The sequence below is a fragment of the Sphingobacterium ginsenosidimutans genome (genome assembly GCF_039536865.1).
In the GTDB taxonomy this organism is placed as follows: Bacteria; Bacteroidota; Bacteroidia; order Sphingobacteriales; family Sphingobacteriaceae; genus Sphingobacterium; species Sphingobacterium detergens.
On record NZ_BAAAZK010000007.1, the window covers coordinates 115,344 to 230,686 of the forward strand.

At 40.4% G+C, this 115,343-nt stretch carries 99 protein-coding genes and 4 tRNA genes (1 of these 103 only partly in view); 45 read left to right on the forward strand and 58 right to left on the reverse strand.

Going from position 1 to position 115,343, the window contains the following annotated elements:
- Nucleotides 1-91 carry the end of a DUF3592 domain-containing protein gene (locus ABFX33_RS12790; RefSeq protein ID WP_346086341.1) on the forward strand. The gene continues 314 nt to the left of window position 1, outside the view, so 91 of the gene's 405 nt are visible here — the last part of the coding sequence; its start codon lies off the left edge, out of view; its stop codon occupies nucleotides 89-91.
- Between the two features lie 29 nt (nucleotides 92-120).
- Here ABFX33_RS12790 and ABFX33_RS12795 read toward each other — a convergent pair whose 3' ends face one another.
- From ABFX33_RS12795 to ABFX33_RS12820, 6 genes are all read right to left on the reverse strand, one after another.
- Nucleotides 121-834 carry a hypothetical protein gene (locus ABFX33_RS12795; protein ID WP_257089970.1) on the reverse strand — a complete coding sequence of 238 codons (714 nt, stop codon included), beginning with the start codon at nucleotides 832-834 and terminating at the stop codon, nucleotides 121-123.
- 124 nt (nucleotides 835-958) lie between these two features.
- Nucleotides 959-1,897 (reverse strand): 1-phosphofructokinase family hexose kinase, encoded by a 939-nt coding sequence (locus ABFX33_RS12800; RefSeq protein ID WP_346086342.1) that lies wholly within the window; start codon nucleotides 1,895-1,897, stop codon nucleotides 959-961.
- Between the two features lie 427 nt (nucleotides 1,898-2,324).
- The gene (locus tag ABFX33_RS12805) at nucleotides 2,325-2,957 is read right to left on the reverse strand and encodes a response regulator (protein ID WP_257089972.1); all 633 of its coding nucleotides are present in this window, start codon (nucleotides 2,955-2,957) and stop codon (nucleotides 2,325-2,327) included.
- Entirely contained in the window at nucleotides 2,950-4,902 is a 1,953-nt protein-coding gene (locus ABFX33_RS12810) for a sensor histidine kinase (protein WP_346086343.1), read from the reverse strand. The genes ABFX33_RS12805 and ABFX33_RS12810 overlap by 8 nt, the downstream gene beginning before the upstream one ends.
- A gap of 268 nt (nucleotides 4,903-5,170) precedes the next feature.
- Nucleotides 5,171-6,295 carry an acyltransferase family protein gene (locus ABFX33_RS12815; RefSeq protein WP_346086344.1) on the reverse strand — a complete coding sequence of 375 codons (1,125 nt, stop codon included), beginning with the start codon at nucleotides 6,293-6,295 and terminating at the stop codon, nucleotides 5,171-5,173.
- 204 nt (nucleotides 6,296-6,499) lie between these two features.
- Nucleotides 6,500-7,483 carry a DUF6624 domain-containing protein gene (locus ABFX33_RS12820; protein ID WP_346086345.1) on the reverse strand — a complete coding sequence of 328 codons (984 nt, stop codon included), beginning with the start codon at nucleotides 7,481-7,483 and terminating at the stop codon, nucleotides 6,500-6,502.
- Between the two features lie 297 nt (nucleotides 7,484-7,780).
- Between ABFX33_RS12820 and ABFX33_RS12825 the strand changes: the two genes are divergently transcribed.
- Complete coding sequence (locus ABFX33_RS12825; RefSeq protein ID WP_257089978.1) at nucleotides 7,781-8,182, forward strand: hypothetical protein; 402 nt, start codon at nucleotides 7,781-7,783, stop codon at nucleotides 8,180-8,182.
- A 101-nt stretch (nucleotides 8,183-8,283) separates the two neighbouring features.
- Nucleotides 8,284-8,724 (forward strand): hypothetical protein, encoded by a 441-nt coding sequence (locus ABFX33_RS12830; protein WP_346086346.1) that lies wholly within the window; start codon nucleotides 8,284-8,286, stop codon nucleotides 8,722-8,724.
- A gap of 71 nt (nucleotides 8,725-8,795) precedes the next feature.
- Here ABFX33_RS12830 and ABFX33_RS12835 read toward each other — a convergent pair whose 3' ends face one another.
- The 6 genes from ABFX33_RS12835 to ABFX33_RS12860 form a co-directional block, all read right to left on the reverse strand.
- Complete coding sequence (locus ABFX33_RS12835) at nucleotides 8,796-9,320, reverse strand: hypothetical protein (protein ID WP_346086347.1); 525 nt, start codon at nucleotides 9,318-9,320, stop codon at nucleotides 8,796-8,798.
- 176 nt (nucleotides 9,321-9,496) lie between these two features.
- Nucleotides 9,497-10,897 carry a TolC family protein gene (locus ABFX33_RS12840; protein WP_346086348.1) on the reverse strand — a complete coding sequence of 467 codons (1,401 nt, stop codon included), beginning with the start codon at nucleotides 10,895-10,897 and terminating at the stop codon, nucleotides 9,497-9,499.
- A gap of 1 nt (nucleotide 10,898) precedes the next feature.
- On the reverse strand, nucleotides 10,899-12,056 hold the full coding sequence (locus ABFX33_RS12845) for an HlyD family secretion protein (RefSeq protein WP_346086349.1): 1,158 nt from the start codon (nucleotides 12,054-12,056) through the stop codon (nucleotides 10,899-10,901).
- A gap of 39 nt (nucleotides 12,057-12,095) precedes the next feature.
- The gene (locus ABFX33_RS12850) at nucleotides 12,096-12,470 is read right to left on the reverse strand and encodes a DUF3302 domain-containing protein (RefSeq protein ID WP_346086350.1); all 375 of its coding nucleotides are present in this window, start codon (nucleotides 12,468-12,470) and stop codon (nucleotides 12,096-12,098) included.
- Between the two features lie 73 nt (nucleotides 12,471-12,543).
- Nucleotides 12,544-13,194 (reverse strand): hypothetical protein, encoded by a 651-nt coding sequence (locus ABFX33_RS12855; RefSeq protein WP_257089986.1) that lies wholly within the window; start codon nucleotides 13,192-13,194, stop codon nucleotides 12,544-12,546.
- Nucleotides 13,195-13,297: 103 nt separating this feature from the next.
- Nucleotides 13,298-13,906 carry a Crp/Fnr family transcriptional regulator gene (locus ABFX33_RS12860; RefSeq protein WP_346086351.1) on the reverse strand — a complete coding sequence of 203 codons (609 nt, stop codon included), beginning with the start codon at nucleotides 13,904-13,906 and terminating at the stop codon, nucleotides 13,298-13,300.
- A 450-nt stretch (nucleotides 13,907-14,356) separates the two neighbouring features.
- Here ABFX33_RS12860 and ABFX33_RS12865 point away from each other — a divergent pair, with 450 nt between their 5' ends.
- The 4 genes from ABFX33_RS12865 to ABFX33_RS12880 all read left to right on the forward strand — a co-directional run bounded on the left by ABFX33_RS12865 (nucleotide 14,357) and on the right by ABFX33_RS12880 (nucleotide 18,454).
- The gene (locus tag ABFX33_RS12865; protein WP_346086352.1) at nucleotides 14,357-14,968 is read left to right on the forward strand and encodes a hypothetical protein; all 612 of its coding nucleotides are present in this window, start codon (nucleotides 14,357-14,359) and stop codon (nucleotides 14,966-14,968) included.
- A 1,000-nt stretch (nucleotides 14,969-15,968) separates the two neighbouring features.
- The gene (locus ABFX33_RS12870; protein WP_346086353.1) at nucleotides 15,969-16,595 is read left to right on the forward strand and encodes a class I SAM-dependent methyltransferase; all 627 of its coding nucleotides are present in this window, start codon (nucleotides 15,969-15,971) and stop codon (nucleotides 16,593-16,595) included.
- Nucleotides 16,596-16,795: 200 nt separating this feature from the next.
- Nucleotides 16,796-17,206, forward strand: a complete 411-nt coding sequence (locus tag ABFX33_RS12875) for a S41 family peptidase (protein WP_257089991.1) — start codon at nucleotides 16,796-16,798, stop codon at nucleotides 17,204-17,206.
- Nucleotides 17,207-17,425: 219 nt separating this feature from the next.
- A complete protein-coding gene (locus ABFX33_RS12880) occupies nucleotides 17,426-18,454 on the forward strand; it encodes an LLM class flavin-dependent oxidoreductase (protein WP_346086354.1) in 1,029 nt (342 codons plus the stop codon).
- Here the strand turns inward: ABFX33_RS12880 and ABFX33_RS12885 are convergent, their stop codons facing one another.
- Nucleotides 18,455-19,036, reverse strand: coding sequence for a Crp/Fnr family transcriptional regulator (locus ABFX33_RS12885; RefSeq protein ID WP_346086355.1), 582 nt, complete (start codon nucleotides 19,034-19,036; stop codon nucleotides 18,455-18,457). It abuts the gene before it with no gap.
- Between the two features lie 222 nt (nucleotides 19,037-19,258).
- On the opposite strand from ABFX33_RS12885, the gene ABFX33_RS12890 reads away from it, so the two are divergent.
- Nucleotides 19,259-20,542, forward strand: coding sequence for a serine hydrolase domain-containing protein (locus ABFX33_RS12890; RefSeq protein WP_346086356.1), 1,284 nt, complete (start codon nucleotides 19,259-19,261; stop codon nucleotides 20,540-20,542).
- Nucleotides 20,543-20,728: 186 nt separating this feature from the next.
- Here the strand turns inward: ABFX33_RS12890 and ABFX33_RS12895 are convergent.
- Nucleotides 20,729-20,801: transfer RNA gene (locus ABFX33_RS12895), tRNA-Lys, on the reverse strand.
- Between the two features lie 131 nt (nucleotides 20,802-20,932).
- Nucleotides 20,933-22,852 carry an ABC-F family ATP-binding cassette domain-containing protein gene (locus ABFX33_RS12900; protein WP_346086357.1) on the reverse strand — a complete coding sequence of 640 codons (1,920 nt, stop codon included), beginning with the start codon at nucleotides 22,850-22,852 and terminating at the stop codon, nucleotides 20,933-20,935.
- Between the two features lie 60 nt (nucleotides 22,853-22,912).
- Between ABFX33_RS12900 and ABFX33_RS12905 the strand changes: the two genes are divergently transcribed.
- Both ABFX33_RS12905 and ABFX33_RS12910 read left to right on the forward strand, forming a co-directional pair.
- Nucleotides 22,913-23,947 carry a quinone-dependent dihydroorotate dehydrogenase gene (locus ABFX33_RS12905; protein WP_346086358.1) on the forward strand — a complete coding sequence of 345 codons (1,035 nt, stop codon included), beginning with the start codon at nucleotides 22,913-22,915 and terminating at the stop codon, nucleotides 23,945-23,947.
- A gap of 9 nt (nucleotides 23,948-23,956) precedes the next feature.
- On the forward strand, nucleotides 23,957-24,736 hold the full coding sequence (locus ABFX33_RS12910; RefSeq protein ID WP_346086359.1) for a TIGR02757 family protein: 780 nt from the start codon (nucleotides 23,957-23,959) through the stop codon (nucleotides 24,734-24,736).
- Nucleotides 24,737-25,086: 350 nt separating this feature from the next.
- Here the strand turns inward: ABFX33_RS12910 and gap are convergent, their stop codons facing one another.
- From gap to ABFX33_RS12940, 6 genes are all read right to left on the reverse strand, one after another.
- The gene (gap, locus tag ABFX33_RS12915) at nucleotides 25,087-26,094 is read right to left on the reverse strand and encodes a type I glyceraldehyde-3-phosphate dehydrogenase (protein ID WP_346086360.1); all 1,008 of its coding nucleotides are present in this window, start codon (nucleotides 26,092-26,094) and stop codon (nucleotides 25,087-25,089) included.
- Between the two features lie 6 nt (nucleotides 26,095-26,100).
- On the reverse strand, nucleotides 26,101-26,721 hold the full coding sequence (locus ABFX33_RS12920) for a TlpA family protein disulfide reductase (protein ID WP_346086361.1): 621 nt from the start codon (nucleotides 26,719-26,721) through the stop codon (nucleotides 26,101-26,103).
- Between the two features lie 236 nt (nucleotides 26,722-26,957).
- A complete protein-coding gene (locus ABFX33_RS12925) occupies nucleotides 26,958-28,052 on the reverse strand; it encodes an AI-2E family transporter (protein WP_346086362.1) in 1,095 nt (364 codons plus the stop codon).
- Between the two features lie 320 nt (nucleotides 28,053-28,372).
- Complete coding sequence (locus ABFX33_RS12930) at nucleotides 28,373-28,573, reverse strand: hypothetical protein (protein WP_346086363.1); 201 nt, start codon at nucleotides 28,571-28,573, stop codon at nucleotides 28,373-28,375.
- A gap of 82 nt (nucleotides 28,574-28,655) precedes the next feature.
- Entirely contained in the window at nucleotides 28,656-31,694 is a 3,039-nt protein-coding gene (locus ABFX33_RS12935; RefSeq protein ID WP_346086364.1) for an AAA family ATPase, read from the reverse strand.
- A 4-nt stretch (nucleotides 31,695-31,698) separates the two neighbouring features.
- On the reverse strand, nucleotides 31,699-32,904 hold the full coding sequence (locus tag ABFX33_RS12940) for a metallophosphoesterase family protein (protein ID WP_346086365.1): 1,206 nt from the start codon (nucleotides 32,902-32,904) through the stop codon (nucleotides 31,699-31,701).
- 224 nt (nucleotides 32,905-33,128) lie between these two features.
- Here ABFX33_RS12940 and ABFX33_RS12945 point away from each other — a divergent pair, with 224 nt between their 5' ends.
- Nucleotides 33,129-33,827, forward strand: coding sequence for a carboxylesterase family protein (locus tag ABFX33_RS12945; protein ID WP_346086366.1), 699 nt, complete (start codon nucleotides 33,129-33,131; stop codon nucleotides 33,825-33,827).
- 186 nt (nucleotides 33,828-34,013) lie between these two features.
- On the opposite strand, the gene ABFX33_RS12950 is transcribed toward ABFX33_RS12945, so the two are convergent.
- Both ABFX33_RS12950 and ABFX33_RS12955 read right to left on the reverse strand, forming a co-directional pair.
- Nucleotides 34,014-34,775, reverse strand: coding sequence for a murein L,D-transpeptidase catalytic domain family protein (locus ABFX33_RS12950; RefSeq protein WP_346086367.1), 762 nt, complete (start codon nucleotides 34,773-34,775; stop codon nucleotides 34,014-34,016).
- An 82-nt stretch (nucleotides 34,776-34,857) separates the two neighbouring features.
- A complete protein-coding gene (locus ABFX33_RS12955; RefSeq protein WP_346086368.1) occupies nucleotides 34,858-35,877 on the reverse strand; it encodes a L,D-transpeptidase in 1,020 nt (339 codons plus the stop codon).
- Between the two features lie 103 nt (nucleotides 35,878-35,980).
- Between ABFX33_RS12955 and ABFX33_RS12960 the strand changes: the two genes are divergently transcribed.
- Both ABFX33_RS12960 and ABFX33_RS12965 read left to right on the forward strand, forming a co-directional pair.
- Nucleotides 35,981-36,388 carry an NUDIX hydrolase gene (locus ABFX33_RS12960; RefSeq protein WP_257090011.1) on the forward strand — a complete coding sequence of 136 codons (408 nt, stop codon included), beginning with the start codon at nucleotides 35,981-35,983 and terminating at the stop codon, nucleotides 36,386-36,388.
- 78 nt (nucleotides 36,389-36,466) lie between these two features.
- Nucleotides 36,467-37,858 (forward strand): OmpA family protein, encoded by a 1,392-nt coding sequence (locus ABFX33_RS12965; RefSeq protein WP_346086369.1) that lies wholly within the window; start codon nucleotides 36,467-36,469, stop codon nucleotides 37,856-37,858.
- Nucleotides 37,859-38,056: 198 nt separating this feature from the next.
- Here the strand turns inward: ABFX33_RS12965 and ABFX33_RS12970 are convergent, their stop codons facing one another.
- Nucleotides 38,057-39,109: an outer membrane beta-barrel protein gene (locus ABFX33_RS12970; RefSeq protein WP_120257970.1), complete on the reverse strand. Its 1,053-nt coding sequence runs from the start codon at nucleotides 39,107-39,109 to the stop codon at nucleotides 38,057-38,059.
- 260 nt (nucleotides 39,110-39,369) lie between these two features.
- On the opposite strand from ABFX33_RS12970, the gene ABFX33_RS12975 reads away from it, so the two are divergent.
- Both ABFX33_RS12975 and ABFX33_RS12980 read left to right on the forward strand, forming a co-directional pair.
- A complete protein-coding gene (locus ABFX33_RS12975; RefSeq protein ID WP_346086370.1) occupies nucleotides 39,370-40,674 on the forward strand; it encodes an ammonium transporter in 1,305 nt (434 codons plus the stop codon).
- Nucleotides 40,675-40,790: 116 nt separating this feature from the next.
- Complete coding sequence (locus ABFX33_RS12980; RefSeq protein WP_257090014.1) at nucleotides 40,791-41,096, forward strand: hypothetical protein; 306 nt, start codon at nucleotides 40,791-40,793, stop codon at nucleotides 41,094-41,096.
- Here the strand turns inward: ABFX33_RS12980 and ABFX33_RS12985 are convergent.
- A complete protein-coding gene (locus ABFX33_RS12985) occupies nucleotides 41,093-41,629 on the reverse strand; it encodes a lipocalin family protein (protein WP_244211682.1) in 537 nt (178 codons plus the stop codon). The two genes, ABFX33_RS12980 and ABFX33_RS12985, sit on opposite strands and share 4 nt — an antisense overlap.
- A 100-nt stretch (nucleotides 41,630-41,729) precedes the next feature.
- Here ABFX33_RS12985 and ABFX33_RS12990 point away from each other — a divergent pair, with 100 nt between their 5' ends.
- The 3 genes from ABFX33_RS12990 to ABFX33_RS13000 all read left to right on the forward strand — a co-directional run bounded on the left by ABFX33_RS12990 (nucleotide 41,730) and on the right by ABFX33_RS13000 (nucleotide 44,962).
- Nucleotides 41,730-42,191, forward strand: coding sequence for a DUF4268 domain-containing protein (locus tag ABFX33_RS12990; protein ID WP_346086371.1), 462 nt, complete (start codon nucleotides 41,730-41,732; stop codon nucleotides 42,189-42,191).
- 22 nt (nucleotides 42,192-42,213) lie between these two features.
- Nucleotides 42,214-43,008 carry a S1/P1 nuclease gene (locus ABFX33_RS12995; protein ID WP_346086372.1) on the forward strand — a complete coding sequence of 265 codons (795 nt, stop codon included), beginning with the start codon at nucleotides 42,214-42,216 and terminating at the stop codon, nucleotides 43,006-43,008.
- A gap of 163 nt (nucleotides 43,009-43,171) precedes the next feature.
- A complete protein-coding gene (locus tag ABFX33_RS13000) occupies nucleotides 43,172-44,962 on the forward strand; it encodes an ABC transporter ATP-binding protein (RefSeq protein WP_346086373.1) in 1,791 nt (596 codons plus the stop codon).
- A 19-nt stretch (nucleotides 44,963-44,981) separates the two neighbouring features.
- Here ABFX33_RS13000 and ABFX33_RS13005 read toward each other — a convergent pair whose 3' ends face one another.
- The gene (locus tag ABFX33_RS13005) at nucleotides 44,982-45,920 is read right to left on the reverse strand and encodes a DMT family transporter (RefSeq protein ID WP_346086374.1); all 939 of its coding nucleotides are present in this window, start codon (nucleotides 45,918-45,920) and stop codon (nucleotides 44,982-44,984) included.
- Between the two features lie 161 nt (nucleotides 45,921-46,081).
- Here ABFX33_RS13005 and fabV point away from each other — a divergent pair, with 161 nt between their 5' ends.
- Nucleotides 46,082-47,284, forward strand: a complete 1,203-nt coding sequence (gene fabV / locus ABFX33_RS13010; RefSeq protein ID WP_223580007.1) for an enoyl-ACP reductase FabV — start codon at nucleotides 46,082-46,084, stop codon at nucleotides 47,282-47,284.
- Between the two features lie 101 nt (nucleotides 47,285-47,385).
- Here the strand turns inward: fabV and ABFX33_RS13015 are convergent, their stop codons facing one another.
- The gene (locus ABFX33_RS13015; RefSeq protein WP_346086375.1) at nucleotides 47,386-48,570 is read right to left on the reverse strand and encodes an MFS transporter; all 1,185 of its coding nucleotides are present in this window, start codon (nucleotides 48,568-48,570) and stop codon (nucleotides 47,386-47,388) included.
- 53 nt (nucleotides 48,571-48,623) lie between these two features.
- A complete protein-coding gene (locus ABFX33_RS13020; protein ID WP_077434252.1) occupies nucleotides 48,624-48,872 on the reverse strand; it encodes a hypothetical protein in 249 nt (82 codons plus the stop codon).
- 203 nt (nucleotides 48,873-49,075) lie between these two features.
- Between ABFX33_RS13020 and ABFX33_RS13025 the strand changes: the two genes are divergently transcribed.
- Nucleotides 49,076-49,486: an OsmC family protein gene (locus ABFX33_RS13025; protein ID WP_120257961.1), complete on the forward strand. Its 411-nt coding sequence runs from the start codon at nucleotides 49,076-49,078 to the stop codon at nucleotides 49,484-49,486.
- Nucleotides 49,487-49,710: 224 nt separating this feature from the next.
- Nucleotides 49,711-50,145 (forward strand): FKBP-type peptidyl-prolyl cis-trans isomerase, encoded by a 435-nt coding sequence (locus ABFX33_RS13030; RefSeq protein WP_257090026.1) that lies wholly within the window; start codon nucleotides 49,711-49,713, stop codon nucleotides 50,143-50,145.
- A 135-nt stretch (nucleotides 50,146-50,280) separates the two neighbouring features.
- Here the strand turns inward: ABFX33_RS13030 and ABFX33_RS13035 are convergent, their stop codons facing one another.
- From ABFX33_RS13035 to ABFX33_RS13050, 4 genes are all read right to left on the reverse strand, one after another.
- Nucleotides 50,281-51,453, reverse strand: coding sequence for a tetratricopeptide repeat protein (locus tag ABFX33_RS13035; RefSeq protein ID WP_120257959.1), 1,173 nt, complete (start codon nucleotides 51,451-51,453; stop codon nucleotides 50,281-50,283).
- Between the two features lie 2 nt (nucleotides 51,454-51,455).
- A complete protein-coding gene (locus ABFX33_RS13040; RefSeq protein WP_346086376.1) occupies nucleotides 51,456-52,556 on the reverse strand; it encodes a tetratricopeptide repeat protein in 1,101 nt (366 codons plus the stop codon).
- Between the two features lie 5 nt (nucleotides 52,557-52,561).
- A complete protein-coding gene (gene gyrA, locus ABFX33_RS13045) occupies nucleotides 52,562-55,132 on the reverse strand; it encodes a DNA gyrase subunit A (protein WP_346086377.1) in 2,571 nt (856 codons plus the stop codon).
- Between the two features lie 163 nt (nucleotides 55,133-55,295).
- The gene (locus ABFX33_RS13050; RefSeq protein ID WP_346086378.1) at nucleotides 55,296-57,395 is read right to left on the reverse strand and encodes a heavy metal translocating P-type ATPase; all 2,100 of its coding nucleotides are present in this window, start codon (nucleotides 57,393-57,395) and stop codon (nucleotides 55,296-55,298) included.
- Nucleotides 57,396-57,572: 177 nt separating this feature from the next.
- On the opposite strand from ABFX33_RS13050, the gene ABFX33_RS13055 reads away from it, so the two are divergent.
- Nucleotides 57,573-58,421 (forward strand): mechanosensitive ion channel family protein, encoded by an 849-nt coding sequence (locus ABFX33_RS13055; RefSeq protein ID WP_346086379.1) that lies wholly within the window; start codon nucleotides 57,573-57,575, stop codon nucleotides 58,419-58,421.
- On the opposite strand, the gene coaA is transcribed toward ABFX33_RS13055, so the two are convergent.
- The 6 genes from coaA to lysS all read right to left on the reverse strand — a co-directional run bounded on the left by coaA (nucleotide 58,418) and on the right by lysS (nucleotide 64,801).
- On the reverse strand, nucleotides 58,418-59,377 hold the full coding sequence (gene coaA / locus ABFX33_RS13060; RefSeq protein ID WP_120259234.1) for a type I pantothenate kinase: 960 nt from the start codon (nucleotides 59,375-59,377) through the stop codon (nucleotides 58,418-58,420). The genes ABFX33_RS13055 and coaA overlap by 4 nt on opposite strands.
- Nucleotides 59,378-59,570: 193 nt before the next feature.
- On the reverse strand, nucleotides 59,571-59,975 hold the full coding sequence (locus ABFX33_RS13065) for an OsmC family protein (RefSeq protein ID WP_244211680.1): 405 nt from the start codon (nucleotides 59,973-59,975) through the stop codon (nucleotides 59,571-59,573).
- Nucleotides 59,976-59,996: 21 nt separating this feature from the next.
- The gene (locus ABFX33_RS13070; protein ID WP_120257954.1) at nucleotides 59,997-60,377 is read right to left on the reverse strand and encodes a methylglyoxal synthase; all 381 of its coding nucleotides are present in this window, start codon (nucleotides 60,375-60,377) and stop codon (nucleotides 59,997-59,999) included.
- Nucleotides 60,378-60,560: 183 nt separating this feature from the next.
- Nucleotides 60,561-61,793: a nucleoside recognition domain-containing protein gene (locus ABFX33_RS13075; protein ID WP_346086380.1), complete on the reverse strand. Its 1,233-nt coding sequence runs from the start codon at nucleotides 61,791-61,793 to the stop codon at nucleotides 60,561-60,563.
- A 31-nt stretch (nucleotides 61,794-61,824) separates the two neighbouring features.
- On the reverse strand, nucleotides 61,825-62,880 hold the full coding sequence (locus tag ABFX33_RS13080) for a patatin-like phospholipase family protein (protein WP_346086381.1): 1,056 nt from the start codon (nucleotides 62,878-62,880) through the stop codon (nucleotides 61,825-61,827).
- A 202-nt stretch (nucleotides 62,881-63,082) separates the two neighbouring features.
- A complete protein-coding gene (lysS, locus tag ABFX33_RS13085) occupies nucleotides 63,083-64,801 on the reverse strand; it encodes a lysine--tRNA ligase (protein WP_346086382.1) in 1,719 nt (572 codons plus the stop codon).
- A 225-nt stretch (nucleotides 64,802-65,026) separates the two neighbouring features.
- On the opposite strand from lysS, the gene ABFX33_RS13090 reads away from it, so the two are divergent.
- Together ABFX33_RS13090 and ABFX33_RS13095 are read left to right on the forward strand one after the other, a co-directional pair.
- Nucleotides 65,027-65,632 (forward strand): RNA polymerase sigma factor, encoded by a 606-nt coding sequence (locus ABFX33_RS13090; RefSeq protein WP_120257950.1) that lies wholly within the window; start codon nucleotides 65,027-65,029, stop codon nucleotides 65,630-65,632.
- Nucleotides 65,633-65,646: 14 nt separating this feature from the next.
- Nucleotides 65,647-67,029: a hypothetical protein gene (locus tag ABFX33_RS13095; protein WP_346086383.1), complete on the forward strand. Its 1,383-nt coding sequence runs from the start codon at nucleotides 65,647-65,649 to the stop codon at nucleotides 67,027-67,029.
- Between the two features lie 137 nt (nucleotides 67,030-67,166).
- On the opposite strand, the gene ABFX33_RS13100 is transcribed toward ABFX33_RS13095, so the two are convergent.
- The 9 genes from ABFX33_RS13100 to ABFX33_RS13140 form a co-directional block, all read right to left on the reverse strand.
- The gene (locus tag ABFX33_RS13100; protein WP_257090049.1) at nucleotides 67,167-67,778 is read right to left on the reverse strand and encodes an HAD family hydrolase; all 612 of its coding nucleotides are present in this window, start codon (nucleotides 67,776-67,778) and stop codon (nucleotides 67,167-67,169) included.
- Between the two features lie 136 nt (nucleotides 67,779-67,914).
- Complete coding sequence (locus ABFX33_RS13105; protein ID WP_346086384.1) at nucleotides 67,915-71,085, reverse strand: efflux RND transporter permease subunit; 3,171 nt, start codon at nucleotides 71,083-71,085, stop codon at nucleotides 67,915-67,917.
- A 37-nt stretch (nucleotides 71,086-71,122) separates the two neighbouring features.
- Entirely contained in the window at nucleotides 71,123-72,280 is a 1,158-nt protein-coding gene (locus ABFX33_RS13110) for an efflux RND transporter periplasmic adaptor subunit (RefSeq protein WP_346086385.1), read from the reverse strand.
- Between the two features lie 28 nt (nucleotides 72,281-72,308).
- Nucleotides 72,309-73,634: a TolC family protein gene (locus ABFX33_RS13115; RefSeq protein WP_346086386.1), complete on the reverse strand. Its 1,326-nt coding sequence runs from the start codon at nucleotides 73,632-73,634 to the stop codon at nucleotides 72,309-72,311.
- Between the two features lie 8 nt (nucleotides 73,635-73,642).
- Complete coding sequence (locus tag ABFX33_RS13120) at nucleotides 73,643-74,230, reverse strand: TetR/AcrR family transcriptional regulator (RefSeq protein ID WP_346086387.1); 588 nt, start codon at nucleotides 74,228-74,230, stop codon at nucleotides 73,643-73,645.
- Nucleotides 74,231-74,459: 229 nt separating this feature from the next.
- A complete protein-coding gene (locus tag ABFX33_RS13125) occupies nucleotides 74,460-74,879 on the reverse strand; it encodes a c-type cytochrome (protein ID WP_346086388.1) in 420 nt (139 codons plus the stop codon).
- 1 nt (nucleotide 74,880) lies between these two features.
- Nucleotides 74,881-75,528: an SCO family protein gene (locus ABFX33_RS13130; protein WP_346086389.1), complete on the reverse strand. Its 648-nt coding sequence runs from the start codon at nucleotides 75,526-75,528 to the stop codon at nucleotides 74,881-74,883.
- Between the two features lie 82 nt (nucleotides 75,529-75,610).
- Nucleotides 75,611-76,027, reverse strand: coding sequence for a transposase (locus tag ABFX33_RS13135; protein WP_346086390.1), 417 nt, complete (start codon nucleotides 76,025-76,027; stop codon nucleotides 75,611-75,613).
- 40 nt (nucleotides 76,028-76,067) lie between these two features.
- Nucleotides 76,068-76,565, reverse strand: coding sequence for a DUF4442 domain-containing protein (locus tag ABFX33_RS13140; protein ID WP_346086391.1), 498 nt, complete (start codon nucleotides 76,563-76,565; stop codon nucleotides 76,068-76,070).
- A gap of 92 nt (nucleotides 76,566-76,657) precedes the next feature.
- Here ABFX33_RS13140 and ABFX33_RS13145 point away from each other — a divergent pair, with 92 nt between their 5' ends.
- Entirely contained in the window at nucleotides 76,658-77,893 is a 1,236-nt protein-coding gene (locus ABFX33_RS13145; RefSeq protein ID WP_346086392.1) for an MFS transporter, read from the forward strand.
- Nucleotides 77,894-78,164: 271 nt separating this feature from the next.
- On the opposite strand, the gene purN is transcribed toward ABFX33_RS13145, so the two are convergent.
- On the reverse strand, nucleotides 78,165-78,737 hold the full coding sequence (gene purN, locus ABFX33_RS13150) for a phosphoribosylglycinamide formyltransferase (protein WP_120257940.1): 573 nt from the start codon (nucleotides 78,735-78,737) through the stop codon (nucleotides 78,165-78,167).
- Between the two features lie 157 nt (nucleotides 78,738-78,894).
- On the opposite strand from purN, the gene ABFX33_RS13155 reads away from it, so the two are divergent.
- A complete protein-coding gene (locus ABFX33_RS13155; RefSeq protein ID WP_346086393.1) occupies nucleotides 78,895-79,389 on the forward strand; it encodes a TlpA family protein disulfide reductase in 495 nt (164 codons plus the stop codon).
- Between the two features lie 83 nt (nucleotides 79,390-79,472).
- Here the strand turns inward: ABFX33_RS13155 and clpB are convergent, their stop codons facing one another.
- Nucleotides 79,473-82,073: an ATP-dependent chaperone ClpB gene (clpB, locus tag ABFX33_RS13160; protein ID WP_346086394.1), complete on the reverse strand. Its 2,601-nt coding sequence runs from the start codon at nucleotides 82,071-82,073 to the stop codon at nucleotides 79,473-79,475.
- Between the two features lie 272 nt (nucleotides 82,074-82,345).
- On the opposite strand from clpB, the gene ABFX33_RS13165 reads away from it, so the two are divergent.
- The 3 genes from ABFX33_RS13165 (at nucleotide 82,346) to ABFX33_RS13175 (ending at nucleotide 82,631) form a co-directional block, all read left to right on the forward strand.
- Nucleotides 82,346-82,418 (forward strand) — tRNA-Thr (locus ABFX33_RS13165).
- Between the two features lie 33 nt (nucleotides 82,419-82,451).
- Nucleotides 82,452-82,524, forward strand: a tRNA-Thr gene (locus ABFX33_RS13170).
- Between the two features lie 34 nt (nucleotides 82,525-82,558).
- Nucleotides 82,559-82,631, forward strand: a tRNA-Thr gene (locus tag ABFX33_RS13175).
- A 41-nt stretch (nucleotides 82,632-82,672) separates the two neighbouring features.
- Here ABFX33_RS13175 and ABFX33_RS13180 read toward each other — a convergent pair.
- From ABFX33_RS13180 to ABFX33_RS13190, 3 genes are all read right to left on the reverse strand, one after another.
- Complete coding sequence (locus tag ABFX33_RS13180) at nucleotides 82,673-84,085, reverse strand: alkaline phosphatase (protein WP_346086395.1); 1,413 nt, start codon at nucleotides 84,083-84,085, stop codon at nucleotides 82,673-82,675.
- A gap of 85 nt (nucleotides 84,086-84,170) precedes the next feature.
- On the reverse strand, nucleotides 84,171-84,830 hold the full coding sequence (locus ABFX33_RS13185; protein WP_346086396.1) for an NAD(P)H-binding protein: 660 nt from the start codon (nucleotides 84,828-84,830) through the stop codon (nucleotides 84,171-84,173).
- A 102-nt stretch (nucleotides 84,831-84,932) separates the two neighbouring features.
- A complete protein-coding gene (locus ABFX33_RS13190; RefSeq protein ID WP_120257935.1) occupies nucleotides 84,933-85,175 on the reverse strand; it encodes a hypothetical protein in 243 nt (80 codons plus the stop codon).
- A gap of 205 nt (nucleotides 85,176-85,380) precedes the next feature.
- On the opposite strand from ABFX33_RS13190, the gene ABFX33_RS13195 reads away from it, so the two are divergent.
- The gene (locus ABFX33_RS13195; RefSeq protein ID WP_120257934.1) at nucleotides 85,381-85,569 is read left to right on the forward strand and encodes a hypothetical protein; all 189 of its coding nucleotides are present in this window, start codon (nucleotides 85,381-85,383) and stop codon (nucleotides 85,567-85,569) included.
- A gap of 61 nt (nucleotides 85,570-85,630) precedes the next feature.
- Here the strand turns inward: ABFX33_RS13195 and ABFX33_RS13200 are convergent, their stop codons facing one another.
- The gene (locus tag ABFX33_RS13200; protein WP_346086397.1) at nucleotides 85,631-86,083 is read right to left on the reverse strand and encodes an Lrp/AsnC family transcriptional regulator; all 453 of its coding nucleotides are present in this window, start codon (nucleotides 86,081-86,083) and stop codon (nucleotides 85,631-85,633) included.
- 123 nt (nucleotides 86,084-86,206) lie between these two features.
- Between ABFX33_RS13200 and rocD the strand changes: the two genes are divergently transcribed.
- The 6 genes from rocD (at nucleotide 86,207) to ABFX33_RS13230 (ending at nucleotide 96,167) form a co-directional block, all read left to right on the forward strand.
- Nucleotides 86,207-87,472: an ornithine--oxo-acid transaminase gene (gene rocD / locus ABFX33_RS13205; RefSeq protein WP_257090075.1), complete on the forward strand. Its 1,266-nt coding sequence runs from the start codon at nucleotides 86,207-86,209 to the stop codon at nucleotides 87,470-87,472.
- Entirely contained in the window at nucleotides 87,469-88,434 is a 966-nt protein-coding gene (gene rocF / locus ABFX33_RS13210) for an arginase (protein ID WP_257090076.1), read from the forward strand. The genes rocD and rocF overlap by 4 nt, the downstream gene beginning before the upstream one ends.
- A 659-nt stretch (nucleotides 88,435-89,093) precedes the next feature.
- On the forward strand, nucleotides 89,094-90,758 hold the full coding sequence (locus ABFX33_RS13215; protein ID WP_346086398.1) for a tetratricopeptide repeat protein: 1,665 nt from the start codon (nucleotides 89,094-89,096) through the stop codon (nucleotides 90,756-90,758).
- 206 nt (nucleotides 90,759-90,964) lie between these two features.
- The gene (locus tag ABFX33_RS13220) at nucleotides 90,965-93,748 is read left to right on the forward strand and encodes a TonB-dependent receptor (RefSeq protein ID WP_346086399.1); all 2,784 of its coding nucleotides are present in this window, start codon (nucleotides 90,965-90,967) and stop codon (nucleotides 93,746-93,748) included.
- 66 nt (nucleotides 93,749-93,814) lie between these two features.
- Entirely contained in the window at nucleotides 93,815-95,077 is a 1,263-nt protein-coding gene (locus tag ABFX33_RS13225) for a right-handed parallel beta-helix repeat-containing protein (RefSeq protein WP_346086400.1), read from the forward strand.
- Nucleotides 95,078-95,087: 10 nt separating this feature from the next.
- On the forward strand, nucleotides 95,088-96,167 hold the full coding sequence (locus tag ABFX33_RS13230; RefSeq protein ID WP_346086401.1) for a phytase: 1,080 nt from the start codon (nucleotides 95,088-95,090) through the stop codon (nucleotides 96,165-96,167).
- 251 nt (nucleotides 96,168-96,418) lie between these two features.
- Here ABFX33_RS13230 and ABFX33_RS13235 read toward each other — a convergent pair whose 3' ends face one another.
- A complete protein-coding gene (locus ABFX33_RS13235) occupies nucleotides 96,419-98,491 on the reverse strand; it encodes an ATP-binding protein (RefSeq protein ID WP_346086402.1) in 2,073 nt (690 codons plus the stop codon).
- Between the two features lie 324 nt (nucleotides 98,492-98,815).
- Between ABFX33_RS13235 and ABFX33_RS13240 the strand changes: the two genes are divergently transcribed.
- A complete protein-coding gene (locus ABFX33_RS13240; RefSeq protein ID WP_257090097.1) occupies nucleotides 98,816-99,478 on the forward strand; it encodes a response regulator transcription factor in 663 nt (220 codons plus the stop codon).
- 33 nt (nucleotides 99,479-99,511) lie between these two features.
- On the opposite strand, the gene lgt is transcribed toward ABFX33_RS13240, so the two are convergent.
- Entirely contained in the window at nucleotides 99,512-100,339 is an 828-nt protein-coding gene (gene lgt, locus ABFX33_RS13245) for a prolipoprotein diacylglyceryl transferase (RefSeq protein ID WP_346086403.1), read from the reverse strand.
- 538 nt (nucleotides 100,340-100,877) lie between these two features.
- Here lgt and ABFX33_RS13250 point away from each other — a divergent pair.
- From ABFX33_RS13250 to ABFX33_RS13275, 6 genes are all read left to right on the forward strand, one after another.
- The gene (locus ABFX33_RS13250) at nucleotides 100,878-102,806 is read left to right on the forward strand and encodes a sensor histidine kinase (protein ID WP_346086404.1); all 1,929 of its coding nucleotides are present in this window, start codon (nucleotides 100,878-100,880) and stop codon (nucleotides 102,804-102,806) included.
- A 12-nt stretch (nucleotides 102,807-102,818) separates the two neighbouring features.
- The gene (locus tag ABFX33_RS13255; protein ID WP_223580074.1) at nucleotides 102,819-103,553 is read left to right on the forward strand and encodes a LytR/AlgR family response regulator transcription factor; all 735 of its coding nucleotides are present in this window, start codon (nucleotides 102,819-102,821) and stop codon (nucleotides 103,551-103,553) included.
- A gap of 140 nt (nucleotides 103,554-103,693) precedes the next feature.
- Nucleotides 103,694-104,440 carry an ImuA family protein gene (locus tag ABFX33_RS13260; RefSeq protein WP_346086405.1) on the forward strand — a complete coding sequence of 249 codons (747 nt, stop codon included), beginning with the start codon at nucleotides 103,694-103,696 and terminating at the stop codon, nucleotides 104,438-104,440.
- Nucleotides 104,437-105,939: a Y-family DNA polymerase gene (locus tag ABFX33_RS13265; RefSeq protein ID WP_346086406.1), complete on the forward strand. Its 1,503-nt coding sequence runs from the start codon at nucleotides 104,437-104,439 to the stop codon at nucleotides 105,937-105,939. Before ABFX33_RS13260 ends, ABFX33_RS13265 begins: the two co-directional genes overlap by 4 nt.
- Entirely contained in the window at nucleotides 105,939-109,082 is a 3,144-nt protein-coding gene (locus ABFX33_RS13270; RefSeq protein WP_346086407.1) for an error-prone DNA polymerase, read from the forward strand. Before ABFX33_RS13265 ends, ABFX33_RS13270 begins: the two co-directional genes overlap by 1 nt.
- Nucleotides 109,083-109,162: 80 nt before the next feature.
- On the forward strand, nucleotides 109,163-110,113 hold the full coding sequence (locus ABFX33_RS13275; RefSeq protein ID WP_346086408.1) for a hypothetical protein: 951 nt from the start codon (nucleotides 109,163-109,165) through the stop codon (nucleotides 110,111-110,113).
- Here ABFX33_RS13275 and ABFX33_RS13280 read toward each other — a convergent pair.
- Nucleotides 110,110-111,564 carry an MFS transporter gene (locus ABFX33_RS13280; protein WP_346086409.1) on the reverse strand — a complete coding sequence of 485 codons (1,455 nt, stop codon included), beginning with the start codon at nucleotides 111,562-111,564 and terminating at the stop codon, nucleotides 110,110-110,112. The genes ABFX33_RS13275 and ABFX33_RS13280 overlap by 4 nt on opposite strands.
- Before the next feature lie 118 nt (nucleotides 111,565-111,682).
- On the opposite strand from ABFX33_RS13280, the gene ABFX33_RS13285 reads away from it, so the two are divergent.
- Nucleotides 111,683-112,021 (forward strand): winged helix-turn-helix transcriptional regulator, encoded by a 339-nt coding sequence (locus ABFX33_RS13285; RefSeq protein WP_120257919.1) that lies wholly within the window; start codon nucleotides 111,683-111,685, stop codon nucleotides 112,019-112,021.
- 31 nt (nucleotides 112,022-112,052) lie between these two features.
- Here ABFX33_RS13285 and ABFX33_RS13290 read toward each other — a convergent pair whose 3' ends face one another.
- Together ABFX33_RS13290 and ABFX33_RS13295 are read right to left on the reverse strand one after the other, a co-directional pair.
- The gene (locus ABFX33_RS13290) at nucleotides 112,053-112,973 is read right to left on the reverse strand and encodes a DMT family transporter (RefSeq protein WP_120257918.1); all 921 of its coding nucleotides are present in this window, start codon (nucleotides 112,971-112,973) and stop codon (nucleotides 112,053-112,055) included.
- A 30-nt stretch (nucleotides 112,974-113,003) separates the two neighbouring features.
- Complete coding sequence (locus ABFX33_RS13295; RefSeq protein WP_346086410.1) at nucleotides 113,004-113,996, reverse strand: 2-hydroxyacid dehydrogenase; 993 nt, start codon at nucleotides 113,994-113,996, stop codon at nucleotides 113,004-113,006.
- 168 nt (nucleotides 113,997-114,164) lie between these two features.
- Here ABFX33_RS13295 and ABFX33_RS13300 point away from each other — a divergent pair, with 168 nt between their 5' ends.
- Nucleotides 114,165-115,232, forward strand: coding sequence for an NAD(P)H-dependent flavin oxidoreductase (locus ABFX33_RS13300; RefSeq protein WP_346086411.1), 1,068 nt, complete (start codon nucleotides 114,165-114,167; stop codon nucleotides 115,230-115,232).
- Nucleotides 115,233-115,343: the final 111 nt, after the last annotated feature.

Here is a 115,343-nt window from a genome sequence, read left to right on the forward strand (position 1 = left end):
TTTCGCCTGGCCACTTATCTTGTTATCTATCGCTTTACCTTTATTGGTTGTCGGCCTTGGATTTTTTATTGCCGAATTGTATTTGAAATAACAATTATTTTAAAATAAATAGACTGCTTCCTATCCAGCCCCTATATCTTCTGTTTCTGTGGTATTATGTTCACGGTATAATTTTTCGCCGATTACACCTTTATCACCCAAAGCTCGTCCCTTAATAAGCCATGAACTGCCAAATAAAAAAAGTGCAATGGCCTCAAAGACAAGTGTTGCATGTCCAAAGAGTTTAAAGGGAATCAAAGCGATACAAAGGATTATACCATAGCCACAAAAACGGTAGATATTATTTTCATTCATGATACTAACCGGAATCTCTTTGTTGGGTTCCTGACCAATAGTAAATACATTGATGGAAAGGAATGCAAACGTTAGAAAAAGTACGGCTGCAAAACCGTAATGCAGTTCCTTTAAACCAATTGCAACCAGCGTGCATTGCATGCAGCTGCTACCGATTGGATCGGTGGGTATAAATGCAACTCCAATCGCCATAAATCCGGCAAGATTTGTGAGGGCGTTATCATTTTTCCAAATGACTTTATTCCCATTGCCTTTATAGCAGATTAGAAATAATCCAACTGCACATAAAGTGCCCGTAAAAATTTCTCTCAGATTTGAAAAATAGTAATGACTGATGGATGGTTGAATGTTGGTGCCAAAAAACTTAAATAGGGACAGCAAAACCAAAACAATGGGTAGAAAGATGCCCAAATAACCGATCGCCCGCCGTAATCTCCTATAAGCAAAAAGATTGTGGTTCTGAATGTTTTTGATATGCATAATTACAATAAAGATTAGGTTAAAAAGTTTCGTATAGCGTGACTCTTCCCGAATTGCTGAAGACAGGCTTATTACAACTGAACAGGTATTCAAAAAATTAAATCGTGCCTATTTTATCTACGGGCTATAGCTTTCTGACTTCGTCATACAGTCTATCCACATCTTTCTTTTGAAAGAGGGCGGTTCCCTCGGCCATGGTGGTTGCCGATCCGCAAGCTATTCCCATGCGAAGTAGTTCTTCGACTGTACCCTCCCTGGCCAGAATCGATACCATGCCTGCAACCATACTGTCTCCAGCACCAACCGTACTACGTATTTTTACAAGTGGTGGAACCATCTGGATTTTTTCTGCTGCGGAATATAATACTGCTCCCTGAGCGCCCAGAGATACCACAACGAGGACAGCTTGGCCCTGCGCAATGATTTGCTGGGCAGCATGATCCAGATCTGTGCTTGCCAGTTCCTCTTTTCCGACAAGAGCAGCTAATTCACCCGCATTTGGTTTCAGCAAATATACCCCTTCTTCCAGTGCAACTTTAAGCGCATCTCCGGAAGTATCGACGATTACTTTGCTTCCTTTAGCTTTATATTTATTGACAAGTAATCCGATAAAGTCTGCGGGAACATCTTTTGGGAGACTGCCGCTGATGACAACAAAATCAGGGATTGGATTTAATTGGTCAACAGTCCCCAAAATGTTTTCCTTCTCTTCCGCTGTAAAGGCTTCTCCTGGAAATCCAAATCGGTATTGTTGATTGCTGGTCGTATCTACCACAATAAAGTTTTCCCTTGTTTCACTACTGATAGGGATTGCTGTAATATCGAGCTCTTCCTGTTTTAATAATACCTCCAACATATTGCCTGTTTTTCCTCCAGCAGTAAAAAGTGAGTTTGAAGATATACCAAGTCGTTTGAGTGCGCGGCTTACATTAATACCACCACCGCCGGCTTCATACTTTGGGGTATCACAGCGCAGCTTCTTTTCGGGAACAATGTTTTGAACACTTGTACTTTTGTCTACCGAAGGGTTTAATGTAATGGTTAATACAGATTTTTTCATCATATTGCTTTCATTAAACGTAGGATTTTCCCTATGCCGAATATATGTTAACATCTAAAAGATAGCTCCCAGTAATGTAGTGGAATGTCTTTCAAACAAATACAGTCCAATTCCTTTCGTTAATGCCATGACTTCCGAAATGGATTAAGGAAAGCAAGGTATGCACTATGAAGATAACCGTTATTTGTTAATTTACATTCAATTTTTTATAAAATTATTAGGTTGCTTGTAAGAAGTTTTTTGTTTACCTTTTGGTATTTTATGATTGATAGATTCAACTTCTATCAAGTGGACAATAGTTAGGCTGGATTGATTCCCCAATAAGCTTCGTCAATCTAGATTGAATTAAAAAGATGACTATAATTTTGGATTTAAATTATACAACAACGAATAGATAGGAAAGTATAGTAATAATAATGAGTAAGACTTTTTACAATATACTTTCTCTGGAAACGAGTGTTAACAACTCAGGCGTATTGCATACCTTAAATTTCTGTAGCAGGTACTTACAATAGGTATCTATCGTTGAGTTGCTTAAAAGCAAGATGTCAGCAATTTCTGCTATTGTTTTCCCTTGAACCAGGTAGCGCAATAGCTCTCGTTCGCGCCTAGTTAGTGTAGGCAGCGGACTTTGATTGTCTACAGATCTATTTAACAAGCTTTCTGCTTCAGGACTCAAGACAATCTCTCCGCGCAACACTTTTTCAATAGCTTCCAAGATCTCGGTAGCTTCGGTGTTTTTGAGAATAAAACCCGATCCTCCTTGTTGCAAAAGTTCAATGATCATACTTCGCTCAAGTGCGCTGCTCATGCCCAATACACGAACCGAAGGGAACTTTTCTTTAACCTCCTTACAGACATCAATTCCACGTCCATCACTGAGAAACATGTCCACCAAAAGCAGATCCACTGGCTTGAGCCTGATGAAGTCGTTAAATAGGATAATACTCTGAAAACCGATGACTGTTGCATTGGCGATATTCCTCCTGATAATTTCTTGAATGCCATCCAATACCATTGGATGATCATCTAGTATAACTATAACCAATTCTCTATCATACATAAATCTCGATATTTACGGAGGTGCCATTTCCTGGCTCACTACCAATTGACAATTTTCCTTTGAGAAAATCAACGCGATTCTGGATATTTTTAAGACCTATACCAGTTGCGTTTGACATTGTTGCTAGGTCAAATCCCTTACCATTGTCATCTACGGTGATCAAGATAGTATCTTGTTCATGGATAAGTTGTACCAGAATATTTTCTGCCTTACCGTGCTTGATGGCATTGGTCAATAATTCCTGTACAATACGGTAGATATGAACAGTGTTATTCATGGAAAGATCAGCTGGCAAACCACTGTATTGAAATTCAATCTGTACCTCGGAGCTTATCAGATCTGTACATAGGTCATGTAGTACTGTTTCTAGCCCATTTTTCAGTAAACTTTCGGGCATCATTCCCCGTGCGGTTCTTCTGAGCTCCCCAATGGCGGTGCTAAGTTGCTCATTTGCCCTTTGGACCATTAATTCTCTATCTGCAGTTGGATCTGAAAGTTTTAGTTTTATTCCACTCAATGTCCCACCGATACCATCGTGTAAATCACGCGCTATCCGCATACGTTCACGATCTTCGCCCTCCAGTAACGCCTGGGATATCTTAAGTTCTTGATCCCGATCAATTTCCTCCAAGCGTTTTTTATTATTCTTTTTATTTGTCCTCAATACATAGAAAAGAAACAACATGACCAATAGGAAAGTAAGGGCACCAATACCCAAAACCAAATTCAGTAAAACTTGATTTTTACTTTTTAATACCGCTTCCCGTTGCTCATTTTCCAATAGTGCAATACGTTTCTCTTTTTCGGCAGTTTGATAATTGATTTCCAGATCATGGATTTCAACCTCCATATTTTCAAATTTCGTGCTATCCGAAATAGCGGAGTATCGTTGCTGAAAGGCATAGGCCGTCTTATAATCACCGAGTTTGCTGGCCAGAAGGGCAATGTCCTTTGCGTGTCTTGCAGCAATCGAAGCTCGGTTATCTTCCTTTGCCATGTCAAATAATATATGCGAAGCTTTCAATGCCCCCTGATGGTCCCCGGCCAATTTGGCAACCTCATATTGTGAATTGTAAAAATCGTAATAATTGGTGCGGCTCTCCAGATGCTGGAGTGACTTTTCTGCTTGTGCGAGTGCTTCTCTTGATTTTTTTAAATCCTTTTTTTTGACGTAATACCAGGTCAAATAAGCATAATATCGACCTGAATATAATGAGGTAACGCCCAGCTCATCGAGGTAAGACTTTACTTGATCGAGGTAGGTTTTCATCCGCACAAGATCATTCTGTCCGTAGGTAATCAAAGCGCCTGTAAGGTAATTGCCAATTTTATGCTCGGCATCAAAATTATTTTTATTTAGAAACTCAATTCCTTTTTTAAGATAAAAGGTCGCTTTTTCAAAATCCTCCAATTCGTTAAATGTGACAGCGATATTTTCTAAAGTGACTTGGTAGAGTTTATTGTCTTTGATCTTTTCGAATCTTGGCAAATTTTCGATGAGAAGTTCGGCCGTCTTTTTGAGCTGTCCAGTGACTTGGTAGTTAGCAGCCAGGTTATTTTTGGCATAAGCAACAACCCGTATTTCTTCCGTTGATTTTGCATCTTTTAGGATTTGGATAACCTGATTATTGTAATATTTTGCGCTATCCATATGAATCAATATGGTATGCAGATAACCCATGATCTGGTTACCCTTTGCTTGATACAGTCGAACCTTAGTTTTTTGCGCAAGAGCGAGCGATGTGTATCCATATTTGAATGCTGTAATGCTGTCCCCCCGGATAAAATATTCCCGAGCAAGCTTATTGGAGAGCGATAGCTTGGCAGTATCTGATTTTGCTGCCGTAAATTCATTTCTTAAACTATCTATCGCATTGGTATCTTGGCCATATACCGGGGATAGCAGTAGTATTGTTAAGGTAAATTGGAAAAGCAGTTTCTTCATCTGAGGTATTTTAATTGTATGCTTTTCAATGATTTAAAAAGACTGATTTTAACACGTTAACAAACGTATTAAGTATTTTCAATTATTACAATACAGATAAATCGTGAAATTTATCCTCCTATTTATAGGAGGGTAAAGTAAACACAGCATAAAGGTATTGCCAGTTTTGATATTGTATTGTTTATAAAATTTAATATTAAAATTTCAACTAAAATCTTTCTAAAAAATATCTACCTTTTTATGCCAGAAGTTATGCTTGGAATCTTCATTACTGTGTCTTGGAAGATCTACGATTTTTTAACCATCTGCGAAGGGGTTCATCATACCATTTCAGACTTATATAGGCTAATAATATACTGACAATTAAGATGAGCAGCGCATAGGGCCAGGCCTGCGCGAGGGTCATCCCTTGATGATTACTGATCCAGGCGACGTAAAAATAAACAATTGGGTAGTGGACGAGATAGAGTGGATAGGAGATATCGCCAAGAAATTTGCAAATCCTGTACTCTCTTTGTGTCTGTGTTGTTCCGCTGGTTTCCAAGTAAACAATAAGGGGGAAAATAATGATTATACAGATTGATTCGTAGACTCCATTCATCCAAAGATTTTCTGCACCACCAATGCGAGGCATATACAATACAATAGCGAGCAAGAGGCTACAGTACAAAAAGGAATACTTTATTCGAGTGGCTTTGGTTACCCTTGAAAGTAATAAACCGGCAAAGAATGGATACATGGTCCGGGTAAAGCCGATGCGTAGTTGTTCCATATTGAGTGTCCAACCACCACTGACATCCCCATTGGGGCTTGTAATGGCAAGATGGGCGAGGGCGACGGCCGAGATCAGCACCAAAATAGCGAGGGCGGTTTTTGACAGCTTTCGAATGCCGATCGCATAGAGGATATTGGCAATATATTCAAAGAATAGCGACCAACCCACACTATTAAGAGGGTGCATTTCTTGCCAACCGCGAATATCCAAAGAGAGGGGGATGGGTAATATGGTATAACCAATAACCATCACCAGCAACATTTTCCAAAGAGGAACTGTATGAATAAGTGGCCAGATAGTTGAATCTGTAAAATAGAATCCAACAGCACCAAGGGTCATCCCTAATATAACCATGGGCTGAAGTCGCTCGATTCGGCGTTTTAAAAAGGTACCGACACTCATCTTCTGCCAACGGTCATCATAGGCATAGCCAATGACAAAACCTGACAAGAGAAAGAAAAAGTCAACAGCGAGATAACCATGGTTGACTAGGATATCCAGGTGTCCGGTGCCTAAAGGTTCAGTGAGGTGGAAAGTGACAACGATGATGGCCGCGACACCACGCAATCCATCCAGGATAGGGTAATGGGATTTTGTAGAAAGACTACTTTGGTTCATTGCTTGTTGGATATGGAATTTAAGTTCGATTATCGTTGATAATTTGCTATTTCATCAAGTTGATGAAATTAAAAAAATAACGTACCAGAACTCCTCCAAATCATATCAAATTCCCGCTGATTAGTCTCATTTTCTGGTTTGATCATGCCCCTTGTTTCATAAAGAGTTATTTTAAATCAGAAATGCCAAATAGATAATAACCTACTATTTATTTTTTCTGAGACTTTCAAACCGATCTTTAAAACGTTTCTCTATAATCACCGCATCTCTTTTATATTTTTCAAGATCCCATTCAATGTCGAATTCATTCAAGTATTCTTTTAACGATTCTAATCCCATTTCTTGTCTTAATTTATCGACCTGATCCGGATTTTCCAGAGGAACAACATAACCACCATACTCCTTATCAGAAATAATTGTTTGAGTTCCGTAACGCTGCTTTTTTCCCTGATTCATTAAAATTCTATCAGTTAAAAAAGCATATTGCCAAGGTTCTGCGGCTTTATTTTTTACAGCTTCAGACAGAATTGGTAGGTATTTCGTCTGAACAACAGAGTCATCAATATGCTGAATAGCTAAAAAGAGCGTTTCGTTAGCCTCTTTTCCAATTTGATGCTTACCTAACCAACCATGATCATCAATGATCTTTTTTACAGACTCGGCGCTTTCAAGGTCAATTTTTTTCATTTGTCTATTTAGCAAAACAGTCAAAGCAGTATCTTGAGGTTGATTTTTTTGATGATACAAAAGGATTAATCGGATACCCTGATCGCTGTACTGTATTTTTTTCAATAGCATACGGATTGTATTATCATATTGATTAAGCCTGTTTTCTAAACCTGTTTTGAAGGTCTTCCAGTCATTGCGGTTGTGCAATGTTTTAAAATTCTCATCGGTTAATATCTCCTCCAAAAAATAATCGTCATGCATCAGACTATCTAGGTTTTGATAAACTTCATTATATTTTTTTTCTCCCAATAGCTTAATGGAATTTTGATAGTTGGCTAAATTTTCCTTTAAGTAGGTTGGAAAAATGTTCATGAGAACATTCTCAAATTTGTCCCTCTCTTGTTGTTTCAAATGAGATAATGTTTCCGTAATAAGCTCATTACTATTTTGGGCACAAACAGTACCACAGCAGATAACGAGGAAAAAGTATGTAAAGACAGCACAAATAAGCTTAGTCATTAATTTTGGCTTTAAAATGTTTAATAAGTTTGGAATAATCTTTAATAATAGCCCAAAAATATCATAAATAACAGAATAAGTATTTAAATAGTGAGATAAAATATCAAAGTTTGATCTTATAATTTAGTTTGTATGGTTAATCAAATGGGAAAGAGCATAAGAAAGGCACGCCTTCTGCTGGTATGATTTATAGCAGGTTGGCATATTTTTTGGCTAAACTTAGTTGGAGTTATAAACTTGAAATAGATAGTAGCTGAGTATTGTTTATTTAGTAACAAAATTTAAAATAATCTGATTATGAAACCTGTCGTTTTTATCGTAATCATCATACAGCTCATTTTTATTGCGCGTAGCCTGGCGCAGACAAAAACATATAGGACATATTATGAACATGGAAACATTCAATCGATTACACATCAGGGCATATTTATGGGCTGTGGTGTTCCGGTTGGGACAGATAGTTTATTCAATAGGAAAGGCAAGCTCATCGAAACCTCAACATATGTCCATATCAAAGACGAAAAAGAGACAGGCTGTCATGCGATAACAAGTTATATCGAAAAGACCTTTTATAAGTCAGGAAATATTAAACCTGTGTCTCAATACTATAAAGTTGGCTATGAATCTGAACCTGTAATTTGCGATGCAAAAGCCTACCACGCTGTAAGAGAAAAAACAGCGCCTGATAACACCGAGTGACCTTAATGTACAGCTATAGAGAGTCTCCGGAGAAAGTTGGTTGGCGACTTGACAAATCTAATTATGTGCATGTACTGTAATAAAAGTTTAAATTTTGAAAAATGTATAAATTAGTTATTTTATCCTTGTTTTTGATCGGCTGTACCGAAACAAAGAACAAGACTACAAATTCGCCTGGAGTTATGAAAGATGTGGTAATAAAATCTATTGAAGTCATCAATACAGGGGGGCAACTGGGCTCTCACTCGCGTATGTTAATAGATAAGGACTCCACACATTATAGGCTAACTGTTGCGGCTAATCCAGCAGATAATTCAGAATATCATAAGAAAACAGTGCCCAAAGATTGGAAAGACCTGACAGCTCAAATCAATTTAGCAGAATTTCGGTCTTCAGAGGAAGGTAAAAGTGTTCAGCCCGTGGATGGCGTTGATACCCAGATTATTATTATAAGTGATGTCGATACCATCTCAAAAATGAATGCTTATAATAATAAGATATGGAAGAGCATTGTTGAACATGTATATGATGACCGGAAATAAGGTTAATGTACTAAAACAGTATTCGTATCTATTTTTAACCTGGATAGCGAGATTACGCTAACGATCAATCATTAAATAAACAATACGAGCACAATACTTACTATAACATAGGCGCAACAAATCAGGTATGGATAAGCCTTAATATAAAAGTCCTTTCTGTTCGGTTTTTTCGAGAACTTGGCAAAAAAATCTTCAATATCAGATTTTATGTTCATATCAGGAGACAAAAAATATTTTGTGCCAGCTTGTGTTGTAATTCTTAACATAAACGCTTTTCTCGAATTATAGTTGTAAATATTATAGGTTGTGCTATTAGGCAGGGGAACTTCATTTTCCTTTTCATCTTTCAAATAAAATTGATCTTCAGATTTTATGAATGAAATTTTTTGCATGGTACTTTTCATTACAACGATTAAAAAACCAAAAACTAAACTCAGGAATGCGATAATTAATTGGGTTTGATTTACTGTATATTTAACATCCATAGCTTTAATGAATACGATTGAAATCGGGAATAAAATGAACATGGTAATTAGCGATGCCCCAAAAGTATATTTACTATGGAAGGCAGATAAGGTTATTTCACTTTTCTTCATGTGCGAAATGGTTTAAGCCCCTAAATTATAGAAAAAATATATGCTTAGGTATAAAATAATCGGTTTTTATGACATCTACAATTATTGTGGTATTGCCCTGATAAAATTGCTGTAATGGAGGGAAGCAGTAAAAGCTGATCAAAAGATTAGCTTTTACTGTTTAGAATTTGAGTTATTTAAAAATTAGCAAGCCCATTTGCTCCCAATGCCATGTAAAGGTTGATCCTTTCAATGCGCTGTTGGAGGTGGAGATCGATAGTGTTCATTTCTCTTTTTACCAGGTCTCTTTGTTTTTGGAGTAGCGTGAAACTATTGCTGCTGCCGACATTGATCTGTTTTTTTGTTAAATCTATATTTTTCTCCAACGAAGAAATTGCCCGTTGCTGGAAAACCTCTTGCTTGTCGATTGAACCTAAATTTGCTAAGGCAGATTCCACCTCGTTTAAAGCTAATAGCACTGATTTTGCATACTGCTCAACAGCTTGTTTTTGTTGTGAGGTTTTTACTTCTACATTCTTTTTTAGTTTCCCACCGTTAAAAATAGGGGTTGTTAGACCACCACCAACTTTTATCAATGGATTGGAAAACAGATTGCTGATCCCTTCAACATTTGTTTCCGCAGCTCCAAAAGCAGCACTGATATTAATAGCAGGTAGTCGTGCGGCTTTTGCTTCCTGAATTTCATAGAAACTGGATTCTATTTGAAATTGTTGTGCCATAATATCGGCTCTCTTTTCCAAAACATTAAGCGGAAAATTTGTCGGGATATCCTGTTGTAAGGCCGAAAATTTCGCACTTACTTTTATCAAACCTTCCGGGTATTTTCCACAGAGCATTTCTAAACTTCTTCTTGATTGCGAATTCGCATTTTTGATTTTCTCAAGGTAAGAGCTCAGGAGAATAGACTCGCTCTCTATATTGGACAAATCGAGTGCGTTTGCCGTTCCAACTTTATTCTGAACAGTTAAAATCCTTTTTAAGTCTTCGGTTTTCCTAATATACTCGCTGATTTTTTGCTCTTGGTACTGGCCCGCAATATTCAGGTAATATGCCTTAGCAATCATCCCAGCAACGGACTGCTCCAGCATTTTTTGCTGGAACGTTGCCGAAAAGTATTGGCTAACACTCGCCATTTCCGCAGATTTATTTTTTCCCCAGAGATCAAGTTCCCAGTTGGCTTTTAATTGCAACTTTCCGATGTGGCTTCCACTGACAAGATTGTTCCCTGTATTTGCTAATGCATTAACACTTGGATAAAGGCTACTTCCGGCGATATCCATTGCTAATTCAACTTGATTCAGTTTTTCTTTGGAGATGATGATATCCGCATTGTGGGCAAGCCCTTCTTTGATTAATGCTTCCAGTTCCGGCGTGAGTAGCTCGTTCATCCAAGCATAGGAAAAAGCCGGTTGGTTCTGTCCTTGTTCCTGAATCCATTTATCAGATATTTCAACATTGGCCTTTATCGCGCTTGTGTTTTTTAATTCTTCAATCTTCTCAGGCGTTGCATTTTTGTAACCGATACAAGAAGTCAAGTTGAATAGGAGGAGAGCCCCCATACTTATTTTCTTTATCATGTTAATGCAGTTTTGGAATTAAGTAATTGATTTTGCTGCTCACACGCACCATTACTTTACGGATAAGATGCAATGGTTTGATATGGTCGGAATAAATGACAGCCGTTCCTCTAGCACCAACAGTTAGCGGTTGCTCGTTTTCATCCAATACAAATTTTGCGATGAGCTTTCCATCCGTTTCAGGCACTTGTCGCGCTGTTTCAGGAATTCCTGAAGTTGTGGCATTACCACCAAGCATCCCACCGGCATTGTTCATAATGCCCTGACTGGTTGCATCAACTACATATTCCAATTTGGCTTTGACCACTTTCCCTGGAGCTGTTTTTAAAGCAAGCTCTACTTCATTACCATTTTTTACCGTTTCCAACTCATTTTGGGAGAAGAAGGCGATAATAGATTGTTGTTTTTGAATCAGCACGAAAGCAGATTTAAAAGGTGCCATCATAGCCCCTTCATTCAGCTGTACATTCGGAATCAGACCATCGGTAGGTGCTAAAACTACTGTTTGGGAAAGATTCCATTTTGCCTGATCCAATTTAGCCCTTAGTTCTGCAATAGACGCATTTTCACCGTTATGAGTCGAATGATATTTGGCTTCCAACGACGCTTTTTGTGCCTGAGCAGCACTAATTCGCGATTGCAGATCCTGCGATGTTGCGATAGCTTGTTCCAGGTCAAATCTGTTGGCAGCACCAGCAGCTACAAGTTCCTGATATTGCTTTATTCTTTTATTGCTCAAATCAAGCTGAGATTGTAAACTCAGTATATTTTTGCGGGAAGCATCGATATCCGAAGTGTAGGAGGAAACGGTAGATTTCATATTGCTAAGCTGAGCCTCCAACGATTTTATCTCTTGTTCGTAGGGTACCGGATCTATCGTAAATAGTGTATCTCCTTTTTTTACCTCCTGATTTGTTTTTACATATACTTTTTTGACCTTCCCTAGGGTTTGAGTTGTAATATCCACACTGCGGTTACCCACTTTTACGTCCGATGTAATGGGGCAAAAATAGTTGAGACTCAATATCAGTGCAATAGACCCAAAAATAGGTAACGAGTATACAACAACTTGCGTATTGAAATTCCAAGGGATTAGTTTTAATTTTTTGATGAGAAGCCAGCAAATACCAGCATATATTCCTATTAGTAATTCTAACATAATTTTTTGTTCTAGATGATTCTGTATTTCTTATAGAATTTATTTCTTTTCTTCAAAAGGTAAGCTTTCTTCACCTGAAGAAGAGTCCGATTCGCCTAAATTTGGAGCAGGCACTTTATCTTGTTTGTAATCGTAATTTGCCCATATCAAAGCAACTGGCCAGAGAAGACCACCGAATATCAATGAAAGTAAACACATACTTTTTATGGCACTTAGCTGTGGATGATTTTTCTTCTCCGCTATTTTTTCAGGATAAATATGTACTTTCCAAAACAGAAAAATTCCGGCAATAGGTAAGATAAATATGATAAGCCATGATGCTACATCTGCGATCGTGTCTTCGGCACCGCTAGTAGCGGCATGCGAAACGCGGCACAACAGCAATAAGCAAATTGTTGCGAATAATTTTTGCATGATAAAATAAATTTGGTGATAAAAATCTCGGCAATATCAATTAAGATAAAGCCGAGCATCATGAAAACATGATTTAAAACGAGTCTTGAGTTCCATATTCTTCGCGAAGTACATTTCGCAAAAGATCAACATTTTCATGGTAAATCGTAGTTTGCTGCGGGCTTAAGACTTTGTCAAATGCTTTGTCCGTTTTCTTTAGTGCTTTATGCAGTCTACGTTGTGCATTTCTTTTACCCCGATTATTATCTGCAGAAAAGTATATGTCTAGGTCTTCTCTTACATTTTTTACGACTGTTTGATTGATCTCAAAAACTGGATCGAGCTGATCTTGGGTTAAATCCAACATTTTAGCCATGACAATAGTTCTAAAAGTAGCTGCTCTTATTATTTTGTTTTCCTTAAAGAGTTGAAATTGTACCGGTGATAGAATTTCCTGTACAGCTAGGTTTCTTTGTTTTAGGATATCTGTAAAACCTTCGATGTTCTCCGAAGTGCCTATTTGTTGAACATTGCTATTTTGGCGTAAGTTTTCTACAGCATTGGCTGCCTGAAGGTTTATTTGATAAACCTGTTCGGCTTGCGTTGTTGTCATATTTAAAAATGACATTTCTTGGGTGATGTACAGGCCAACCTTTTCTGCTTCCTGAGATTGGGCATGTACTGCATTCGTTTCTAAAAGTGCGAATAAGCTTAAGACACCTATTCTTACAATAAATTTGTTCATTTTGTTTTCGTTTTAAATCATACTATCTGTACAAATGGCTGTTTTACAGCTTTTTTGACGAAGCAAAATTAGAACGAATACAGGCTAAAAAAGTATTCTTAAGTTAGTTTTTTGGTGGCCGTTTTTTTTGTATACGGGCTGTTAATCTGGACAAAGAATTAGGTGTAATACCCAAGAAATTAGCGATATGCTTACGATTTGTGTTTCTGGTGATGTACGAACGGTTTTCTAGGAAAACCTCATAGCGGGCGCTTGGAGAATCGCTACACAGTTGCTCTGTACGGATACGTAAGGTATCAATAATAATTTTTAAGGATTTGACATAGAACTGGAAAATCCCTCTATGTCGAAAAGCCAAATCTTCAAATAACTCTTTCGGAAATAGCAGTAACTGTGTATCTACAACAGCTTCGATGGTGTATTTTGTTTCCCGTTGGTCAGCATAATACTCAGGGATACTGGCAATAAAGGCATGATCTGCTTCCGAGGAGAAGAAAACATTATTTTCGGTACCATCATCCGAATAGAAATACCAACGTAATAGACCCGCCGTGAGCACAAAGACGGAATCAAATCGGTCATCCGTTTCCACAAGTTTAGTCTTTTTGGCCAAAAATAGCGGTTTGCATATTTTGGACAATTCGAGGCGTTCTTCATCATTCAGCTGCTGAAGGGATTCCAAATGTTTTAATATTTCCGACTGGCTCAACATTATCTTAACGTATAAGTTCAAATTTAATAAAAATCACTTTTATTTTAGTGAAAAATGGCTTATGCACTGCAATTGTAACAGCTCTCTGTCTTATGTCCGATCTTTTTTACTTTTCTAGCCGATTTTTCTTCTTTATTTTAAATTTGCTCTTTAATAAAATGCCAGCAAACTCCAGCAATGTCAATAATATTGACCTCTATACCATATGGTTGGCAGCGCAAATAAATATTCCATTAATGCGAATTGTAAAATGGGACTTTCGAATATTAAATTTTAATTATCAGTAATAAGAAATAACATACATTTAAGCAGAATTTTATTGTTGCTAGACTGGGAGGGAAGTCCGGATGGATTTTTGGGTTTAGACACTCCGTTTAAAAAATAGTGAATATTCAAATAGAGACTACGCTTGCGGTATAATGAAAACGTTGAAATATAATCAAAAAGGCAATGAATAATTTTTTCATAAATGAGCTACAACGCCGTGGCCGGATAATTATCGGCATTATGTTGTCAATAATCATAATTCTTCCCATCATTTTTTTTATTGGTACTATGATGGAAACGGACTCTTATGGCAGGACACTTTTGGGTGAAGATCGTTATAATGCAAGGGTAAACGATAGTTATCTTTACACATTCGGACTTTTTGGCTGTTTGCTCTTATTGGTAATTCCAGCTATTCTTTTTATTAAAAAATATATTGATAATTATCGGCAGTTTATCATTACACTTTCTGAAAAAGATATGGAAAAGCTTGTGAAAAACAACGACAACGCTCCTTTTTATGAAAAATTCATGCCACCTTATATTGTAAAAGGAGATGCGGTTTGTTTTTTTACAAACCTGCAGCAAACGACCATTGCTTTTAAGAATATAACAAACATTCATGTCTCACAAACACATTACAGAGGGTACAGTGCTACCGTGAAAATTCAAACAGCACAAGAAACATACCGTTTTCGTTTGAGCGGAAATGTTCTTAAAGTACTAAATCTAGTAGACGAAGCCCTGCAAAGCAATCCTCAGATAACAGTAAATAAAAATTGGAATGTAGTTTAAAATAATCCTGTATATCGATCTGTTGCAGTATCACTTTCTTTACCCAGCGAATTGTCTATTGAGTAGATCGCGCAAAAGAAAGTGGGTGAACTACTCATTAAGAAAAGCTAACCTTATGATTAGCTTTTCTCATGTTGTGTCTATTGATACATCTCCTTCTTGCAACAGGAACTGCCTGCGTTTGATTTTCCTTTCCGTAACACGACTCATCAAAGCCTGTTTTTCCTCATCATTAAGGGGAAGATACTTTTCAAAATGGTTTATTATATTTTCCAAATGATGGTTGCTTTTTAAATTACTTCTAAATATACAAAAATGAAATAATTGGATCGAGTTCCGTCAAATCTTCTTTTGCGCCCTAATACCCAAATTGCTGACCATTCGTGTACATTGAGGCAGCAAGACTATCCTGAAAAGCGATTTGTGGAATCAACAATAAAATTCCCGTTCGATCAGAAATATGACCATTATCCTTGCTATAAGCTATACTCCATATCAAGGGCGTGGAAAATGCGAATGCCAAAAGCGATTTAATAAACTGTCCTCTTTTTATACTCCCTAAATTAGATGCATTTAGCCTCGTAAAATATCGTGGGTTATTAAATCTATTATTAAAATCATTAATAATTACTTTTTTACACTATCTCCAATTTTAGAATAGTTCACCGCTATTTATAGTTGTTGTCTATTTAAAACCTAAAGTAAATTGAAATTAATCGCAAGTGGATTGATTTTAATCTTTTATCGATCATTTTTTGGAGTAAATTGGAGTCCCATTTATACGATTAGGTTGAGTACCTAACTTTTCAGTTGCCAGCTGTGGTGAAACCGCGGGCTTTTTTATGTGACTTTACACTAATTCTGAGCATAAAAATTGATAAAATATAGGACGTTTTATTTATATTAACTATTATCTTTTTTACTAGGAGGGCGCATAACTGGTATAAGATGCAGGCAATAGTTTACAAATTTTAATAAATTCATAACACAAAAAATACTGATGGAAACATTCAATCGTAAAAATCACTGGGAAAATATTTATCAAACAAAGGCGTCAAACGAGACAAGTTGGTATCAGCAAACACCCCAAACATCCTTGGACTATTTAAGCGCATGTAATATACCTACCTCTGCGAAAATCATTGATATCGGTGGTGGCGACAGTTTGCTGGTAGATTATCTGTTAGATTTGGGATATAAAGATATTACAGTACTGGATATTTCCGCAAAGGCCATCGACAGGGCAAAACAACGGTTGGCCGATAGGGCTGATAAGGTAAAATGGATTGTGGCGGATATCGCTTATTTTATGCCTACTGAAAGCTATGATTTCTGGCATGACCGTGCCGCTTTTCATTTTTTGACAGATGAAGACGATATTACAAGTTATGTAGAAACCGTAAAAGAAAATATAAACCCAGATGGTATTTTGGTCATCGGTACATTTTCAGAACAAGGTCCCAAAAAATGCAGTGGTATTGAGATCAAACAGTATTCGGAAACAAGTTTGGTCAATCCGTTTAACGTTTATTTTGATAAGATCAATTGCCAGATTGTGGATCATCGGACACCATCGGACAGTATACAGAATTTTGTGTTTTGTAGCTTTCAGAAGAAAAAATCATAAAAATACTTCATGGGGCTAGTCCAATAGGAATCGAGGCCGCCTGTTATAAATGTTTAGTTGAAAACCAAACCAGCAGCCCTTATTACTATTTTGATTATGTCGGCGCAAAATATGGAAGCGTAAAAGAATGGCGGCATTATGCGCGATATCCAGATAATATCGAAGAAATAGGTCTGAATGAAACAAAACTCAGGGATGGATTGAATTACTATACAGAAACTGACAGTACAGACTATTGGTGGTTTGAACAACAACAAAATAAACCAAATTTTTACAAAGGTAAGATCAGTGTTTTGATAAATGGTGGATACTTTTCAACCACTGGACATCTATTAGCTTTGATGAGAGAATATAAGATCGGAAAATTCTATGGAGAATATACGCAGGGGAGTAACTATAGTAATGCTGGTGGACAAGCATTTGTTTTGCCCTATTCCAAATCATTGGTTTGGATGGCTACTTTTCAATACAAAATGAGAACAGTTCATTTTATCAATGATCCAAAAGGAATTAAGCCCGATGTTCGAATACAAGCACAACCCAATGACCTGCGAACGGGATTTGACAGACCAATGGATTTTGTCATTAAGCTGGTCGAATTGCAAAAATGAGCAAATTATCTTGCGAAGCTTTTTGCGCCTGTCACACAACATTGGTCTAATCCTACAATTGCAGCGCATGGTACTGCATCTTTTTTACGGAGATAGAAGATATTTTTTATGATTTGTCGGCATTCTTTTTGACATAGATCATCGTTATGAACCATCAAAAAAATAGAAATTTGGTTAGCTTTTCAATAATGGGAGGTCTACAAAACTAAATGAATAATCATGGAAATAGGAATAGATAGTTTTATTGCCACCGGTGCATATAATGACGGGTTGCGTCCTGAGGAAAATATGATGGCTATGGAAGCTTTGTTGTCAAAGATAGCGTTTGCGGATCAGGCGGGATTACATGTTTTTGGACTTGGAGAACATCATCGAAAGGAGTTTTTGGATGAGTCTCCGGCAGTAATATTGGCAGCAGCGGCAGCCAGAACTCAGCATATTCGTCTAACGAGTGCGGTTACCGTACTAAGTGCGGCAGATCCTGTTAGGGTATTTCAGGAATATGCAACATTGGATATTATTTCCAAAGGCCGGGCTGAGATTGTAGCCGGAAGAGGATCATTTATTGATTCATTTCCTTTATTTGGGTTCAATACCCAAGATTATGATGCACTTTTTGAAGAGAAGATTAAATTGCTTCTTGAAATCCGTGATAATGAAACCATAACCTGGAAGGGAAAATTCCGCCCAGAGCTGAAGCAACAAGCCATTTATCCAAGGCCAGTGCAGGAGCAGTTGCCTGTTTGGATAGGGGTAGGAGGAACTCCGCAATCTTTTATACGCGCCGGAGTATTGGGACTTCCATTGATGGTGGCCGTTATTGGAGGTGAAACCCACCGTTTTCGTCCGTTGATAGACTTATATTATGAGGCCGGAGAAAAAGCAGGACATGCGAGGGAGAAGCTTAAAGTAGGACTACATTCTTTGGGCTTTGTAGCGGATACAACAATGAAAGCGAAGAATATTTACTTTCCAGGATACCAGGAAATGATGGGGAAGATCGGCAAAGAGAGAGGATGGTCTACGCCTACACGAGAAATGTTTGAGGTCCAGGCCAACCCCACAGGTGCGTACGTTATTGGTAACCCTGAGGAAGTTGCCGAAAAGATTTTACGACATAGTGAGGCGTTGGGTGGTATATCAAGATTTACGTTTCAGATGGACAATCCAGGACTTAGCAAAGAAGATATATTCAAAGCCATAGAATTAATCGGGACAAAGGTAATTCCTATGGTAAATCAATCCTGATTATTTTTTGACTGCTCTAGAACGGATTCTGCTAATGGTTTCTTGCGTAATACCTAAATACGATGCAATCATGCGCTGTGGAAATCGCTGCACAAATTCAGGATAGTTATCAATAAGCATATTATAGCGTTCTTCAGCTGTCATACTTATGGCGGCATTGATTCTTTTTTGACTGGCAAAAGAATAATTTTCATCCAACTGGCGTATGAGTTCACTCATGATAGGAAGGGAGAATACTTCTTCTGCGGCTTTCTTGGTTAAGATTAGTAAATCAGTAGCTTCACAGGCCTCAATATTGAAGGAAGAAGGAGTGAGTTTTGCAAAACTCTCGCGATCGACGACCCACCAGCCTTCAATATAGAGGCTCATGATGTGTTCGGTACCCTTGGTATCTGTACTGTATTTTTTCATGGAGCCTTTGACTAGAAATCCAATATGGTTACTTACATCACCTTCCTGTAAAAAGATCTGTCGCTTTCTGAGTTTATGCGGTACAAAATTATTTTTGAGAATGTTAATTTCACTTGCTTCCAACGGCCTGGAGACCCGCGAATTGATATATTCGATTAAAGAGTTATACATGAGTTATTATTTTACCGAACCCAAAGGTAAATATACTGAAAATATGAATCCGTCATAAGATATCATCAAATGCGGAAGGATGCCGATAAAGCCTGATCGGAGAGGCGTAGGGTGATTGCTGCAATGGAAAGCTAAAATTGCCACGCAAAACTCTTTGGATAAAGAATTATAATACATTGAAATATAAATCAATATATGTACATTGTTTTATAATTTCATATTATGTCAGCAAAGATTATTTTTCACCATGGAGCGGAGTGCTCAAACAAAGTGCAAAGCGTCTTTAGAAATGTCCTCCTTTTGTTGTTTATGTTCTGCGCTAGTCAAATTAAAGCGCAAATCGCTGCAGAATCCCTGACAGCTGCACTCACTACAGCATATAAACAAAATGACTTTCCAGGCTTCAGTGTTGCCATTGTAAACAGCGATAGTATTTTATATGAAAATGCCTTTGGCTTCGCTGATCTGGAAAAGAAAACTCCTTATACAACCACCATCATACAGCCCATTGCATCATTAAGTAAGCTGTTTATTGGAATGTCAGTAATGAAAGCCATAGAACAGGGCCTGTTTACGCTTGATATGGAGATCAACAGTATATTACCTTTTAAATTACAACATCCTTACACTCCCGAAGTACCAATTACTTTGAGACATCTGGTTACACATACTTCTGGAATTACTGATCATGCTGATACGTACAAAAAGACATACCTGTATAATACACCGGTTAATGAGGATAATCCAATTTACAGGCTGCTCAAATCGAAGGGATATGGCGCCGAAGGGAAAGACACTACTTTGGCTGCTTTCTTACAGGATTATTTAAGCACTGATGGTTCTTACTATTCCAACAAAAACTTTAATAAACAGGCACCAGGTAAAAGGTACGAATATTCAAATATTGGATCGGATTTAGCTGCCTGGCTGATCGAGCTCAAATCGGGTATGTCCTTTGCGGAATACACGCAAAAGCATATTCTGCTTCCACTACAGATGACAGATGCCTCCTGGTCTACTACTAATGCAGACCAGGCTAAACTATCGACCTTATATAACGGCGACAAAAAAAGCTATCCCAAATATAGTTCCGTAACCTATCCCGATGGAGGACTTACAACTTCATGTCATGAGCTTAGTCTTTTTCTGAAAGAGGTAATTGCAGGGCAGCAGGGGAAAGGAAAAATCCTTAAACCCGAAAGTTATGCCAAGATGCTGCAGCCGGCTTTTTCAGATTCCTATAAGCCAGAAAATTTAAACCCTGCAGAGCCAAACATCGGCGTATTTTATGCCATAAAAAAAAGTGGCATCATTGGTCATAGCGGTAGTGATGGCGGTGTTACTGCGTTCTTGTTCTTTAATCCTGCCAAAGGTTATGGCATGCTGTTCATTGCCAATACGGAAATGGAAGGGCTCAATGGTGTTAATAAAAATATAATGACAGGGTTCGAAAAAATATGGAGCATTATGGGGCAGTATGCCAACAAATTGCAACCCGATAAATAAGCAAGTATTGGTAGATTAAGTACGCTTTTGTTTGATTCGCTGTGATCCCGCTAGAATTGGGTAAGTCCCACGGTTCCCGCAAGCCTTCCTGAGCCTCGAATGGATCGAACCCAGCTGACACTTCTTTCGAATCCTGATTTTGTTAAAAAACAAAAAAAGCTAATCTTGCGATTAGCTTTTTTCTTGTGATCCCGCTGGGATTCGAACCCAGGACCCATACATTAAAAGTGTATTGCTCTACCAGCTGAGCTACGGAATCGTACTTCTTTTTTGAACTACCGTTCCTTGTTTGAAGTGATGCAAAAGTAGGGCTTTAATCCTATTCCTGCAAATTTTTTTGGCTTAAAATCGTAGCTGTTTGTTTAAAAAGCTGATTTTAAGCCAAAAAAATTAATCATTTTCCAATTCCATAATTTCCTCGGCCAATTGCTCCCATTGCTCTTGATACTGGGTTAATTGGGCCTTAGCAGAATTGTATGCGCGCGTAGTTTCCTGTAACTTAGTCGCATCCGAATATACAGCTTCATCAGCCAGTTTCAATTCTAAATCTTTGACCAATATTTCCTGTTCTTCGACTTTTTTCTCCAATGCAGCAAGCTCTTTATTCTTTTTGCTTAGTAATCGTGTCCGGTCTTCAGATGGTGCTTGTTTCTCTTTTTTAACCTTTGGCTCTTCTTTGACTTTTTTCTCCGGTTTTGCCTCTGTTTTTACAACACGTTTAGCTGCCCATTCTTCATATTCCTGATAGGTACCCGGATATTCTTTGATCTCCTTGTCCTCGATATACCAAATTTTGTTGGCCACGTGATCCAAAAAATAACGGTCGTGGGATACAACAATACATGTTCCCTCGAACTGTTGTAGGGCCTGAATCAAAATATTAACCGATTGCATATCCAAGTGATTGGTAGGCTCATCGAGTGCCAAGAAATTGGCGTCTGCGGTCAAGGCCTTAGCAAGGGCTACACGGGATTTTTCACCTCCAGACAACACTTTAATTTTCTTGAATGCATCATCGCCCGTAAATAGGAAACAACCCAATATCGAACGTAATTCAGTCTCCGTATGTTTTGGCGCAAAGGCCTGTAGTTCGGCCAAGATCGAATTTTCAAGATGGAGCGCTTCCAGCTGATGCTGTGCAAAGAACGTTTGCGATACATTATGTCCATGTTCTGCTTTTCCCTCAAACTGAGTATCTGTGCCCGCCACAATACGTAGTAGGGTAGACTTACCTTTTCCGTTCGCACCGATCAAAGCAATCTTATCACCTTTTTCAATAATCGCAGAAGTGTTTTTTAATATCTCCAGGTTCGGATAGGATTTAGAAATATTGTCTAATGTCACCACATGACGGCCAGAAGGTTTTGAAAACTTAAAGCTAAAGTTGACCGTTGGATTATCGTCATCGACATCCTCAACTCTCTCCATTCGATCCAAAGCTTTAATCCGGGATTGTGCCATTTTAGCTTTGGATGCTTTGGCGCGGAAACGCTCGATAAGTCTTTCTTCCTGTTTGATCTTAGCCTGCTGATTTTTGAACTGGTTGGCCTGCAGCTCATTTCTCAACTCCTTTTCTTCCAGGTAAAAGCTATAGTTACCTGCATAAAGTGTTAATTTTCCTTTGCGCGACTCCACCGTCTTTTTAATGATGCGGTCCAGAAAGTACCTGTCATGCGATACAATGACGATTGCCCCATCAAACGCCTGTAGGTAGTTCTCAAGCCACTTGATGGAAGGTAAGTCCATGTGGTTGGTCGGCTCATCCAATAATAGGATATCCGGTGTCTGCAATAAAATTTTTGCAAGCATCACACGCATACGCCAGCCCCCGGAGAATGTTGCCAGTGGCCTTTTTTGTTCTTCTTCTGAAAAACCTAGACCGGCAAGGATCTCGTGTGCTTTGAATTCAAGATTATAGCCATCCAGCGCTTCAAATTCCAGTTGTCTATCACTTAATCTATTGAGAATATCGTCCGAATAATCTGTTTCTAATTTCGCAAGTAAGTCTTCGATTTCGGCATGTAGTTGATTTTGGCGTTCGAACGCTTCCATAGCGACGTATAGAATGCTCTTGTCCGAATGGTAAGATAATAAGTCCTGGTTAAGGTAACCGATCTTTAGATCTTTTGCCATGGAAATTGTTCCCGAAGTCGGCGCATATTGTCCAACGATCAAACGCAATAAGGTTGATTTTCCGGCTCCATTGGCACCAATTAAACCTACTTTATCACCTGGTTTGATGTGCCAGTTTGCCTCATCATACAACGCTCGGGATCCTATTTCAAATGTTAAATTATTTATTGATATCATTTCAAATGCAAAAGTACAAAAGTAATGAATATTTCTTCTTGTTTGACTAACTTTGCGATTATGTATAAATTAGTCAAACCTATATTCTTTACAATGAATCCGGAGATGGCTCACCATAAAGTGACCAGTGGATTGAATGTCTTCTCAAAAATTTGGGGTGCCAAGCAATTATTGAATGCTATTTTTACAGTAGAAGATCCTCGCTTGGAACGTGAGGTATTTGGACTGAAATTTAAAAATCCAGTAGGCCTGGCGGCAGGCTTCGATAAAAATGCCGAATATATCTCCGACATGACTAATTTAGGTTTTGGTTTTATTGAAATCGGAACCGTCACTCCAAAACCACAACCGGGGAATGATAAACCACGCATGTTTCGCCTTGTGCCGGATGAAGCGCTGATCAACCGCATGGGGTTCAATAATCAGGGGGCAGATGTCGCTGCAACCCGATTGAAGAACCTAAAAGATCGAAAAGGGCTTCTGATCGGTGGTAACATTGGAAAAAATAAAGTGACACCAAACGAAGAAGCAGTAAACGACTATATTTATTGCTTCAATGCACTTTTTGATTATGTAGATTACTTTGTTGTCAATGTCAGTTCGCCAAATACACCTGGCTTAAGGGATTTGCAGGAAAAGGAACCGTTAAAAAATATATTAAATACACTACAGGATCTGAATAAAGCAAAACCGGCTCCTAAGCCAATTCTGCTTAAGATCGCACCTGACCTAACAGATAGTCAACTGGATGATATCGTTGAGATCGTTATGGAAACACAGATAGCAGGAGTTATCGCAACCAATACCACAATCTCAAGAGAAGGTTTAAAGAGCCAGCCGGATTTGATACAAGAGGCCGGAGGGGTGAGTGGACGCCCGCTGACCAAGCGTTCAACTGAAGTGATCCGCTACCTCAGCGAAAAATCCAACAAAGCATTTCCGATCATTGGCGTAGGTGGTATTCACTCTGCCAAAGATGCTATTGAAAAACTTGATGCCGGTGCTAGTCTTATTCAGGTCTATACCGGATTTATTTATGAAGGACCGGGATTGATCGCAAATATCTGTAAAGGTATACTACAGACAGGACGATAATCAAAGACCATGGCAGTAGATTTTAATTTAAAAGATTTTTTGGACAAAAAGGTTGATGAATATAATCAACCTAATTTTATTCCCAATGATCCCATATCCATTCCACATCAATTTTCAAGCAAGAATGATATCGAGATTACCGGGTTCCTAGCGTCAATAATGGCTTGGGGACAACGTAAAACCATCATCAATAAATGTAATGAATTGATCGCAAGAATGGACGGCGCGCCATATGATTATATCATGAACCATAGCGATCAGGACCTCAAAAGCCTGCTTGGTTTTAAGCACCGAACATTCAATGATACGGATATTCTTTATTTCGTTGCTTTTTTTCGGCACCACTATAGCCACTTTGCGTCTTTAGAAGATGCTTTTTTGGTAGGGCAGGAGACCGTAAAAGAGGTGGATTTGGAGCAGGCGCTGAATACATTTAAAACCTATTTCTTTTCGCTTCCGGACTATCCGCACCGAACGCGTAAACATATCAGTAGCCCAGCCCAAAAATCTACTGTCAAGCGTATCAATATGTTTTTACGCTGGATGGTCCGAAAGGACAAGAAAGGGGTAGATTTTGGAATTTGGAACCGCTTATCACCAAAAGACCTGATCTGTCCTTGTGATGTACATGTCGAACGTGTAGCGCGAAAATTTGGACTGATTACCTTGGAAAAGGTCAACTGGAAGACCGCACAAGAGTTAACGGGCAATCTTCGTTTATTGGATCCCAACGATCCGGTAAAATATGATTTTGCGCTTTTCGGCTTGGGGGTAGAACGGGAACTGTAAAGTCGCCTCAAGTCCCTTCAAGTCCGCTCAAGTCCCCTCAACTGCCTTACTCCAGTACAGACGTTACACAGATGTAATACTAATATACCAGTATCACCCCAACAACAGGGCATGTAATCAGCGGATATGCTAGGTAACAGACGGTACACCTAGGGGTACTGATCACCCAAAATATCCATGCTTAGGGTAGCAGCTATTGACTGATATTAAACAAAACGAAAGGTGCTTTTCTCGTGCTTTACTTGCGCTTGGTCTAAAGTACTGATACCTCGCAAATAGGCGTGTAAAAGTTTGAAAGAAAAAGCCCGTATTTTTAGGATACGGGCTTTCTTTATTTTTAGCTACTTAGCTTAAACAAGTCGGTCAATCTTAATCAGAAGGTCCACCAAACGATTGGAATAACCAAATTCATTGTCATACCAACCCACAACTTTCACTAATCCACCCACTACTGAGGTCAATTGTGCATCGAAAACACAAGAATAGGGGTTGTTGATAATATCAACAGACACGATTGGGTCTTCTGTATAAAACAATACCTGCTTTAATTCGTTTTCCGCTGCAGCTTTAAAAGCTTTGTTGATTTCTTCAACCGTTGTTTCTTTTTCTAACGTACAGGTAAAATCTGTTAGCGAACCATTCAGTACAGGAACACGTATACCTGCTCCGCCCAACTTATTCTGTAGATGTGGAAAGACATTGGTAATTGCTTTGGCGGCACCTGTTGTTGTCGGTATGATAGCCGAAGAGGCGGCACGTGCCCGTCTCAGATCTTTATGTGGTGCATCATGCAGGTTTTGATCTCCCGTCATGGAGTGCACCGTAGTGATATATCCGTCTTTTATCCCCCAATTGTCATCTAATATTTTGACCAGTGGGGCGACGTTGTTGGTTGTGCAGGAAGCATTGGACAAGATCGAAGCCGAGAGATCGACAGCATTATCGTTGATACCCAATACGACTGTTGCAATATCCTTGTCAGTTGGCGGAGCTGAGATAATAACTTTTTTCGCACCTGCTGTTAGATGAAGCGTTGCTTTTTCACGGTTCGTAAAATGCCCCGTGGATTCAACAACAACATCAATATGCAAGGATTTCCAGGGTAGTAGGGCCGGATCTCTTTCATTGGTCACTAAAATAGAATGGCCATTCACGATAATATGATGTTCATCGTGTGTGACCGTACCAGCGAAGGGTCCATGCACCGAATCATACTTGAATAAATGGGCCAAAGTCTTGGTGTCAGCCAAATCATTGATGGCGACCACCTGCAATTGATCAAAAGCATCGCGAAGAAAAATATTACGTAATGTGTTTCTTCCGATGCGTCCAAATCCGTTTATCGCTATATTGAGCATTTCAGCTTATTTATGAAATTGGCTTATTGCCTCATTGATATTTTTCTCACCTTCCCAATGTGCTTTTAGTTTTCCATCAGCACCGTAGACATAATTTGCTGGGAACTGTGAAGGAACATGTATGTTTTGGATAAAGGTTTGATCTTTGTCAATCAGGACTTCCACATTGGAAGATTTGGATAGTTTTGGTGCGAAGCTATCGAAGAATCCTAATACCAATGCTGGATCATTCATGGAAATATAGAAAATATTGACATCTTTTATGCGGTCAATATTTTTTTCGAGTTCAGTTGCTTCATGCTGACAATGGCTACATCCCGGATCAAATAAGATGAAGACTGTATTCTTATCTTTAGCTAGATTCTCATTGCTGACACGTATGCCGGATCGAAGTTGGTAAAAAGTGAAATTAGGAAGAATTGCAGCTGGACCAGAAGACTGGGTAGGGGCAGCTTGCGCATGATCATGACCGGCGTGGTCGTGACCCGCATGGTCATGATTTTCGGCCGTATTTTCTGTGGTACTATTTTCCGTGCCGGCTGTCTTTTGATTGCCCTTGTTGTTACATGAATAAAGCATGCCCGCCGCGAGTAAAGCAGTTACTCCTAAGATTATTTTTTTGTTCATAGACTACCTTTGATTTTAAACCAGTTTTAGTGATTTGTTATTCTTTTTCAGGCGTGCTAGCAGAATATATTTATACCGTTCAGCTTGAACTGAGGATAGATCATTCCACAACGACGCCATTGAAGAACCAAAACTATAAAAAAAATGGGATTATGCAGCGTCCAAACTCAAGTTATGACAGTTTACTGGTTATCATCTTTGATGCTTCCCACTGTAATATGTCTCCAAATTTTAAGCTATTCCATTGTATCTGTGGTGTTGCTGGGACTATTGGGGTCTATCAACGTCGTAGATTGTATAATTTCTGGTGTACTTCGACCAAATTCATTGCTATATACTTTGAGTAAGACACCCACACAGGATAGGATAAGTGGACCAAATATCAATCCTAACATACCAAAGAGATTTAATCCCAATAACACCCCAAAAACGGTTATTAAAGGATGGACATCTCCAAGTTTTTTCAAAATTGTAAAGCGAAGAATATTATCAATACTTCCAATGATAATGATACCATAAAGTGCTAACCCTATCGCATTACCGGATTGTCCATTTGCTAAGAGAAATACCGCTGCTGGAAGATAAACAACCATCGTACCCAGAATTGGGATTATGGTGGAAACAGCGGTCAGAATACCTAAAAAAATGGGGTTTTCCAAGCCGAAAAACCAGTAGCCTAAACCCGCGACAATACCTTGGCACATCGCAAGGATCGGAATACCAATGGCATTTGATTTAACCATCATATCAAACTCTTGCCATAACTCTGTCTTACTTCCCGGAGAAAACGGAATGGCATTGTATATAGCCCGCTCCAATTGCTTGCTGCTGACCAACATAAAGTAAAGTACAAATAATGCGACTAAAACATTTACGCCTACCTCTGCAACGGAATTTAGGATGTTGGGGATAAACTTGGCCGCCCGTTGAAGTGCACCCATCAATGCTGTGTCCGATAGATCAATGTTGCTGAGATATGGGCTATCTTTGAAATAGGTTTTAATGGAATCAAATTTTTCCATAATCTCATTTTTATTGCTGATTGCATCAGTCACTTGCGGTACCATATAATTGATCAGGAGATACAATGGTCCGACTAGAAATATAATCGTAAGCAAGATTAACAATATACTCGCGACGGATTTGTTCCATTTTTTCTCTTCTGTTAATTTGAAATTGATTTTCCGGAAGAGGATATATAATGTTATTGCTCCCAAAAAGCCAGGAAGATAGTAGAATAGACTCGTAAATATCAAAATGCATATCAGCAAAATAATGATGATAAGCATAATCTGGTTAATGGAGTTGTTGTTTATCTGTTTGTATTTCATGTGTCTGGAATAAGTACCGCTTTAATTTCTATTTTACGTATGACAATATTTTTTTATAAATGTTTTATATCGTTAAATTAAACTTACTTTTTTAGAATTTCAATGATTTTTTTTATTTCTTTTTAAGGGCAGTAAAGCGAGAGAATAGGGCCTTGAAGATCACCCGAATGGATAGGGATGTTTATCTGGGAAATGGTCTCTTTTCCTCTTGAAGAATAGCGATAGATTAAGTATAACAGTACTGACCAGATACAGATCATGGCAGGGGGAGGGCGAGAAATTTCCTTGCCTCCTGAATCATATAAATTTTTCGCCAAAAACTAATTCTGGTTCTGCGGCATTAAAATATCCTTTAAGATACGCATGATATCATATTGCTTGACAAAAAGCATAGATGAGGTTGTCCTATGTTCAGTGGATTGATTGTTGTTTTCTGCTGCTAAATGAATTGTCGATTTAGCTGCTTTATGAAAAAAAGGATGAGACCCTTTTCCTTTTCGGTTATTTGAAAATAAGCCCATAATCTTTTGTTTTTTGGTTATAGCGACAGTTTTTGGCTTCTGTCACTATAACTAATCTACAAAATTACTTTGGGATTTACAATTAATTAATGAAAATTTGACTGCCATGCTCTTCATCTTTTTCGATGGAAAGTGATATTGGGATCCGTTCTTTCAATTCTTCAACATGCGAGATAATGCCGACTATTCGATTTTCTTTGTGCAGGTCAAGTAAGGTTTCGAAGACAATATTGACAGAAGCGATATCTTGGGTGCCAAAGCCTTCATCGATAAAAAAGAAGTTTTTAGCGGCTTTGGTATTGGACTGTACACTTTCAGCTAGGGCCAGCGCAAGACTCAGGGATACCTGGAAAGCTTGACCGCCGGAGAGTGTTTTTACGCTCCGGCTTTTGCCTTCATTCAAATAATCAATGATTTCAAATTCATTGTTTTCATTAATCTGTAAACTTAGCTGGTTGCGCGTCATTCGGTGAAAACGGATATTGGCATGGTCGCAAAGCTGGCGTAGATAGATTGAGGAAACATACTGCACAAATCCCGCTCCCTTAAATAGGTTAAATAGCTGTTTCAGATTATCATTACGAAGGTTTAATTGCATTTGTTGTTGCAGTAAAGTTTCCTTTTTTTCGTAGGCTGTCTCCAACTGATTCAACTCCTGTTCGCATTTAGCAACGTTCTCGGTCATGATTTTAAGGTGATGGGAGCTTTCTTCCAAAGCAGCTTCTTGCTGTATAAAGACTGCCTCATCGTAGACTTTATCGGCTAACTTTTTGTCTAATTGCATGATCTGGGCTTTCAGGGTTTCAAATTGGATTTGAAACTGTTCCAGTTCAGCACGGATTTTCTGTACAGGTAGATTCTCCGCTAATGTCTCTTTTACCTGATCTATCGCGTTGAATACAGAAGCCTGGAGGAGTTGTTCGATCGTCGTGTTAATATGTAGGATTTCAGACCTTATATTGATAATCCGTTCCTGAATGGATTGAACCAGGCTATTTTGTGCAGCAAATTGACTGTTTAGCTTGTTTAAGCGATCTGTCAAGGTATTATAGTCCTGTTCTATACGAAGATTTTCGGCTTTTAATGTATGATATTCGTTTTCGACCGTAGCTCTCTCCCCGGATTGATAATCTGCCCAGTTCAGGTGTTTTAGATGGCCTATATTTTGATTGATCTGTGTTTGCTTTTGCGCTTCTTCAATTTCAAGACCACTTAATTTTATATTCGCTCTTTCCAGCTTGCTCTCTATATCTGTCAAGGCGGTCTGATGGGTCGTAGCAATCTGTTCTGTAGCTACGATCTGCGCTTCGATGTTGGAAAGCTCCTGTTTTTTTTGTGTATAAATTGACTCATCCGTGCTGCTGTACGCTGGCCAGGTAAATTGAAGTAGATGAGCGGACTTCTGAGATTTGTTTGCCTGGATCTTGCTTGTGACATCATTTTGTTGTACTTGTAGGGATTGTAGGCGAAGTAGGAGCTTTTCAATCTCGAACTTTTGATCAACCTTGGATTTTATGCGCGCATTGATTTCTGCTGTCGCCCGTTGGTTTTCTGTCAGCTCTTGTGTGATATCCATTCCTTCCGCGATAGCGGGGTGTTCCAGGGCTCCACATAAGGGGCAGGGAGATCCCGCACTTAGGTTCTCCGCGAATTGCGTGAGCTTCTGTTGTAACAGAAGATGTGCTTTCTCGTCGTTTAGCGTGTTGAGCCGGGTTTCAAGTTCCTGTAATTCGGCTGCATACGCAGAATCAAACGCGGTAGCATCGAAGTTTTTGCTTTGCAAATCAACTTGAAGATCGATTATGGAAGCTTTGAGCTCCAGGAGTTGATGGTTGAGTTCGGTCTCCTGTTGCTGGATGGCCAGCTGTTTGGTGTACCATTGTCCCAGTTCCATCAGCTCATTTGCCGACGGTTTGGATTGTTTTAGCCGAAGGAGTAGGGTTTCGGTTTCCTGAATGTTGTTTTTACATTGCAGCTGTTGTTCCTTAGCCTTTTGGACAAAATCCCGTCCTTTCTGTGCACTTTCTTTTAAACCTTTTATCTCAGTTGAAAAATTGATCAGCTGTAGAATAAGTTCCAGATCCAATTCACTGATCCTTCGTTCAGGCAATCGCTCATATTGTGGTTTTACCTGTTGCAGTTGCTGCGATAGCTGTTGGATAGCTTGTTGAAGCTCTACAGATTTTGCTTCCTCTAACTGTAACTTGCTTTGTTCCTGCGCATCTTCCTGATTCAATTTCTCTTGTGTCTGGAGGATGTGAAAAAAGTTTGTATGCGCTTCTTCAAAGCGTATCATCCGTTGGCGCAAAGCTTCCTTTTCGGCTTGCTGATCGGTCAGCTGTTGAAATAGGGCCTTCATTTTGCTCAATTCCAGGAAATCTTCTTTCACACTTTTCAATGCCTGAAATTTCTCCTGAAGCAGCTTGTTTGTATGCTGCGCCTTGCTGAAAGATTCCCGCTCTTCATTCAGCTTGTCACGTGTCGCTATGATACGTTCAGTGTTGATCTCTTCGAAACCCATCAACTGGCCATTGAGCTGATCTAGTTCGGATTGATTTTTTTTATAAAGGGCTGCAACTTTGTCCTGCAAATCGAAACGATGGAGCTGAAAGATTTCTTTCATCATATCAGTTCGTTCCTTTGCACCCAGCTCAATGAACTCCTTAAATTGCCCCTGGGGAATGATGATTGTTCTTTTGAAATTCTCGTAACTTAATCCAATGATCGATTGCGTGTTACTGCTTTCCAATGGAACCCATTGTTCATTGATATTTTCATATAATACAACCGTAGGAGATTTGACATCTTCAAAATTTTTGGAATTGCGTTTAAATTCCCTTGTTACTTTGAATGTACGGTTTTCGAAGTTAATGAAATCCAATTCGATATAGGAACGGTTTGATTTCAGATTCATCATATTGTAAGCGCGTTTGTCCCGCGCATTTAACCGTTCGGTTTCACCATATAAGGCATAGGTGATCGCTTCCAGGATAGATGACTTACCAGATCCAACAGCACCAAATATCCCAAAAAGACCGGCATCTGTCAAGGCTGTGAAATCTATTGTCTGACGTTCTTGATAGGAATATATACCTTCTACAGTTAACTTTAAAGGGATCATGGGCTTAAGAATTTAGTATTTCGCGAAAAAGGTTGAGTATATCGTCATTGGGCGCCTGGTTGGCGTTTTTGGATTTGAAATAATCCTGAAAAAGTGCGGATATATCTTGGGTCAGATTAATTTCTTTTGCATCAAGTGGGTTTTGTTTGTCGTGCTGTACAACCGGAATTAAATAGACGATACCCGGATGTGTCTGATAAATCAGCTTACGGTCTTCGGCTTTGAGGAAGGTTTCGGATTTGAGTGTTAATTCCACTAATGTTTCTGGATGCTCGGAGAGCCAAGTGATACATTGGTCGATATCATCAAAGGATTTCCGGACTAAGGGTTTTCCCTGTAGGAGTGCAATTCGTTCAAATGTTACGTTTGCACCGGGTACAGCATTGACAATGCTTACATATTTGGTCTGGCCAGCTTCGGCGAAACTATAACAAAGGGGAGATGAGGCGTATACAACAGGTTTTTCCGGAGAACCGATATTTTTGAATCCATGAATATGGCCGAGTGCGGTGTATTGAATCTGAGCCGGGATGGATTCTGAATAGATCAGGTCAGCATTTCCAATTTTAATTGGCTTTTCCCCATCAGGTTCGTCGATTAATGGGGATCCGATTTTATTCATATAAAGGTGAGCCGTCAGTATATTGACGCCTTTTTCGTCACAATAGGTCTCAGCCAATTTTTGCCAATTGTCGGCCAAAGCTTTATTTAATTGAACTTCTTTGTCTTCACCAAGATATTGTTTCAGCCGGATTTCATTGGCATAAGCGGTATGGAGTATACGGATAGGATAGTTATAGCCTTCCAGGTTCAACTCGATAAAGCCATTGTCTGACTTTAGGACCGAAAAACCTTCGGCCGTAAATGGCGTTACAACTGCATTTGGGTGACCAATGAGAATAATGCCAGATGCCCGGGCTAAAGGATCTGGTGCATCAATCAAATTGGGTGAATCGTGGTTTCCGGCAATAGCGATAACAGGTCGGGTGCCATTTTTTGCCAATCGTTTGATCGTTTTGTAAAATAACTCGATAGCCTCTACACCGGGATTGAACGTATCAAAAAGATCTCCTGCGATAAGAACCAGGTCGACCTCTTGCTGGTCTGCTAGCTGAATAATCTCCTCCATGACCAAAAGCTGTTCGTCCATCCGAGAGAAGCTATCCAGTCGTTTCCCTAAATGCCAATCGGCAGTATGCAGTATTTTCATGATGAGCCCTTATTTTTTACGTAATAGTACAAACTAAGATAAATTTGGTCTGATATGCAATTATAATTGCATATCAGACCAAATTTGTAGGAACACAGGTTTGAAGCGCCTAGTTTGATGCATTGAAAATGTTAAAAGTTGTTAAATGCGGCAGGTAAAAAATAGTTTAATTGTATTTTTAGTCCTCCAGAATTAAGCTAAGTAATCGTAGATAAAATAAATTTATGCGTAAAATATACCTGTTTTTGTGTGTTTTCTTTCTGTTTTTGATGAAGATAAATGCGCAGGAAATAGAAGCGATCAAAGGGGAGACAGCTTATCCTTTTCTATTAAAAGAAGCTGATGCCGATGATGCAACCTCGGAAAAACAACCTGTCTTTGTGTTTTTGCATGGTAGAAGTCTGTCAGGTACGAATTTGGATCGGGTAAAACGTTACGGTTTACTGTATGCGATTAATAAAGGGCAGGAGGTGCCCGGAATTATTGTTGCTCCCCAATCCCGCGGTGGCTGGGATCCGGATAAAGTGATAGAGATCGTTGATTATGTTATCGCGCATTATAATGCTGATCCCGACCGCATTTACGTCTGTGGTATGAGTATGGGTGGTTATGGGACCATGGATGTTGCTGGAAAATATCCGGAGCGGATAGCTGCAGCCGTGGCGATTTGTGGTGGCGGATCGAGCCAATATGCTTCCAACCTGACGCAGGTTCCAATTTGGCTACATCATGGAACAGCTGATCGTGCCGTACCTATTTCAGAATCCAGAAAAATTATGAAAGCCATAAAAAAGGTGGACCCTGAAGCTGATGTGAGCTTAAATGTGATAAAAGGAGGGACACATGGTAGTGTGGAACGCTTATTCCACGATGATGCGATCTATGACTGGATGTTAAAATTTAAGAAAAAGCATAAATCCTAGGTTGGATGGCATAGCTATTTTATGTGTGGCCTATTGCTCCCTTAAAAATATAATGTTATAAAAAATGGGATGTTCAACAAGAATCTGGACATCCCATTTTTATGAATTTTGTTCCTAACCCTTTGAGATCTAGTTTTAAATAGCCAATTCTCGGGCTTCGTTTTTACATTTTAAATTTTCTTTATGTTAACCTTCATCTGCAATATCAAGTCGTTGTTTTCGATTGAATTGCGCCATCAATACATTTGGTTGATGGATCAGGTGCGTTTTGGCAAGGTAGTCCGGATTGTCCGCATAGATAAAGAGGAGTGTTCCATTCTTTATTGTGTTGATGATCGGTCCGGCATATTCCCGGGGAACCGCAGGACATCCGTAGCTTTTGCCTAACCTTCCCAAGCTTGAGATAGTGCCTGTGCTGCAGTAATCTGCGCCATGCATCACCACATATCGTGCTTTGGCATTGTCATTTATACCTTCTTCAAGGCCATCCAATACCAAGGAGTAGCCATTTTCACCATTATAGGTGTTTTCGGTAACAAAAAATCCCAATGAGCTTTTTAATGATTCCTGCTGATTCGAAAAATCTGTAGCATAATTTTCACCACTATTTTTTCCGTGTGATACCAAGGTGTTAAAAAGCACTTTTTTGTGTTCCAGATCAAGTACAACAAGTCTTTTTTCCGTGGATGCCATGGAAAAGTCGATGACTGTCATAATATCTTTGTTGTGGATGGAAAGCTCTTTTCTACCTTCCATTGCTTGTCGAAATGCCTCGTATTTTAATACTGGGCCTAGATTCATTTCATCATATAAAGAATCAACGGCTGTCCGTTGACGTTCTACATTTATATGATGGGTATTGGTTTGTTGGTCTGTTGTTTTTAATTCTTCTTTTGATGACAATGCTGTATTAAGTGCCATTAAAAGAAACATAATCGTATTTCCCATTCTCCTCCCTTTTCTGTGTAGATGTTTACAAAAATAATTATTAAAGTTAATACATATTTGATTTACAGAATGTTAAATATTGTTAATCAATAACAATGACCAAGGAGGAAAGGTCTTTTGACCGTTTATAGACAAATTGAGCGTGAGATGACGCATTTCTGACACACATATGTGACTTAGGTGTTGTGCCCAAACTTTCACTGTATTCGATGATGCTACCGTTCGGATTATTGACCGGTACACCATGAATATATGCTCCAGCGGTAAACCGGGTCGCATAGGGAGCAAATCCGCCATAGGTTCGCGTACCATCTTCAAAATAGAACATTTTTGATTTGTGTTCCTGGACCACAAAAAGTCCGGTGGGTGTTTCTTGGGCATGGGGCGGTTTGTGCCGGCCACTGGTAACCGGGGTCATACTGCGCACGAGCCACTCTTTACCCACTTTTTCCAATGTGCAGATGTTTTGGTTTTTGACATCAACAACATTAATAATATTAAATTGTACACTATCGCTTATGAGTCGCAGATAGCGCTTAGGGACGGTATATTCACCTTCAAATGATACTCCGGCAATAGGTACCCGCGCCAAAGTGTCTGAACCCTTTACACGGACCAGCCAGCCATCACGTCCATAACGTACCGGTTTGTCTGTTGTTGGGTCATACAATGGTGCTGCCTGATAACGCTCGACATTGAAACTGTCTGACACACGTTTGTAAGAATCCCTTTTGAAATCTTTGATCGTAGGAGCTTCACCTTTTTCATTTTGATAATTTTGAAGAACAGCATACAATGACGGTGTCTGCTGAAAATTTTCAACGTAAGCTAAACGTTCCTTTATTTTATCCCATTGAAAGCTACGCGTGGTATCCTTATAGGGATAGGTATCTTCAAGTGTGTATTTTTTGTAAAGCAGATCTTTTTTGATCATAATATCTGCTGCTGTCACTAGTTTAGGCTTTACGTCCTGTTTTTTGGCAGTGACGGTGTCTTGATGTCTAATTGGTTGCTCTTTTTCTGCTGTATTCTTCTTTTCCTGCTGGCAGCCCAACGATAGAAATAATAGGCTAAATACGAGACATGTTAATCCTTGATGCATATATGGATTATGTAAATTATTGTTTTATTCTTTAAATATAAGAATAAAACACATTTTTTAAATGATTGACAAAAAGTTAGTTTTGTAATTTCAAGTATAAAGTATGCATACGATTGTAATTTGTTCGGCTATGATGCTGAACCCTGAAGGGGAACTATTGATGGTTAGGAAAAAGGGCTCAAAATATTTTCAATTGCCCGGCGGTAAGATTGCTGCGGGAGAAAGCGATTCGGAAGCCTTGGTTCGGGAACTCCGGGAAGAGTTGCAGTTTGATACAGAGCCTGCGACATTGCAGTTTATTGGTCGGCATGTGACGCAGGCGGTGAATGAGCGTGATACGCTGGTAGAAGGATATATTTATTTGATCAAATTCGCTATGAAATTTGATTTTCAACCACAGGCCGAACTGGAAGAAGTGCAATGGATCAATAAGGCCAACTGGCAAGATTATCGGCTGGCACATCTAGCCGAAGAGTTCGTCATTCCAAAGTGGCTGTCAGGAGAGTTTTGATGTTGGATAGCATGATGTGAACAAATTAAGGCTTTGTTTGTTAATGCTTTATATATAAACAATTAATAAACAAAGGTTATGGAAAATCAGCTTTTAAAATCAGCGAAAGACTTTTTTGATGATGAGGTTCTTACTCGGATCGGACAAAGTCTAAACCAGGATAATGAACAGGTAAAACAGGGCTTAAATGTTGTTGTTCCCTCTTTGTTTTTGGGATTGAGTCAGCAGACGGAAGGCGGGGGTGGGATTTCTACAATTCTGGAGCAGGCGAAACAGCGTTTTTCGAATTTTGATCTGAATCAACTTCTGGGCGGACAGGAAGCTCGTGAAGATACTGAGGGGCAGTCGGGAGAATCCGGAGGTAGCAATATACTGACTTCAATATTTGGTGGTGGTCTAGAGACTGTATTGGGTACAGTGGCAGGTTATCTGGGATTCAGCGCTGAGTCGGTACAAAAATTGATGGGTTTGTCCCTGCCAGCTATATTTTCCACTTTGACCAATAAAGGTCAACAGTGGGATGCGAATACCATAAATCAAACTTTACAGGATAATAAAACAGCTTTTGCTGCCGCTATTCCGGCGGGGTTGGGTTTGGGCGCTTTTGGGAAATTATTTGATGGTGGCCATTTTTCTGCACCTGAGGAAGTAAAACCTGAGGAGATAGTGCCTGAAGAGGTCATACCGGATACTCCTGTAGAACATATTGAAAACCGTCCCGGAGCAACAGTCATTAATCCTGCTACTGAGTTGGAGGCACATAAGGAGCCGTTGGCATTGCCTAGAGCAGATGGAGCCAGAACGGCCGCCGCGTCAACGGGTTCCTCAGGCGGAGGCTGGTGGAAAATTTTGATTGCTTTGATCGTTATCGCATTGCTCTGGTTTTTGTTTGGAAAAGGCTGTAGTGGCAATAAAAATGGTGCTGTTACAGATACCAGTGTTAATCAGGGGCCGATGAACTCAGGGGATGCAATGGGAAATGGTACGGCTAGTCCGGTCGATCGTGAGCATTTGGATGTGATGTTGCCAAATGGCGGGAAGCTGGGGGCATTTAAAAGTGGTATAGAAGATCGGTTGGTACAATTTTTAAAATCCGACTATAAATCTTTGGGAGAGGATTCATTGAAAAATACGTGGTTTGATTTTGATAACCTGAATTTTGAAACGGGCACTGCGAAAGTATTACCTGAAAGTCAGGCTCAGCTCAGTAATCTGGCCGAGATTCTCAAAGCTTTCCCTGCTGCTAATGTGAAAATTGGTGGATATACAGATAAAACCGGAAATGAAGAGTATAATAAAAAATTATCGTTGGATCGGGCAAATGCGGTAAAGGACTACCTGGACAAGGCGGGGCTGTCTAAACAGGTGATCGGAGCGGAAGGCTATGGCTCGCAATTTGCAAAATACCCAGCAGATGCACCAGAGACGGACCGGATTTTAGACCGACATGTTGCGGTTAGCGTAAGGTAATAGGGGATTTGAGTTGTGATATGCTAGACTTGAGATACGAGATTCTAGATATGATAGGAGAGATAAAAAGCGGATCCAAAAGATCCGCTTTTTTTATTTGCAGAGATTGTATTTATGGATATCTAATTGATTTCGCGAGGATATGAAATCATTCTTGCAAGCATTTATAGGTAAAAAAGAGTTTGGATAATACTTCATTTAGAAGCTATATACACAGGCTAACAAAAATTGTCCGGCCGATTTTGTTGGGGATAGGTCATTCTTGATGAATTTTTCGGTATTGCTTTTGTCAAATCTAATTTCGGGAATGAATTTGAAGCCGTGGTAGTTGTATTCGGCTGTCAGGGTAGTTGCTAACATATTTGAACTTGGGATGCCATTGCTTTCCTCTTTGTGCGTTTGGAAGAATTCCTCACGTAATCCTATTCCAAAATGCTCGGAGAGATGAACCCTTGGATAGAGCGCTATCCCAGTGTAACCGCCTTCGGCTCTTCTCTTGTAATGTGTGGCATTTACGCCAAGAAAGAATTTGGGTGTGAAATCATAATTGCCCACAAAATCTACGAGTGTGCCTGAGCTGTAGTTTGATTTACCACCAACGGAGGAGCCTGTTAGGAAGTTTAGGTAGAAGCTGCCTTTATCGTTAGGTCTGTAAGTTAATTGCGAACCTACATGCGATACCCCATTTAGATCTTGGTATACATTCCAATCGTTAAATATACCGACCATTAGTGCAAACTTGTCGGAGAAACTATAGGTTGCTTTCAGTCCGGCATCTTGAAAAGGACCGGCGCCGAATAAATAAGAGGTGGAGTAATGAAAATTGTAGGTAGGTGAGATGACTTCAAATCCGACAAATGTTCCCATAAATCCGGCGGTCAGATTGAGCTTGTCCGTTAGATTATAACCTACATAGAGATTTTGAATGTGGAAGCTGTTTTTGTCGTCTCCGGGTTGGCCGTCTCCATTTACAATAGATCGATATTGTCCGCGGGGTCCAAAAGATAGTTCTCCTACAAAAGATGCTTTTTTGAAATTCTTCTTTAAGGCCAGATCAACCATACCAATGGAGACTGAATTATTGTCTTCAGTAAAGTAAGTATTGATATTTGGTTTGTTTTGAAAGTCATATTTCCAATAGGTGTCTACTGATCCTGATATTTCTACTGATTTTTCTTTGTTTTCTTCTTGTGATTTTGATGTTTTGATGAAAATTATTGAAAAAATAATGAATGTTAAGATTTTTTTCATGTTTAAGAGGTTTAAAGTTTGATTTGTTTTGGATTTTTGGTTGATTTTTAACTGATTTTTTATAGGTTTTTGTTGTTTTTTGTCTTTGTTGATGTGAAATTATGTAAAAAATATTACAAAAAATAATATTTGATAGTAATTTTTCAATAAAAACACTTTATATTTGTCAAAACAATAAGTAAAAATGGGTTTTTGTTTTGTTTTTGTATTTTAAATAACAATTTATTGATGTATTAATAAAGACTAATCAGTTTAAACAAATGAAAAAAATTATTCCACTTTTAGTTCTGGTACTTTTGGGCGTATTGGGACTTGTATTTCCATCTATAGATTTGTCTGCACTGGACAAAGCGGAGTTTGATACAGGTGATACGGCCTGGTTATTGACTTCCTCGGCGTTGGTGTTGATTATGACCCCAGGTCTGGCTTTTTTTTACGGCGGGATGGTCAGTAAAAAGAATGTGATCTCAACGATGATGCAGAGTTTTATCTGTATGTGTCTGATGACAATCCTTTGGGTCATTGTCGGATTTAGTTTGGCCTTTGGTGATGATATCGGTGGGATTATAGGTGATCCGCGCACATTCTTTATGATGAAGGGGACCTTAGGGAATATCGCCTGGGGAGCATTACCAACTATTCCATTGGTTTTATTCGCGATGTTCCAACTGAAATTTGCGATTATTACGCCAGCACTTATTACTGGGGCATTTGCTGAGCGTATCCGATTCAACTCTTATATGTTGTTTATTATCTTATTCGGTATCTTTATTTATATGCCCTTGGCGCATGCGACCTGGCATCCTGAGGGGATTTTGGCGAAACTTGGTGTTCTTGATTTTGCCGGCGGTACTGTCGTGCACATGTCAGCAGGTTGGGCAGCGTTGGCGGCAGCCATTTATTTAAAAGGCCGTAAATCACAGACGCATAATCCAGCCCGTATAAGCTATGTGATCCTTGGAACAGCCTTACTGTGGTTCGGCTGGTTTGGATTTAATGCCGGTTCGGCTGGTGGGGCCAATACAATTGCGGCCTATGCATTTGCAACAACAACAACGGCTTCGGCGATGGCAGCAATGGCATGGATATTTGTTGATATTATCCGAGGTAAAAAACCATCGGCGATGGGTGCATGTATTGGTGCTGTTGTGGGTTTGGTTGCAATTACACCAGCAGCAGGCTTTGTCAGTATTCCACACGCCATGGTCATTGGATTAGTCGCTGCATTGATCAGCAATCTGGTTGTCTATTTGAGAAGTAAAACAAGTATTGATGACACCTTGGATGTATTTCCTTGTCATGGTGTAGGTGGTATGGTAGGGATGGTGCTGACTGGGGTATTTGCCCACCATAATGTCAATCCTTTGGTCGTTGACAATGGCTTGTTCTTTGGTGAAACGAAGTTATTTTTCGTGCATACCATTGCCTTGTTCGCCGTATCTTTCTTTGCCTTTGTAGGCTCTTTGGTTCTATTAAAAGTAACGGATCTGATTTCTCCTTTACGTGTGGAAGAAACAGATGAAGAACTTGGTCTGGACGTTTCTCAGCACGCTGAGGCTCTTTAGGCCCTTTGACCGGAATAATAATCATCCCAAACAATGCTTTTCCTTACAGCATTGTTTGGGATTTTTTTTGCACCTTTGCCAAAGGTTGAATAGGCTGGAATATTTGAGTTTATGCTATGAAAGATACTACAAAAGATACTTTACGTTCGGATTTTGAGAAAATGATGCGCTATTCCTTACAGAAAAATGGCGATTTTGGTTTTAATATATTTGGCGATTATGCCACATCTGTTCTCAATTTCTATGTTGGAAGTTCTATTTTAGCGCTAGCTGAAAAGCGTGATGCCGCGCTATTTCTTGCGAATCTATACAATGCTGGAATCAAAAATGCCATCGACCAACAGGATCTTCAGGAGATTGCTGATGTTTTAGCACAGGATCCCACTCTCAATTATCAGGTACTGGCGCCGATTTTCGACTAATGTTTTGTCCAGACCAGATTGCCGGTTTCATATCCACATTGTAATGCATAGGTTAGAAACTCGTTTCGGATCTTTTCAGGAATCGCTGTATCTCTACCCAAAATCCACATATAATCGAGATTGTCTCCAAATATGAGTGCATATTTATAATCTGGGGTTATTTTTACAATATTATAGCCATTGTAAAAGGGACCGAAAAAAGAGACTTTCAATGCGCCTTCATGAGGACCATTAACAAATTTGGCTCTTCCGATGGATTGTTTCCATTGTTCTTTTTCCTCCGAATAGCCTTGGTTATTTACCCGGATCGTTCCATTTTTATTTTTGCTGTATTCTGCTGAAACCTGACTCAGTCCTCTTTCCCAACGGAAATCGAGTCGAGCGATTTCAAACCATTTTCCAAGGTATTTATCTAAGTCAAAAGGGTCCACTACATCGGGACGCGATATCACTGGCTTTAATGCATTATATGCAACAGTTCCCAAAGCCACAGCGGCCAGCAGTAAGAGCGATTTTTTCTTGTCTATATTCATCTTTTGAATTTGTTTGTTGATAAAACAACAATTTTAATACCAATAAGGTTTAGGCATACCGAGCTATTTTCTTAATTTTGTTGACTTAAAAATTGTATTTGTGTATTCTAGAGAAGAGGTAAAACAATTAAAACAGCTGTTCTGGACCAAGTTTGGGCAATTCATGTCCCTGCATGCATCCGCTGATGGTGAAAAAGTAAATTGGGTTAACTATAAAACAGGGATCAAACAGCTGTATTTTAAAATGGATGCCGACAAGAAAGCTGCGAAAATTGCGATAACCTGGTCACATACCGATGCTGGAATCCGTGCGTTGATGGCCGAGCAATTTCTGCAGTACAAAAATCTGCTTCATGATATTCTGGGAGAAGAATGGGAATGGGATATGGAAGGTTGTGACGAATATGGCAAGCCGATCTGTCAGATCTACAGCACACTGGAAGGCCATAGTATTTTTAAGGAAACGGAGTGGGGGGAGCTGATCACGTTCTTTAAACCACGGATAATCGCACTCGACGAGTTTTGGTCTTCGGCAAAATATGCGTTCGATATTTTTAAATAATTACAATTAAATAGATACAACAATGAAAAAAATGATTAAGGGTTTGCTGGCTGTGGCTTTTTGTTTTCAACTTTCATCGGTATTTGCCTGGGGAACCATTGGGCATCGTGTCGTCGCTGAGATCGCTGAGCGTCATTTGAACAAGAAAGCAAAAAAGAATATTGGAAAAATCATTGGACAGCAAAAGTTGGCATATTGGGCAAATTGGGGGGACTTTATCAAGTCGGATCCTAATCCAGAATTTAAGAAGTTAGGTAATTCTCATTTTATAAATTTAAATTCTAATTTACCTTGGGCCGAGTTTCAACTGGGACTTGAAAATTCGGCTGATGAAAATTTATACAAAACAGCAATCCGTATCGAGCAATCTTTTGCAGATAAAAATATTTCGTTGGATCAACAGCAACAGAATCTTTATTTCTTGATCCATATCTTGGGGGATGCGCATCAACCTATGCACGTCAGCCGAGCAGAAGATCAGGGTGGGAATAAGATCGAAGTGAGCTGGTTTGGAAAAAAATCGAACATTCACCGCGTTTGGGACAGCGATCTGGTGGATAATGAGAAATATAGTTATACGGAGTACGCAACAGTATTGGATATCAATGGCAAAAAGGAAAATGAACAATTGGCCGCTGGTGAATTGTCCAATTGGTTGTATGAGTCAAATCAGCTTGCAGAAAAGATTTATGCTGATGTAGCCAACAATGCTAACCTGTCTTATTCCTATGTTTATCAAAATAAAGATACCATGGAGCAATGTTTACTCAAAGGTGGTCTGCGTCTGGCTAAGGTGCTGAACCGGATTTTTGGATAAGCTCATTTAAAGCACAGTATATTGAAGTCGTATCATCGTTTATGGTACGACTTTTTTTTGCCCTGGTATTTCAGTTTTGCTGTATAGGATTTATATGATTTTCTATTTACTTTTAAACAAAGCGTAATGCTTACTTGTTCCATGCTTATCATAATCTTTCTCCATGACTATTCCACAGCTGTTTAAAAAAATTGTTCCCTTTGCCCGCCCTTATCGCAAGCTGATTGTTTATACTTTACTTTTGACTGTGGTAGGGTCATTTGCTGCTCAAATCAATGCATTTATTCTTCGATATACAGTGGATACCATCAATGCAATGATGGTGGCCAAGGAACCATTATCTAAGGGGCTGTATATCGTCGGGATCATTAGTGCAGTACTGTTGCTGAAGGAAATTGTCTATGCGCTGGTGCAGTTTGGTCAAAAATTCTATGGAGAAAAACTCCGGATTTATATTGCACGGGATTTTTCTCAGTCTATTGTCAGCCGCATTTTGACTTATAAACTTGCCTTTTATACTTCTGCAGATAATGAAAGTGGAAAGTTAGCCACACGTATCGATGCTGGAATCAGCTCACTTACTCGTTTGGTGCAAAACTTCTTTATTGATATTTTGCCCTTATTTGCCAATGCAATCATCGCATTGGCCTGTATGTTCTATGCTAATGTATACGTCGGCCTAGTGGGGGTTGCAGTGATTCCATTATACCTTTACATTAGTCAGACTCAAGCCTCAAAACTGACAGGATTCAGGCGACAAATGCGTAATTACCGTGAATCTAAAAATAATCGAATTATCAGTCTTATTGAATCAATACTCGTGATCAAATCTTTTGTACGGGAGCCCGAAGAAGCAAAACGACATGAGAAGATTCAATTTGAGATGACCGAAAATCAAATGGAAACGCGAAAGACGAGCTTCTTTTACGATAGCATAAAGAATTTTGTAGAGCAGATTGCGGTCGTTATCATTATTGTATTGACGGCCTATTTGGTGCTATCTGGACAAATTACAATTGGGGCCATTATGTTCCATATCATGCTGTTCAACAATGTCTCGGCACCGATTCGCCAATTGCACCGCATTTATGATGAGGTCAATGATGCCCTGATCTATTCGGAGTCTTTTTTTGAGATCCTGGAATCGGATGATCAGATTGAGTCAAAAGGAACGTATCGGCCGGAAAAAATTCACGGTCATTTGGAATTGCGTCAGGTTTTCTTTGAGTATCCCAATGGGACGCAAGCGCTAAAAGATGTTAGCTTTGCTATTAAACCCAATGAAATTACAGCTTTAGTCGGATTAAGTGGTGCGGGAAAAAGTACAATTATCAACTTGTTGGATAAATTCTACGAACCGACAGGTGGGCAGATCTTATTGGATGGTGTAGATTTGGCTAACTATGATACCGCATTCCTCCGACAGCATATTGGCATGGTGCTGCAGCGTAACCATATTTTTAAAGGGACAATATTTGAAAATATTGAATATGGCAAGATGGGGAGTTCGCGGGAAGAAATCGTGGAAGCAGCTAAAAAAGCCTATATCCATCAGCAGATTATGGAGTTGCCAAAAGGTTACGATTCTGATGCGCAATTGCTTTCCGGTGGACAGCAACAGCGTATTGCGATTGCACGTTTGTTTCTGAAAAATCCCCCTATTATTTTTCTGGATGAGCCCACAGCAAATCTGGATGCCATTGCTACGGAGCAGATTAAAAATAGCCTTGATGCGATCAAGAAAGATCGCACGGTAATTATTGTATCGCACAGTATCTCCCAGATTATTGATTCCAATGCAATTGTCGTGATGGAGAAAGGCCATGTTGTCGAGCAGGGGCAACATGAGGAACTTTATATGCAGAAAGGTACTTACTACGAAATTTTTTCTGCTATGGCCAATAGCTTGAATTTAAGCAAGATCAGCAAGACCCTACAGGCTGATGAAAATTGATCTCTTATGCTTCCGGACTTTAATTTGCACGACTATGGAGTATCATTCCAATGACCACGAGGGCAATTCCCATACAGGAGTAACTATTTGGAAAACCAGCCTGCAATAGTATTATTTCGCCCAATAGTGTAAAGATTACTTCCATGGCTTGTGTTGCTTCAATCGCCGCGAGGGCTTTGTGGTCGGTGCGGACCAGATCTGTTGCCGTAAAGAATAGGAGGGTGGCGATTACTCCTGAAAAAATGGCAACCATGAAGGTCTGGAACAACTGACTCTCAGTTGGGAGTCCACTGTCCATATAGCCAAAGATGCTGAGCAGAATCCAAAAAGGCATGCTGCATAACGTCATGCCCAGTGTTCGTTGGAAGGCATCCAATTTATTTCCCGCTATTTGCATCATCTTGCGATTTCCCAAAGGGTAGGCAATCGCCCCGATCAATACAGGGATGGTTCCCAATAACATGGATTTTATGGAGCTTGCACGTGCTTCTGAGATTTGCATCAGGACAATTCCCAAAAAAATAATGATCGAGAACAGGAGTGAAGCTTTGGAAATTCTGCTTCGATTCTCTTTCTTTTCCAGCAAGGGGCCGATAAACATACCTGCGATAATGGTGAATTCAAAGGTACTGGCGACCAACCATGAGGGGCCAAAACTAGCACCAAAGGTAAGGGTGGCATAAAATACACCAAAACCTATTGTACTCCATAGCAGCCACTGCGGCAGATTGGATTTGATGGCATCAAAGAGCGGAGCTAAATTGCCTCTAATGAATACGATAACAAACAAGATGGGAAGCATCCAGATGAAACGTAAGGATGCTGTCCACTGCCAGCTTCCTCCCGAAACAGCCATAACGCGGTTTAAAACAAAGGTGCTGGCGAAAAATAATGCGGCAACTATTCCTAAAAAAAGTGCCGTATTTTTATTGTTTTTTATTGTAAATTGGAATGGCATAAATAAAATGGATGTGCTGTCAATTTAATACAGTGAAAGTAAGCAAATGCCCGTTTAATCGGAAATGAAACAAAAAGTAATTGATTTTTATGGCGATTTTCTCATTTAAAATTCCTTATTTTGCCTAATCAATAAAACAAGTAGTAAGAAAATTCATCAAGATGATTATACAACCAAGAACTAGAGGTTTTATTTGTTTAACCTCGCATCCACAAGGGGCTGCGCAAAACATTAAAAATCAAATTGAATACGTGAAATCGAAGGGTGAGATCGCGAATGGTCCAAAGAAAGTATTGGTGATCGGTGCTTCAACAGGATTTGGTATTGCATCCCGGATTTCTGCAGCGTTTGGTTCTGGAGCTGCTACAATCGGTGTATTTTTTGAAAAACCTGCGGCAGAAGGTAAGCCAGGTACCGCTGGTTGGTACAATTCTGCAGCTTTTGAAAAAGAAGCCCACGAAGCTGGATTATATGCCAAAAGTATCAATGGTGATGCCTTTTCGGACGATATCAAAAAACAGACCATTGAATTAATCAAAAAGGATCTGGGTCAAGTAGATTTAGTGGTTTACAGTTTGGCATCTCCGCGTCGTACGCACCCGAAAACAGGTGTTGCACACGCTTCTGTTTTAAAACCTATACAGGAACCTTTTACCGATAAAACGGTCGACTTCCATACGGGCGTTGTTTCGGATATTACGATCCAACCCGTAGAAAATAGTGAAGATATTGCCAATACAGTTGCCGTAATGGGTGGGGAAGACTGGAAATTTTGGATCGAAGATCTTAAAGCTGCAGGCCTTTTAGCCGAAGGTGCAAAGACAGTTGCTTATTCGTATATCGGCCCTGAATTGACTTATCCGATCTACCGCAATGGAACGATTGGCCGTGCGAAAGATGATTTGGAAGGTACTGTACCTGCAATCAATGCGATCTTAAGTGATCTTCATGGGGTAGCTTATGTTTCTGTAAACAAAGCTTTAGTAACACAGTCTAGTTCAGCGATCCCAGTGGTACCTTTGTACATTTCCTTATTATACAAGGTGATGAAAGAAAAAGGAATCCACGAAGGTACAATTGAACAAATGCAACGTTTATTTGCAGAGCGTCTTTATACTGCTGATGGCAAAGTATTGCTTGACGATAAAGGCAGAATCCGTGTTGACGACCTTGAGATGCGTGCAGATGTTCAGGCTGAAGTAGCTGCACTATGGGAGAAAGCGAATACAGAAAATTTGACTGAGATCTCCGATATCGAAGGTTACCGCAATGAGTTTTTCAACTTATTTGGTTTTAACTTTGATGGTATAGATTACAATGCTGATACCAATGAGGTTGTAGCTGTACCGAGCATTGAAAACTAATATAAGCTAGCGATACGAGTAATATAAAAAAGGCTAACCCGATGGTTAGCCTTTTTTCGTTTCTTCTATTTGCATATCCCCTGTAGTTTATCTGTGGGACGTCAAGCAAGCTTCGGTCTCTGATTATATAATAAATTGCCCACGACTGCAAAACCAATAGACACTATTATGGCGCTGAAGGGGTAGATCCCAGTCATACCAACATTATTAGCAACAAAGCCGATCAATGGCCCTGTAATCCCTAGAGAAATATCAATAAATAAGCCATAGGCAGCCAGTGCCGAACCTTGTTGGCTTTGATCAACCTTTTTGATGGCCTCCACACCTAGGGCAGGAAAAACAAGTGAAAAGCCCAGGCCTGTCAATGCTGCGCCAATAAGTGTCCAAAGAGGATGGAGTGCGAGGGCAATCACCAATAAACCTAATGATTCTACAAAAAGACTGACCAAGGCGACTTTCAAACCGCCATATTGATCAATAACCTTATTGAACACAAGTCTTGTCAGGATAAAGAAAATACCAAAAACGGTCAAACAGGCGGCACCATTCTGCCAGTTAAAATGTTCATAATATAGTGTCATGAAGGTCGATATACTCCCAAAACCAAGGCCACCCAGCGCCAGACAGGTTCCAAATGGAGCGACAGTCAAAAGTACATGTTTGAAACTGACGGTACTTGTCTTCTTGGCAATCACCCGAAAGGGAGTTTTTGATTTGCTATAAAGATAGCCCAAGATACCAATGGCACAGGTGAGCAGTCCCAATGATTCATAACTGATATGGTCCACCATCAATACACCCAGTGGTGCTCCGAGGGCAAGTGCGCCATAACTCGCAATACCATTCAAGGAGATGGCTTTGGCCGCATGTTCATCGCCGAGTTCCAATAGCGCCCAATTGATCGGACTGGCGCCGACAAGCCCTTCACCAATACCTGTGAACAACCTCGTGATCAGCAATAAACCTAGACTGATGAAAGGTTGTGATTTGAATAAAAAGACGAATAGAAGTAAGATCCCCGAGAGTGCAAAAAAGAGCATACTGCGCAGGACGGATATCTTGGGGCCTTTGGTATCCACTATTTTTCCAGCATAACCCCGTAGTAAAAAGGTTGCAATATATTGGACACTGATGACCAATCCGGCGATAATTGTATTAAATCCTAAAATTTGATGAATAAAAATGGGTAAGGTCGCAAGTGATAAGCCTATCGTGAAATAACCGAGGAAAGTTAAAGAAACATAGCCTAAAATCTTTTTATTGACCTCCCGAAGAGAAACTGTCATTTTAAAAAATTTTAGGCAAAAATACGTGTTTAGGCTTGTTTTTAGAAATAAAATTAGTAGACGACTGTCTCCTTAATCTCACAATTTTTTTCAAGCCATTCCTGATCGAATTGTTTAGGTGATACTTTTTTGCCCTGATAGATATAGTAGATTTTCTCAGATTCTCCTTTTACTGGTGGTCCGGGGATCTTATTGACAATTTTTTCTTCGGGACAATCTTGAATTAGAGCCTGTTGCGTGTTCTGACGAGTTTTACAGGAAGTGAATGCTACTAAGACGAGGAGATACGCTAATTTATTCATGAGTTTAGTTTTATTGTATTAAATAACGAGACTTTCTTAGGAAGTGCGACATGATTTTATACAATTAAATACAACTTTTTATAGGCAGGTTTGTTGTATATATAGATCGTTCTTAAATGGATCTAGCGTATTATTTTTCAACAAAACTTTGAGAATAAAGCTGGTATCGAAGGATAATAAAATATAACAACAAAGAAATAATCATGAGAAGAAAAGCAACAGCCCAATGGAATGGGAGTTTAAAAGAAGGTAAGGGAAATCTGACCACAGATAGTACGGTATTGGATCAGGCACAATATTCGTTTTCAACACGGTTTGAGAATGGTATTGGTACCAACCCGGAAGAGCTATTGGCCGCAGCCCATGCCGGATGTTTTACGATGCAGCTGAGCGCGTTTTTAACCGAAGCTGGTTTTGTCCCCGATGAACTCAAAACGGTATCGACCATTGTATTTGAAAATGGTGCAATCGTACGTTCTGAGCTTGAATTGACTGCAAAAGTACCCTCCATTGACGACACCGAATTTCAAGCGCTTGCTCAGAAAGCAAAGGAGAATTGCCCGGTCAGCAAAGCATTTAGCTTTGAAAAAACATTGCATGCTGCCTTGGTATAGCGGTTTGGAATATAAAAATTGGTGTAGATCACTGTAGATCTACGCGATGAATGCAGTGACGTTTTAGGATTCCCTAAAAATCGCTGCATTTTTTCGTTAAAAAGATAAAAAGCCGTTACTTTGGACCTTGGTCAACACCTGGTATTCTGCAATAAAACCTATCGCGGATACTGCAGCTGTATACGCAGTGCTGATCATTACGTTAGCATTTAAACGATATTACTTTGGTACAGAAAAAGAAGAATAAGCTAAGCGCGACAGCGTTATTGGAAAAGAATAAGGAGGAAGGGATTGCATTTCTAAAAGAGAATGCTACGCAGGAAGATGTAACAGTCTGCCCATCGGGTTTACAATATAAAATATTGACGGAGGGGGCCGGTAAAATTCCGGTGAAAACCTCAAAAGTAATCTGTCATTATAAGGGTGAGCTATTGGACGGAACGGTATTTGATAGCTCCTATAGGCATAAACGACCAGAAACATTTTATATCAATGAACTTATCCGTGGTTGGCAGGAGGCTATGTGTATGATGCCTGTTGGATCAATCTGGCAAGTTTACCTTCCACCACACTTAGCTTATGGCAAGGAAGAATTAATGCCCCGAAAAGGAGGGGAGTGCACCTTGGTATTTCAGATTGAACTGATCGCAATTCTATAATAGCGGATTGGAAATACCAGTTTCCAACTGGTGGGCGGCTAATCCCTGGAGAAGACAATAATTACGGTTCAAGCATAAAAAAATCCCCAACAAACGCTGGGGATTTTCTATTTATTTTAGAAGAATTTATTAAAATTATTCTAATTCCTTGATTTTAGCAGTGACTTCAGTAGTTTTAGCTTCATCTTGCATAAAAACATAGTAGTTCTTTAGATTTGTTAAAGCATCTACATTCTTTGGTTGCAAAGAAACAGCTTTCTCTAAGTATGGTAATACAGGTTTCAATTCTGCTTTAATCTTGTCCACTTCTGTGTTGTATTGCGCTTGCGTCAATTTTCTGTTGTTGTTAACAACATTTAGTTTTTCACGAATTTTATTCATCAACGTGATCGCTAAATTTGTATTTGCTTCAAAGAAGTTAGGGTCGATTTCTAGTGCTTTTTTATATGCCGCAACTGCCGCCTCATCATTTTTTGCTGATGCCTGTGCGATACCTAAATAATAGTTTAAGCTTTTATTCGAAGGATCTTTAGCCAATTGTGTCGTGATGGCATCAATGGTCTCTTTCTCGTGCCCTGTGATCAAATTCAATTCGATATTTTGCGTCATCGCTGCATTGTCGTCCGGGTAGGCTTCAGCAGCTTTTTTCGCATATTCTAGAGCAGAAGTTGTGTCTTGCAATGATAAATACAATTTCGGTAAATCAACCATAATTGTTTTATGTGAAGAGAAGTCTTTTCTAGGGATCAATTCTTTGTAACGTTCGATCGCATTTTTATAATCCTTGTTGGACAATGCCGCTACACCACTGTAGTAAGTCACGAGTGTATCCCCGGGAAGGTACGTCAATGCTTTGGTGAACGAACTATAGGAATCGGCATATTTTTGTGCCTGGTATTCTTCTGCACCAATATTGAAGTTGTATTGGCCAAGGATTTGCTCAGCTACAGTGATGTTTGCTTTGTTTGCTCCATCTGTATCCAATTGTTTTGCTTTGGCAATACCATCTTCTGCTAATTTTGCCAATTCAGCGGATTTATCTATAGTTGATAAGTTTGCGTTAACTAAAGCATATACTGTCCAAGCTTCTGCATTATCTTTTGTCTTCTCGTTGATCACAGCAGCGTCAATAGCTTCTTTTGCTGATTTAAGATTTGGTAAGCCTAATTGTGCAGTACCAGCATCTTTTAATTCCTGAAATTTAGCGAGACCAGTTTTTGCCTTTTTTACGTTACCCGTTTGGGCAAAAGAAACTGATGTAGATACAGTACCTATTGCCGCTAATAATAATAGAGATTTTAAATTCATATCTATTTAACTGTTAATTGATTCAATAATAAATTCACCCTGTCTAATTGTAACGCATCATCGATAAGCGTATAATATTTTGCTAAGGCTTTTAAGGCATTAACATCGTAGGGTTTGATTTCGTTTGCTTTTAATAGATATTCGACCGTTAAATCCTGGATATCCTGGTTTGTCGGATCTTTTAATAGCGTTTCGAGATTAATTAAGCCCAATGCCAAATTAGATTCATAGTTATTTGGATCTAATCGTAATACATTATTATAATATTCTTTTGCTTTTTTTAGATCATTCGCATTTTCGTAAGAATAACCGGCAATGTAATTTAATTCTACATTTTCAGGTTCCAAACGAATTGCATCAGCAATAACGTTCAATATTGCATCATACGAATTATTGGCCGAATACACATCTATTAATCTAAAAAGGATTTGCTTATTCTCCGGGAATATAACATGTCCTTTCTCTAGAACGTTTAAGACATCCTGTTTAGTACCTCCTAAGCTATAAATTTGTGCCAATTCCAAAAAGTAGGTTGGTTTGGGATTTTCAGCTTTAATAAGCTCGTTATAGTAATTAATAGCATTCATATAATCTTTATTTTTTCCGGCAAGTACGGCAAGATTATATTTGAGGTCGGTATTTTTAAAACCAAGGGAGTCTATTCGAAGGTAAGCCTTATAAGCTTTATCAAATTTATTGTCTTTTAGTGCGATACCGCCCTGATAGGAGATTGCGCCAGCAAGATTTTGACGAACATAGTCCATCTCTGCAGGAAAATTCCGGCGCGCTTTTTTTGCATCCAACAATTTTAGCGATTTGATGGATATATCTATCGGGTCTATTTTATACTGCTGTTTTCTAGTTGAATCTGCAACTGCCAGTGAGCTATATACCAAAGCCCTTAAAAGGTTATTGTTGACAGCAGACGTATCTTTTTTTGTTAGAAATGCGGCGTCAGCAAATTTTCTGGCATTTTCAAGATGTTTGAAATCACCAGTTTTGGTATATAAAGCAAAACTGTTGCTACCCTCTTTCAAATTTGATTGGGCAGCAACAGTTAAACTACTTGCAGATATTAACAATGATATCAGTAAGTTTTTCATGCAGTTTATTCTTCGTTTGAATCTATATTTTCTTCGGAAGCTGATCCTTCGTTATCTCCTTCTGTTGGATTTTCGATATCTCCAGATTCCTCGTCAGATTCTTCTTCACGATCTACTTTCGTGATGGAAGCAATCTCATCGTTGTCTTTCAGATTAATGAGTCTCACACCCTGTGTTGCACGGCCCATTACGCGTAATCCTTCTACAGCAATCCGGATAACAATACCAGACTTATTGATGATCATAAGGTCCTCGGCATCTGTAACACCTTTTATCGCAACCAACTCACCCGTTTTATCGGTTACATTGATTGTTTTGACTCCCTTACCACCACGATTTGTGACACGGTAGTCTTCGATATCTGTACGTTTTCCATAGCCTTTCTCCGAAACCACCAATACCGTTGTTTCTGAATCATCGACACTAATCATGCCAATCACCTCATCACTTTCGGAAGACAAGGTAATACCGCGAACCCCTGTAGCTGTACGACCCATTGGACGAACGGTAGACTCATTAAAGCGGATTGCTCTTCCTGAGCGCAGTGCCATTACAATTTCGCTGCTTCCTGTAGTTAAACAAGCTTCGATTAATTGATCACCTTCGTTGATGTTGATCGCATTGATACCATTTGCTCTTGGACGGGAATAAGCTTCCAAAGACGTTTTCTTAATGGTACCTTTTTTAGTACACATGATAATGAAGTTGTTTTCCAGGTATTCTTGGTCTTTCAGGTTCTTCACTAAGATAAACGCCTTAATTTTCTCTTCCTTCGGTACATTGATAATGTTTTGAAGCGCACGGCCTCTGGATGTCCGGCTTCCTTCAGGGATCTCAAATGCACGTAACCAGAAACAGCGACCTGCTTCGGTAAATAGGAGCATATAGTTGTGCGCCGAAGCTGTAATGATATGCTCTGTGAAATCTTCTTCGCGTGTATTTGTTCCGATTGATCCACGGCCACCACGACCTTGGCGTTTATATTCTGATAATGGCGTACGTTTAACATAGCTGTTGTGGGAGATGGTGATCACGATTTCTTCGTCATCAATAAAGTCTTCCATACGCATATCTTCTGCAGAGTGTACAATCTGCGATCTACGTTCGTCACCATATTTTTCTTTGATCTCAATCAACTCATCTTTGATGATCTTCATTCGGAGATCTTCATCTGCCAATATAGATTTCAAATAGTCGATTGTTTTCATCAATTCAGCATATTCTTCTTTGATCTTATCACGTTCCAGTCCTGTCAGACGACGCAAGGTCATATCTAGAATCGCACGTGCCTGAAGATCGGATAAACCAAATTTCTCCATTAATCCAAGTCGCGCATCTTCAGGTGTATCGGAGTTACGGATTAATTTGATGACTTCATCTAAATGATCCAGTGCAATCAGGTATCCTTCTAAGATATGCGCACGTTTTTCGGCCTCCGCCAGTTCGTAACGTGTACGTCTGACGATGACATCATGTCTATGCTCAACAAACTCACGAATCATATCTTTTAGATTCATCAGTACAGGTCTTCCTTTAACTAAGGCAATGTTATTGACTGAAAAAGAGGTTTGTAGCGCCGTGTATTTAAATAGGTTGTTTAAGACAACATTCGCGTTAGCATCACGTTTAATATCATAAACGACACGCATACCTGTACGGTCAGACTCGTCACGGATTGCAGAAATACCTTCCAGTTTCTTTTCGTTAACCAAATCAGCAGTACGCTCGATCATATTGGCCTTATTCACCTGATAAGGGATTTCGGTTACAATAATCTGTTCTTTTCCAGATTTGGTTGTTTCAATTTCTGCTTTTGCACGCATAACGATGCGGCCGCGACCTGTATTACAAGCATCTTGAACACCAGCATAACCATAGATCAATGCCCCAGTTGGGAAATCAGGACCTTTAATATGCTGCATCAACTCAGGTACTTCAATATCGCGGTTATCGATGAAGGCAATGGTACCATCAATTACTTCAGATAGGTTATGTGGCGCCATATTCGTTGCCATACCTACAGCGATACCCGAAGCACCGTTAACCAAAAGGTTAGGGATACGGGTCGGTAATACAGTAGGTTCCTGTAAGGAGTCGTCAAAGTTATTTTGGAAATCAACAGTATCTTTGTTGATATCGGAAAGCATTTCTTCGGCAATCTTCTTTAATCTTGCTTCAGTATAACGCATTGCCGCAGGAGGGTCACCGTCAATGGAACCATAGTTACCTTGACCGTCTACCAACGGATAGCGTAAACTCCAATCTTGAGCCATACGAACCATGGTGTCGTAAACGGAAGAATCACCGTGTGGGTGATATTTACCTAATACGTCACCAACGATACGGGCAGACTTTTTATAAGGCTTGCCACTGGTAACCCCTAAGTCCAACATACCATAAAGTACACGTCTGTGTACAGGCTTCATGCCGTCACGTGCATCAGGAAGAGCCCGGGATACAATGACAGACATGGAGTAGTCAATGTAAGCAGACTTCATCTGATCCTCGATATTGATTGGGATAATCCGGTCGTTTGCCGGAACAAGATTGTTGTCGTTTTCTGTTTCTTCAGCCATATGAATTTGGTTTCAATAAAACTAGTAAGCAAGCCTTTTTAATTGGCTTGCTACGCATGCGAAGTTACAAAAATTTAACCTCAAAAGCGAATGAATTGAAGCCTAATATACATAAAAAAGACAATCTTTTATGGATTGTCTTGGTACTGATGCTGTATTGTTTTTATTTCAATTTTTTAAAGCGTAGGCGGATCGAGTTGCCAATTACAATAAGATCGGAGAAGGCCATACTTAACGCTGCTAGCATAGGGCCCAGAAACCCCGCAGCGGCTAATGGAATCGCAATGATGTTATATGCAAATGCCCAAAAAAGGTTCTGCTTGATCGTCAGGAGAGTGTGATGCCCAATCTGTAGCAGTTTCTCGATTGATTTCAGATCATTGTTCAATAGGATCACTTTCGCGGATTGAATGGCGACATGTGTTGCATCGCCAAGCGAAACACCGACATCAGCTGCCGTAAGGGCAGGAGCATCGTTGATGCCATCACCGACCATCGCTGTAGGGGCAGTCTTTTTTAGTTTGGACAGAATCGTCAGCTTTTCGCTGGGCGATTTTTCCCAATAGACATCAGCTATGCCAAGCTTTTGTGCAGCACGCTCACATTTACTCTGTCGGTCACCACTTAGGAGAATAGGTCTGATCCCTTTATCTTTTAAATATTGAATAAGTTCTTTTGCATAAGGCTTGATCTGATCTTCCAAAACGATGCCTGCAATGACCACTTCATTAATCGTCAGCGTCAGGTCGTATCGATTGGAATAATCCTTCTTACCGATTTTTGCATTACAGATTGAATAGCTGTTCCCATTGCTGTCTGTAGCAAATATTCCCTGTCCCTTAATTTCGTTGACTTCCTTGAAGATAATACGATAGGATCTTATTTCCTTGAGCTGCTTGCGGATGGATTGGGCAATTGGATGACTGGAGTAGCTTTCCAGTTGTGCAATAATGGATTCAACCTGGGATTGCTCGATGCCAAAGGTCTGAATGGCCTTGATGTTAAAATCGCCCGTTGTCAGTGTCCCTGTCTTATCAAAGACCATCTGTTTGAGTTCGGATAACTCTTCAATTGTGCTTCCACCCTTGATGAGGATACCTTGCTTGGCCGCCCGACCGAGACCTACCATCACTGCTGTTGGTGTAGCCAGGCCCATTGCACAAGGGCAAGACACAACAAGTGTCGCTATGGCATTCATCAAGGCTTGCGGCAGGGGCAACTGGGCAATAAAGTAAGCAATAAAAAAGGTGAAAAAGGCGATTGTGACTACAATAGGAACAAAATAGGCCGCTACTTTATCGCCAAATTTTTGGATAGGCGGTTTTTTGCTCTGTGCATCTTTGATCAATTGAATGATCTGATACAAAACGCTTTTTGAACCTACTTTCGTTGCCGTGATTCTGATATTGCCAGCAGTCAGCAGTGTTCCACCAATGACAGCCTCATATTTTGTTTTTTCGATAGGCATGCTCTCGCCCGTGATCATTGATTCGTCTATCCAGCCGTGTCCATCCAGGATGTCACCATCTGCTGGAATCAGACTTCCCGTATTTACTTTGAGGATATCTCCGGATTTAATCTCTCTAGCGGTAATTTCAATCTCCTGATTGTCGAGAATTTTAATCGCTTTAATGTCTTGATATTTAACCAGATCTTTGATGGCAGATGTGGTTTTGGTAACAGCACGTTTTTCAAGTACATTCCCCATAAAAACCAGGGTAATGATGGTTGCGCAGGTTTCGTAAAATTGGTAATCGTGCCCTAGTTTATAGTATGTGCCAATAGCGCTATAGACGAATGCTGCCGTAGAACCCACAAAGATAAGTACATCCATATTGGGCATTTTATTCCATAGTGAGCGTAGTGCACTATTGCCAAAGTAGATACAACCAACAAGATAGACAGGTGTACATAAGGCCAGTTGTACATAGGGGTCATGAAGTAAGGGGAGATCCACAAACATGTGACTCCAGAGTGGAATCGTAAAGAGCAGACAGATCAGAAATTTAAACTCAACTGATTTCCAGAAGCTTAGTCTGACATCTTTGTCCTTGATGACTTTGTATCCCAGAGACTCGATGCCTTTAACGAGCTTTGGAACCTGGTCCTGCGGAATATCGGAAAACTTTACTTCATCTGAAGCGAAATCAACGTAAATCTCCTTAGCACCATTGTCTTCTAGGTATTTATGGATTGAAATAGCACAATTTGTACAATGCATTCCGGTGACGTTGAGTTCAGTTTGCACGTTGGATTCCTTCATTTAATAGCATGTAATGTCTTTAGGCAAAGATAGGTATTTCCTGATAATGGTTTTTACGTAAAGTAAAATTGTTTAGCTATGCAACATTTTTAGTTCCCCCATGCCGCAAAAAAATCTTTGGTGACAGTGGAGAAAACGATAAATTTGTTTTTATTTGCAAATCATCAACGTTTAAAAATGACGAAATCTATTTCAATTTCTTTTATTGTACGGATCATACTACTTGTTGCACTGACGGCTTCATTTGTGCAATTTGAAGCTTTTTATAAGCAGAAAGATAGCATACTAAATATTGCATACGGACTGAATACCTTTCTGACAGCCAGCGTACTGATTTCGATCGGTCATTTTATTTTGGTTAAACTGTACAACAGTAGAAATGAACATCAGGTTGTGCGTGGCAACTTCGTGCTCGGCATCACACGTGTGGCGACCGTAGGAAATGTATTTTTCATTATTGTGAGTGTGATGATTGCTTTAGGTATCAATCCGAAGGACTTTATCACCAGTATGACAATCGTTGCCATGGCCATTGCTGTTATTTTTAGGGAATATATTACAAATATGATATCGGGTCTGATCATTATGTTTTCGGATCAGTTTTCTGTCGGTGACCGCATTAAAATCGGGGAGTATCAGGGCAAAATTGTTGATATCACCTTAGCCAATCTGGTTGTCCGGGACGAGGATGATGATGCTGTGATGATTCCGAATAACTTGGTGTTTACCGCGACTTTGGTCAACAAAACCTCACAGAAGTCCAATAAAATAGTCGTGAAATTCGAGCTGCCGGTTGACCATGCCGTCGCTGTGGAAGAACTGGAGCAGTATTTTAAACCTTTATTTCAGAATAATCCCAATTTGGACCATGGACAGGGCTTCTCGGTGAAAATAGCGGATCTGGCCAAAGACTTTGTGAAATACAAAGTTGAAGTCAGCACCATATCTTCAAGCAATCGGATTCACCAGCAGGTGCAGAGCAAGATCCTGAATGAAGTGCTTCAATTTAAGGGGCGGCTCAATTAGATCTTTCTGACTTTCACATTCTTGACAAAGTGGTGGCTGCCTTTCTCGAGGATAAGGTCGGCCCGATAGCGGGTCGGTAAGATATTTTTGATCAGGTTGGGTTTGTTGATTTCGTTCCAAATGTTCACGGCCATGGCATGACTTTCCTCGGCTGACATATTCGCATATTTATGGAAAAATGAAGCCGGATTCTGGAAGGCTGTAGCGCGCAAGGATTCAAACCTATTGGTATACCATTCGATGAGGTTTTTCTCACTGGCATGTACATAGATGGAATAATCGAAGAAATCGGAAACGAAAACACTATGTCCCTTGCGGGGGCGTTGTGAGTTAACCTGTAATACGTTAATACCTTCGACAATCAGGATATCCGGCTGTTCAATGATTTGCTGTTGGTCGTCTGGCAGGACATCGTAAACCAAGTGGCTATAAACTGGAACAGTAATCTTAGGGGCTCCAGACTTGACAGCAGAGAGGAAATGAATCAACCGTTTGGCGTCATAGCTTTCCGGGAATCCTTTGCGGTTGAGTATACCTTTTTCGATCAGCTGTTGATTGGGGTAGAGGAAGCCATCTGTTGTCACCAGATCTACTTTTGGTTTGGAAGGCAGCATACTCAGTACCCGTTGCAGTACTCTTGCTGTTGTACTTTTGCCGACGGCCACAGATCCGGCAATGCCGATAATATAGGGTAATTTGCTCTCTTCTTTCCCAAAGAAGCGATTTGTGCGTTGATGCAGGCTTTGGAAACGGTCAATGTGAATTTCTAGCAAATGGCTCAAAGGAACGTAAACTTCTTCGATCTCCTGATTTGTCAATGGCTCATTGAGCGCATGTAGATTTTCAAGATCTTCGGAACTGAAGTTGTGCAATATTTTTCCATTTAGATTTTTCCAGTCTTCCCGTTTAATTGATCTAAAAGGAGAGTCTATTGCTATTTGTGGATCCAATTGCATTGGTTTGCTATTTTTATTGAACGTGTATGTATTATTGATTCCTGCTTATTCTTTCAAAATTGAGTACTTTCAACTCAATTCAAAGGCCAAATAGAACCTTCTGTATCCATTTGCCTCAAAGGCATGGATTGTTATGGGAAGATTTTTTGTGCGGACAAATATAAATAGTGTTGTCCGTTATCCCAAGAAACAATTACAAATGATTTGAAGTTATTACAATAGGATTAGTTAAGATTTTATGTACAGGACATTTTTCAGCGATCTTAAATAACCTCTTTTTTTGTTCGTCGTCCAAATCCCCTTTGAAGCTAATGTGACATTGTATATAGGTCGTCTGTTGCTGTTCACTGGTCTTGATTTCGTGAGAAAGACGGATCATAACTTCTTCTAGGGGCCAGTTTTTTCGATCAGCATACATTTTTACTGTGACAGCTTTACATGTACCTAAAGAAGAAAGTAAAAGTGGTGTGGGGCTTATCCCTTGATCCTGACCACCTAAATCTTCCGGCTCGTCGACAATAATCTGGTGTTTGCCATATTGTACAGTCGTTGTATAAGGGGTTTCACCTATGGTGACAATAACTTCATTTTCCATCATTTTTAATAAAATAGCTTTTTGTTAGTCAACGAGATCTTCCAATAATCCTTCAATAATTAAGCTTCCAGTAGCCGGATTTGTTGCCAATGGAACATTATAGAGGTCACATACACGCATTAACATCTGAATGTCGGGTTCATGGGCATGTTTGCCAAGGGGATCACGGAAGAAGATAATACCATCCACTTTACCTTCAGCGGCCAATGCAGCGATCTGTGCATCACCGCCCATAGGACCACTTAATTTTAGCTCCACAGGTAATCCGGTTTGGCGCACATAGGAACCTGTTGTTCCCGTTGCGATGATATTAGCATGTTCCAACAAATCTTGGTGGTCTTTGACAAAGGCAACCATTTCTGGTTTCTTGCCATCATGGGCGATCAGTGCGATTGTTTTTTTCATTCGTCTCTAATTATTTATTCATTTGTCTATGCATTCAAACCCTTCGAAGCGATTCCTGACTGATTGAATACACATAGACCATTATCTGTCTATTATCGTTATTTGTCTACTATAGAGATCTCTTGGTTTAATTCATTAAGTGTTTATTTGCTATCGCTGTTTAATTATTGCCAACAATAAATACTATTTGAAAAAGATATAAGAGATAATAATTGCTGCTACCACACCGGCCAACTCAGCCAAAAGCGCACAAGGCAGGGCATGTCTTGTCCGTTTGATACCCACGGCACCAAAGTAGACTGCCAGTACATAAAATGTTGTCTCGGTAGAACCCTGGATCACGCAGGCAACGCGGGCAGCAAAGTCCATCGGGCCTTTGGCATTCATCAGGTCGACCATAAGTCCGCGTGCACCCGAACCGCTTAACGGTTTCATAAATGCAACAGGAAGAGCATCCACAAAAGACGTATCTAAACCACAGAGAGCAATACCTTTGGATATTCCCGCAACCATATAATCCATCGCTCCAGAAGCTCTAAAGACAGCTATACCGACCAACATCGCCACCAGATAGGGGATAATCTTGACAGAAACTTCAAAGCCCTCTTTGGCACCTTCGATAAAGGAATCGTAAACGTTGACTTTGCGGAACAAGGCCAATCCTATAAACGAAGTGAACAAGCTAAACAAGATCACATTGCCAAACACCTTGCTGAAGACTTCGATTTCAGCTTGTTGTAGTCCCGAAAAATAATACAGTAATCCGCCAATAAATAACCCCATCGCACCTAAATAGCCCAAAACCACACGGTTAAATAGGTTTATTTTCTGATAAAGGGCAACAAGGATCAAAGCGACCAAGGTGGAAAAGAAGGTTGCAATCAAAATCGGAAGAAATACATCGGAAGGATCTGGCGCACCGGCTTCTTTTCGATAAGCCATGATCGAAATCGGTAATAAGGTCAAACTGGAGGCATTGAGTACGATAAACATAATCTGTGCATTCGTTGCCGTTTCCTTATTGGGATTCAGTTCCTGAAGCTCTTTCATCGCTTTAAGCCCCAAAGGCGTTGCTGCATTATCCAAGCCAAGTGCATTGGCGGAGAAATTCATCAGGATAGATCCAAGAGCCGGGTGGTTTTTAGGGATTTCGGGAAATAATTTATGGAAAAAAGGCCCTACGATTTTTGCGAAGATATTGATCATGCCGCCTTTCTCACCAATTTTCATGATTCCCAAGGCAAAACTCATCATCCCAATCAGCCCTAAGGAGATTTCAGCTCCGTTTTTAGCGCTGTCAAAGATGGAGTTGACAATTTGTTGGAAAACTTCGGTATCTCCGAAGAAGATAAGTTTTACAAGGGCTACGGCAAATGTGATTAAGAAAAATGCAACCCAAACGTAGTTTAATGCCATAATAGATTTAAATATGCGTAAAAGTAACCTTTTAGAATTTATCCATCAACTGGCTCCATGGATTTTTCTTCTTATTCTGATTCTTTTCTTTAATGAGGTGTTCGATGATATAATCCAGCGTATCCTCATGCTCGCTGATCAGCTTATCGGATAAGGATATGAGTTTCTGAATATTATTTGGCGAGGCAGCATCTAGGGAAGCGTTGATACTGGACAGGTTTGCCGGCTCCAGGCGAACATAATTCTGCTGTTTGCCATTGTTCCTGAACAATTGTTGAATAAAAAATTCGGTACTTTCAGAAGAAGCACTTGTCATGATATCGACTAGGGCAGGGCCTATCTGGATCGCAAGCTTTTTCTTGAAGTGTTCGTAATTATATGCTGTCTTTGAAACGCCGGTACCCAAGGATACCATAAATACATCATTGATTTGCGTACTATTGAACGCTTTTAAAACTTCCAGCAAACCACAGATGGAGGGGTTTTGCGCGAATACGCCACCATCTATGAGCGGGTATCTGGTGTTTGATATCGAATATATTTCAGCAACGGGGAAAAAGGTTGGAGCCGCTGAGGTTGCCTTACAGACGTCCTTTAGATAAAAATCACGCGCTTCGCCATGTGTAATGGCTTTTTGCTGTCTGAAAAAATGATTTTTACGGAGCTCAATATTGTAGGCCGTGATAATACATGGCTTAATGAGATGGCTTAACCGTGCATTCTGAAAATATCTGTCCAGCACATTTGATAAGGCAACTGAGGAATACAATTCACTGACCAGACCAAATCCACCTAGAAAACGTCGCCATTTGGAGGTGTGAAAGATTTCTGTCCCGTGATTGACAAATAGGTTTAGGGCGTCACGTGCTGAAAACTTGGGGTGCGTGGGATTTCCCTCTTCTGGGAATAGTAGAATGCTTGTCAGAATCCCACCACTGCTTGTACCGGCAATAAAATCAAAATAGGAGGCGATGCGTGCATTGGGATCCATTGTTTTTTTTTGTAATTTCTCCTCCAAAGCCACAAGTATCATAGCCGGAATAATTCCCCGAATACCACCGCCATCAAGGGCAAGTATGCTCTTCATACGCTAAAGCAATTTTTATTTCAAGATACGTAAATATAGAAAATGTTTACAATTTAGCGTACCCTTTCTTGGGTAAGGTTTTTGTAATAAAAATATAGGCAATAGATTGGATTAAACTGCAATAGTGATACATTCCTAATTATACCAACAAAAAAGGCGCGTCCAATTTTTTTAGACACGCCTTTTATATGCTTGTAGTCGGTTAGTTAAACCAAGCAAGTACATCTTCTTTGCTCGGCATCGCAACCTCTAGTTTTAGCTTTTTACGCATACCACCCAGGTCATTGAAAACTTTATTCGGGTTGGCTTCTTTCAATGCTTCAATGGTTGTAAAACCCATTTTTTGTAGAGCTGGTACCCATTCCGCTGGGATGCCTTGCTCTTCATAGTCTTTCACATCAGCAACTTTTGCCACTTTCTCTGGACGCATTTGCGGGAAGAACAATACTTCTTGAATAGAAGCATTATTAGTCAGAAACATAATCAGGCGGTCCATACCTATTCCCAAACCAGAAGTAGGAGGCATACCATATTCCAAAGAACGCAAGAAATCCTGGTCAATAAACATCGCTTCATCGTCACCTTTCTCCGAAAGGCGTAATTGATCCTCGAAACGTTCGCGTTGATCAATAGGGTCATTCAATTCCGAGTAAGCATTGGCAATCTCTTTTCCACAGACCATTAACTCGAAACGTTCTGTTAAATCAGGATTGTCTCTATGTTTCTTTGTCAATGGTGACATTTCTTTTGGATAATCCGTGATGAAGGTTGGTTGGATATAGTTCCCCTCACATTTAGCACCGAAAATCTCGTCGATCAGCTTGCCTTTACCCATTGTCTCGTTGACGTCGATTCCCATGCCTTTTGCAGCAATACGAATTTCATCCTCGGTTTTTCCTGTGATGTCAAATCCAGTAAATTCTTTAATGGAATCGGTCATGGAAATACGCTTATATGGCGCTCTGAAATCAATTTTGTGCTCACCGAAAGTTGCTTCAGTGGTACCATTGACCGCTACAGCACAATATTCCAACAGGCGCTCTGTAAAATCCATCATCCAGTTGTAGTCTTTGTAGGCTACATAGATTTCCATTGCCGTAAATTCGGGATTATGGGTCCGGTCCATTCCTTCGTTACGGAAGTTTTTTGAAAACTCATACACACCGTCAAAACCACCCACGATCAATCTTTTTAGATAAAGCTCATTGGCGATACGAAGGTATAATGGGATATCCAGTGCATTATGGTGTGTGATAAATGGACGTGCCGTTGCACCACCAGGGATAGACTGCAAAACAGGTGTCTCCACTTCCATATAACCCGCATTATTAAAGAATTGACGCATGGCATTGAAAAGCTTGGTACGTTTTACAAATATATCTTTATTGGCAGGGTTCACGATCAAGTCCACATAACGCATTCTGTAACGTTGCTCCGGATCTGTAAAGGCATCGAAAGTTTTGCCTTCGGCAGATTTAACGATCGGAAGTGGGCGCAAAGATTTGGATAATACGGTAAGTTCCTCAACGTGTACTGCGATAGCTTCGGTCTGTGTTGTGAAAACATATCCTTTGACACCTACAATATCACCAATATCCAATAGCTTTTTGAAAACGACATTATAGAGATCTTTATTTTCATCAGGACATACGTCATCACGCTTGATATAGGCCTGGATACGTCCGGTAGAATCTTGAATTTCAAAAAATGAAGCACTTCCCATGACACGACGACTCATGATACGTCCGGCAATGGTAATGTTCTTATAATTCAATTTATCTCTATCGTAGTTTTCTAAAATATCGGCAGCGTGTGCGTTGACGACAAATTCATTTGCTGGAAAAGGCTCGATTCCCATATCCAACAACGATTGCATCGCCTGTCTTCTAAGTTGTTCCTGTTCGGATAATACAGTACTCATTCGGTCTGAATAATATTTAAAATGTGAAAATCATGCAAAAATAGCCATTTTTTTCAATTCTTTTTATTGATTTTTTTTGAAAGCAGTGTAGCGAAATATAAATAGGAACCGTTAGGAGAATAAAAATAGTTAAATAGTGATATTAAGCGGGGACATTCGACTATTTGATTTTAAGTTTTATAATTTTATTTTCGTTATTTGAAGCTTAATATTTAAATAGTTTAAGTGGGAATTATTCAGTCATATTTTTATAACAAGAAGCTATCATCTTTACATGATGCCCTGGAGCGTTGCTTGCGAAATCGTGAGGACGGAAAGGCTTTCGTCTATAAAAAATATTATGGCTACCTCATGGCAATCATTATCCGCTATGTCAAACAGGATGTGGATGCCGAGGAACTTGTGAATGAGAGCTTTGTGCGGATTTTTCGAAAATTGGAATCCTTTAATATGGATATCGATGCGGAGAACCTTGAAAAGTCATTTAGGGCCTGGATCGGTCGAATCGCTGCCAATATCTCTATTGATTTTTTGAGGGGTAAAAAACAAATGTATTCTGTTGAGGATATGGCTGAAGGGGATATGCATACGCCGTCGGTTCAATTGGAAAGCCGCTTAGAGGTGAATGAAATCCTGAGTCTGTTGGATCAGCTTCCCGAAATTCAAAAAACTATTTTTAATCTCTATGAAATAGAAGGGTATTCACATGATGAAATTGCCCAAATGCTAAATATACCCGATAGTACTTCGCGTACTTATCTGACAAGGGCAAAACAAAAACTGAGAAAATTATACTTGGACTATACCGGTGTAGTTCAAGAAATAAGATAAATATTGTTGTTACAATGGAAGGCAATAAGAAAAAAGAATTGATAGAAGAAATCATTGGGCAATTAAAAGACCATGAGCTACCGTATCGGGAAGGCTCCTGGGAAAAGTTTGCATCAAAGCATGGGGTAGCAGCACCGCCTTCTTCCGCTTGGAAATATTGGAGTGCGGCAGCCGCTGTAATTTTATGTTTTGGTGTGGGGTATTGGGGTTTAAAAAATAATTCTTCGGTAGCTCCGTCTTCTGCAGTTTTAACACAAAATGATAAAAATAGCGAGGTTCTCGCCGATAATAAAGATTTAAAAGAGTCTATTCAACGCTCATTGTCTGCTGTCACTGGAGAGCAGGGGCTAAGTACACAGGAGTTATTGCGGGATAGACCATTTACTTATTCGAAGGCGGAAAGTGAGCCTACGGATAATAGTCAGCAACAACAGTTTGTCCTATTTGGTGGAAAGACTGTGCGTGGAAATAATATCAATGTATCAAATAATTTCGCCGCTTTGGATGGGCAGACTATGCAATTGCGAAATAGTACATTATCCGCACAGATCAATTTGGATGATCCTACAGTCACTGCTTCGGCCGATATCACGACAAGGACTCAGGTTGCCACAACAACGCAATCAAATGTGACACCAACGAACTCAAATACTGTGGTTTCTTCCACACAGACCCAACGTGAAGCTGCACGCCTTGCTGCGCTATATGCTGGACAACAGGAAAACCGGAGGGGTAGTGTGATGTTGAAATCCAACAATGACCTCGATAGAAAGTGGGAAATGGGCGCATTTGTGTCTCCAGCCTCCACTTCTGAAAGCATCACGCTTGGCGGGGGAGTTGCCCTTGCCTATAATGTTTCAAGTAAGATCAGCATTCGTTCAGGTGCTTCGATCCAACACTATGGTGCTGTTTCGGGAAATACGCCCATCACACCGGCGATGGCTTCCAATTCTTTTGAAATGAACGCACCAAGTTATCTTTCACAACCCAATGGTTTGAGTAATGCTTTTGCAAAGGGTTTGGCCGATGCGAAAGATGCCAAAAGCAACGAACGTGTCTCTGGTAAAATTCTAACAGTGGATATTCCGGTTGATGTTCGTTATGCAATCACAAAGAATTTTTATACCTCTGTAGGGGTTTCCTATGTTGGTGTACTGGATCAGGAGCGCGCGACCATTTATGAAACCAATAATACGGAGTATAAGCAAAAGTCCACCGAAAAGAATGTGGATGATAAAGGTGTAAATGGTTTTGTTAATTTCTCGGTTGGAAGAAAACAGAAAGTAGGAAAACTTTCCATTTCTGTGGAACCCTATTATAAAATACCGGTCGGCGGCTTACGGTCATCTGACCTGAATTATAGTAATGGTGGTGTGAAAATTATCACCAGCTTCTAGTATAGAAAGAAGTCATGCGAAAGTAGAAGCGAATCGCTCCCAGAATTGAACAGTCTGAAAGGAGGGAACGTAGGAATAAAAGAAAAGCCCTCGAATAGAAAATTCGGGGGCTTTTTGTAGCGTTTTTATTAGATTAATTATAGCTCATCTACGCGGACCCAGCCCATTCCAGCGGCTTTTGCGCCTTCTACACCAGGGACACCATCTTCATAGACTAAACATTTCTCAGGAGCTATATTCAGCTGTGAAGCAGCAAGTAAGAACGGTTGGGGCGAGGGTTTGCCTTCTGCTGTATCACCCGCACAGACCAATGTTTCCAGGTCATCCCATACGCCTATGGTTGTCAGGGTCATCGACAAGGTTGTTCTAGTGCCACCCGAGACAGCTGCAATATGTTTTTTACCCTTTTGATATTTTAAATGTTCAACAACATAATCCACAGGCTTTGTTTTAAAGACATACTCATCCCGAAATATGGTGGACTTTAGCGTTGAAAATTCCTGATAATCGAAGTCTACGCCATAGCGTTTACTGATTTCCTCGGCAACGGCAACCGTAGGCCAGCCGGCTGTTTCGTCAATAAGATTGACATCCAAAATGACACCATATTGTTCGGCGGCAGCTTGATATGCTTGTTTGTGGGCATCCATGTTGTCGGCCAAAGTACCGTCGACGTCGAATAGTAGGGCGTCATAGGATTCGGCAAGAAGGTTGAGCTGTTCAAATTTACGTTGTGATTCAGGTGACATATGTATTTAATAGTGTGTGGTAAAATTAAAAATTATAATTGGAAGAGCAAAAAGCAAGACGCCTTTCCTTCGTCAGAAGGAAAGGCGTCTTAGCATTTACGGTATGGTCTTAGCACATACGGCAAATTTTATCTGCTTAGTGTGCACTTAAATTCTTCGCTTTTTCTTCATCAAAATTAGCTTCTAATTCAGCCAATTTTTTCTTACCGTAAGCCATTCGTGTGATCACAACGAATAGAACCGGTACGATAAAGATTGCCAAAAGTGTTGCCGCAGTCATACCACCGAATACCGTCCAGCCGATTGTTTGGCGGGATATGGCACCGGCACCATGTGACAACATCAATGGAATAATACCTAGGATGAAGGCAAAAGAGGTCATGATAATCGGGCGTAAACGCAATTTTACAGCGTCTAACGTTGCTTCATAGAGATTCATTCCGATATCAACCCGCTCTTTGGCGAATTCCACAATCAGGATCGCATTCTTGGCCGCAAGACCAATGATGGTCACCAAACCGATTTGTGCATAGATATTATTATCCAATGTTGGTATCAACGTCAGAGTCAAGATCGCTCCAAATACACCTAAAGGAACTGATAGGAGGATAGAGAATGGAACAGACCAGCTTTCGTACAATGCTGCCAACAGTAGGAATACAAATAAGATACATAGCGCAAAGATCTGAACGGTCTTTGATCCGGACTGCATCTCTTGTAGTGAAAGACCTGAGAACTGATAGTCAAATCCCTCAGGCAATGTTTGAGCAGCTACTTCTTGCAAGGCTTTCAACGCATCTCCAGAAGAATAGCCTGGGGCCGAACTACCATTGATCTCGATACTTCTAAAGATATTGTAGTGGTTGATGATCGACGGCATTGTAATCAGCTCATATTTCACCAATGTACCCATTGGCACTGGATTACCCATCGTATTGTTGACATACAGCTTATTGATGTCTTCAATGTTCATCCGGTAGGGGATATCGGCTTGTGTAACGACACGATAGCTACGGCCATATTTCGTAAAGTCATTGACATAGCTACTTCCTAAATAGGCCGATATTGTCGAATAGATACTTGAGATCGGTACGCCCATACGTTTTGCTTGTTCACGGTTGACTTCCAATTTGTAGTTTGGCGAATTGGTGTTAAACATGGTATAGGCCATTCCAATTTCAGGACGTTGGTTGGCCGCCATCAGGAATTTACCTACAGTGGCTTCAAAATCTTTGATATTTACTGTTTGTAAATCTTGAATTTGTAGGGAGAAACCGCCGGAAGTACCTAAACCCGGGATTGCCGGTGGCGTTACGGCCAATACCCTTGCTTTGGTATAGCCCATATATTTACCCATTATCATACCAGCGATATCGTTGGCGGTACGTGTACGTGTTTCCCAAGGTTTTAGGGAGACGAATAGCGTTGCACCATTTGATTTGAAGGCACGGTTCAAAATATTGATACCCGAGATGGCTGTTACGTATTTGATTTCAGGGAAGGTCTTGTGTAAATCGTCCTCGATCTCTTTTAATACTTCATTGGTACGGGCAGAGGATGAACCCTCAGGTAAAGTGACCCCAGCGAAGAATGCACCACCGTCTTCAGAAGGAATAAATCCTGTTGGCTTGGTGGTAAACATATAACCTGTACCGATAAAGATACATAAAAGGATAATCAACACAAGCGGCGCCTTTTTGATGGCTTGTTTTACACCGCGTGAGTACTTGATCGTCACTTTTTCAAACCAAACGTTGAATTTGTAGAAGAACTTGTTCAATCCTTTTGCACCTTCGTGTACAGCCGTTGGTTTCAATAAAATTGAACATAGCGCAGGTGTCAGGGAAAGGGCAATAAATGCGGATAACATAACTGATACAGCAATGGTAATCGCAAATTGTTGATACAGTTTACCCACCATCCCCGGAATAAATCCTACCGGAACGAATACCGCGGCCAAGATCAAGGCAATTGCGATAACCGGTGCAGTAATATCACCCATTGCACGACGTGTTGCTTCTTTAGCATCCAGTTTATAATGGTCAATATAGTGCTGAACCGCTTCCACCACAACGATGGCGTCATCCACTACGATACCGATGGCCAGTACAAAGGCAAGCATCGTCAAGTTGTTGACGGAGAAACCAAACATCAGGAAGAAGATGAAGGTACCAATAATCGACACTGGAATCGCTAGAACAGGGATTAATGTCGCTCTCCAGCTTTGTAGGAAGAAGAATACCACAAAGGTTACCAAAAGTAGCGCTTCCACCAAGGTATGGATTACCGAAGAAATGGATGCATTTACCACAGAAACGGTTTCGTAACTGATGGTGTAATCAACGTCAGTTGGAAAAGATTGCTTTAATTTTTCCAGGGCAGCAACAATACCTTCTGCGGATTCAACGGCGTTTCCACCCGGTGTCTGGTTGATCATCATCGCTGACGAGGTCATTCCATTTACTTTGGAAGAAGTTCCATAACTAAATTGTCCCAGTTCTACACGTGCGACATTCTTTAAGAGTACAATGGATCCATCTTTATTGGTTTTGACGACAATATTTTCAAAGTCCTCGGGATTGGAAAGGTCACTATCCGTAATAATAGGATATTCAAATACGGTCGAAGACTCTTGTGGACGTGCTCCGACACTCCCCCCTGGTATACGGGTGTTTTGTTCGGCAATAGCTGCGGAAACATCTGCAGGTGTCATGCTTAAATTAGCCAATTTGTTGGCATCTAACCACACACGCATGGAGAAAGGTTGACCGAAGGCCGTTACATCACCGACACCTTTGACACGCAATAACGCATCTTTGACGTACAAGTTGTTGTAATTGGCCAGAAAATTTTCATCTCTGGTTCCTTTGGGTGATGTTAAAGCCACCAACATCAAGATATCGTTATTGGCTTTACGGGTAGTGATCCCCAAACGTCTAACAGCTTCTGGAAGGGCAGGTTCTGCAATCCCGACACGGTTTTGTACGTCTAGGGTTGCGATATCGATGTCGGTACCTACTTCAAATGTGACAGTAATTGTTGCTTGACCATTTGAAGTACTATTTGACGACATATAAATCATGCCAGGTGTACCATTGATCTGACTCTCAATCAGCGTTGTCACGGTCTGCTCAACCGTCTGTGCATCTGCGCCTGTATAGTTTGCTGTAACTGTTACAGTTGGCGGTGCAATAGAAGGGTACTGGCTAATTGGCAACGTAGATACAGCAATAATTCCGATGATTGAAATCAATATCGAAATAACGATTGCGGTAACTGGCCTCTTAATAAATACTTCTGAAATCATTCTATATCTTTTAGATTCTCTTTAAAAATTAATGCTGTTATTTTCCTTTCGGAGCGCCTTTTGCAGCTTGTTGGGCAGCAGTGGCAGCATCGACAACTTTAACACCATTTTGGACATTCATAGCTCCATCAACAACGATTTTCTCACCGTCTTTGACACCCTCTTTGATGACGATTTTATCACCGGCTTTAATACCCAATTTTACCTGACGGATTTCAGCTTTGCTGCTATCGTTAACGGCATATAAATTGAACACACCCAATTGTTCGAAGACAGCTTTGTAAGGGACAACGATTTCTTCAGTTGCCGATGTGGTCGATACATTCATGGTGATATTCATGCCCGCTCTTAACGCATTGGCATTGTTGGGGAATGTAGCCCGTATTTTAATTGTTCCTGTCGCTGGGTCAACAGCACGGTCAATGGTCGTTATGCTTCCTTTACCTTCATAGGTACTTCCGTCCGGCAATAAAAGCGAAAGATCCGAAGAAGAATGGCTGCTTTGCATTTGAGCAAATTTGCTGATATCTTTTTCGTTGACCTGAAACTCAATGGCAATCGGGCTTGTTGAGGATAATGTATTCAATAGTGTAGTACCAGGATTGACCAAAGCACCTAAGCGTACTTGTGATATACCAATGGTTCCGGAGAATGGCGCACGAATCGTAGAACGGGACAGGTTGGTATTGGCTGTTACCAATGCCGCGCGCGCAGATTCTACCTGTGCTTGCGAAGCAGCAACATTTGATACGGCATTATCATAAACCTGTTTAGCGATCGCGTCTTTGTCAGCCAATACTTGATAACGGGCCAAATCTCTTTTTTGACGGTCGAGATCTGTTTGTGCGATTTGAAGGCTTGCTTTGGCCTGTTGTACCGCTGCATTATAACGTGTTCCGTCAATCTCATATAAGGCTTGACCTTTAGAGACCACAGCACCGTCTGAAACATATATTTTGGTAATATAACCGCTTACTTCTGCAAATAGGTCTGCTTCGTTCAACGGTTTGACTGTTGCTGGGTAACTTATGGTTCCCGTAACAGTCTCATGTGATGCTGCGCCAAAGGTAACAGGAACAACCTTCTCGGCCTGAGCCTGTGCTGCACCTTGCTTTTTTGCATCTTTATTTCCACAAGAGGTCCATACTAAAGCCGTCCCAAGGAAGAAAGCGAATAATAATTGTCTTTTATTCATGATTTGTATTAGTTTCCGTTTGAATTGATTAATTAGTTTGGATTGCCCCAACTGCTTTTTGAACATCCAATTTACTTGATAGCAATGCATAGAGCGCGCTCAGATAATTGAATTGCGTTATTTTGAGATCATTTTCAGCTGTCATTAAATCCAGGTATTTTGTGATTCCCTCATCGTATTGCAATTTGATTGTTTCATAAACCTCTTTGGACAATTCTACATTCTCTTTTGCCGTTTTCCAATCATTTAGATTGGCATTGTATGTGGCTTTTGATAAGGCATACTCCGTATTGATACTGTTTTCCAGATTCTTGATATCCCAGTCAATACGTTCCTCCTGCAACCTGGATTTATTGACTTGTTTTTTTCGTTTAAATCCGTCGAAAATAGAAAAAGAGAGATTCAAACCTGCGACAGAACCCGGAAAATTGTCGTTATAGAGTTTGCTAAATTTATCATTCCGATAATTGAATGCGTAGTTATAAAAGGCACTTACGCTAGGTAAATAGGTCCATTTAAAATATTGCGTATTCAATTGCTGAATTTTTTTCGATGTTTCCAATTGTTGGAATTCGATCCGATTGGAAACACTTACAGCAGCTGTGGTATCCAATAAAATTTCGGATTCCATGTTGCTATTACTGAATGATAAAGTAAGATTTTGGCCTTTATCCAATGCTAGCAGCTGTTTCAGATATTCATATTTATATTTTCGTAATTCGACGTTCCGTTTTTCGTCTGCGTTGGAATTGGCCAAAGCGATCTGTGCTCTTTTAAAATCCGTTTTGTCAACCACTCCGACATCATATTGCGATTTTGCGTCTTTCAGCTGCTTTTGGAGCCTAGCGATGTTTTCGCGGACAATTTTAATCATTTCCTCTGTGGTTAGGATGTCATAGTAAGCTTTGCTGACTTCCACAACCGCATTTATTTTTTTGCTTTCGGTGTTTTGTTTGTTGCTTAGGCGAACTAATGAGGCAGCCTTTTTTGCCTGTATCAATTCGGGATTCAACAATTGCTGATCGGCTTGTAGCGTCAATGCACTGGCATTATTCTGCCCCATTTTGATATTATTTCCACCGATATTGACCACGGGGACAATCACATTATAGTTATAGCTTCCTTTCAAACCTAATTGTGGGTACCAACCTGAAAGGGAGATATCGATATCCTTTTCACCGATGGCCTCATCCAATTGTGCCTGTTTTACAGAAATTTGATTGCGTAGTGCATAATCTATCAGCTGCTGAAGCGTCGCATTTGGCGGCAAGTTTTCAGATTGCTGTTGTGCAAATCCTGTATTACTCAACAGCGACAGTGTCGCTAAGGAGTAAACGATTTTATTAAACTTCATATATCTCATTAATTATTTTTATTTCTATTGACAGCACCATCCCAAATTATTTCCATTAACTCCTTCATATTCTGTTCGGAGAAGTGAAGATCTTTGAATTTGATGCTATGTACTGTGGACAAAGCCACACCGATATAACTTGCCACCAATAGGTGAACATTTACTTGTTTTAAAATTTTTTTGTCAATGCCTTCCTGCAAAAAGTCAAGTACCTTGTTTTGGCCACCGACAGGTTCCTGTATCTCAGCCTTATTCTTCTCGTAATAAGGTGAGGAAAAAAACTGTTCAAAAAAACTGAAGATTCGTCCGTTTTCTAAATAGAACTGAACAAAGTTGCGCCACACATGAAAAAAAGAAGCTTTATAATCAAAGTCTTCTTTTATCCCATCAAATATGTAATCGTTCAAGATTGACCGGCAATGTTTGAACAATGCAAAGATCAAATCATCTTTAGAGGGAAAATAGTGGTAGATAGTTCCTATCGCTACATCAGATTCCTGTGCGATCTTACTCATTGGTGTCCCATGGAAACCGTTTGTGTGTATCAGTTTAAGTGTGGCAGCAAAGACAGCTGCAATTTTTTCATTTGTCTGCATCAATCGAACGTTCATTCGGTTGCAAAATTAGTGATTAATTTGAATCCAAAATGTCAAATTATTGTTATAAATCAATAAATACAAAAACAAATTGGACCAATAATACAATAAGGAAAAAAGATTTAAATTGTTTTGGCTTTGGATGATTATTTTTTAGTCGGCAGGATTTAACGTGTCTCTCTGGCAGTAGGCCAAAAAAAAGAGGAACTTTTTACAAGTTCCTCTTTTTTTATTGACAATTTTTTAATTGTTTTTCCACTTCATTTAAGGGAAATATTTCCTTACCCTTATTGATCTTTGTATTGATATAGGTCAGTACATAAGCAATATCAACGGCGGAAAGATTTGAAGCTGGCATCGTGTTATTGAATTTTTTGCCTGCGATCTCGAGTTCCCCTGTTGCGCCATGTTTAACGATACAGGCAAGCTTTTGACGATTTGTTTCCAAAAATTTGGTATCTGTAAGCGGAGGGTAGAGGTTTCCCAATCCTTCTCCTTTTTCGCCATGGCAATTCTGACAATGTGCTATATACACTTTTTGACCATTTACGCTGTATTGTGCTGTCCGGATATCAATTTCGCTTTGACAGCCGATCACAGCCGATATTAGGCAACCGATAATAAAACAGGTCGTTAAGAGGGTACGCATATTAGTTTTTAGCTTCGTTCAATAGCTTTGGTAAGTCCTCCATTAGTTTTTTTACCTGCTCATCATTAGTACCATCATAAGCGCCACGGATGCGTTTATCCTTGTCAATCAAGACAAGGTAACCTTGGTGATCATAACCTCCGGGGGCATTCTTATCCTCAGCTGTATAAACCAGGTATTGGTTGGCTATACCATAAATATCTGCCTTTGTACCTGAAACAAATTGCCAATGGTCATTGCTTACGCCTAGTTTATTTGCGTAATCTTTCAACACGTAAGGCTGGTCATATTTAAAATCTATGCTATGGGACAAAAAGCGAATAGCATCATTGTCCTTATATTGTGTATAGATTTTGAGCAAATTACGGTTCATTGTTGGGCAGATGCTTGGACAATGTGTAAAAAAGAAGTTTGCGATATATACTTTTCCCTCGAAATCCTTCTCTGAGATCATCACACTATCCTGGTTCAAAAATTTAAATGCCGGTATGGTATGATAAACTGTATCTATCACTTGTTTTCCGTCAACTGTTTTTTCGACGGCTTCCCGTTCACCATAAATTGGTAAGTTGGACTGGCTCGTGTTTTTGCAAGAAAATAAACCAAGCAATAGGCCCGTAGCACAACAAAGTTTAAATATAGATTTCATCTGTTTTTATTCTTTCATTATTAATTTGCCCTACTGGGCTTTTCTATCCTGTTATAGGGTCGTATTGAGCAGGGCTGTTCACCTAGAAGTTCTTTAATTTCTCCTGGCTTTCCTTGGAGACAGCATCAAATATTTTCTTCATGTCGGATACTTTTTGCAATTCGACTTCAAAATATTTGATATCGGTACTGTCAGGCTTATATGCTTTCATCCAGTCCATCATATGGTCTGTTGCACTTTCCAGATTGGCTTTCAATATACCAAGGTCTTTTTTTGTTGCTGTGGTGTCTAAGTCCGCCTTAGCAGCTTTCAGTGTTTTTAGATTATTCAAGATAGAGTCTATTTTGACTGCATCGCGGTCAAAATGAGCGATCTGAGGCATGATTTCATCATGGATTTTGATTGTTGAATCTTGTAAAACCTTTACATTGTTTGTGCCAGTGGTTCCACATGCCGCTATTGCCAAGGATGCGATAGCCATGAAAGCGATTTTGTTCATGTTTCTATTTTTTTGGTAATTGGACAAAGATATCAATTTCTTATTGCTCGACCTTTCGATTTCTATCCGGGAATGTAAAATTCAAGTCACGAATGTAGGTTTCACAATGTACTACAGCACATAAGTCATCATTTTTATCCTTGATTTCCAGACTCAGGTTTTTGACAATTTTGCCTTTCGTGCGAATGGTTTGGCTACATTCGTCCAGTAGTTCATCCGAAAGTTGAACAGAATAGCCCACACTTGTTTTGCCGGGTTTTTTAAAATCAATCCGAGATGACTTGAGCCAGGCTACAGTCTTTCTAAACCCTGTTTTTTGAAGGTATTGATCGATTAGGATTGGAAATATAGGGTCTGCAGCAGCGAAAATTGTTCCACCAAACAAGGTTTTATTGGTGTTGATATTGAACGGAGTCTTGTAAATTTTCACTTCGGCTCCTTTAAAGCCAGGACTGATTTTTTTTACCCAGATTCCCTGAAATAAAAAAGGAGGGTAAAAACGCAATAGCCATGTTAATGCACGCGGACTGTATCTCATGATACAAAAATAGAACAATGTACCGGATTATTTTCCGAAATCTTGGTTTTCTTATTTCACTATGGTATTTTTACGGCATCAAAGAACCTAAAATGTCAACATTAAAAGATAAACAGACTGAAAGCAAGAAGGTATGGCTATTGGTAACGATCGCATCGTTGGGGTATTTTGTCGATATCTATGACCTCATTATTTTTTCTATTGTCCGCATTCAATCCTTTACGGATATCGGAGTACCGATAGAACAGATGCGGGTAAAAGGAGAGTTTGTCCTTAATATGCAGATGGGCGGCCTGTTGCTGGGTGGAATTATCTGGGGAATTATCGGTGATAAATACGGGCGTTTAAAAGTGTTGTTTGGTTCCATTCTACTATATTCCTTAGCGAATATTGCAAATGGTTTTGTAGGGGATGTGTGGCAGTATGGAATTATCCGCTTTATAGCCGGGATTGGATTGGCTGGGGAACTGGGAGCGGGGATCACCTTGGTTTCGGAAAGCATGCATAAGTCAAAGCGCGGTTATGGAACGATGCTGGTTGCCAGTGTCGGGGTGTTGGGCGCTATTTTAGCCTACTTTGTTTCGGAGGAATTTAATTGGCGTACCGCTTATTTTGTTGGTGGTGGAATGGGTTTATTGTTGTTGCTATTGCGTGTTGGTTCTTTTGAATCTGGTCTATTTAAGGAACAGGATAAAAAGGATGTTCCCAAAGGTGATTTTAGGATGCTCTTTACCGATAAAGGCCGATTGAAACGTTATATCAATTGTCTCTGTATAGGCTTGCCAATCTGGTTTGTGGTGGGGGTGCTGGTCACGCAGGCTCCAGAAATAGGAAAAGCACTTGGGGCATCCGAAACCCTGAGCGCGGGTAAAGGAGTGATGTTTGCTTATATCGGAATTTCCATTGGTGATGTGTTGGCAGGTGTGTTTGCACAGATTCTAAAATCCCGGAAAAAGGTGGTTTTTATCTGCCAGTTGATTATTATCGGTAGTTCGCTATGGTATCTTTTGAGTACTGGAATTACAGCCAATAAATTTCTGGTTTTGGCTTTTATCATGGGGTTAGGAGTAGGGTATTGGGCAACATTTGTGACTATTTCGGCAGAGCAATTCGGGACCAACCTGCGGGCTACTGTGGCTACCACAGCGCCTAATTTTGTCAGAGGTGCCTTGATACCGTCAACAATGATCTATGGACTTTTGGTGGATTCTTTTGGTATTGTCACCGCGGCAATTACGATGGTCTTGCTTCTTTCTGGTATTGCCATGTATTCACTGACACAGCTTGAAGAAAGCTTTGATAAGGACCTGAACTATCTAGAGGAGTAAACTCAGATATATCACAACAGACAGCCTATACTAGCAGCCTATTTTTTTCGGCCGGGGCACTTTTTGCAACGTTTTCCTTCTTTATATTTTTTACAGCATTTTTTGAAACAAACACAGGAAAAATCAGAAAAAGGATTCATTGCGGCACTTCTAAATTGAAATGGGCTTGCTTTGCCCTCGCCCTCACACTGTTCCACAAAGGATTCAATAACTTCGTTCATAAGGCAAAGTTACAATTTGTTTAAAATAATTCTAAATAAAAATGTTGTTTTTACATTTTTTTGATTAGGTTCTCAATTACTTTCGGGAAATGCTGGTGTTCCAATTGCTGTCCTTTGAACTTAATGATATCCAGGGTATCACCGGCGTCTACCTTAAATTTTGCTTGATAAATAATCTCGCCCTCATCAAAGTGCTCATTGGCAAAATGAATGGTAATGCCATGTTCTTCCTCTTTGTTGGCCAAAACAGCTTTATGTACATGGTCGCCATACATGCCCTTGCCGCCATATTTGGGGAGGAGAGCAGGGTGGATGTTGATGATCTGATTTGGATAGGCTTTTAAAAGATTGTTTGGAACAAGCCATAGGAAACCTGCCAGGACGATCAGATCGATATTTAAATTTTTAAGGATATTAACGACATTGTCCGTGTTGTAAAATTCATTGCGATCAAATATATGTGCTGGAATTTCAAAATTGTCAGCGCGCTGAATAACATAAGCATCAGGGTTGTTGGACAGGATCAGCGCAACCTCAACTTCATCTGAGTATTTGAAATGTTCCATTATTTTTTGAGCATTGGACCCTGAACCTGAAGCAAAAATGGCAATTCGTTTTTTCACGATTAATGAGTATTAATAGATTTGATCGATTTAAAAATTAGTCCAAACTTACGCATTTTTTGTAAAAAAACTAAAATATTGACGAATAGAACCGCATTTTTAGCTATTATTGATTAAAATTAATTGAATATTCATTGTCAGTTTAAAATTCTTTAACATGAAGTTACTCTGCTCCCTATTTTTTGCATGTGCATTTTTTCTTTTTCAACCCTTATTTGCGCAGGCTCCAAAAACAATTCCGGCATTTACGTTTGATGAGGTCTATCAGTCGGGCAAGTTCCATTCGGACAAATTGCCGAAGACAGGTTATATCGTTTTGGATTTCTATGATCCAGGTTGTGGTCATTGTCAGAAAATGGGAGCGGGCATCGCACAGAATTTGCAAAAGCTAAAAAACGTTAGTTTTTATTTTATCTCGATGAATGACAAACCTTACGTGGATGGGTTTATTAATATGCATGCCAAAGCGCTGAAAGGTGCTGCTAATGTAAAATTTTTGTTCGACTCCGGTACACAGTTTATTGAAAAATTTAGCCCCAGTAATTATCCTTCACTGTATGTTTATGATGCTAAGACGAAAGCCTTAGTGCAGCATCTTGATGGGGAGGACGATGTGAAGAAATTGCTGAAAGCAGTAGGGGTTTCGAATTAGAAGATAGTTTACCTGTAAAATACCTGTTTATAACATAAGAGCCCCGCTAATGGAGTGGGGCTCTTATGATTATTCATAAACTATCAATCTTCCTGTTTATTGATAAAGACGAATTTTCCATCAAACACATCCAGTCTGATAATCGAATCACGACTGACTTTGCCGGATAAGATTTCTTTCGACAACTCATTCAGAATACGTTTCTGAATGACACGTTTCAATGGTCTGGCGCCATAGATCGGATCGTATCCGAGTTGTGCCAACCAATCCATTGCTTCGTCTGAGGCTGTGATAAAGATGTTTTGTTCGGCCAGTTGTTTTTGGACATGTGTAAATTGAAGTCGCACAATATCACCGATCTCATCTCTACTCAATGGCGTAAACATAATTACTTCATCAATACGGTTCAGGAACTCTGGACGGATCGACTGTTTAAGCAGATCAAATACCTCCGTCCGCGTTTTTGCAATGATCTCCTCTTTGTTGTCATCATCCAAATGACTGAAATTCTCTTGGATGATATGCGATCCTGTATTAGAGGTCATGATAATGATCGTATTCTTAAAGTTGACCGTACGACCTTTGTTGTCCGTCAGGTGACCATCATCCAATACCTGCAACAAGATGTTAAATACATCCGGATGTGCTTTTTCGATTTCATCCAGTAATACGACCGAGTAAGGGTGTCTGCGTACGGCTTCTGTGAGCTGACCGCCTTCATCATAACCGACATATCCCGGAGGCGCACCGATCAAACGAGACACGGCATGTCTTTCCTGATATTCGGACATGTCGATACGGACCATAGACTGTTCATCATCGAATAGAAATTCAGCCAGGGCTTTTGCGAGTTCGGTTTTTCCGACCCCGGTTGTACCCAGGAAGATGAATGAACCTATCGGGCGTTTTGCATCATTCAGTCCTGCTCTGGAACGACGGATTGCATCAGAGATCGCTTCAATGGCTTCATCTTGACCTGCGACCCGTTTGTGAAGTTCCTCTTCCAGATTCAGCAGCTTTTCACGTTCAGACTGAATCATTTTGCTGACAGGTATTCCAGTCCATTTAGCAACGACATCAGCAATATCTTCAGAAGTTACCTCTTCCTTGAGCATGCGTTTGCTTTCCTGTTTTTCAGCCAGTTCAGCTTTCAGTTTCTCCACTTTTTCCTGTGCTTCTTTGATCCGTCCGTAACGTAATTCGGCCACTTTGCCATAATCACCTGAGCGTTCGGCCTGTTCGGCTTCAAGTTTATAGTTTTCAATGTTTTCAATTTCTTGATTTACATTGTCCACCAGGCTTTTTTCTTCTTGCCATGAAGCTCTTAGGGTATCGCGTTCAGCGGATAAGTTGGCAATGCTTTCAGAAAGTTCCTGCACCTTTTTATCGTCATTCTCACGTTTCAATGCTTCGCGTTCGATTTCCAATTGCATGATACGGCGCTCTAATTCGTCCACGGCTTCTGGTACAGAGTCCATTTCCAGGCGTAATTTGGAGGCAGCCTCGTCAATTAAGTCAATTGCTTTATCCGGTAGAAAACGGTCGGCGATATAACGTTGCGATAATTCTACCGCTGCGATGATAGACTCATCTAGGATACGTACTTTATGATGTGTTTCATAACGTTCTTTGAGTCCCCGCAGGATGGAAATGGCATCCTGTGTATCTGGTTCTTCGACCATTACCTTTTGAAATCTACGCTCTAGCGCCTTGTCTTTTTCAAAATACTTTTGGTATTCATTGAGTGTGGTCGCTCCAATGGCACGTAGTTCACCTCTGGCTAAGGCAGGTTTTAGGATATTTGCGGCATCCATAGCCCCTTCACCACCACCAGCACCAACCAAAGTATGGATCTCATCGATGAAGAGGATGATCTCACCATTGGAATCCGTTACTTCTTTGACAACGGCCTTTAAGCGTTCCTCAAATTCCCCCTTGTATTTAGCTCCCGCAACGAGGGCTCCCATATCCAATGAAAATACAATCTTGGACTTTAGGTTTTCCGGCGCATCACCTTTGATAATCCGATAGGCGATTCCCTCGGCAATAGCGGTCTTACCAACCCCCGGTTCACCAACGAGTATGGGGTTGTTTTTGGTGCGTCGTGAAAGAATCTGCATGACACGTCGGATCTCCTCGTCCCGACCGATGACCGGGTCTAGTTTGCCGGATTCGGCGTATTCATTTAAGTTACGGGCATATTTTCCAAGTGCGTTGTAAGTTGCCTCTGCATTTTGATCGGTCACGCGACTATTGCCCCGCAATTCTTTAATGGCAGTTTTGAGATCTTTTTCCGTTACCCCTTGTGATTTCAGTAGGGTTGAGGTTTTGTCTGAAGTGGCCAATATACCCAGTAGTACATGCTCGACCGAGACAAATTCATCGTTAAATTCTTTGAGATATCCTTGTGCTTTTTGTAAAGCATTGTTTGCATCACTGCTGAGATAGATGTTACTTCCGCTTACTTTGGGGAAGCTCTCGATTTGCTTATCAAGCTCAGCGCCAAGGTAAGGGATGTTGACGTTCAATTTCTTTAAGAGGTGACTGACAACATTTTCATCTACAGTAAGTAATGCTTTTAATATATGTGCTGTCTCGATGGCCTGTTGCTGATTTCCAGCGGCTATCTCCGACGCTTTTTGTATAGCCTCTTGGGCTTTGATTGTGTAATTGTTAAAGTTCATTCTGTATCGCTTAATTAAAATTTTGTTGATATGTAGGGGTATAACAATTGAAATGCCATTCGGGTTTTATGTGTTAATTCGGAAAAAATGACATTAATATTTATTGATTCATGACAAATTTTCAGTATTAAAAAATAATGCTGTTGATTTTTAAATATTTGGCATCAAAGCGGGTAAAAATTATAGCGGGGGACTTGCATTTTTGATTTAGGCTTTCGATATTTGCAGCATCTTAAAACGGAGGTCGTTTTAAGATTGAAAAGAAGTAAAAAGCCTCTTTAGCTCAGCTGGTAGAGCAACTGACTTGTAATCAGTAGGTCATTGGTTCGATTCCGATAAGAGGCTCTTCGAGTGTTACTCATCAAACTTCTTTAAAAAGCCTCTTTAGCTCAGCTGGTAGAGCAACTGACTTGTAATCAGTAGGTCATTGGTTCGATTCCGATAAGAGGCTCTTTGAGCGATACTCATTAAAATTCATTTAGAAGGCCTCTTTAGCTCAGCTGGTAGAGCAACTGACTTGTAATCAGTAGGTCATTGGTTCGATTCCGATAAGAGGCTCAAAAAAATCCCCAAGAATTTCTTGGGGATTTTTTTTGTTTTTAGTCTAAGCTGAGCTTGGCGGCTATCGCTATTTTCTTCGGTATATCGGTGTTGTCCATTTTTTGGTTGAACTGCTCTGCGCCTGCACCAATGGCATAAACGGGCGCGTAAGCTGCTGAATGGTTGTTGGAAGCCCAGGCAATTGAGCCCATACGGTTTAGTATGGCAATGCTTAAAGCCGCGATTTTGTCATCACTGGCGTACAAACTTTTTGCTGTTTCATTCTGGTGGTCAACGAAGCTACGTTGGTAAGCTCCCTGTAGTGATTTGTCGTCATCCGCATTGACTTTTACCTGGTTATACAGGCCTGTATGCGTGGAAAGCAGATTTTTTAGGTCATCCCAAGTTGCATTTGCTTTGTTTTTGCGCAGATTACCGATTTCATTTGAAAGCTCGGCATGCGATAATTTTTGATTAGCCAGTAATTTTGTCTTTAAAGTAGAGCTACCGTTGCCGATACCCAATCCACCGGTTTCATGGTCAGCAGTCACCACAATAAGTGTTTCTTTGGGGTGTTTCTTGTAGAATTCATACACAAGCTCTGCTGCCGAATTAAAGTCTAATACTTCCTGGATGGTGGTAGCAGCGTCGTTTGCATGGCAGGCCCAGTCTATTTTTCCACCTTCAACCATCAAAAAGAATCCATTTTTATTGTTTTGTTCCAACGATTGGATGGCAGCAGCGGTAATATCCGCTAGCTTGAGGTCAGATGGTTTTTGATCTATGGCGTATTTTAGCGCATCTGTTGCAGTTCCGTCTGTATTCATAAGGATAATTTTGTCAGACTTGCGGGGATGTTGCGTATAGGCCTCTTTTCCCTTTAAAACTTTGTATCCTGCTTTTTCAAACAAAGGGAAAAGGGAAGGAGCTGGCTGTTTATCAAAGGTTGTTTCGGGTTTTAGGAAATTGGATCCACCAAAGAAGTCAAAATTGGAGCTGATAATTTCTTTGCCAATTTCGTAATACATATCACGGTCAGGCTGATGGGCATAAAACGAAGCAGGTGTAGCATGGTCTATACTCACAGTGGTGATGATACCGACTTTCTTTCCTTTTTCCTTGGCTGCATAAGCGATACTTTTGTGTGGCACTGTTCCGGTACTGTCCATTCCGATAACACCGTTTTTCGTTTTTTTACCGACGGCAAGAGCTGTACCACCAGCGCCAGAATCGGTAACACCATTGGATTGGGAGTGCGTGGAAGCAAATCCAACATGGGGAAACTGGGTAAAGACCAAAGGTACTGTACTGTTTTTTTGCTGGAGTTCGGCACGGTGTATTTCGGTCAGATTGACTTGATTAAGTCCCATTCCGTCACCGATGAGGTAAAAGATATATTTTGCTTCTTGGCTAAAAGCCGGAAATACATAAATAAAAGCAAAGAGAAAAAGGAATAAAACGCGTTTTTTCATTAGTGTGATAGATAAAATAAATGACAGCAAATTAATAAGCCCGGATTAGCTTATTGTTAATTCATTGTTATGAATACTTTTTACATTACCCTTGGTTCACCTTGTCTGATAGCTGTTTGATATCTTCCACTGAGATGATATTGATGCGTTCTTTGCGGGCGTGAATGGACTTTATCATTGCTTGGGCAACCAGGGCAACAGGTAGCGCTTCATAGCTCTTAAAAAGGCCGATACGGTTAAAAGCGCGCAATGCGCTTATGCCGATTTTTTCACCTAAACGATCTGTATTGGGACGGATCAAGCCGCCGGGCTGTACAATAATAAGTTTACCAAAATCTAGTGCTTTCACATGTTGCTCCAGACTCCCTTTCATCCGATTGTAGAAAATCTTCGATTCAGCATCTGCGTTGACCGCCGAAAGTAATACAAAACAGGGGATTTCATTTTTCTTGGCCAGCGCTGCGAATTGCAGGTTGAGGTCATGATCTACCTTCCATTGCGCTTCTTTACTACCTGCATCTTTGACTGTGGTGCCCAGACAGGAAAAAGCAACATCGCCGTGAATTTCCTGTTCAAACTCTTGGAGTTTACTGAAGTCTACAACGATCTGCCGTAATTTGGGTTGCTCATCAAAGCTCTTGCGCCGTAAGAGGACGACGACTTCGGTAAAATCCGTAGATTTTAATAGTTCATGAACAAGTACTCTTCCAGTGGCACCGGAACCACCAATTAAAACTGCTCTCATGTTGTTGATTTTTTTGTTTTACATCAAATGAACGACAGGCTATCCCTGTCAATCGGGACAGCAATACTGCTGTTGATAAACAATAGTTTTACAGCAGAATCCCTAATCTTTGTAATTTGGTTTTCCGGGTGTAAAACGTACGATGGATTGATCCAGTCTCAGGGCGTCTGCTACAGTAATCAGATCTTCTTCCACAATAAAATTTTGATCGATAGAGGTTTTTATTGTCGTAAAATCTTCCTGATCGGCGTCCTGAAAATACAATAGCGATTGGATGGTTGATACTGCTACGAGTTCGAGTAGTTCGTCTTCACCTTCATAGCCAACATAGAAAAAATCTGCCATAATTATACAATTTGGTTTTATACGAATATACTTTATTTAATCCTAAAACTGCCTAATTCGAACTGAAAACTTGTCACCGATATGTTGTTTTTTAATAAAGTATCATATTTAAATTTTCTTGTATAGAGACTTATTTCCCTCACAAAAATGCCTTATATTTGAGGTAATCGTTTTAAATAAATATTAACAATAAGATCATATAAAGATGGATAAAGAGCAGATACAAAATTGGTTGGATAATGGGTATGATATACTGCACCATGGCAGGCCGGTTAAAGTTGAAGGCAATCTGTGGGATTATATTGATGGGTTGGGAAGCTATGAAAATGTGTTTGTATTACGGGAACTGATTTATTGGACAGAGGAGGAGCTGGCAAATATCGGGAAACAATAACAAGGTCTTGAATCCAAGATTGCTGTCTGAGATCCAAGACCAGTTGAGCTTGCTATTGTTGTTAAAGGATAATATTGCGTTTAAATGCACATCCTAATTCGATGAGAGAATCTGTCTTTGCGATGCCCGGAATGTTGTCAATTTTTTCATAAAGCAACTGACGCATATGTTCATGGTTTCTGGCGATAATCTTTACGTATAAAGTGTAGTTTCCAGTGATGTAATAACATTCCGTAACTTCAGGGATCTTTTTCAGCTCGGCAATGATACGACTTGAATCATGATCTTTTTCCAGACTGAGCCCCGTAAAAGCCCCCCAATCATAACCTAATCTTTTTTCATCTAATACGGGTTTTATACCTGTTAATATCCCTTGCTCCATGAGACGATTGATACGTTGATGGATCATGGTATTGGATACGCCTAATGCTGTTGCAATAGCGGAGTACGCCATTCGGCCATCCGCATCTAGGTATTTTAAAATTTGAAGGTCAAATTCATCTATTCCGTTCATTGTTATGTAGGTTTAAAAGTTAATTTTAATATTTTAACGCTAAAATAGCGTTAAATTCTATTATTTTATCTTAAAAATAGTAAAAATTGTATATTTGTTATTATTTGAAATAAAATCCAAATTATGAGTATTGTATCTAAACAAGGAAACGGCGCGGCATTTATTGCCAAGGAAGAAAAATATGGAGCACACAACTATCACCCTTTACCGGTTGTGTTGGAGCGGGCAGAAGGTGTCATGGTATGGGATGTTGATGGTAAGTCTTATTTTGATTTCCTGTCGGCATATTCAGCAGTCAATCAGGGGCATTGTCACCCGCGTATTATTGCTGCGTTGACAGATCAAGCTCAGAAGTTGACTTTGACTTCACGTGCTTTCTATAACAATAAGCTGGGAGATTTTGAGGAAATGATCTGTAAGCTGTTCGTATTTGATAAAGCTTTGGTTATGAACTCGGGTGTAGAGGCTGTTGAAACAGCGATGAAGCTCTGTCGTAAATGGGCATATCAAGTCAAAGGTATTGCTCAAAATCAAGCTAAAATAGTTTTTGCCAAAGATAATTTTCATGGACGTACCATTTCGGTGATATCTGCTTCAAACGATACGACTGCAACCAACGATTTCGGTCCTTTCGTGGAAGGAATAGCATTGGTGCCCTACAATGATATCGAGGCATTGGAAGCCTTGTTTAAACAGGATAAAAATATTGCCGGATTTATTGTTGAGCCAATTCAGGGTGAAGCGGGAATTGTGGTTCCGGATGCAGATTATTTGAAACGTGTACGCCAGTTGTGTACAACCTATAATGTACTCTTTATTGCGGATGAAATCCAGACAGGTATAGCAAGAACCGGAAGTATGTTGGCTTCCTATGCCATTGATGATGTGGATAGTGCGAGTAAACCGGATGTATTGATATTGGGTAAGGCCCTATCTGGAGGTGTATTGCCCGTCTCAGCGGTATTGGCAGATGATGCTATTATGTTGTGTATCAAACCGGGTGAGCATGGTTCTACCTACGGTGGTAATCCGCTGGCCTGTGCGGTAGCGATGGAAGCGCTTCAGGTTGTGCTGGATGAAGATCTGATCAACAATGCCCGTCAAATGGGGGATCGGTTTTTGGAGGGTTTACGAAAAATTGCGGCCAAATCGGATATGATTACCGAAGTCAGGGGCAAAGGACTATTGACAGCTATTGTGATCAATGCCAGCGAAGAGAGTGATCTAGCCTGGAATATTTGCCTAGAATTTAAGGAAAATGGTCTTTTGGCAAAACCTACTCATGGCAACAAGATCCGTTTGGCGCCACCATTGGTGATTACGGAAAGTCAAATCGACAGCTGCCTGGAGATAATCGAACGATCGTTGACTAATGCGACTGCACGATGAAGAAAATGATTGAATTGATCAAAAACAGATCTGATATTGGTGCGGGTACCCGAGGTTCTGACCTTGGTATAGATGCTATTGAGATTGCGGCGATCAACAAAGGAAGTCAGTATTTTATCAATTATCCCTTTGTGGATGTGCCTACACGAAATAGTTCCATTTACCAAAATGATAACCATCCTTTCGGTAAACATATCCAACAGATCTATGAGCAGTGTAAGCAGGTGGCCTCTACAGTGGAAGATAGTCTGTCGGCGGGTAATTTCCCTTTGGTATTTTCGGGTGACCATTCTTCGGCAATGGGGACAATAAGCGGTATCAAGTCGGCTTATCCTGATAAAAAATTGGGTGTGATTTGGGTTGACGCCCATGCGGATATTCATTCACCCTATACAACACCTTCTGGCAATATGCATGGCATGCCCTTGGCGGCCATGTTGAACGAAGATAACCTGTCCTGTAAAATTAATGAAATTGATCAATCAACGCAGGAATTCTGGAATAAGCTGAAGCGTATTGCTGGTCCGGCAGAAAAGATACAACCAGCGAGTTTAATCTATTTTGGAGTCAGAGATACCGAGGAACCTGAAGATCTATTGATTGCGCATTTGGGGATCAAAAATTACCGTGTCGAAGAAATTCGCCAACGTGGAATTGAAGACTGTGTGGCTGAAGCACTGCTCGGTTTGCAGGATTGCGATATGATTTATATCTCTTTTGACGTGGATAGCATGGATAGCGAATTGATTTCAGATGGTACCGGAACGCCTGTTCCCAAGGGCTTTATGCCAAAGGAAATCGTCCTGATATTGGAAGAAATTATACGATCTGAAAAGGTAAGCTGTCTGGAAATCGTTGAGGTAAACCCTTTGTTGGACAATAAAGGGAATAAGATGGCGGAAGTTGCTTTTGATATTTTAGAACGCATAACACCGCTGATCGAACTCAAATCTGGTGATTGATAGCTAATATGATTTCCTTTTATATTGCTTTTGGCTTAGATCGGCTTCTCTGTAAGGATTAGTGATATTTAACTAAGATTGAGCAAAAGGTCATGTAGTGCGCTTGTATTAATATTTAATAAATCAATAAATACGAAGGGGTATCTGACAGGAAGATCGGATACCCCTTATTTTTTACTGTTTCTGGATGTCGTCCCTTATAGGGTCTTTTTCAATAGTTCAGCCCTAAGTTATTTGCTTTTATCTTGTTAGGTCGTTTTTTCGTATATGATAGGAACTTTGGTGCAGGCAAGCTGCGTCCAACAAGGCCTGTTGGAGGTTAATTGTTTAGTGTTTTATTGCCGTTATACCAAAGAAACAGCAATAAAACACCAAAGAAACACCAAAGAAACACCAAAGAAACACCAAAGAAACACCAAAGAAATAGCAAAGAAATAGCAAAGCAGTCCCAAGCCAGGTCCCTAGAAGGTACGAAGAAGTCTCGAAGAACAGGCCTAGAAACGGTAAAGAACAACCCATAAATAACCAAAGAAACAGCAATGAAACACCAAAGAAATAGCAATAAGCAAGCAAAGAAAAGAAGCACTTTCGTATAAAATATCCTGCCAATAGGACAGCAGACATATATTAAGTTTAATCTGATTTAATATTCTCTTAACATGCTAACGCTTAAATTTACGCGGCGACTATTTACGGCAAAAATGAGAATTTCTTACAATATTATATTTTCGACCTTCTTTCTGGTACAGCTTTTTTTCTCACAGTTGACTACGGCACAAGCTGATTCATTTAAAGAGATTCGGGTATTAAGCCAAAATTATCCAGATTCGGCGATTACCTTAGTGAAAAAACGTTATGCGAAAGCCATAAACGACCGTGATCTACTGCTACAGGGAAATTGCCTGCAGACAATAGGTTGGTTATGCGTGAATCAAGGGCATTATGCCCAGGCGCAGGACTATTACTTCCAGGCAGATCGCATCTACACCCAGCTCAACGCGAAACAGGCACTGGGATCCAACTGGAGTGATATCGGTGAACTCAATATCTTCAACAAGCAACATCAGTTGGCCAAGGAATACTTTAACAAGGCGCTACACACATTCAAAAGCGAAAATGACCGAAATGGTGAGGCTTCTGTCCTGGGAAATATGGGGCATCTTTTTGAAAAGGAGGGACATTATGATTCGGCTTTTGTCTATCAAAAACAGGCCTTGGTGATCTACCGTGAGCAGACAAATCGTAATGGGGAAGCTAAGATTCATGAAAACTTGGGCAGTATCTATGAAGATCTTGGGAAATATGATAGTGCTTATTTGCATTTTGAAAAGGCGAGGAATTTATATCAGGAAACACAGGATAACTATGGAAGGATTGTGGTGATCAATAATATGGGTGATATCTTTCGAAAAACCAATAAATATCCCGAAAGTATTCAGCTGACCCAACTCGCTTTTCGCCTAGCGGAGAATCTTGGAGATGTCTATCAGATGGCATCAACGACAAAAGATCTCAGTAAGACATATGCTTTAAGCGGACAAATGGACAGTGCTTATTTCTATGCAGAACGGAGCCGAAAACTCGTGCTGGAGCTTTATAGTGTGGATGGGGCGCGGCACACAGCATTTTTCCAGGCACTGTATGATATGAATCAAAAGGCGGAGGAAATAGAAAAACTACAGACAAACAAACGGATCAATTCGATCTTGTTGCTCGGTACGATTGTGGTATTGATCTTATTGAGTGTATTATCCTATGTTCTTTATAGCCGGCAGAAAATAAGGATCAAAACTCAGATCGCTGAATCACGGAAACAGGAAGCGGAGCGTGAACTGGCGGAAATAGCACTCAAAAATCAGCTGTTGGAAGATAAGCAGCTCAAGCAGGAGCTAACGCTGAAGGAAAAGGAACTCACATCCCATACGCTCAACCTCATCCGCAGTAACCAATTTCTGGAAGAACTTCGCGACGAATTGAAAGCGCTAGTCAAAGACGATCGACGGGATCAAAAGAAACCTATGCAACGGTTGGTACAACAGATCAGTGAACATATTACGCAAGGCATCCATTGGAAAGAGTTTATGGGGACATTTGAACGCGTACATCATAGTTTTTTTGAAAAACTGATCAAGCTATTTCCTGATCTGACCGCAGCCGACATGCGCCTGATCGCATTGCTGAAAATCAATCTCAATAATACAGATATCGCGATCCTGTTGGGGATATCACAGGATAGTCTTCGTGTGGCCAGACATCGGTTAAGGAAAAAACTAAAACTGGAACAGGGTGAGGATCTCGCCGGGTATCTGCTTAGTATTTCATAATTTCTTAACATAAGGATAACTGAAGGTTAACGGCGCTTATTTTGCTTGTAATTGTCTTTATTTCAGTTGTTTATTTGTTGTTGATTCCCTCTGGTTGATCCCCTGTTTCAGCTTGTTTCTTTCTTGTAACGCCAAAGATTTTGTGAATCTGTTGCAGGCTATCATATTTGCAGCAACAATCAGAGATTCATAATAATCTATTAAAAATGAAAAACGTTTTAACGGTATTGCTTGCCTCCAGTATTTCGATCAGCGCCGCTTATGCAACCAAGATCAAGGGGAAAGTCCTGGATGGACAAACAGGGGAAGCCATAGTCGGTGCGACCGTGTTCCTTGAACAAAGGGGTTTGTCAACCAAGACACAATTGGATGGTTCATTTGAATTCAAAGGACTATCCGCAGGTACAGATAAAGTCCATATTCGGCATGTGGCCTATACTGAATTGATTAAAGAAATTGAGATTAAAAAAGAGAATACACCTCATTTTACTTTTCAGCTAGCCTCGAGTGAACAAACTTTAATGGAGGTAACTGTCAAAGGAAAGCGAAATGGCGGCGATGATGATCCAAGCGCCCGTCGACTAGAAAAGAATGCCTCACAGATCATGAACGTCGTATCAGCTCGGGCAATTGAGATCTCTCCAGATATTACAGTGGCAAATGTTGTGCAACGTGTTTCGGGTGTTTCCATCGAACGGAATTCGAATGGTGAAGGGCAGTATGCTATTTTAAGGGGCATGGACAAACGCTATAACACGACTTTGGTCAATGGCGTGAAAGTCCCCAGTCCTGACAACAAATATCGCTATGTGCCCCTGGATCTATTCCCATCGGATATGTTGGAGCGATTGGAAATCTACAAATCCCTGACGCCAAATATGGAGGCTGATGCCATTGGTGGTGTCGTGAATATGGTCATGAAATCTGCTCCAAGCAAATTATTGTTTCAGGCTAACCTGGCTACAGGATACAGCCAACGGTATTTTAATCGGGATTTTGGTAGTTTTTCCACCAGCGGGGTTTCGTCAAAATCTCCTTATGAACTTCATGGGAAAAATTATAATGCTACTTCTGCTGATTTTGATAAGGGAACGTTGGACTATACGTATAAAAAACCATCCCCAGATCTTATCGGTAACCTAACGATTGGCAATCGCTATTTAGATGATAAGTTGGGGGTCATACTAGGGGCAAGTTATCAAAACCTTCATCGCGGCAGTCGTTCTATTTTCTACAAATCGTCTGTCGTTGATATCAATCCCAATGCGGTCATTACCGAACAGAGTGACCGACAATATGATGAACAGCAACAACGCTTGGGACTGCATAACAAAATTGATTATCGAATCAACCCAAACCATCGACTGAGTTTTTACCAGATGTATGTGAACTTGAACAATCTCCAATTACGAGATGCGGTCAATACGATTTACAATGGACAGTACGATCCAAGTAACGGTAAGTCCGAGTTGACCTATGTGACCCGGAGCAGGAAGACACAACAACAGATCTACACTGGTAATCTCCAAGGCGACCATCATTTTTTGGATAATCGTTTGAATTTTCGCTGGTCGGGTGTCTTGTCTTCGGCGCGCAATGAGTTGCCGCAGAATACGACAATTAGCTTAGATGGAGTGGAGGAGAACTTTGAACGTAGACGGACTTCTCTCGTAAACAAGTCGCCAGTGACTTACCGTTGGGAACGTAATACCGATGAGGATCGAGCCGGCTATTGGGACCTCGCTTATAAAGTGCCGATGGCAGAAAACAAACTGGAGATTTCCACGGGTGGTTTATATCGTGACAAACAAAGGAGCAGTTTCTATAATAATTATAACCTTTCTCCAATCTCTGATGAGGCGAAGTATAAGTATGGGGTTGATTTTCAGAAGTACACGGATCTTCAATTGACAGTCAGTAATGCTACTGGTGCTGTGGCTAATGCATTGACCTACGATGCTGATGAAAAAACGACTGCGGTTTACGGGATGTTCAACTATGAGAATGACAAGCTGCAAATGATCGGAGGTATACGTATGGAGCATACGAACCAGGGGTATAAATTATTATTCCCTGCTGGAGAAAAGAGACCTGAGGGATCTCAGGTCTATACCGAATGGTTGCCGAGTTTAACGATTAAATATCATTTGGACAAAAAGCAACAACTTCATGCAGCTTACTATCGGGCATTAAACCGCCCTGGTTTTTACGAAATTGTTCCATCTAGTGTTGTCAATGAGGAATTTATGGAGCGAGGGAATCCAGATTTGAAACACGCGTTGGCCGATAATTTTGATTTACGTTACGAATTATTCCCAGAAGCGTCATCACAATTTCTTGTGGGTATGTTTTATAAAAAGATTAAAAACCCCATCGAGTACACTTTTCAGCCTGATGAGGTACGCAGGCAGGACGTATACTATACACCTGGAAATTTTGGAACTGCTAAAAACTTCGGCTTAGAGGTTGATTATATCAAGTATATCCAAAAATTTGGTGTTAAGGCGAATTATACATATACGCATTCGAGCATCACCACGACTAAAATGACCCGTAAGACGAACGAGGTTACGCAGGATCCCGATCCTATCTTTTTGGATCAAACTCGCCCTCTTTATGGGCAAGCAGCACATATAGCTAATTTATCCTTGTTATACAAAGATGCTAACAGAGGTTGGGAAGGACAATTGGCTGGATCTTATACCGGATCCCGGATCAATACCGTTTCCCAGTTTTTGAATAATGATTTATGGCAAAAGGGATTTATTCAACTTGATGCTTCTGTGGAAAAGAAATTCCGTGCAGGATGGGCAATTTTCGCCAAAGCCAATAATATCTTAAATACACCTATGGAACTATATGTGAAGGGGACAAATCCTGAGAATGATAAGATTATGGAAAAGCTCGTGCAGGGTGGTAATACGCTTATTCGAAAGGATTTATATGGCCAAAATTATATCCTAGGTCTACGCTATAATCTGAATAAATAGGTTTGTGAAGCATTTAGCATATTATAATTAAATAAATCGAGCACATGCTCATAATGAAATATACAGATGAAAAATAACATTATTTTATTGTTTACAGCTCTTTCAATCGCATTGTTAGCGGCCTGTGAAAAGGCAAATATTGACGTGGATACTTCTGATGCCAATGGTAGTGCTATTGGTGAAGTTTCCGGCGTTTGGAGTAAGGGGAGTATCCAGCATATTAAAGGTGATATTATTATTCCCGAAGGAAAAACATTGACCATTGAGGAGGGCGTGACGGTGTTAATGGACTCTGTTGGTAAAGCTGAAATCGTGGTGTTGGGAAATCTATATGCGCTAGGTACCGCTGAAAATCCGGTGAAATTTACTGTAGAAGATAAATACAAATCCAAAACCAATGAATTTGGAAAGCTTTGGGGTGGTATTTTAGCGGCACCTAGTTGTCAGGAGTTAGTTTTAGACCATACCATTATCGAATATGGGGGAGCAGTTACCTCCGATGCTTCAATGTCTGTCAAAATGGGATTATATAAAAAGACAGCTGGTGAAGCGCTACCCGCATTATGGTTTTCCAATATTGATGGGAAACTGATTGTTCAAAATAGCACAATCAGTCATTTTCATGAAGATTGCACCTATATTGAAGGTGGTAAAATTATCTTCGCTAACAATCGTTTCTTCTCGAATGGCGTCACTGGAGGTGAAGCTATGAACTTTAAATCTGGTTGTCTTGCTGATGTAGCCTACAATCTGGTCTACAGTGTCAACACCAATGCCTTAAAGCTTTCCAATTCAGGAGACAGAATACCACAGGCACATATCATCGTTTACAACAATACCATGCTGAATACGGGCTGGCGTCGGCCGACCGCAAAAGGTGGTTCGGTTTGGTTAGAGGCCTCTGTTAAAGCGGAAGTGTACAATAATCTGTTCGCCAATACCCGATTCGGGGTTAAACGCGACCCCAAGAAGCCCGAAGATAAGCGCTCGGTATCAAGCAACAATTGGTATTATGGTTATGATCAATTGACGGTGGACCAATTTCAGGTCGGAAAGAATGATATCGTTGAAGGGACCAATGATGTCAGGGGCAAATTGGCAGGGGAAAACAACCCTAAATTTGTGAACTATCCATTAGAAACTCCCGGTGATAATTATGTGTTTAATGCAGCCTGGGATTTCCATCTACAAGGAAATTCATCCGCTTTGAAAGCTGGTACGTTAGCATTCAAACCACATTTTATAGATGGATTGACACTATCAAATGGTTTATCCTATAGCTCTCCACAACCTGCAACTTATGTTGGTGCTTTTGGTGCCAAATTTTAATTAATTCAACATGAAAACAACGTTAAAAACAATACTATTTTTTGGCTTGACGGCATCGACATTACTGCAAGTCTCCTGTAATAACCCAAAAACGAATACATCCGCAACGGAATCTATTAAACCTGTTTTTGTTACTGATGCGGTACGTTACGATTCCGATGATCCTGCGATCTGGGTCAATAAAACCGATCCTAGCAAAAGTCTGGTCATCGCAACCGACAAAGATGCGGATGGTGCTTTATTTGTGTACGATTTACAAGGTAAAATTGTTAAAGATAAGGTAGCCTCAAATTTGAAACGCCCAAATAATGTGGATATCGCCTATGGTTTGATCATCGGAGGGAAACCCGTCGATATCGCTGTGACAACAGAACGTATGACACATAAACTACGCATATTCTCGTTGCCAGATATGAAACCAATCGATCAGGGGGGATTGGATATGTTTGTAGGGGAAACAGAACCTGATTTCAGGGATCTGATGGGAATAGCACTTTATACCTCACCGAAGGGGGAGATCTATGCCATTGTGGGAAGAAAAAATGGTCCCAAAGAGGGGTACTTGGGCCAATATCTCTTGACGGATAATGGTGCCGGTGCTGTGAAGGCCACCTTAGTCCGTAAGTTTGGTTCATTCAGTGGAAAGAAAGAAATTGAAGCCATCGCTGTAGACAATGAACTCGGCTATATCTACTATTCGGATGAACAAGTGGGGGTGAAACAGTATTATGCAGATCCTACAAAGGGCAATCAACAGTTGGCCTTGTTTGCGACCGAAGGTTTCACAGAAGACCATGAGGGTATTTCAATTTATAAATTGACGGATAGTACGGGCTATATTTTGGTTTCCGATCAGGGGGCTAACCGCTTTCAGATTTTTAGCCGTGAGGGTACAAAGTCAAACCCATTTGAACATACTCATTTAAAGACGGTGCCCGTTATGGCTACACAAAGTGATGGTTCGGACGTCGTGTCTATCCGTCTAAATGATACATTTCAGCATGGTTTATTTGTTGCCATGAGCGATGATAAGACTTTTCACTATTACCGTTGGGAAGATATCGCTGGGCAGGAGCTAAAAAAGAAATAGTCTTTCGAGAAGACTGATAAAGTATAAGGCAACAGTTGTATAATTGACGTACAGCTGTTGCTTTTTTAAGGAATAATGCCCTTACTGCTATTGTTTTTTAAGATCCTGGATGTCCGTGCAGTGATAACACAAGTGAAGTCTTCATCAATCCTGTTCGTACAATTTATACGCTACAGCTGATTCCTATTGGTGATAGCGAATCAAGCTCTCAGAAAGAAATATGGTCTTTCTCAGTGTAAGCAAAGCATTAATCAATCCTGTTTAGATGCATTATGCGTAGCAGTTACAGGTAATTCCCGACAATGGATAGGGACCTTAAACCAGAATGTCGAACCTTCACCGAGTGTGCTGTCCACACCAATTTCTCCCTGATGTTTTTGGATAATTTCTCGGCAGATAAACAATCCGATACCGAATCCAGAGGCGTAACTATCTGTTGAATCATTCACCCGATAGAATTTATTAAAAATCTGTTTTTGGTGCTTGTCACTGATGCCTCTTCCCTGATCGCTGACTTTTACATTAAAATAATGGTCATCCACCAGAACATCCATGATAATGTTCGAATTGGTGGGAGCGTATTTAATGGCGTTGTCGATGAAATTAATGATCACCTGTTCGATCTTATCACGGTCAGCGACTATTTCTTGTCTGGAATGGGTTGCTCCGGTGTAATGAATAAGATGCTTGATGGGTTTTAGTGAATAGATGTTACGGATGTAATCTATCAGTGTACAGATGCGAAATGTATTTTTGTGGAGCAATAATTTCCCCTCATTGAGCTGGGATACATTCAGGAAACCCTCGATCAGTCCACGCATGCGTGTAGCCTGCTCATTTGATTGATGGAGATATTGTAGTCTTTTTTCCGAACTGAGTGTCTGCTCCTTTGTAAGCAAGAGCTGTATGTAGGCAATCAGTGAGGTCAAAGGAGTCTTCAATTCATGGCTTGCGATACTGATAAAGTCCAGTTTTTTTCTTTCCTCCTCTTTGTCGTTGGTTGTATCGAATATTGCACCGTATATGATTTGTCGGTTTGAATCGGCCGATAATTGTCCACCACCAACAGATCGAAGCCATTTTATTTTGCCTGTTTTTTTATCTTCTATTTCACATTGACAGTCAAAGGGGGACTGTTTGGATACAACCTCCTGAAAGATATGACGTATCTTATCCCGGTATTGCGGTAGGATCTGGGTGAAAAAATCCACTTCCTGTATTTCTCGTTGGTGATCAAAGCCAAAAAGTTCGCGACATTGATCATTGAGTTCCATTTTCCTGGATTCTAGGTCAATGGAAAAGATGCCAATTCCTGCAGCCTCCACGATCATTCTAAACTCTTGGTCTTTCTTTGCGATCAAGGTATTAATGGCCTCCAGTTGTTCACGCTCTACATGCTGTTGTGTAATATCCAGCGTGGTGCCGGCAAACCATTCCGGCTGTTGGTCCTGATCAAAATACATTTTTCCCTTGCAATGGAGCCAGCGTAACTTTTGATCCTCGGCACCAATAGTACGAAACTGTACATCATAAACACCCTTATTTTGATAACTCAATGATTTTTTGACTTCCCGATCTATTCTGTTCCTATCTTCGGGGTGTATATAGCGTAAAACCTCGCTATAAGGAACAGCCTCACCCTTGGCAAAGCCAAAGAGCTCACGTGTACGTTCATCCCAGTGTACAATGTAGCTCTTACAGTTTAGATTCCAAGTCCCCATTTCGGCAGATTGTAGTGCGAAATGATAATGCTCTTCGCTTTCAATGATTTTCTTTAGTGCTGCTTTTAGTTTCTGGTTTAAATTTTTGGTTTCCCGGTCCGGTAATGGATATTTATTTAAACTGGTGACTGCATGAATGTTTCCTTCCAGACTGTATTTTGGAGTTAGTAGATCCTCAAGAAGTTTTTGCTCAATGTTATTCTTTTCATCCGACTGTTGGGCGATCGGCATATGATGGGGAATAATATTTATTTCTTGATATATACCATACATTTCTCCTGCTGCATTGATAAGGGGCTGGTATTTTATGCTGCAGTTATACCTATCGGATTGCCCTTCCAGACCAAGTCTGATTGATACATTTTCTTCTAGCAGGGTTTTCTGGCTAAACCACACCTGTTTTAATTTGGAGATACGAGCATGGAGATCCTCCTGTATAATACAATCTTCCAGCCGCTGACCAAGGGCAGTTTCATCACAATTCCACAACTGGAGCATTCTTGCACTGGCATAGGATATATAAAGCTCAGGACTATCATAAATCGCACAAGCCCCCGATGCGGTGCTGAGTATAGTTAAAATATCTTGGTCGGAACGGATCATAAAGTTTCAAAAAAATAAAATGCTATTTAGTTTAAAACAAATATTGTTCCCTTTCCAGATCCTTCCGAAACTTTCTTTAAAATTTAGTGTTTAATGGTTTTCTCTTTCTGAAATAAGTGCCAATGGAATGTCTTTATAAAGTCCTTTAAATGGATAGAATTTTGTACCTTTATTCAGGTTGTGCCAGTTTGGACAGTAGGCGGAGTAGGGCTGGAGGTACAAGAGGTTTCTGGGTCTTTCCAAGGTAAAAATGCAACTGAACTCCATAGTAGCATACTGTTTGGAGAAAGAAGAAAGATAAATTTTTATTAAATATTGCAAAAGATGGGTAAGGTGAAGATACTATTGGTTGAAGATCATATGGTCGTACGTAATGGTATTAAATTGTTATTGGAATCTCAAGAGGACTTTGTCGTCATCGGGGAGGCTTCGGATGGCAATGAGGCACTTCAACTCCTGTGCAACGAATTATTGCCTGAGATTATCTTAACGGATATCAGTATGGATCATATGGACGGCATGGAGTTGTTGCGTGTGATCAAAGCCAAGTATCCATCCATTAAGGTTGTCATCCTTTCGATGTTGAATCAGATCCATTATGTTATAGAAGGGTTTAAGCACGGCCTTTCGGGTTACCTTCTTAAAAACGTGGATTATAACGAGCTTCTTTTTGGACTAAACCATGTGGCTAATGGGGGTAAATACATGAGTGAAGAAATTAGTATGGCGCTGCTTGATCAGGTGGTCTCTGGTGAAAATTATACGGATTTACCAAACCGTTCGCTAACTGACTTTGATATCAGTGAACGCGAACTGGAAGTGCTGAAATTGATCGCTGATGGTTTTACGAATATGGAGATTGCCGACAAAATCTTTTTGAGCAAACGCACAATAGAGGGCCATCGACAAAGTTTGATCGAAAAAATGAATGTAAAAAATACGGCAGAACTTGTTAAGGTTGCCTTTCAATCCGGTATTCTCAAATAGTCCATTAAAATAATCCAATTGATTCCTGCTTGACTAACTTTTGGTTTGCAACTGCTGTTGTGTTTTTTTTCTACTGTTGATGATAAGTAAAACAGATCCGATAAGTATAAATGGAATACTCAGTAGCTGTCCCATATTAATGAACAATGAATTTTCAAAATCTTCCTGATTGAGTTTTAGAAACTCATCTAAAAATCGAAAGGAAAACAATAGGATTAACAATAAAGCGAAGCAATTGCCAATGTTGTTTTTTAGGATCGGTTTTGTCCAAAGATAACGTAGTAACAGGAATAGTATCATACAAAACAACGCTTCATATAATTGAGCCGGATGTCGTGGTATTTGATCAATAGAAGTAAAGATAAAAGCCCAGGGCATGTTTGTTGGCGTACCGATCATCTCCGAATTCATTAGATTACCCAGGCGGATACAGGCTCCAGCGATAGGGACCACCAATGCGATTCGATCTGCAACCCAAAGGAAGGGAAGCTTTTGCTTCTTCGCGAACAAGAAAATAGCGACCAAAATACCAATACCACCGCCATGACTAGCCAGACCACCTTCCCATATGGCGAAGATCTTTAGCGGATTACTGAAATAATACGAGGGATCATAAAATAAGACATGTCCCAAACGTGCGCCTATAATTGTGCCCAAGACAATATAGATACTAAGCTGATCCAAAAAATCAACCGCTCGGCCTTCCTTTTTAAACATTGTCCATAACAGTCTGTAGCATAGGATAATTCCAAGTAGCCAAAATATGCCGTACCAACGGATAGGGTGATTGATGATCGGTATGGTAAAGATGTCGCTATTGACATCCCAAGTGATGAAATTCAATATTAAGCTACTCGTCATTATGCCTTAAAATATTTAGTGTATGGTATTAGTATAAGGAGATGGTCTTTTGTTACATTAAATCATGAAAATAAGTTCAAAGCTGCGTTGTTGGTTCTAAAACTCGATCATTCAATACAAATATTGATGCTGCCCGTACGATTGTTAAAATGCCTGATTTATCTTTTTTCGATCCTGTATATTTGTTTGTTAGTAAGACCGCATGACGAAATTTTTTGTTATAAACAACTTGATTTAAAGATGGTGGACCTACCTGCTAAAGGATGAATCTTAGGTAGCATACTTCTGTGTATCTTTATCCATTATGAGTCTACTTAAATATCAGGAAAGTTAAATATTTTTGAACTCAGGTATATTGTTTTGTTGGGAATATTCCGATATTCGATTACTTATTGACGGAACTCTGATGAGCGTTATACCTTAACGTTTAAAATATCGTACTCATCATAGCGGCATTATTATTTTAAATTACAGAAAATTACAGAAGGACATACGTATACCTTTGGAGAAGAACAAAAGTGAATTAATAAATATTCTGATGAAATTATATAGAACTGGAGCGTTTTACTGTCTTATTGTGATTTTACTGCTGGTCCAGTTATTTTCTTGTCATCAGAATAAGCCCCAGGACGCACAGAAGGCTACGGTCGTAGCCAACGACTCTCTTGACCTGAGCTATGAGAATGTGATGCTGCGCTATCTTTCAACACAGGATTTCAAGAGTGCAGCCCTTGTAAACAAGAAAAGAAATGAACTGCTTAAAGATGGCTATTTTGAGCATTCTCCTTACAGTTCGATTCTGTTGGCCTACGAATATTTACTGGATGATAATATAGATTCCGTCGAAATTGCGCTAAAAAATCTGGAAGGGCAAAAATTATCTTCGGATTTGGCTGTTTTAAAGGATTATCTGGGGATTCGTGCCAATTTCAGTTTTCATGATGTAACCAGCGGAACGATGATGGAGCAGATTATTGATGCGAAAGAGTATGCTTTAGCACATGAAAGTGTGTTTACCTTTCTGTTTTATAATCTATTGGCCAATGCGGAATACCGGCAGGGAGAATATCGACAGGCGCTAAAGGATGTGGAGTCCTGGTATCATTATCATCCCAATAAATCGAATGCACATGTCTCTCAGGCCTACCAGGAGATGAAATTTATGCAATATATGGCTTTGCATGATTTTGAAAAACTAAAAGGTACCCTGGACAGTTGTAAACACTATGCAAATGCAACAAAAGATTCGGCCATTATCATGCGTATGTATGACTTACAGTCGCAGTATTATTTTAGTATCGAAAACAACTCAAAAGCGCTAGAGGCCTCCAAAAAGTACTTCAATTATTTACAGGCAACCAATACCTTGAATGCATATATTTTTGCAAATCTTGGTAAGAATTTCCTAAACAATAATCAGGTGGATTCGGCCATATTTTATTTTAATGCTGGTCTCCGATTTATTAAAAAGCATAAGATTAACCATAATAAAATGTTTTATTATAAGAATCTGCAAGTAGCTTATGCATTAAAAGGAGATTATGAACGGGCCTATTTTGCATTGGATTCAAGTTTTCAAGATTATAAACGGAGCACACAGCGGATCGAGGCCGAAAAAATCAACGATATCAATACAAAATACCAAACAGAGAAAAAGGATCAGGCGATTACGCTGTTGCGAACGACGAATGCATTCAACCATAAGATATTGGTCCAACAACGCTGGATATTTGTTATTCTATTGGCCCTGGTATTCAGTATTGCATTTTTTATCTATTTCAGAAACAAACAGAAATTGTTGCAGAATATCAATCAACGTATTCTCGCGGAGAATAGACAGCTTATTTTAGAACAAAAAACAAGGCAAAACCAACTAAATCCACATTTTATATACAATGCTATCGCCAACCTACAAGGATTGATCAGTAGTGAACAAAAGGCAAAGGCTAATCAATATCTGCTCTTATTATCACGTCAGATCCGTGATATTCTTGAATTGAATAGGGAAGAATATATTTCATTGGATCAGGAAATTAAATCATTAAATAATTATATACTTTTACAGCAGATGCGTTATCAAGATGTGTTTGGTTTTCAGATTGAGACCGACGATCTGGATCTGGATGATGTCATGATTCCACCGATGATTATACAGCCATTTGTGGAAAACGCCATTGAGCATGCATTTAAGAATTTACCTTATATGGGACAACTGGAGATTTCTTTCCGTACACATGAAAACCAACTGCATGTCAGCATCTGTGACAATGGCTGGGGGATGCAGGTGCATAAGGAACAGGTTTCTCACAAGACGTCCTTATCCCAGATTATTACAAAAGAACGTCTGGAGCTTTTGTTTGCGGATGCTGAACCAGAAGCACGGATTGAAATAACACCAAACTATAGCGATGATCAGCGTGGTTATAAAGTCGAAATTTATATTCCACTTGTTTTATATTTTAACTAAAAAATCAGTATTATGAAAGTTTATATTCTTGAAGATGAGTATAATATATACTTGTATATAAAGTCACTCCTGGATAGTATCCCTTATGTTCAAATCGTCGGTTACAGCCCTTCCATTGCACAGGCCGAGCGAGAACTACTGGCAACCAACCCCGATTTAATTCTCGCTGACATTCAGCTGAAAGATGGTTCAAGTTTATCCTTTCTCTCTGAACTTAAATTGGATATCAATACGATTTTTATTACAGCATTCAATCAATACGCCATTGAAGCTCTTAATATCGGTGCCATTGCTTATCTGTTGAAACCTTTGGTGCCCGATCAGTTTATCGAAGCGATCGAAAAATGTTATAAAAAGAATACTGAATATCGATTCAATAGCATGCAGTTAAATATGGCGGAGAGCTATCTAAAGGCGCCTAATAAACCTAAGAAAATAGCTTTGCGTACTTTTGAATATACACAGATTGTGAATATCGACGACGTGCTTTATTGCCATGGCGACAAGGGATATACCACATTTTATATCAAAGACAACAAGCCTATGATGGTTTCTAAAGTATTGAAACACTTCGAAACCATGTTGCCCGAAACAGAGTTTATCCGATGTCATCAATCTTATCTGATCAATGCAAACTATATTAAAAAATATTTTAAAGATGGTCAGTTGGAGATGGCAGATGGGAAAATGATTCCTGTAGCGACGAGAAAGAAGGATGTTATTCAGCAATTTCTGAATGATTTCTAATGGGAACGTAAGTTCTTTTGGAACCGAAAAGAAGGCTTACCCATATTTATAAATTCTGAAAAGCTAAAAAATATAGCAGCTTCGCTTTAATACTAAAATTATTAGTATTAAATTTGCTTAAACTTAAGACGGAGGTGGCTATGTTATTAACAGAAAAAAAAGCTTTAATCGGCCAATTGAAAAAGGACCTGTTGGTATGGCAGGGAGTACCACAAAAATCGGCTGATGTACTTCCGATAGGCCTTGGTCCATTGGAGGGGGCTTTCCCCAATGGAATTTTCCCTAGGGGAGTGATTCACGAATTTGTTAGTTTTGATCGGATAGGAGGAGCCGTTTCTTGTGGTTTTATCAGCGGTCTGTTGGGCAAGTTGATGCGTAATGGTGGGATCTGCATTTGGATAAGTTGCTTTCATACACTATTTCCTACTGCCCTGAAATCGTTTGGTGTTGTACCTGAAAATGTCATTTTCGTCCGTATGGAACGGGAAAAGGATGTTTTATGGGCGATGGAAGAGGCCCTAAAGTGTGAAGGCATAACGGCTGTACTGGCAGAGATACATCATTTGGACTTCGTACAGTCGCGGCGCTTGCAGCTGGCCGTGGAGAAAAGTGCAGTAACGGGATTTATCCTGCAGCACAACCCGAAGTTACTGGGAGCAACAGCCTGTGCTGCACGATGGAAAATTAGCTCGCTGCCAAGCCAATTGGAAGATGGACTGCCGGGAATTGGCTATCCAAGTTGGGATATAGCCTTGTTGAAAGTTCGGAACGGAAATCCGGGGCGATGGCAGATGACATGGAGTGCTGGCGGCTTTGAGCCTGTTGCTAAAACAAGGCAAGAGACTGAAGGCTGGGCACCATCTTATCATAATCGGGGATTGGCATGAAAAAGCGATTTGCATCCCTGTGGTTTCGCCATCTAAAAACAGACTGGATGGCGATTGGGCATCCCCAGCTCAGGGGAATACCTTTTGTATTGGCAATTTCCACCCATGGAAAGCTGATCGTCAATGCCAGTAATCATCTGGCTGAACAGGAAGGTATATATCCCGGTTTGGCCATTGCTGATGCAAAGGCATTTTTACCCTCCTTAAAAGTGATCAATGAACGTCCGGGATTAACGGAAAAATTGCTCCAAAGCATTGCACATTGGTGTATCAGGTATACACCTGTCGTAGCGATAGACCCGCCCGAAGGAATGATTTTGGATATCAGTGGTTGTGCCCACCTTTGGGGTGGAGAAGAATCTTATCTAAAGCATATTGTTTCCAGGTTTAAGCAACATGGCTACGATGTACAGACCTGTATTGCAGATACCATCGGTGCAGCTTGGGCAATAGCCCGTTTTGGCAAGGAAAACAGCATTGTAAAGACGGATAGGCAGTTTGACGCCTTATTGACTTTACCAGCCCAGGCATTACGACTGGAAGCCGCCGTATTAGCACGATTACAAAGCCTTGGCTTGAAAACAATTGGAAGTTTTGCGGCCATGCCGCGTACAGCATTACGGAGGCGTTTTGGAAATCATTTGCTCCTTCGCCTGGATCAGGCTATTGGGCATGAAGATGAATTTATTGTTTCCATAAAGCCGATCTTTCCCTATGAAGAACGGTTGCCCTGTCTGGAACCGATCCGTACAGCCGATGGTATTGAGCTTGCCCTCCAGCAGCTTTTACACGCAATCTGTAAACGCCTGATTGGGGAAGGTAAAGGTGTACGGGAGGCGGTACTGCAATGTCACCGCGTTGACGGAAAAATCGAACAGATCAACATCGGAACCAATCGGGCGACAGCGCATGAACAGCACTTGTTTCAGTTATTTGCCTTGAAGATCGCACAAATAGAACCTGCATTGGGTATTGAACTGTTTATCTTGGAGGTACCCAAGGTTGAAGAGGCCGATCCTGTTCAGGAGAATTTATGGGGCAATCGTATTGGACTAGATAATCCCATGGTGACCGAATTATTGGATCGTCTGAAAAGCAGAGACCCCAGCTGTGATATTTCCCGTTATTTGCCCGCAGCACATTATTGGCCTGAGCGCTCCATGAAAACTGCCAATTCAGTCCAGGAAGTCGCCACTGTTGACTGGCAAACGGAAAGACCCCGGCCCACACGTCTGTTGAGCATACCAGAACCTATTCTGGTTACAGCACCTATTCCCGATTATCCACCATTGTTATTTCGCTATAAAGGGGAAGTCTATACCATTAAAAAGGCGGATGGGCCGGAGCGCATTGAACGGGAATGGTGGATAGATAAAGGTGAACATCGTGATTATTATGCCGTTGAGGATGAGAAAGGTCAGCGATTTTGGCTTTACCGTTCGGGGCATTACGACGACAGTTTGCCCAATCAATGGTTTTTACATGGTTTTTTTGCATAATGATGGGTTATTGTGAATTACAGATAACGAGCAATTTTAGTTTTTTGGAAGGAGCTTCCCATCCGGAAGAACTGATGGAACGTGCAGCACAATTGGGGTACCGCAAAATTGCGGTTACTGACCGGAATAGTTTTGCTGGTATTGTTCGCGCCCATACTGCCGCAAAGAAGCATGGTATTACACTTATTCCAGCTTGTCGCCTGGACTTACAGGATGGTCCAAGTTTATTGGCTTATCCAACTGATAAAGAAGCTTATGGACGGTTGTCATCTTTATTGACTGTAGGCAACCTGCGGGCTGAAAAAGGAAAATGTCATCTCTATCGGTCGGATGTTTATCAGTATAGGGAAGGAATTCGATTTATCATTTGTCCACCCACCCGGTTAACGGCCAAATTTGAACTGGAAGCCGATTTTCTCGCTTTTGTAACGGAATATAAGCAGCAACTGGGCGCTGCCCTGTATTTGGGGGTCAAACGGCTATACCGTGGTGATGATGCAAAGCTCCTGTTCCGTATGCAACAATTGGGTGACAACCTTGCTATTCCCCTTGTTGCTTTGGGGGATGTCTATTATCATGTACCCGAACGGCGGGAACTACAGGATGTTTTAACCTGCATCCGAGAGAAATGCAGCATTCAAAATGCAGGATTTAAATTGTACCCCAATGCCGAACGGTATCTGAAACCTATAGCAGAGATGGAGCGCCTGTTTAGACCTTATCCTGAAGCCATCGCACGGACCATGGAAATAGCAGCAGCATGTAGCTTCTCCCTGGATGATCTAAAATATGTTTATCCAGATGAACTGTCTTCTAATGGGCGTACCGCGCAGGAGGAATTGGTCTATTTGACATGGAAAGGGGCGAAAGATAGGTTTGGTGATCAAATCCCTGATACTATCCGGGATACCATCCAGATGGAACTTGATTTTATTGAGCGGAAGGACTACGCTTCTTATTTTCTGACCGTCTATGATTATGTGCGTTTTGCAAAAGAAAGGGGTATTTTATGTCAAGGACGTGGCTCGGCGGCCAATTCGACGATTTGTTATTGCCTAGGCATTACTTCAGTCAATCCTGCCGAATTCAGGTTGCTCTTTGCTCGGTTTATGTCCGATGCGCGGGATGAACCACCCGATATCGATGTGGATTTTGAACATGAACGCCGTGAAGAGGTGATTCAGTATATCTATGAGAAATATGGTCGCAATCGTGCGGCTATTGTGGCGACAGTAACGCAGGTACGCGCCAAAGGGGCTGTACGTGATGTCGGGAAAGCCATGGGGCTATCCATGGATACTGTCGGCCGTCTGGCCGGCGTGGTCAGCAGTCATTGGGATGATTATATTGATCTGGAGCGCTTGAAGGAACAAGGCTTTAATCCCGACGATCCGCATTTGCGTAAGGTACTCGAATTGACGCATCAGTATATCGGGTTTCCAAGGCAGCTGGGGCAGCATACCGGTGGTTTTGTTATTACACAGGGTAATCTGCATGAACTCTGTCCATTGGTAAATGCCCGTATGGATAATAGGACCAACCTGGAGTGGAACAAAGATGATCTGGAGGCGCTGGGTTTCCTCAAAGTAGATGTACTGGCATTGGGGATGCTGACCTGTATCCGGAAAGCTTTTGATCTTGCCAAAAGGCATTATGGGCTGGATCTGACGTTGGCCAAGATTGGAGAAGTTGAAGATCCAAAGGTATATGATATGATCTGTCATGCCGATACCCTGGGGGTATTTCAGATTGAGAGCCGGGCGCAGATGTCCATGCTGCCACGACTAAAGCCAAGGATATTTTATGATCTGGTTATTGAAGTGGCCATTGTACGTCCGGGACCGATACAGGGGGATATGGTGCATCCGTACCTGCGCCGTCGTAATAAGGAAGAGGCTGTGGACTATCCTAAAGAGGAAATTAGGGCGATTTTGGAAAAAACGCTTGGTGTCCCGCTGTTTCAGGAACAGGCTATGGAGATTGCGATTGTTGCGGCTGGATTTACACCTGCCGAGGCGGATGAACTGCGCCGCAGTATGGCGACCTTTAAAGCAAAAGGGCAGGTGTCGGTGTTTAAGCAAAAGATGATCGATGGTATGGTGAAGAAAGATTATACCGTAGAATTTGCCGAACGGGTTTTTCGTCAACTGGAAGGATTCGGAAGTTACGGCTTTCCGGAAAGCCATGCGGCATCTTTTGCACTGCTGGTCTATGTTTCATCCTGGATCAAATGCCATTATCCCGATATTTTTGCAGCATCTTTGCTCAATAGTCAGCCTATGGGATTCTATCAGCCTGCGCAGATCGTTATAGATGCGGAGCGCCATGGGGTGAAAGTTCTTCCCATAGATATCAACCATTCCCACTGGGATAATACCCTGGAAGGGGAAATGGGGCGCCCACATGCGCTGCGGTTGGGCTTACGTCAGATCAAGGGATTTTCGGAAGAAGAAGCGCTGTTGCTGACCTCAGCGCGCCAACATGGATATTCGGCTATCACAACGATGATGGAAATTGGGTTGTCCCTGTCTGCCCTGGAAAGGCTGGCTGAAGCGGATGCTTTCCGTTCACTGGGCATCGATCGCCGGAGGGCATTGTGGGAAATCACTGCTTTAGGGGATCGTCCCATTGGATTATTTGAAGGGAAACCTTCACCACAAGGTATAGAAGGGCAGATTGAGCTACCCTTGTTGCGTCCCAGCCAACATGTTGTAGCGGATTATGCAAGAACCGGTTTGTCCATCAAAGCGCATCCCGTAAGTTTCCTGCGTGACAAATTGGATCTGCTTCACGTTGTTCCAACTGAAAAATTAAACCTGATCAAAAATAATATGCCCGTAAAGGTATGCGGATTAATTACAGTGCGACAGCGTCCGGGGACATCCAAAGGCGTGCTATTTGTGACCATTGAAGATGATACCGGATTTGCAAATGTGGTTATCTGGAGTAAGATATTCGAAAAATACCGAAAGGAGATCCTTCGGGCTAAATTGTTTATGGTTGCCGGAAAAGTACAGGTAGAGGGAGAGGTGATCCATGTCATTGCCGAACGTTGCTTTGATATGTCCGGTTTATTAAAAAATCTGGCCGAAGAGGATGAGCCGGTGAATGATATTTTTTATAAAGGACGGAATTTTCATTGATCTTCCATTTATTAATCTCATTTTTGAACCTCGTAAAGAACATGGTATAACAGGAATCAACTGAAAGAAGATACAAGCAGATGAACAAAACTATTCTCGTCAACAAGATAGAAATCGATAAAGAAATAATTGTTGATCTAATTAAACAGGACAATTACGATGGTGCTATTAAACTGATCGCCAATCGCGCAAATGTAAAATTGAAAACGGCCCGCGATATTGTTCAAATGTTCGAAGATGGACATATTGATCTTTTTGATGGTAAAGACTTGTTTTTAGTTGATTACGATGAAGTTCCGCACAGCAATTCCACTACTCGTCAAGAGCCTGTCCCATCTTCTTTTTTGGAAGTAGAAAAAGACAAAAGCAAAGGGGCAGGGAGTAAAAAGGGCTTAATAATAGGCTTAGCTGTACTTGTGATAGGTTTTGTTTTTTTACGTTATGTTGTTGGTTTTAACCATATCGGACATCATTTGTCGGAACTAGCTCAGGTATTTGGGAAAAATGATGAGGGGACGGCTGCATTGGATGCTGATACAGCAGCACGGGGATCTTCCTTAGAACCCGGTGTCACCCGTGTAGCTGATGTGGAGGACTTTCGTCCTGTAGATACCAATCTTCTTGCTCCTGAATTCAAATCGGCTGAGATAGCAAAGATTAAAAACGCGCAATTTGATAAATTAATTCCTGCCAAGAACTCTCCCACAGATGAAGATGCACAATTGGCTTTAATCTATCTCACGAACAAGCGATTGACAGCTATTATTATCGAACAAAAACTGAATATCAAAATTGGCAAATGTTATGAAAACCCCAAGAAAGAGGGCAACCAACACTGTGTAAGCTGCATGATATTACTCTATAACCGCGAAAAGAAGACTTGGCAAGAAGCTCCCAATGGGGAGAATTTCCTTGACAACGCCTATGATTTCTATCTGCCTGAAGGTGGAGATACATGGGAAGCAAAGTCCCTCAGTATGCACATACCGTATGATTATGCATTATTCAAAAAATACGAAGGAAAAGATTAATTCAGTACTTCACAGTCATGATGCTGCTGAGCGGTGGTACAGTTGTCTTTCTTTTTCCGATTTGTCGGTAAGTAGGCGATACAACAGCCAACAAAGATGAGTAATAGCATAGATACTGTCGTCGCATAACCATAAGCAGCAGTGACATTATTCAGCTGGAAGAAGGTGTTTCCTTTTTCGTATAGGAAAAGTCCAACAACAAAAGCAATACCGAGGCAGATAGACAGCTGTTGTATCGTGAGGTAGATGGCGGATCCTACACCAATTAATTCCTTGTTGACATCTTTTAATGCAAGTGTCATCAGGGAGGGGAGTACACTACCACATCCAAGCCCATAAATGAAAAAGAGCAGATGAAGCTGATCCGTCGCGATAGTCTCTTTGTTGAAAACGAGCAGATGAAAGAACAGTCCTATAACCATTGTGCCCAATCCGGCCAGCACCACTGCTTTCCCATAACGTTGAATCAACTTGTTGACCATAAGGCTTGCAACGACGTACCCAATACCTTGGTAAACGAAAGCGACACCGGTCATGGTAGCCGTGTAGCTCTTGTGATTCTGTAAATAATTGGAATTAATAATAAAATAGGCATCCTGAACCATGTAATAGGCTAGTGCAGCTACCAGCCCAAGGTTGAAGACCTGGCTGCGGAAGAGTGAGAAGTTAAAAAGTGCCTGTTGTCCGGTTTGGTATAGCTTCTTCTGCTTTTTCAGGAACAATAGCGTTAAGATGAGTACGGTCCCCAACAGCAGGATACACCAGATCGGCCAATGCAATTCAGGTCCCATGATCAAGGGGTATATCATGCCTATCATGAGTATAAACAAAGTCAGCATCGGTATAAATGAGATCGAGGATTTTGGATTTACCTGATCACTGGGGACATAACGATAAGCGGCAATACAGGCAAGGACACCAATAGGAATATTTATTAGGAAAATAAGACGCCAGCTTTCCGGTATCCAGGATTGATCCGGAAGCAGGCCACCGAGCAGCTGACCAATGACAGAGGCAACACCTGCAATACTGCCATATATTCCCAATGCCATTGATCGTTTTGTCGCATCTTCAAAAAGTAAGGTAATTAATGCGATGCCCTGTGGTACCATCATACCTGAACTAATTCCCTGGAGCAGCCTGCCGATTAGTAAGAAATAGATATTGGTTGACAGTCCACATAAGAGCGACGCAAAAGTAAAACCGGCCATACCCAGTAGGTATAATTTCTTTTTGCCAAAATAATCTCCGGCATTGCCTGCATTGATCAACAGACTAGCATACCCAATAATATATAGAATAATAATCCATTGCGTTGCACTATTACTCAGATCCAAGGCATGCTGTATGGTCGGTAAAGAAACATTGATAATGAATAGATCGATGACAAACAAAAAGATGCCAATGGATAAGATAGAAATATGAAGCAAATCTTTAATTTGGAAGCGCATATAGAAAGTTTTTGATAATTTTATACTCAAAAGTAGTTTGGAAATTTTTTATGATCAAGTAGTTATAAATTATGTACTTGGTATGGTTTTATGAACTAATGGTCAGTATGAGGTGATTATGGACGAAAAAAAAAGTGAGTTTTTTGGAAGTTGTTGCGATGTCAATGGTATTTTCAAGATAATAGGTGGAAAATGGAAGGTTTTACTGATCAAGGCCATTGCAAGAGAGTGTCCTAAGCGGTTTGGAGAATTGCGTAGGGAAATGGATGATATGGCACAGACAACATTAACGGTACAACTACGGGAGCTGGAACGCGATGGTATCCTGTGCCGACAGATTTATGCAGAATCACCACCACGGGTAGAATATAAACTCAGCGATCTGGGAAAAACATTGTTACCAATTATAGAGCGGCTCGATGAATGGTGGTTAAGCTATAAAAGTGAGCGTGTATAGGAAGGATTAGGAAATGCATCCTGGTAGTTGTCTACACAGTATGCATTTCTTCTTTTTTTGAGGTCCCCAATAAAACAATCGTCAGGATAATGCAAGCAGTACCCATCCAGTCTGTAAAGGCAAAAGGTGTATTAAGCCATAATACCGCCAGTAATGCCGCTGATAAAGGTTCAGCGGAAGCGAGAAGGCTGGTTTTTTGACCGCCAATTAATTTGACTGCTGTGAGGTACGCGTAAAAAGGGATGAGGGTTCCAAAAATAACGATAAACGATGTATAGCTATAGGTCTGTATATCCCAGACACCAGCTACATCCCAAGGAGCCCTGACAAAACAAAATGCAATTCCGCCGATGAGCATACCCCAGCCAATGACAACTGTTGACTTATACTTATTAAGGAGATGAACAGGTTGTAAGGTATAAAAGGCCAGTGTTACTGCCGACACTAATCCAAAGAACAGCGCAATTCCAGAGATCGACAATGTTCCTATTTTACCATGGGTGACCAGCAAAAACGTACCTAATACGGCCAGTAAAATTGCCAAGCATGTTTTGCCATTGGGAAATTTCCGCTCTTTTAACGCAATATAGATCGCGATCATAACCGGACCGGTGTATTGCATCACCGTTGCTGTAGCAGCATTGGAATAGTTAATCGCAGCAAAATAAGAATATTGAACAGCAAGCACACCAACAATACTAAATAAGAGCAGGTCAATGGCATCTTTGCGGTTGCTCCAGATAGACCATAAGTCCCTTCGGTTATTTGCTCCTGCTAAAATTAGTAGGACAGCGCCTGTTACCAACATTCTAATGGTAATCAGCCATTCGACATTTACCCCTCGTTGTTGAAAAAGAAATTGACCAAAAGTTCCGGAAACACCCCAAAGTATGGCTGCGCTAACAGCCAATAAAAAGCCTTTCAAAACTTTATTGTTCTCTGTATTATTCATGTTAAAAATTAATGACCTTTGGATGTACTGCTATAAGATCACCTCATTGTCGGTGGTGCCGGTGGATAATATATCAGCAATACTTTTTAATGTGCGTTGAGAAATTTGGGTTAATGCTTCCGTTGTGAAAAAGGCCTGATGTGCTGTAACTAAGACATTTGGAAAACTCATCAACAACTGAATGGTGTCATCTTCGATAATAACGGTGGAGAGATCTTTAAAAAATAGTTTCTCTTCCTGTTCATAAACATCAATTCCTAACAATCCTATTTTTCGCTCTTTCAATGCGCTAATGGCATCATTGGTATGAATAAGATTACCGCGACTCGTATTGATAATGGTAACCCCATCCTTCATTTTTGCTAGCGATTCTTTATTGATGAGGTAATGGTTGTCTGGTGTAAGGGGACAATGCAATGAGATGATATCGGAGTCCCTAAATAATTGATCAAGAGATGTATACTGAACACCGGCTGTGATCAGATCCTGATCAGGATACAGATCATACGCGATGACCTCCGCTCCAAACCCGAGGGCAATTCGGATAAACGCTTTACCGATTTTCCCTGTTCCGATAACACCAATCTTCTTTTGATGGATATTGAAGCCCAACAAGCCGTTTAAGGCAAAGTTTTGCTCACGGACGCGATTATAGGCTTTATGTGTTTTTCGGTTGAGTGTCAGTAGCATAGCCATCGTGTGTTCGGCAACGGCTTCAGGAGAATATGCGGGTACACGACAGACTTGGATACCAAATTCTTTCGCCGCATCCAAATCTACATTATTGAAACCTGCACATCGCAAGGCGATTAATTTTACGCCTTTTTGAGCAAGGATTTCTATCACCTTGCGGTCCAACTTGTCATTGACAAAAACACAAACAACCTCTTCATTGTCAATTGCGTTGACAATATGGGGGCCGAGATGGGTTTCATAAAAATTGAATTGAAAACGGTAGGTTTCGTTTTCCCGTTCAAAAAATATTTTATCGTATGGTTTGGTTGAAAAGAAAGCTATTTTCATAAAATTGTATTTCCTAAGTAAATATACAGTATTAATTTTTTATCTGGTTTAAAGTTTGTCGAATAAATGCGGTTGATGCTTGCAAAAAGCCCAATAAAAGCGGTAAATTAGTTTGAAATTATAATCAACTTATCCGATTTAACTTTTGCCGATAAAAATCACTTCATCATGAACTGGTCAACTCAAATTACACAGCTATTAGGCACAAAATATCCGATCGTACAGGCGCCTATGTTTGGTGTTACAACCCCCGAAATGGTTGCAGCGGCTTCAGGAATTGGCGCTTTAGGTACATTGGCCCTTGGAGATTTATCCTACGAAAAATGTATGGATGCCATTGCTGCAACGAAAAAGCTGACGACACAGCCTTTTGCAGTCAATATTTTCGTCAATAGCATGCCTGAGGTGTCAGAAAGTCTGAGATCCCACTATGATAAGGTGAGTTCCTTTGTAACAGCATTAGCTCGTCAACATGGACTAGCGGTCTTGCTGCCGAAGTTTGAGGAAATTCATTTGACGGATTATCGAGAACAAGTAGCTGCTATTATCGCAAGCCAGTGCAAAATCGTCAGTTTTATTTTTGGCAATCTAGACGATGGGAGCATAGGCCTTTTAAAGGAAAATAAGATTATCCTGATCGGTACCTGCACATCCGTTGAGGAGGCCCTGATATTGGAAAAATCGGGTGTTGATATTATTTGTGTACAGGGGCTAGAGGCTGGTGGCCATCGCGGAAGCTTCAATGATATCGCTATCCCACGGATTGGCGGACTGGCATTGTTGTCGCAAGTACATGATCATATAAGTAAACCCTTGATCTATGCAGGCGGGATATACAATGCCAATACCTTGCTTGCGGCGAGACAATTGGGAGCGGCTGGTTTTCAGGTCGGAAGTTTATTGCTTAAATCTGAGGAAAGTGCGTTGTTGGATTTTGAAAAACAACGTCTAAGTAGGGTGAAGGAATCAGATATTGTATTGACCCGGAGTTTTTCGGGACGGTTTACCAGGGCGATAAAGAACACTTTTATTGAGACCTTGGATAGGACGGATTATATTTTACCTTATCCCTATCAAAATAAGTTGACGAATGCGTTGAGAACGGCTGCCAAAGCGAATAAAAATATAGATTTTGTCGGTATCTGGCTAGGGCAATCCATTCATCCCTATCGGGATGGTTCGACAGGGGATATCCTTCAGGCACTGATCCGGGAAGTTGAAGCGCTGACAGATTGAACCGAAATAACCAAGTCATATCCAATATAACTAGAAATATAGGGTTGCTTTGATTCCATAGGGATGTAGATATTGTTCTACAATAATTTATTCGTTGTTCTTGTTTTATAT

Coding starts and splice junctions, on each gene's coding strand:
- gyrA (WP_346086377.1), bottom strand. CDS start 55,132: ATGGCTGAAGAAACAGAAAACGACAACAATCTTGTTCCGGCAAACGAC.
- ABFX33_RS13080 (WP_346086381.1), bottom strand. CDS start 62,880: ATGAAGAGCATACTTGCCCTTGATGGCGGTGGTATTCGGGGAATTATT.
- ABFX33_RS13005 (WP_346086374.1), bottom strand. CDS start 45,920: ATGCCATTCCAATTTACAATAAAAAACAATAAAAATACGGCACTTTTT.
- ABFX33_RS13000 (WP_346086373.1), top strand. CDS start 43,172: ATGACTATTCCACAGCTGTTTAAAAAAATTGTTCCCTTTGCCCGCCCT.
- ABFX33_RS12970 (WP_120257970.1), bottom strand. CDS start 39,109: ATGAAAAAAATCTTAACATTCATTATTTTTTCAATAATTTTCATCAAA.
- ABFX33_RS13235 (WP_346086402.1), bottom strand. CDS start 98,491: ATGATCCGTTCCGACCAAGATATTTTAACTATACTCAGCACCGCATCG.
- ABFX33_RS13100 (WP_257090049.1), bottom strand. CDS start 67,778: ATGTCACCTGAATCACAACGTAAATTTGAACAGCTCAACCTTCTTGCC.
- ABFX33_RS13260 (WP_346086405.1), top strand. CDS start 103,694: ATGTTATTAACAGAAAAAAAAGCTTTAATCGGCCAATTGAAAAAGGAC.
- ABFX33_RS13180 (WP_346086395.1), bottom strand. CDS start 84,085: ATGAAAAAACGCGTTTTATTCCTTTTTCTCTTTGCTTTTATTTATGTA.
- ABFX33_RS13015 (WP_346086375.1), bottom strand. CDS start 48,570: ATGACAGTTTCTCTTCGGGAGGTCAATAAAAAGATTTTAGGCTATGTT.
- ABFX33_RS13255 (WP_223580074.1), top strand. CDS start 102,819: ATGAAAGTTTATATTCTTGAAGATGAGTATAATATATACTTGTATATA.
- ABFX33_RS13265 (WP_346086406.1), top strand. CDS start 104,437: ATGAAAAAGCGATTTGCATCCCTGTGGTTTCGCCATCTAAAAACAGAC.
- ABFX33_RS13105 (WP_346086384.1), bottom strand. CDS start 71,085: ATGATTTCAGAAGTATTTATTAAGAGGCCAGTTACCGCAATCGTTATT.
- ABFX33_RS13035 (WP_120257959.1), bottom strand. CDS start 51,453: ATGAATTTAAAATCTCTATTATTATTAGCGGCAATAGGTACTGTATCT.
- ABFX33_RS12860 (WP_346086351.1), bottom strand. CDS start 13,906: ATGTTGAGCCAGTCGGAAATATTAAAACATTTGGAATCCCTTCAGCAG.
- ABFX33_RS13130 (WP_346086389.1), bottom strand. CDS start 75,528: ATGAAATCTATATTTAAACTTTGTTGTGCTACGGGCCTATTGCTTGGT.
- ABFX33_RS12830 (WP_346086346.1), top strand. CDS start 8,284: ATGTATAAATTAGTTATTTTATCCTTGTTTTTGATCGGCTGTACCGAA.
- rocF (WP_257090076.1), top strand. CDS start 87,469: ATGAAGAAAATGATTGAATTGATCAAAAACAGATCTGATATTGGTGCG.
- ABFX33_RS13065 (WP_244211680.1), bottom strand. CDS start 59,975: ATGATGGAAAATGAAGTTATTGTCACCATAGGTGAAACCCCTTATACA.
- ABFX33_RS12800 (WP_346086342.1), bottom strand. CDS start 1,897: ATGATGAAAAAATCTGTATTAACCATTACATTAAACCCTTCGGTAGAC.
- clpB (WP_346086394.1), bottom strand. CDS start 82,073: ATGAACTTTAACAATTACACAATCAAAGCCCAAGAGGCTATACAAAAA.
- ABFX33_RS12910 (WP_346086359.1), top strand. CDS start 23,957: ATGGCAGTAGATTTTAATTTAAAAGATTTTTTGGACAAAAAGGTTGAT.
- ABFX33_RS12840 (WP_346086348.1), bottom strand. CDS start 10,897: ATGATAAAGAAAATAAGTATGGGGGCTCTCCTCCTATTCAACTTGACT.
- ABFX33_RS12960 (WP_257090011.1), top strand. CDS start 35,981: ATGCATACGATTGTAATTTGTTCGGCTATGATGCTGAACCCTGAAGGG.
- ABFX33_RS12880 (WP_346086354.1), top strand. CDS start 17,426: ATGGAAATAGGAATAGATAGTTTTATTGCCACCGGTGCATATAATGAC.
- ABFX33_RS12980 (WP_257090014.1), top strand. CDS start 40,791: ATGAAAGATACTACAAAAGATACTTTACGTTCGGATTTTGAGAAAATG.
- ABFX33_RS13055 (WP_346086379.1), top strand. CDS start 57,573: ATGACGAAATCTATTTCAATTTCTTTTATTGTACGGATCATACTACTT.
- ABFX33_RS12985 (WP_244211682.1), bottom strand. CDS start 41,629: ATGAATATAGACAAGAAAAAATCGCTCTTACTGCTGGCCGCTGTGGCT.
- ABFX33_RS12950 (WP_346086367.1), bottom strand. CDS start 34,775: ATGGGAAATACGATTATGTTTCTTTTAATGGCACTTAATACAGCATTG.
- ABFX33_RS13120 (WP_346086387.1), bottom strand. CDS start 74,230: ATGCAGACAAATGAAAAAATTGCAGCTGTCTTTGCTGCCACACTTAAA.
- gap (WP_346086360.1), bottom strand. CDS start 26,094: ATGCTCAATATAGCGATAAACGGATTTGGACGCATCGGAAGAAACACA.
- ABFX33_RS12925 (WP_346086362.1), bottom strand. CDS start 28,052: ATGAAATACAAACAGATAAACAACAACTCCATTAACCAGATTATGCTT.
- ABFX33_RS13240 (WP_257090097.1), top strand. CDS start 98,816: ATGGGTAAGGTGAAGATACTATTGGTTGAAGATCATATGGTCGTACGT.
- lgt (WP_346086403.1), bottom strand. CDS start 100,339: ATGACGAGTAGCTTAATATTGAATTTCATCACTTGGGATGTCAATAGC.
- ABFX33_RS13230 (WP_346086401.1), top strand. CDS start 95,088: ATGAAAACAACGTTAAAAACAATACTATTTTTTGGCTTGACGGCATCG.
- ABFX33_RS12810 (WP_346086343.1), bottom strand. CDS start 4,902: ATGAAGAAACTGCTTTTCCAATTTACCTTAACAATACTACTGCTATCC.
- ABFX33_RS12955 (WP_346086368.1), bottom strand. CDS start 35,877: ATGCATCAAGGATTAACATGTCTCGTATTTAGCCTATTATTTCTATCG.
- ABFX33_RS12795 (WP_257089970.1), bottom strand. CDS start 834: ATGCATATCAAAAACATTCAGAACCACAATCTTTTTGCTTATAGGAGA.
- ABFX33_RS12815 (WP_346086344.1), bottom strand. CDS start 6,295: ATGAACCAAAGTAGTCTTTCTACAAAATCCCATTACCCTATCCTGGAT.
- ABFX33_RS13155 (WP_346086393.1), top strand. CDS start 78,895: ATGAAGTTACTCTGCTCCCTATTTTTTGCATGTGCATTTTTTCTTTTT.
- ABFX33_RS12920 (WP_346086361.1), bottom strand. CDS start 26,721: ATGAACAAAAAAATAATCTTAGGAGTAACTGCTTTACTCGCGGCGGGC.
- ABFX33_RS13140 (WP_346086391.1), bottom strand. CDS start 76,565: ATGAGATACAGTCCGCGTGCATTAACATGGCTATTGCGTTTTTACCCT.
- ABFX33_RS12900 (WP_346086357.1), bottom strand. CDS start 22,852: ATGATATCAATAAATAATTTAACATTTGAAATAGGATCCCGAGCGTTG.
- ABFX33_RS12885 (WP_346086355.1), bottom strand. CDS start 19,036: ATGTATAACTCTTTAATCGAATATATCAATTCGCGGGTCTCCAGGCCG.
- ABFX33_RS12890 (WP_346086356.1), top strand. CDS start 19,259: ATGTCAGCAAAGATTATTTTTCACCATGGAGCGGAGTGCTCAAACAAA.
- ABFX33_RS12905 (WP_346086358.1), top strand. CDS start 22,913: ATGTATAAATTAGTCAAACCTATATTCTTTACAATGAATCCGGAGATG.
- ABFX33_RS12865 (WP_346086352.1), top strand. CDS start 14,357: ATGAATAATTTTTTCATAAATGAGCTACAACGCCGTGGCCGGATAATT.
- ABFX33_RS12945 (WP_346086366.1), top strand. CDS start 33,129: ATGCGTAAAATATACCTGTTTTTGTGTGTTTTCTTTCTGTTTTTGATG.
- ABFX33_RS13190 (WP_120257935.1), bottom strand. CDS start 85,175: ATGGCAGATTTTTTCTATGTTGGCTATGAAGGTGAAGACGAACTACTC.
- ABFX33_RS12835 (WP_346086347.1), bottom strand. CDS start 9,320: ATGAAGAAAAGTGAAATAACCTTATCTGCCTTCCATAGTAAATATACT.
- ABFX33_RS12850 (WP_346086350.1), bottom strand. CDS start 12,470: ATGCAAAAATTATTCGCAACAATTTGCTTATTGCTGTTGTGCCGCGTT.
- ABFX33_RS13225 (WP_346086400.1), top strand. CDS start 93,815: ATGAAAAATAACATTATTTTATTGTTTACAGCTCTTTCAATCGCATTG.
- ABFX33_RS13215 (WP_346086398.1), top strand. CDS start 89,094: ATGCTAACGCTTAAATTTACGCGGCGACTATTTACGGCAAAAATGAGA.
- ABFX33_RS13125 (WP_346086388.1), bottom strand. CDS start 74,879: ATGCGTACCCTCTTAACGACCTGTTTTATTATCGGTTGCCTAATATCG.
- ABFX33_RS12820 (WP_346086345.1), bottom strand. CDS start 7,483: ATGACTAAGCTTATTTGTGCTGTCTTTACATACTTTTTCCTCGTTATC.
- ABFX33_RS12975 (WP_346086370.1), top strand. CDS start 39,370: ATGAAAAAAATTATTCCACTTTTAGTTCTGGTACTTTTGGGCGTATTG.
- ABFX33_RS13280 (WP_346086409.1), bottom strand. CDS start 111,564: ATGCGCTTCCAAATTAAAGATTTGCTTCATATTTCTATCTTATCCATT.
- ABFX33_RS12935 (WP_346086364.1), bottom strand. CDS start 31,694: ATGATCCCTTTAAAGTTAACTGTAGAAGGTATATATTCCTATCAAGAA.
- lysS (WP_346086382.1), bottom strand. CDS start 64,801: ATGAGTACTGTATTATCCGAACAGGAACAACTTAGAAGACAGGCGATG.
- ABFX33_RS13185 (WP_346086396.1), bottom strand. CDS start 84,830: ATGAGAGCAGTTTTAATTGGTGGTTCCGGTGCCACTGGAAGAGTACTT.
- ABFX33_RS13050 (WP_346086378.1), bottom strand. CDS start 57,395: ATGAAGGAATCCAACGTGCAAACTGAACTCAACGTCACCGGAATGCAT.
- ABFX33_RS12995 (WP_346086372.1), top strand. CDS start 42,214: ATGAAAAAAATGATTAAGGGTTTGCTGGCTGTGGCTTTTTGTTTTCAA.
- coaA (WP_120259234.1), bottom strand. CDS start 59,377: ATGCAATTGGATCCACAAATAGCAATAGACTCTCCTTTTAGATCAATT.
- ABFX33_RS13095 (WP_346086383.1), top strand. CDS start 65,647: ATGGAAGGCAATAAGAAAAAAGAATTGATAGAAGAAATCATTGGGCAA.
- ABFX33_RS13290 (WP_120257918.1), bottom strand. CDS start 112,973: ATGAATAATACAGAGAACAATAAAGTTTTGAAAGGCTTTTTATTGGCT.
- ABFX33_RS13070 (WP_120257954.1), bottom strand. CDS start 60,377: ATGAAAAAAACAATCGCACTGATCGCCCATGATGGCAAGAAACCAGAA.
- ABFX33_RS12825 (WP_257089978.1), top strand. CDS start 7,781: ATGAAACCTGTCGTTTTTATCGTAATCATCATACAGCTCATTTTTATT.
- ABFX33_RS12965 (WP_346086369.1), top strand. CDS start 36,467: ATGGAAAATCAGCTTTTAAAATCAGCGAAAGACTTTTTTGATGATGAG.
- ABFX33_RS13270 (WP_346086407.1), top strand. CDS start 105,939: ATGATGGGTTATTGTGAATTACAGATAACGAGCAATTTTAGTTTTTTG.
- ABFX33_RS12930 (WP_346086363.1), bottom strand. CDS start 28,573: ATGGGCTTATTTTCAAATAACCGAAAAGGAAAAGGGTCTCATCCTTTT.
- ABFX33_RS13040 (WP_346086376.1), bottom strand. CDS start 52,556: ATGAAAAACTTACTGATATCATTGTTAATATCTGCAAGTAGTTTAACT.
- ABFX33_RS13275 (WP_346086408.1), top strand. CDS start 109,163: ATGAACAAAACTATTCTCGTCAACAAGATAGAAATCGATAAAGAAATA.
- rocD (WP_257090075.1), top strand. CDS start 86,207: ATGAGTATTGTATCTAAACAAGGAAACGGCGCGGCATTTATTGCCAAG.
- ABFX33_RS13220 (WP_346086399.1), top strand. CDS start 90,965: ATGAAAAACGTTTTAACGGTATTGCTTGCCTCCAGTATTTCGATCAGC.
- ABFX33_RS13285 (WP_120257919.1), top strand. CDS start 111,683: ATGGACGAAAAAAAAAGTGAGTTTTTTGGAAGTTGTTGCGATGTCAAT.
- ABFX33_RS13200 (WP_346086397.1), bottom strand. CDS start 86,083: ATGAACGGAATAGATGAATTTGACCTTCAAATTTTAAAATACCTAGAT.
- ABFX33_RS13110 (WP_346086385.1), bottom strand. CDS start 72,280: ATGAATAAAAGACAATTATTATTCGCTTTCTTCCTTGGGACGGCTTTA.
- ABFX33_RS13300 (WP_346086411.1), top strand. CDS start 114,165: ATGAACTGGTCAACTCAAATTACACAGCTATTAGGCACAAAATATCCG.
- ABFX33_RS13115 (WP_346086386.1), bottom strand. CDS start 73,634: ATGAAGTTTAATAAAATCGTTTACTCCTTAGCGACACTGTCGCTGTTG.
- ABFX33_RS13075 (WP_346086380.1), bottom strand. CDS start 61,793: ATGGCATTAAACTACGTTTGGGTTGCATTTTTCTTAATCACATTTGCC.
- ABFX33_RS13250 (WP_346086404.1), top strand. CDS start 100,878: ATGAAATTATATAGAACTGGAGCGTTTTACTGTCTTATTGTGATTTTA.
- ABFX33_RS13295 (WP_346086410.1), bottom strand. CDS start 113,996: ATGAAAATAGCTTTCTTTTCAACCAAACCATACGATAAAATATTTTTT.
- ABFX33_RS13020 (WP_077434252.1), bottom strand. CDS start 48,872: ATGAATAAATTAGCGTATCTCCTCGTCTTAGTAGCATTCACTTCCTGT.
- ABFX33_RS12855 (WP_257089986.1), bottom strand. CDS start 13,194: ATGAACAAATTTATTGTAAGAATAGGTGTCTTAAGCTTATTCGCACTT.
- ABFX33_RS12805 (WP_257089972.1), bottom strand. CDS start 2,957: ATGTATGATAGAGAATTGGTTATAGTTATACTAGATGATCATCCAATG.
- ABFX33_RS12845 (WP_346086349.1), bottom strand. CDS start 12,056: ATGTTAGAATTACTAATAGGAATATATGCTGGTATTTGCTGGCTTCTC.
- ABFX33_RS13025 (WP_120257961.1), top strand. CDS start 49,076: ATGAGAAGAAAAGCAACAGCCCAATGGAATGGGAGTTTAAAAGAAGGT.
- ABFX33_RS13145 (WP_346086392.1), top strand. CDS start 76,658: ATGTCAACATTAAAAGATAAACAGACTGAAAGCAAGAAGGTATGGCTA.
- ABFX33_RS13195 (WP_120257934.1), top strand. CDS start 85,381: ATGGATAAAGAGCAGATACAAAATTGGTTGGATAATGGGTATGATATA.
- ABFX33_RS12870 (WP_346086353.1), top strand. CDS start 15,969: ATGGAAACATTCAATCGTAAAAATCACTGGGAAAATATTTATCAAACA.
- ABFX33_RS12940 (WP_346086365.1), bottom strand. CDS start 32,904: ATGAAAATACTGCATACTGCCGATTGGCATTTAGGGAAACGACTGGAT.
- ABFX33_RS13135 (WP_346086390.1), bottom strand. CDS start 76,027: ATGAACAAAATCGCTTTCATGGCTATCGCATCCTTGGCAATAGCGGCA.
- fabV (WP_223580007.1), top strand. CDS start 46,082: ATGATTATACAACCAAGAACTAGAGGTTTTATTTGTTTAACCTCGCAT.